Annotated in this window: 101 protein-coding genes and 3 pseudogenes (1 of these 104 running past the window's edge); 53 read left to right on the top strand and 51 right to left on the bottom strand. The window is 62.4% G+C overall.

Annotation, left to right across the window (positions count from 1 at the left end; all coding sequences use genetic code 11):
• The 8 genes from pilV to JMJ54_RS11435 all read right to left on the bottom strand — a co-directional run.
• Window positions 1-487, bottom strand: the 5' portion of a protein-coding gene (gene pilV / locus JMJ54_RS11470) for a type IV pilus modification protein PilV (RefSeq protein WP_203538697.1). Its footprint begins 32 nt before the window's first position; 487 of the gene's 519 nt are visible here — the first part of the coding sequence; the start codon lies at window positions 485-487; its stop codon lies beyond the left edge, outside the window.
• Entirely contained in the window at window positions 484-996 is a 513-nt protein-coding gene (locus tag JMJ54_RS11465) for a GspH/FimT family pseudopilin (protein ID WP_203538696.1), read from the bottom strand. Before JMJ54_RS11465 ends, pilV begins: the two co-directional genes overlap by 4 nt.
• Entirely contained in the window at window positions 993-4,115 is a 3,123-nt protein-coding gene (locus JMJ54_RS11460; RefSeq protein WP_203538695.1) for a PilC/PilY family type IV pilus protein, read from the bottom strand. The genes JMJ54_RS11465 and JMJ54_RS11460 overlap by 4 nt, the downstream gene beginning before the upstream one ends.
• Before the next feature lie 443 nt (window positions 4,116-4,558).
• Window positions 4,559-5,833, bottom strand: coding sequence for a glutamate-1-semialdehyde 2,1-aminomutase (gene hemL, locus JMJ54_RS11455; protein ID WP_203538694.1), 1,275 nt, complete (start codon window positions 5,831-5,833; stop codon window positions 4,559-4,561).
• Between the two features lie 25 nt (window positions 5,834-5,858).
• Window positions 5,859-6,320, bottom strand: a complete 462-nt coding sequence (locus JMJ54_RS11450; protein ID WP_203538693.1) for a CYTH domain-containing protein — start codon at window positions 6,318-6,320, stop codon at window positions 5,859-5,861.
• An 8-nt stretch (window positions 6,321-6,328) separates the two neighbouring features.
• On the bottom strand, window positions 6,329-6,751 hold the full coding sequence (gene hemJ, locus JMJ54_RS11445) for a protoporphyrinogen oxidase HemJ (RefSeq protein WP_203538692.1): 423 nt from the start codon (window positions 6,749-6,751) through the stop codon (window positions 6,329-6,331).
• Window positions 6,751-7,587: a M48 family metallopeptidase gene (locus tag JMJ54_RS11440; protein ID WP_203538691.1), complete on the bottom strand. Its 837-nt coding sequence runs from the start codon at window positions 7,585-7,587 to the stop codon at window positions 6,751-6,753. The genes hemJ and JMJ54_RS11440 overlap by 1 nt, the downstream gene beginning before the upstream one ends.
• Before the next feature lie 36 nt (window positions 7,588-7,623).
• Window positions 7,624-7,776, bottom strand: a complete 153-nt coding sequence (locus JMJ54_RS11435; RefSeq protein WP_373295745.1) for a rubredoxin — start codon at window positions 7,774-7,776, stop codon at window positions 7,624-7,626.
• A gap of 73 nt (window positions 7,777-7,849) precedes the next feature.
• Here JMJ54_RS11435 and thiD point away from each other — a divergent pair, with 73 nt between their 5' ends.
• From thiD to JMJ54_RS11415, 4 genes are all read left to right on the top strand, one after another.
• Complete coding sequence (thiD, locus tag JMJ54_RS11430) at window positions 7,850-8,680, top strand: bifunctional hydroxymethylpyrimidine kinase/phosphomethylpyrimidine kinase (RefSeq protein WP_203538690.1); 831 nt, start codon at window positions 7,850-7,852, stop codon at window positions 8,678-8,680.
• Window positions 8,681-8,798: 118 nt separating this feature from the next.
• Complete coding sequence (locus tag JMJ54_RS11425; RefSeq protein ID WP_203538689.1) at window positions 8,799-9,740, top strand: AraC family transcriptional regulator; 942 nt, start codon at window positions 8,799-8,801, stop codon at window positions 9,738-9,740.
• Complete coding sequence (locus tag JMJ54_RS11420; protein WP_239000043.1) at window positions 9,740-10,312, top strand: chloramphenicol phosphotransferase CPT family protein; 573 nt, start codon at window positions 9,740-9,742, stop codon at window positions 10,310-10,312. Before JMJ54_RS11425 ends, JMJ54_RS11420 begins: the two co-directional genes overlap by 1 nt.
• A 74-nt stretch (window positions 10,313-10,386) precedes the next feature.
• Entirely contained in the window at window positions 10,387-10,890 is a 504-nt protein-coding gene (locus JMJ54_RS11415; RefSeq protein WP_203538687.1) for a DUF1993 domain-containing protein, read from the top strand.
• A 40-nt stretch (window positions 10,891-10,930) separates the two neighbouring features.
• On the opposite strand, the gene JMJ54_RS11410 is transcribed toward JMJ54_RS11415, so the two are convergent.
• The 3 genes from JMJ54_RS11410 to JMJ54_RS11400 all read right to left on the bottom strand — a co-directional run bounded on the left by JMJ54_RS11410 (window position 10,931) and on the right by JMJ54_RS11400 (window position 14,724).
• A complete protein-coding gene (locus JMJ54_RS11410; protein WP_203538686.1) occupies window positions 10,931-11,446 on the bottom strand; it encodes a M15 family metallopeptidase in 516 nt (171 codons plus the stop codon).
• A complete protein-coding gene (gene parC / locus JMJ54_RS11405; RefSeq protein WP_203538685.1) occupies window positions 11,446-13,803 on the bottom strand; it encodes a DNA topoisomerase IV subunit A in 2,358 nt (785 codons plus the stop codon). Before parC ends, JMJ54_RS11410 begins: the two co-directional genes overlap by 1 nt.
• An 87-nt stretch (window positions 13,804-13,890) precedes the next feature.
• A complete protein-coding gene (locus JMJ54_RS11400) occupies window positions 13,891-14,724 on the bottom strand; it encodes a transporter substrate-binding domain-containing protein (RefSeq protein WP_203538684.1) in 834 nt (277 codons plus the stop codon).
• 701 nt (window positions 14,725-15,425) lie between these two features.
• Here JMJ54_RS11400 and JMJ54_RS19440 point away from each other — a divergent pair.
• Window positions 15,426-15,914 (top strand): annotated as a pseudogene (locus tag JMJ54_RS19440) (methyl-accepting chemotaxis protein); the annotation flags it as partial.
• A gap of 15 nt (window positions 15,915-15,929) precedes the next feature.
• Here the strand turns inward: JMJ54_RS19440 and JMJ54_RS11390 are convergent.
• From JMJ54_RS11390 to JMJ54_RS11375, 4 genes are all read right to left on the bottom strand, one after another.
• Window positions 15,930-16,469: a GNAT family N-acetyltransferase gene (locus JMJ54_RS11390; RefSeq protein WP_203538683.1), complete on the bottom strand. Its 540-nt coding sequence runs from the start codon at window positions 16,467-16,469 to the stop codon at window positions 15,930-15,932.
• A gap of 156 nt (window positions 16,470-16,625) precedes the next feature.
• Window positions 16,626-18,599, bottom strand: coding sequence for a DNA topoisomerase IV subunit B (gene parE / locus JMJ54_RS11385; protein ID WP_203538682.1), 1,974 nt, complete (start codon window positions 18,597-18,599; stop codon window positions 16,626-16,628).
• A 246-nt stretch (window positions 18,600-18,845) separates the two neighbouring features.
• Window positions 18,846-20,171, bottom strand: coding sequence for a tRNA uridine-5-carboxymethylaminomethyl(34) synthesis GTPase MnmE (gene mnmE / locus JMJ54_RS11380; protein WP_203538681.1), 1,326 nt, complete (start codon window positions 20,169-20,171; stop codon window positions 18,846-18,848).
• A gap of 10 nt (window positions 20,172-20,181) precedes the next feature.
• On the bottom strand, window positions 20,182-21,066 hold the full coding sequence (locus JMJ54_RS11375; RefSeq protein WP_203538680.1) for a helix-turn-helix domain-containing protein: 885 nt from the start codon (window positions 21,064-21,066) through the stop codon (window positions 20,182-20,184).
• Window positions 21,067-21,173: 107 nt separating this feature from the next.
• On the opposite strand from JMJ54_RS11375, the gene JMJ54_RS11370 reads away from it, so the two are divergent.
• Entirely contained in the window at window positions 21,174-21,815 is a 642-nt protein-coding gene (locus tag JMJ54_RS11370; RefSeq protein WP_203538679.1) for an HAD-IA family hydrolase, read from the top strand.
• Between the two features lie 79 nt (window positions 21,816-21,894).
• Here JMJ54_RS11370 and yidC read toward each other — a convergent pair whose 3' ends face one another.
• From yidC to rpmH, 4 genes are read right to left on the bottom strand one after another with little or no spacing between them, the layout of a single operon-like run.
• Window positions 21,895-23,538: a membrane protein insertase YidC gene (yidC, locus tag JMJ54_RS11365; protein ID WP_203538678.1), complete on the bottom strand. Its 1,644-nt coding sequence runs from the start codon at window positions 23,536-23,538 to the stop codon at window positions 21,895-21,897.
• Between the two features lie 15 nt (window positions 23,539-23,553).
• Complete coding sequence (gene yidD, locus JMJ54_RS11360; RefSeq protein ID WP_203538832.1) at window positions 23,554-23,775, bottom strand: membrane protein insertion efficiency factor YidD; 222 nt, start codon at window positions 23,773-23,775, stop codon at window positions 23,554-23,556.
• Complete coding sequence (gene rnpA / locus JMJ54_RS11355; RefSeq protein ID WP_203538677.1) at window positions 23,775-24,146, bottom strand: ribonuclease P protein component; 372 nt, start codon at window positions 24,144-24,146, stop codon at window positions 23,775-23,777. The genes yidD and rnpA overlap by 1 nt, the downstream gene beginning before the upstream one ends.
• A 19-nt stretch (window positions 24,147-24,165) precedes the next feature.
• Window positions 24,166-24,300: a 50S ribosomal protein L34 gene (gene rpmH / locus JMJ54_RS11350; RefSeq protein WP_189461072.1), complete on the bottom strand. Its 135-nt coding sequence runs from the start codon at window positions 24,298-24,300 to the stop codon at window positions 24,166-24,168.
• Window positions 24,301-24,534: 234 nt separating this feature from the next.
• Here rpmH and dnaA point away from each other — a divergent pair, with 234 nt between their 5' ends.
• The 4 genes and pseudogenes from dnaA to JMJ54_RS11330 all read left to right on the top strand — a co-directional run.
• Complete coding sequence (gene dnaA / locus JMJ54_RS11345) at window positions 24,535-25,938, top strand: chromosomal replication initiator protein DnaA (RefSeq protein ID WP_203538676.1); 1,404 nt, start codon at window positions 24,535-24,537, stop codon at window positions 25,936-25,938.
• Window positions 25,939-26,021: 83 nt separating this feature from the next.
• Window positions 26,022-27,128: a DNA polymerase III subunit beta gene (dnaN, locus tag JMJ54_RS11340; protein WP_203538675.1), complete on the top strand. Its 1,107-nt coding sequence runs from the start codon at window positions 26,022-26,024 to the stop codon at window positions 27,126-27,128.
• A 66-nt stretch (window positions 27,129-27,194) separates the two neighbouring features.
• Window positions 27,195-29,606 (top strand): DNA topoisomerase (ATP-hydrolyzing) subunit B, encoded by a 2,412-nt coding sequence (gene gyrB / locus JMJ54_RS11335; RefSeq protein WP_203538674.1) that lies wholly within the window; start codon window positions 27,195-27,197, stop codon window positions 29,604-29,606.
• A 165-nt stretch (window positions 29,607-29,771) separates the two neighbouring features.
• Window positions 29,772-30,388, top strand: a pseudogene (locus JMJ54_RS11330) (IS3 family transposase); the annotation flags it as partial.
• A 38-nt stretch (window positions 30,389-30,426) separates the two neighbouring features.
• On the opposite strand, the gene JMJ54_RS19650 reads toward JMJ54_RS11330, so the two are convergent.
• The 5 genes from JMJ54_RS19650 to JMJ54_RS11305 all read right to left on the bottom strand — a co-directional run bounded on the left by JMJ54_RS19650 (window position 30,427) and on the right by JMJ54_RS11305 (window position 39,672).
• Window positions 30,427-31,596 carry a reverse transcriptase family protein gene (locus JMJ54_RS19650; RefSeq protein ID WP_203538673.1) on the bottom strand — a complete coding sequence of 390 codons (1,170 nt, stop codon included), beginning with the start codon at window positions 31,594-31,596 and terminating at the stop codon, window positions 30,427-30,429.
• A 190-nt stretch (window positions 31,597-31,786) separates the two neighbouring features.
• A complete protein-coding gene (locus tag JMJ54_RS11320) occupies window positions 31,787-33,094 on the bottom strand; it encodes a phosphoribosyltransferase-like protein (RefSeq protein ID WP_203538672.1) in 1,308 nt (435 codons plus the stop codon).
• A 291-nt stretch (window positions 33,095-33,385) separates the two neighbouring features.
• Window positions 33,386-35,458, bottom strand: a complete 2,073-nt coding sequence (locus tag JMJ54_RS11315; protein ID WP_203538671.1) for a nuclease-related domain-containing protein — start codon at window positions 35,456-35,458, stop codon at window positions 33,386-33,388.
• A 279-nt stretch (window positions 35,459-35,737) separates the two neighbouring features.
• Window positions 35,738-37,642: a UvrD-helicase domain-containing protein gene (locus tag JMJ54_RS11310; RefSeq protein WP_203538670.1), complete on the bottom strand. Its 1,905-nt coding sequence runs from the start codon at window positions 37,640-37,642 to the stop codon at window positions 35,738-35,740.
• Window positions 37,639-39,672, bottom strand: coding sequence for an ATP-dependent nuclease (locus JMJ54_RS11305; protein WP_203538669.1), 2,034 nt, complete (start codon window positions 39,670-39,672; stop codon window positions 37,639-37,641). The genes JMJ54_RS11310 and JMJ54_RS11305 overlap by 4 nt, the downstream gene beginning before the upstream one ends.
• 59 nt (window positions 39,673-39,731) lie before the next feature.
• On the opposite strand from JMJ54_RS11305, the gene JMJ54_RS11300 reads away from it, so the two are divergent.
• Entirely contained in the window at window positions 39,732-39,947 is a 216-nt protein-coding gene (locus JMJ54_RS11300; protein ID WP_203538668.1) for a hypothetical protein, read from the top strand.
• Between the two features lie 139 nt (window positions 39,948-40,086).
• On the opposite strand, the gene JMJ54_RS11295 is transcribed toward JMJ54_RS11300, so the two are convergent.
• Window positions 40,087-40,413: a helix-turn-helix domain-containing protein gene (locus JMJ54_RS11295; protein ID WP_203538667.1), complete on the bottom strand. Its 327-nt coding sequence runs from the start codon at window positions 40,411-40,413 to the stop codon at window positions 40,087-40,089.
• A 118-nt stretch (window positions 40,414-40,531) separates the two neighbouring features.
• Between JMJ54_RS11295 and JMJ54_RS11290 the strand changes: the two genes are divergently transcribed.
• Window positions 40,532-40,831, top strand: a complete 300-nt coding sequence (locus JMJ54_RS11290) for a hypothetical protein (RefSeq protein ID WP_203538666.1) — start codon at window positions 40,532-40,534, stop codon at window positions 40,829-40,831.
• Window positions 40,832-40,865: 34 nt separating this feature from the next.
• On the top strand, window positions 40,866-41,114 hold the full coding sequence (locus tag JMJ54_RS11285; protein ID WP_203538665.1) for a hypothetical protein: 249 nt from the start codon (window positions 40,866-40,868) through the stop codon (window positions 41,112-41,114).
• A 67-nt stretch (window positions 41,115-41,181) separates the two neighbouring features.
• Here the strand turns inward: JMJ54_RS11285 and JMJ54_RS11280 are convergent, their stop codons facing one another.
• A complete protein-coding gene (locus tag JMJ54_RS11280; protein WP_203538664.1) occupies window positions 41,182-41,493 on the bottom strand; it encodes a hypothetical protein in 312 nt (103 codons plus the stop codon).
• 584 nt (window positions 41,494-42,077) lie between these two features.
• Between JMJ54_RS11280 and JMJ54_RS19645 the strand changes: the two genes are divergently transcribed.
• From JMJ54_RS19645 to JMJ54_RS11215, 13 genes are all read left to right on the top strand, one after another.
• Complete coding sequence (locus JMJ54_RS19645; RefSeq protein WP_203538663.1) at window positions 42,078-42,293, top strand: helix-turn-helix transcriptional regulator; 216 nt, start codon at window positions 42,078-42,080, stop codon at window positions 42,291-42,293.
• Window positions 42,294-42,631: 338 nt separating this feature from the next.
• Window positions 42,632-43,270 carry a TnsA endonuclease N-terminal domain-containing protein gene (locus JMJ54_RS11270; RefSeq protein ID WP_203538662.1) on the top strand — a complete coding sequence of 213 codons (639 nt, stop codon included), beginning with the start codon at window positions 42,632-42,634 and terminating at the stop codon, window positions 43,268-43,270.
• Window positions 43,251-45,209: a TnsB C-terminal domain-containing protein gene (locus JMJ54_RS11265; RefSeq protein ID WP_203538661.1), complete on the top strand. Its 1,959-nt coding sequence runs from the start codon at window positions 43,251-43,253 to the stop codon at window positions 45,207-45,209. Before JMJ54_RS11270 ends, JMJ54_RS11265 begins: the two co-directional genes overlap by 20 nt.
• 2 nt (window positions 45,210-45,211) lie before the next feature.
• Window positions 45,212-46,246, top strand: coding sequence for a TniB family NTP-binding protein (locus JMJ54_RS11260; RefSeq protein WP_203538660.1), 1,035 nt, complete (start codon window positions 45,212-45,214; stop codon window positions 46,244-46,246).
• On the top strand, window positions 46,246-48,222 hold the full coding sequence (locus JMJ54_RS11255) for a TniQ family protein (protein ID WP_203538659.1): 1,977 nt from the start codon (window positions 46,246-46,248) through the stop codon (window positions 48,220-48,222). Before JMJ54_RS11260 ends, JMJ54_RS11255 begins: the two co-directional genes overlap by 1 nt.
• 148 nt (window positions 48,223-48,370) lie before the next feature.
• Window positions 48,371-49,192, top strand: coding sequence for a BrxR family transcriptional regulator (locus tag JMJ54_RS11250; protein ID WP_203538658.1), 822 nt, complete (start codon window positions 48,371-48,373; stop codon window positions 49,190-49,192).
• Window positions 49,177-50,625, top strand: coding sequence for a Wadjet anti-phage system protein JetA family protein (locus tag JMJ54_RS11245; protein ID WP_203538657.1), 1,449 nt, complete (start codon window positions 49,177-49,179; stop codon window positions 50,623-50,625). Before JMJ54_RS11250 ends, JMJ54_RS11245 begins: the two co-directional genes overlap by 16 nt.
• Window positions 50,618-51,289 (top strand): DUF4194 domain-containing protein, encoded by a 672-nt coding sequence (locus JMJ54_RS11240; RefSeq protein WP_203538656.1) that lies wholly within the window; start codon window positions 50,618-50,620, stop codon window positions 51,287-51,289. Before JMJ54_RS11245 ends, JMJ54_RS11240 begins: the two co-directional genes overlap by 8 nt.
• Complete coding sequence (locus tag JMJ54_RS11235) at window positions 51,276-54,689, top strand: SbcC/MukB-like Walker B domain-containing protein (protein ID WP_203538655.1); 3,414 nt, start codon at window positions 51,276-51,278, stop codon at window positions 54,687-54,689. The genes JMJ54_RS11240 and JMJ54_RS11235 overlap by 14 nt, the downstream gene beginning before the upstream one ends.
• A complete protein-coding gene (locus tag JMJ54_RS11230; protein WP_203538654.1) occupies window positions 54,686-55,882 on the top strand; it encodes a Wadjet anti-phage system protein JetD domain-containing protein in 1,197 nt (398 codons plus the stop codon). Before JMJ54_RS11235 ends, JMJ54_RS11230 begins: the two co-directional genes overlap by 4 nt.
• Window positions 55,883-56,576: 694 nt before the next feature.
• Window positions 56,577-57,704: a helix-turn-helix domain-containing protein gene (locus JMJ54_RS11225; RefSeq protein WP_203538653.1), complete on the top strand. Its 1,128-nt coding sequence runs from the start codon at window positions 56,577-56,579 to the stop codon at window positions 57,702-57,704.
• A gap of 123 nt (window positions 57,705-57,827) precedes the next feature.
• Window positions 57,828-58,286: a helix-turn-helix domain-containing protein gene (locus tag JMJ54_RS11220; protein ID WP_203538652.1), complete on the top strand. Its 459-nt coding sequence runs from the start codon at window positions 57,828-57,830 to the stop codon at window positions 58,284-58,286.
• On the top strand, window positions 58,280-59,620 hold the full coding sequence (locus tag JMJ54_RS11215; protein ID WP_203538651.1) for a type II toxin-antitoxin system HipA family toxin: 1,341 nt from the start codon (window positions 58,280-58,282) through the stop codon (window positions 59,618-59,620). The genes JMJ54_RS11220 and JMJ54_RS11215 overlap by 7 nt, the downstream gene beginning before the upstream one ends.
• Before the next feature lie 40 nt (window positions 59,621-59,660).
• Here the strand turns inward: JMJ54_RS11215 and JMJ54_RS11210 are convergent, their stop codons facing one another.
• Window positions 59,661-60,158 (bottom strand): hypothetical protein, encoded by a 498-nt coding sequence (locus JMJ54_RS11210; protein WP_203538650.1) that lies wholly within the window; start codon window positions 60,156-60,158, stop codon window positions 59,661-59,663.
• 419 nt (window positions 60,159-60,577) lie between these two features.
• Between JMJ54_RS11210 and JMJ54_RS11205 the strand changes: the two genes are divergently transcribed.
• Both JMJ54_RS11205 and JMJ54_RS19640 read left to right on the top strand, forming a co-directional pair.
• A complete protein-coding gene (locus JMJ54_RS11205; RefSeq protein ID WP_203538649.1) occupies window positions 60,578-62,764 on the top strand; it encodes a DUF6531 domain-containing protein in 2,187 nt (728 codons plus the stop codon).
• A 35-nt stretch (window positions 62,765-62,799) separates the two neighbouring features.
• Window positions 62,800-62,967: pseudogene (locus JMJ54_RS19640) on the top strand (carbohydrate-binding protein); the annotation flags it as partial.
• On the opposite strand, the gene JMJ54_RS19550 reads toward JMJ54_RS19640, so the two are convergent.
• Window positions 62,933-63,310: a hypothetical protein gene (locus tag JMJ54_RS19550; protein ID WP_203538648.1), complete on the bottom strand. Its 378-nt coding sequence runs from the start codon at window positions 63,308-63,310 to the stop codon at window positions 62,933-62,935. The pseudogene JMJ54_RS19640 and the gene JMJ54_RS19550 overlap by 35 nt on opposite strands.
• 23 nt (window positions 63,311-63,333) lie before the next feature.
• Between JMJ54_RS19550 and JMJ54_RS11195 the strand changes: the two genes are divergently transcribed.
• Together JMJ54_RS11195 and JMJ54_RS11190 are read left to right on the top strand one after the other, a co-directional pair.
• Window positions 63,334-65,541 (top strand): RHS repeat-associated core domain-containing protein, encoded by a 2,208-nt coding sequence (locus JMJ54_RS11195; protein ID WP_203538647.1) that lies wholly within the window; start codon window positions 63,334-63,336, stop codon window positions 65,539-65,541.
• A gap of 1 nt (window position 65,542) precedes the next feature.
• Complete coding sequence (locus JMJ54_RS11190) at window positions 65,543-65,824, top strand: hypothetical protein (protein ID WP_203538646.1); 282 nt, start codon at window positions 65,543-65,545, stop codon at window positions 65,822-65,824.
• 587 nt (window positions 65,825-66,411) lie between these two features.
• On the opposite strand, the gene JMJ54_RS11185 is transcribed toward JMJ54_RS11190, so the two are convergent.
• Both JMJ54_RS11185 and JMJ54_RS11180 read right to left on the bottom strand, forming a co-directional pair.
• On the bottom strand, window positions 66,412-66,888 hold the full coding sequence (locus tag JMJ54_RS11185) for an FKBP-type peptidyl-prolyl cis-trans isomerase (RefSeq protein ID WP_203538645.1): 477 nt from the start codon (window positions 66,886-66,888) through the stop codon (window positions 66,412-66,414).
• Window positions 66,889-67,010: 122 nt separating this feature from the next.
• Window positions 67,011-69,209: an OsmC domain/YcaO domain-containing protein gene (locus JMJ54_RS11180; protein ID WP_203538644.1), complete on the bottom strand. Its 2,199-nt coding sequence runs from the start codon at window positions 69,207-69,209 to the stop codon at window positions 67,011-67,013.
• A 500-nt stretch (window positions 69,210-69,709) separates the two neighbouring features.
• Between JMJ54_RS11180 and JMJ54_RS11175 the strand changes: the two genes are divergently transcribed.
• The gene (locus tag JMJ54_RS11175) at window positions 69,710-70,333 is read left to right on the top strand and encodes a hypothetical protein (RefSeq protein WP_203538643.1); all 624 of its coding nucleotides are present in this window, start codon (window positions 69,710-69,712) and stop codon (window positions 70,331-70,333) included.
• 36 nt (window positions 70,334-70,369) lie between these two features.
• On the opposite strand, the gene JMJ54_RS11170 is transcribed toward JMJ54_RS11175, so the two are convergent.
• Together JMJ54_RS11170 and JMJ54_RS11165 are read right to left on the bottom strand one after the other, a co-directional pair.
• Window positions 70,370-70,612 (bottom strand): hypothetical protein, encoded by a 243-nt coding sequence (locus JMJ54_RS11170; RefSeq protein ID WP_203538642.1) that lies wholly within the window; start codon window positions 70,610-70,612, stop codon window positions 70,370-70,372.
• Window positions 70,613-70,752: 140 nt separating this feature from the next.
• Window positions 70,753-71,997, bottom strand: coding sequence for a DEAD/DEAH box helicase (locus JMJ54_RS11165; protein WP_203538641.1), 1,245 nt, complete (start codon window positions 71,995-71,997; stop codon window positions 70,753-70,755).
• A gap of 236 nt (window positions 71,998-72,233) precedes the next feature.
• On the opposite strand from JMJ54_RS11165, the gene JMJ54_RS11160 reads away from it, so the two are divergent.
• Window positions 72,234-72,809 (top strand): DMT family transporter, encoded by a 576-nt coding sequence (locus JMJ54_RS11160; protein ID WP_203538640.1) that lies wholly within the window; start codon window positions 72,234-72,236, stop codon window positions 72,807-72,809.
• Window positions 72,788-73,009, top strand: coding sequence for an EamA family transporter (locus JMJ54_RS11155; RefSeq protein ID WP_203538639.1), 222 nt, complete (start codon window positions 72,788-72,790; stop codon window positions 73,007-73,009). The genes JMJ54_RS11160 and JMJ54_RS11155 overlap by 22 nt, the downstream gene beginning before the upstream one ends.
• 6 nt (window positions 73,010-73,015) lie before the next feature.
• Here JMJ54_RS11155 and JMJ54_RS11150 read toward each other — a convergent pair whose 3' ends face one another.
• From JMJ54_RS11150 to JMJ54_RS11135, 4 genes are read right to left on the bottom strand one after another with little or no spacing between them, the layout of a single operon-like run.
• Complete coding sequence (locus tag JMJ54_RS11150) at window positions 73,016-73,516, bottom strand: GNAT family N-acetyltransferase (protein WP_203538638.1); 501 nt, start codon at window positions 73,514-73,516, stop codon at window positions 73,016-73,018.
• A gap of 15 nt (window positions 73,517-73,531) precedes the next feature.
• Complete coding sequence (locus JMJ54_RS11145) at window positions 73,532-74,770, bottom strand: AmpG family muropeptide MFS transporter (RefSeq protein WP_203538637.1); 1,239 nt, start codon at window positions 74,768-74,770, stop codon at window positions 73,532-73,534.
• A gap of 36 nt (window positions 74,771-74,806) precedes the next feature.
• On the bottom strand, window positions 74,807-75,088 hold the full coding sequence (locus JMJ54_RS11140) for a hypothetical protein (protein ID WP_203538636.1): 282 nt from the start codon (window positions 75,086-75,088) through the stop codon (window positions 74,807-74,809).
• A 42-nt stretch (window positions 75,089-75,130) separates the two neighbouring features.
• Complete coding sequence (locus JMJ54_RS11135) at window positions 75,131-75,907, bottom strand: exodeoxyribonuclease III (protein ID WP_203538635.1); 777 nt, start codon at window positions 75,905-75,907, stop codon at window positions 75,131-75,133.
• Window positions 75,908-76,054: 147 nt separating this feature from the next.
• Between JMJ54_RS11135 and pyrE the strand changes: the two genes are divergently transcribed.
• The 3 genes from pyrE to ppgK all read left to right on the top strand — a co-directional run bounded on the left by pyrE (window position 76,055) and on the right by ppgK (window position 78,203).
• Window positions 76,055-76,696: an orotate phosphoribosyltransferase gene (pyrE, locus tag JMJ54_RS11130; protein WP_203538634.1), complete on the top strand. Its 642-nt coding sequence runs from the start codon at window positions 76,055-76,057 to the stop codon at window positions 76,694-76,696.
• A 54-nt stretch (window positions 76,697-76,750) separates the two neighbouring features.
• Window positions 76,751-77,332 (top strand): DUF4124 domain-containing protein, encoded by a 582-nt coding sequence (locus JMJ54_RS11125; protein WP_203538633.1) that lies wholly within the window; start codon window positions 76,751-76,753, stop codon window positions 77,330-77,332.
• A gap of 85 nt (window positions 77,333-77,417) precedes the next feature.
• Window positions 77,418-78,203: a polyphosphate--glucose phosphotransferase gene (gene ppgK, locus JMJ54_RS11120; RefSeq protein WP_239000042.1), complete on the top strand. Its 786-nt coding sequence runs from the start codon at window positions 77,418-77,420 to the stop codon at window positions 78,201-78,203.
• A gap of 60 nt (window positions 78,204-78,263) precedes the next feature.
• Here ppgK and JMJ54_RS11115 read toward each other — a convergent pair whose 3' ends face one another.
• Genes JMJ54_RS11115 through bcsA form a run of 4 tightly spaced genes read right to left on the bottom strand, consistent with a single transcriptional unit; the run spans window position 78,264 to window position 85,487 of the window.
• Complete coding sequence (locus JMJ54_RS11115; protein WP_203538632.1) at window positions 78,264-79,982, bottom strand: SPOR domain-containing protein; 1,719 nt, start codon at window positions 79,980-79,982, stop codon at window positions 78,264-78,266.
• Entirely contained in the window at window positions 79,979-80,974 is a 996-nt protein-coding gene (locus tag JMJ54_RS11110) for a family 8 glycosyl hydrolase (RefSeq protein ID WP_203538631.1), read from the bottom strand. Before JMJ54_RS11110 ends, JMJ54_RS11115 begins: the two co-directional genes overlap by 4 nt.
• Window positions 80,971-83,190 (bottom strand): cellulose biosynthesis cyclic di-GMP-binding regulatory protein BcsB, encoded by a 2,220-nt coding sequence (locus JMJ54_RS11105; RefSeq protein WP_203538630.1) that lies wholly within the window; start codon window positions 83,188-83,190, stop codon window positions 80,971-80,973. The genes JMJ54_RS11110 and JMJ54_RS11105 overlap by 4 nt, the downstream gene beginning before the upstream one ends.
• Entirely contained in the window at window positions 83,190-85,487 is a 2,298-nt protein-coding gene (bcsA, locus tag JMJ54_RS11100) for a UDP-forming cellulose synthase catalytic subunit (protein WP_203538629.1), read from the bottom strand. Before bcsA ends, JMJ54_RS11105 begins: the two co-directional genes overlap by 1 nt.
• 244 nt (window positions 85,488-85,731) lie before the next feature.
• Between bcsA and mnmG the strand changes: the two genes are divergently transcribed.
• From mnmG to glmU, 14 genes are all read left to right on the top strand, one after another.
• Entirely contained in the window at window positions 85,732-87,633 is a 1,902-nt protein-coding gene (mnmG, locus tag JMJ54_RS11095; protein WP_203538628.1) for a tRNA uridine-5-carboxymethylaminomethyl(34) synthesis enzyme MnmG, read from the top strand.
• 7 nt (window positions 87,634-87,640) lie between these two features.
• On the top strand, window positions 87,641-88,291 hold the full coding sequence (gene rsmG, locus JMJ54_RS11090) for a 16S rRNA (guanine(527)-N(7))-methyltransferase RsmG (RefSeq protein WP_203538627.1): 651 nt from the start codon (window positions 87,641-87,643) through the stop codon (window positions 88,289-88,291).
• Window positions 88,292-88,311: 20 nt separating this feature from the next.
• Window positions 88,312-89,097: a ParA family protein gene (locus JMJ54_RS11085; RefSeq protein WP_203538626.1), complete on the top strand. Its 786-nt coding sequence runs from the start codon at window positions 88,312-88,314 to the stop codon at window positions 89,095-89,097.
• A gap of 26 nt (window positions 89,098-89,123) precedes the next feature.
• The gene (locus JMJ54_RS11080; protein WP_203538625.1) at window positions 89,124-89,975 is read left to right on the top strand and encodes a ParB/RepB/Spo0J family partition protein; all 852 of its coding nucleotides are present in this window, start codon (window positions 89,124-89,126) and stop codon (window positions 89,973-89,975) included.
• Window positions 89,976-90,177: 202 nt separating this feature from the next.
• Window positions 90,178-90,549, top strand: a complete 372-nt coding sequence (locus JMJ54_RS11075; protein WP_203538624.1) for an ATP synthase subunit I — start codon at window positions 90,178-90,180, stop codon at window positions 90,547-90,549.
• A 2-nt stretch (window positions 90,550-90,551) separates the two neighbouring features.
• Complete coding sequence (atpB, locus tag JMJ54_RS11070; protein WP_203538623.1) at window positions 90,552-91,343, top strand: F0F1 ATP synthase subunit A; 792 nt, start codon at window positions 90,552-90,554, stop codon at window positions 91,341-91,343.
• 82 nt (window positions 91,344-91,425) lie between these two features.
• On the top strand, window positions 91,426-91,707 hold the full coding sequence (gene atpE, locus JMJ54_RS11065) for a F0F1 ATP synthase subunit C (RefSeq protein WP_070529638.1): 282 nt from the start codon (window positions 91,426-91,428) through the stop codon (window positions 91,705-91,707).
• Between the two features lie 44 nt (window positions 91,708-91,751).
• Window positions 91,752-92,222, top strand: coding sequence for a F0F1 ATP synthase subunit B (locus JMJ54_RS11060; protein WP_203538622.1), 471 nt, complete (start codon window positions 91,752-91,754; stop codon window positions 92,220-92,222).
• Window positions 92,223-92,229: 7 nt separating this feature from the next.
• Window positions 92,230-92,766: a F0F1 ATP synthase subunit delta gene (locus tag JMJ54_RS11055; RefSeq protein ID WP_203538621.1), complete on the top strand. Its 537-nt coding sequence runs from the start codon at window positions 92,230-92,232 to the stop codon at window positions 92,764-92,766.
• A 10-nt stretch (window positions 92,767-92,776) separates the two neighbouring features.
• A complete protein-coding gene (gene atpA, locus JMJ54_RS11050) occupies window positions 92,777-94,318 on the top strand; it encodes a F0F1 ATP synthase subunit alpha (protein ID WP_203538620.1) in 1,542 nt (513 codons plus the stop codon).
• Between the two features lie 29 nt (window positions 94,319-94,347).
• The gene (gene atpG / locus JMJ54_RS11045; protein ID WP_203538619.1) at window positions 94,348-95,217 is read left to right on the top strand and encodes a F0F1 ATP synthase subunit gamma; all 870 of its coding nucleotides are present in this window, start codon (window positions 94,348-94,350) and stop codon (window positions 95,215-95,217) included.
• Window positions 95,218-95,256: 39 nt separating this feature from the next.
• Window positions 95,257-96,636 carry a F0F1 ATP synthase subunit beta gene (gene atpD, locus JMJ54_RS11040; RefSeq protein WP_203538618.1) on the top strand — a complete coding sequence of 460 codons (1,380 nt, stop codon included), beginning with the start codon at window positions 95,257-95,259 and terminating at the stop codon, window positions 96,634-96,636.
• A 17-nt stretch (window positions 96,637-96,653) separates the two neighbouring features.
• On the top strand, window positions 96,654-97,076 hold the full coding sequence (locus tag JMJ54_RS11035) for a F0F1 ATP synthase subunit epsilon (protein WP_444542914.1): 423 nt from the start codon (window positions 96,654-96,656) through the stop codon (window positions 97,074-97,076).
• 141 nt (window positions 97,077-97,217) lie between these two features.
• Window positions 97,218-98,591, top strand: coding sequence for a bifunctional UDP-N-acetylglucosamine diphosphorylase/glucosamine-1-phosphate N-acetyltransferase GlmU (glmU, locus tag JMJ54_RS11030; RefSeq protein WP_203538616.1), 1,374 nt, complete (start codon window positions 97,218-97,220; stop codon window positions 98,589-98,591).
• Here glmU and JMJ54_RS11025 read toward each other — a convergent pair whose 3' ends face one another.
• Entirely contained in the window at window positions 98,592-99,500 is a 909-nt protein-coding gene (locus tag JMJ54_RS11025; protein WP_203538615.1) for a YihY/virulence factor BrkB family protein, read from the bottom strand.
• Between the two features lie 128 nt (window positions 99,501-99,628).
• On the opposite strand from JMJ54_RS11025, the gene JMJ54_RS11020 reads away from it, so the two are divergent.
• Window positions 99,629-100,534, top strand: a complete 906-nt coding sequence (locus JMJ54_RS11020) for an outer membrane beta-barrel protein (RefSeq protein WP_203538614.1) — start codon at window positions 99,629-99,631, stop codon at window positions 100,532-100,534.
• 136 nt (window positions 100,535-100,670) lie between these two features.
• Window positions 100,671-101,762 carry a redox-regulated ATPase YchF gene (ychF, locus tag JMJ54_RS11015; protein WP_203538613.1) on the top strand — a complete coding sequence of 364 codons (1,092 nt, stop codon included), beginning with the start codon at window positions 100,671-100,673 and terminating at the stop codon, window positions 101,760-101,762.
• Here the strand turns inward: ychF and JMJ54_RS11010 are convergent.
• Window positions 101,752-102,225, bottom strand: coding sequence for a peroxidase (locus JMJ54_RS11010; RefSeq protein ID WP_203538612.1), 474 nt, complete (start codon window positions 102,223-102,225; stop codon window positions 101,752-101,754). The two genes, ychF and JMJ54_RS11010, sit on opposite strands and share 11 nt — an antisense overlap.
• Before the next feature lie 90 nt (window positions 102,226-102,315).
• On the opposite strand from JMJ54_RS11010, the gene JMJ54_RS11005 reads away from it, so the two are divergent.
• Entirely contained in the window at window positions 102,316-102,711 is a 396-nt protein-coding gene (locus JMJ54_RS11005; protein WP_203538611.1) for a DUF4280 domain-containing protein, read from the top strand.
• On the opposite strand, the gene JMJ54_RS19545 is transcribed toward JMJ54_RS11005, so the two are convergent.
• From JMJ54_RS19545 to JMJ54_RS10960, 9 genes are all read right to left on the bottom strand, one after another.
• Window positions 102,708-103,253: a toxin-antitoxin system YwqK family antitoxin gene (locus JMJ54_RS19545; RefSeq protein WP_203538610.1), complete on the bottom strand. Its 546-nt coding sequence runs from the start codon at window positions 103,251-103,253 to the stop codon at window positions 102,708-102,710. The two genes, JMJ54_RS11005 and JMJ54_RS19545, sit on opposite strands and share 4 nt — an antisense overlap.
• A 10-nt stretch (window positions 103,254-103,263) precedes the next feature.
• Entirely contained in the window at window positions 103,264-105,282 is a 2,019-nt protein-coding gene (locus JMJ54_RS10995) for a type VI secretion system Vgr family protein (RefSeq protein ID WP_203538609.1), read from the bottom strand.
• A 54-nt stretch (window positions 105,283-105,336) separates the two neighbouring features.
• Window positions 105,337-106,203, bottom strand: a complete 867-nt coding sequence (locus tag JMJ54_RS10990) for a hypothetical protein (RefSeq protein ID WP_203538608.1) — start codon at window positions 106,201-106,203, stop codon at window positions 105,337-105,339.
• Window positions 106,204-106,290: 87 nt separating this feature from the next.
• On the bottom strand, window positions 106,291-107,745 hold the full coding sequence (locus tag JMJ54_RS19540) for a Bd3614 family nucleic acid deaminase (protein ID WP_203538607.1): 1,455 nt from the start codon (window positions 107,743-107,745) through the stop codon (window positions 106,291-106,293).
• A gap of 124 nt (window positions 107,746-107,869) precedes the next feature.
• Window positions 107,870-110,401 (bottom strand): type VI secretion system ATPase TssH, encoded by a 2,532-nt coding sequence (gene tssH, locus JMJ54_RS10980; RefSeq protein ID WP_203538606.1) that lies wholly within the window; start codon window positions 110,399-110,401, stop codon window positions 107,870-107,872.
• Complete coding sequence (gene tssG, locus JMJ54_RS10975) at window positions 110,392-111,423, bottom strand: type VI secretion system baseplate subunit TssG (protein WP_203538605.1); 1,032 nt, start codon at window positions 111,421-111,423, stop codon at window positions 110,392-110,394. Before tssG ends, tssH begins: the two co-directional genes overlap by 10 nt.
• Window positions 111,387-113,183 carry a type VI secretion system baseplate subunit TssF gene (gene tssF, locus JMJ54_RS10970; protein ID WP_203538604.1) on the bottom strand — a complete coding sequence of 599 codons (1,797 nt, stop codon included), beginning with the start codon at window positions 113,181-113,183 and terminating at the stop codon, window positions 111,387-111,389. The genes tssG and tssF overlap by 37 nt, the downstream gene beginning before the upstream one ends.
• Window positions 113,180-113,623 carry a type VI secretion system baseplate subunit TssE gene (gene tssE / locus JMJ54_RS10965; protein WP_203538603.1) on the bottom strand — a complete coding sequence of 148 codons (444 nt, stop codon included), beginning with the start codon at window positions 113,621-113,623 and terminating at the stop codon, window positions 113,180-113,182. The genes tssF and tssE overlap by 4 nt, the downstream gene beginning before the upstream one ends.
• A gap of 21 nt (window positions 113,624-113,644) precedes the next feature.
• Window positions 113,645-114,139, bottom strand: coding sequence for an Hcp family type VI secretion system effector (locus JMJ54_RS10960; protein WP_203538602.1), 495 nt, complete (start codon window positions 114,137-114,139; stop codon window positions 113,645-113,647).
• Window positions 114,140-114,272 lie beyond the last annotated feature (133 nt).

Raw genomic sequence — 114,272 nt, 5'->3', positions numbered from 1 at the left:
AATCGGCCGAACTACTGGTTTTGCTGCGATCGTCGACCCAGGTAACAGTCAATGTGTAGCGAAGGAATCCTGCAGACTGGCTGTTGGCCGGAACGAGTGTAAAACTGGCTCCCGGGAGCTGGGCGCGCAAGGCACTGTTCCATTCGGTCATTTCGTTGCTGACCAGATAAGCCTGTCGGTTCGAATCCTGTGTATTGCAGCTGATTTGATCCGCATTGCTGCCGCTTTGCGTACACTTGGAAAAATCCGGTGGCAGGGGTGTTGCGCCATCTTCTCCGCTGCCGAGATACGGCGTGCGGTTGGCGCGAATTCGGTCAGCCAGATCTGCACTGAGGTCGGCTGCGATGCCGCGATAGTACGAACTCTGGCTCATGATCATCGAACGTGAATGTAATCCGGCCAACCCGAGCAAACCCAGAGCCAGAATGATCAGCGACACCATCACTTCGATCAGCGAAATGCCCTTTTGCTGATGTTGGCTCATCATGAACAGACCGTAGTGGTAATGGATTTGCTCACGCGCCCGGAAAGTGCAACTGCAACTTGGTGCTGCTTGCGACCACTGATGCAAAGCGTGAATGTGGCCACTGCTTGTGCACTGCCTAAAGTGGGGTTGAACACCACCGATGTTGCAGCACCCCCGGTACTGACGGTCACGCCACGCTGAACCAGAAATTCCAGCACTTTGCTGCTGGAATCATTGACCAGCCAGCCCGACGACCAGTCATTGGCTGACGTCGAACAGTTCGTGACGCTCACGCCGGTAGGTCTCGGGCAAACCATCGTGAGACTGCGACGTTTGACTGCCTCTAGCCGGGCGGTATTAAGTGCACTGACGAGCATGTCGCTCTGCGATGCCAGCCGGGTATCCCTAACCCAATCAACCATACTTGGAACAGCAATCGCCGCCAGTATGCCGAGGATAGAGATGCTGACCATCAATTCGACCAAGGATGTGCCTGCCTGTCGTTTGAACGGAAGGTATTTGCGCATCATTTGATCTCCCGCCAGATCAATGTTTCGACCTTGGCACCACTGGCCGGGCCAAGCAGTGTGTCCTTGTCGACCTTGTCATCACCGATCGTGCCGGTATAGGTCGTTCCCTTGCCGGTTGATGCCGGGCGCGGTATCGGTGCAAAGGTCGATACGCCAGGGCGTGCGTTGCCAACATACACCGCCATCGAATTGGCCTCGCGCTGGGCAATGACCTGACCTATCGGGACATCGGATGCCCCTGGCTGTGCCGGCGGCGTGACCAACTTGGCATCGCTGCCGACGTAGGTCAGTTCGGTCGGGATTCCGCTTTTGTCATAGCCGCTGGCATAAGCGCTACCGGTACTGAAGGCGACTTTGTCGTCGACGGTCGAGCGCAGATCCGGCACAACGTCGACAAAGCTGTAGGCGCGTGCGAAGTTCTTGTCGTTGTTTTTGGTGGTGACCGAACCGGTCAGCGGATTCAGCCCCATGATCCAGCCCTTGCCACCAGGCAGGCAGGCTTCACTCGATTGGGTAATGCCGGTACCGAACAGCACCTTGTCGTCGTAGATCATTGGCGATGTGACCAGACGTTCGGTATTTGCCAGATCGATATACCAGCCCTTGGCCATCGTGCCGGTACTGGTGCTGGTCTGCAGATCGACAAGGTTGGTCGACATTTTGCGATAACTGCCGACACGCTTGTTGCTGTCGCTGACCGTCGCTGTGGCATCGATGGTTTGAACTTGCAATTCGCTACGGGGAATCGTTCGCGGCGTGGCTTCCATGTAATCGACAATGCCGTACAGGCTTTGGGTCGTCGTATCGGTGCGGTCGGCGTCGGTCAGGAGTCTGCCGGTGCCAAATAGCACCAAGTTGCCCAGCGAACTGTTGTCCGCTCTGTTCAGTATCATGGCCGCCGGACGCATGACGATCGGATGTGTCGGGCCGGCATCGAAGACCGGGTTGGCGGCAACGCTGAAGCCGTCAGGCGTATCGGTTGTCAGATCGAATCGCCACAACTTGCCGTTGGCATCACCGGCATAGACGTAATCGAGAACGCCGTCCTGCCCGGCATCGACGCCAGCCGGGGAAGACAGGCCCGCACCGCCGGCGACGACGATTTCCTTGAGCAGTGCACCGGTGCTGGCGTTGATGACGTAAAGCGATGACGATTTGTTCGCCTTGGTGCCGTCGTCGTAATCGCTTTCGTAACCATTGCTCAGGATGACGGCAGGTACCACGGTAGTGGCCGAGGTGCGGACGCTGTAGATCAGCGGCGTACCGAAGCTGTAGCCCATGCCGGCCTTGTTCTGGTCGGTCCATTCCCATTTGACGGTATTGGCTGCACTGCTGAAATTGCTGCCGTTGGTTGCGTCGATCGCAAAATAGCCCTGTCCGCCTTGGCCCAATCCGCCGACCAGCAGCGTTTTCCAGTTGTTGCCCAGCTTGACATCGGCCCAACGCATGCTGCCGTTGACGTGATAGGTATGTGCCGTGCCGCCCGGATCACCGTAGTCGGCCTTGCTCAGTGAAAGCAGGTGCGGGTAGACCGACGACGGGATGAAACCCATGATTTCGGTCATGTTGGCAATACTGAATCCGTGCAGCATGCCGTCATTGGCACCGATGAAGACCATGTTGCGATCGGCGTTGCTGGTCTTGAATGCCGGGTAATCAACGTCCGGTGTCTGGCCGTTTGGCCGGCTGATCACGACCGGCTGACTGTCGACAATGTCGCCGAGCAGGCCGTTGCTGCGTGTCCGGTAATTGGTAACGGTTTCACCGCGCAGGAAACGGACAACGTTCTGTCGGTCGGTGGCGTTGGTACCGAGTGCATTCTGTTGTGCAGTCGTCATGTTGGAGACGACTGTAGCCGGTGATGCCCCGAAATCGAAAGCCGTCGTCGTACCATTGCTGACCGCTGCCGAATACAGCTTGCGGTTGGCTGCTGCGGGAATCACCGCCTTGCCGTTCGGTGTGCATTGCGACGTGTTCGGGTTGAAGTTGCCCGAGCCGTCGAGATTGTAACAGCGCAGTTCGCCATACCAGCCCTTGGGGTTGAATACGGGCTGGAACACCTTGTTGCCGGCACTGGTGGTTTCGCTTTGCGTTGCGACACCACCGGCATTCGAAACCGAGGCAACGATGTCGGAGACCGCATTGCTCAATGCCGTGGTGAGCTGGGTCTGGTTGCCTGCCGTGTAGTACTTGCCGTGGCCAACCGTCGCGGTTGCGGCGAGCACCTCATTGTTGACATCGAAGCCGACGGTGTACGTGGTCAGGTTCTGCTTGATGAACTTCGGATCGTCGAAGCTCTTGTTGTCCAGATCGGTACCACCAACGCGGAAGTCCGCATCGTATGCATACATCGCGGCATCACGGATCGAGCGCAGATAGGTGGTCTTGTTCTTGTCCATGAACGGATCGCTGCTGTTGCTCGACCCTTCAAGGACTGCCGGGCAGGTTACCGACGATTTCGTGCTGGTACTCTGGCAGATCTCGAACGATTTCGAGACAGCCTTGTTGGCAGTGTCGTAACTGGTGTAAGCGATGGCCGACTTGCCGACTCCTGGCAGAGAATCATCCTTGGTCGAATCGCCATCGGTAATGACGATGGCGAAGTTCTTCTGGCAGCGGTACTGGATCGGGCTGGAGTAGGTGCCACTGGTGGTGTTCTTGGTCTTGCCGTAGTAACTCGATTGCCCGCCAAAGTAACGGGTGATTTCGACCATGGTTTCACCCAGCGGGGTCCAGGTCGCGGCATCCAGACCGTCGATTGCGGAGTTCAGCGTTGTCGTACTTGATCCCACGGGCGCCTGAAGAATGCCGGCATTGTCGATCTGGTTTTTACCGGTATCAAAGGAAAAGAGACCCCAGCGCAGATCGGGATTTTTTACGATCAGATCCTTGGCAACCTCCTTGGCAATATCCATCTTCCGCTTGCTGCCGCCGGAAGCCGGTGCGTCATCCATACTGCCGGAGTTGTCGATGTGCAGCAGCACGTTCGGTTTGACCGACGAACTCAACGTAGGAGGCAGCGCCGGATATGGTTCGGCTGCAAAAGCGGTGTGCGCCAGCGCCGGGAACGCGAGCGCCAGTCCATAGCGCAATGTGTTCAGTCGAAAACGTGCATGCATGTCGATCCTGCTCCCGAAGCGCTGTTCTACCTGCTGCTTGCCGCCGGTTGAATGTGGCTGCGCTACCCCGGCATCAAGTAAATCAGTATTTTTAGATGTACTGATGTTACCGGGCGTCGCTACATTAGAGTTTCATCATATGAACCCGTGTTTCCAAGCTACAACACGGATTCCGGGGGGCATGGGATCCCGGATGACCGGTATGAAAACAGCTACTGATGGTGCCGACTGACGGACAAATTCAGCCGTTTTCTTGCGGTTATAGCGCAGAGGCGGGATGGCGCGTGATCCGGTGATTTCCCATCAGGTACTGACCCGATGCGTCAGCATGAAGCTGAATGACTCCGGACTGCTTTAGGCGGGTTACGGCCACCGGTGACCGTTTACCGGCCGACCGGTGGCAAGGCCGCCGCATTGCACGGCGGCCTTCGGGAGGCGCTGGATCAGGCGCCGAGGATGCGCGCCGCAGCCGCGACGGTGGCGGCGATATCCGCGTCGCTGTGTGCGGCGGAGACGAAACCGGCCTCGAATGCCGACGGCGCGAGGTAGATGCCTTCGGCCAGCATGGCATGGAAGAAGGCGTTGAAGCGTGCGCGGTCCGAGACCATCACGTCGGCGAACGTTTGCGGCGGCGTCGCGCTGAAGTACACGCCGAACATCCCGCCGACGCTTTGCGCCGAGAACGCGACGCCGGCATCGCGCGCGGCTTTGCTGAGACCGTCGGCAAGCGCTGCCGTTTTGGCGCTCAGCGCGTCGAAGAAACCGGGTTGGCGGATCGCCTGCAGCGTGGCGAGACCGGCAGCGACGGCGACCGGGTTGCCCGACAGCGTGCCGGCTTGGTAGACCGGACCGAGCGGTGCCAGTTTGCCCATGATGTCGGCGCGGCCGCCGAATGCGGCCAGCGGCATGCCGCCGCCGACGACCTTGCCGAGGCAGGTCAGGTCCGGCGTGATGCCGTGCAGGCCCTGCGCGCATTGCAGGCCGACGCGGAAACCGGTCATCACTTCGTCGTAGATCAGCACCGCGCCGTGGCGTTCGGTCAGCGCGCGCATGGCGGTGACGAAGGCCGGTGAAGGCCGGACCAGATTCATGTTGCCGGCGACCGGTTCGACGATGATGGCGGCGATCTTGTCGCCTTCGGTGGCGAACAATGCTTCCAGTGCAGCGACGTTGTTGTACGGCAGTACGATGGTATCGGCGGCGACCGCGGCCGGTACGCCGGCGCTCGACGGGTTGCCGAAGGTCAGCAGGCCCGAGCCAGCCTTGACCAGCAGGCTGTCGGCGTGGCCGTGGTAGCAGCCTTCGAACTTGACTAGCTTGTCGCGGCCGGTGAAGCCGCGCGCAAGGCGGATCGCACTCATCGTTGCTTCGGTGCCGCTGGACACCAGCCGCACCTGTTCGAGCGACGGCAGCATCTCGCACAGCAGGTCGGCGAGTTCAATTTCGCGCTGCGTCGGTGCGCCGAAGCTGAGGCCGTCGCGCGCCGCGGCGATCACCGAGTCGAGCACTTGCGGATGTGCGTGGCCGAGAATCAGCGGGCCCCACGAGCCGACGTAGTCGATGTAGCGCTGGCCGTCGGCATCCCAGACGTAGGCGCCTTCGCCCTTCTTGAAGAAGCGCGGCGTGCCGCCGACCGAGCCGAAGGCGCGCACCGGCGAATTGACACCGCCGGGAATGTGCTTCTGTGCGGCGTCGAAGAGTTGTTCGTTCTGGGTCATGTTGTTTCCTTGCGGGTGTGCCGGCTTACCAGCGGCAGTACGGCTTCTCGGACAATGCACTGTTGAAATAACGCGGATCGGCAGAGACCTCGGCACCGAGCCAGTCGGGGCGGACAAAAGTGGCGTCGACCGATGGCAGTTCGATCTCGGCGACGACCAGCCCGGCGTTGTCGCCGTGAAACTCGTCGATTTCCCACAGCATCGTTTCGACGCTGACGAGATGCCGGGTCTTGTCGAGCACGTTCGGACAGAGCGCCAGCATGGCTGCTGCGTCGTCAGCGGGAACCGGGTATTCGAACTCGGCGCGGGCGATGCCCTGGTTCTTGCCCTTGATGGTCAGGAAGCCGGCGTCACCCTTCAGCCGCACGCGCACCGTGCGTTCGGGATCGGTGCACAGATAGCCCTGGGCAATGCGCGTCGACCGGTGCACGGCGTCGCGCCAGCCATCGGAAGCGAGCAGGAATTTGCGTTCGATTTCGATCGCCATGAAGGCTCCTAGAACGGTTTGACGACGACGAGGACGACGATGGCGAACAGCGCCAGCACCGGCATCTCGTTGAAGACCCGGTACCAGCGGTGGCTGCGGGTGTTGCGGCCGGCGGCGAAGTCGCGCACGAGCTTGAAGCACCAGCCGTGATAGCCGACCAGCAGCGCCACCAGCGTCAGCTTGGCATGCATCCAGCGCCAGCCCGGGCCGGCGTAGAAGTCGTAGCTCGACCATGTCGCCAGCCCGAAGCCGAGGGCCATTACGGCCAGCGGCGTCATGAAGCGCAGGAGCTTCTTTTCCATCAGCGCCAGCCGGGCGATCTCGGCCGGTTCGGTGGCCATGGCGTGGTTGACGAACAGTCGCGGCAGATAGAACAGACCGGCGAACCAGCTGGTGACGAAGATGATGTGGAATGCCTTGAACCAGAGCATCAGCGTTTGCTGCCGTACTGGGTCACTGCCGTTTCGTACAGCGGCTCGACCTTGGGAATCTGTGCCTGCAGATCGCGGATCCGCGTGCTCGATGACGGGTGGGTCGACAGGAACTCGGGCGAGCCGCCCTGCGATGCGGCGGCCATCTTCTGCCACAGCGTCACCGCCGCCTGCGGCTTGTAGCCGGCCCGCGCGGCGAGTTCCAGCCCCATCACGTCGGCTTCCGATTCGTGTTCGCGGCTGTTCGGCAGGCTGTAACCGACCGCGATCAGCTGGTCGCCCATGCCGAGCAGCGCGTCGTACTTGCCACCGGTGAGGATGGAAAGCCCCTGCATGGCGATCTGTTTGTTGGCTTCGCTGCTCATCCGCTCGCGCGCGTGTTCGCGCAGCGCATGGGCGATCTCGTGACCCATGATCTGGGCGATCTCGTCATCGGACAGCTTGAGCTGGGTGATGATGCCCGAATAGAACATGATCTTACCGCCGGCCATGCAGTAGGCGTTCAGCTCCTTGCTCTGCTCGACATTCACTTCCCACTGCCAGTTCAGCGCGTCGGGGCGGAACACGGCGGTCTGCGGGATGATCCGGTCGGCAATACTGCGCACGCGCCGGGTCAGCGCGGCGTCGGCATTGAGCTTGCCGCTGCTTTTGGCCTTGCCGAGCGTGTCGTTGTAGGCTTGCGCCGACATCTGCACGACGTCCTTTTCGGACACCAGCATGCTCATGCTCTGCTTGCGGGTGATGTTGGTCGCGCCGGTACCGGTGGTGCTGACCTGCTGGCAGCCACCGAGCAGGACGGTGGCGGCAATGGCGATCGCGGTGAGTTGGCGTTTCATTCAGTGTCTCGGCGGATTCGGGCCGGCGGGCCGGATTCAGATCTCGATCATTTCAAAATCGTCTTTGCGCGCGCCACAGTCCGGGCAGGTCCAGTTCGGCGGCACGTCGTCCCACGGCGTACCCGCGGCGATGCCGTCTTCGGGACGGCCTTCGGCCTCGTCATAAATGAAGCCGCAAATCAAACACATATACTTTTTCATCAGGTCGCGCCCTTCGCGTCGTTTAGAATCGGAATTCTACCCCAATCGGTTCCGCCCCCCCATGAATGCCGCCCCCCCGCTCGTGCTGACCTTCGCTGCCAATGATCCGTCGGGCGGTGGCGGCGTGTCGGCCGATCTGCTGACGCTGGCGGCGCTCGGCTGCCATGCGTTGCCGGTCATCACCGCGCTCACCGTGCAGGACAGCGCCGGATTGCAGGAGTTTCAGCCGGTCGATCCGGAGTGGCTGCACGACCAGGCGCGCTACGTGCTCGAAGATGCCGAAGTCGACGCGATCAAGGTCGGCATGGTCGGCAGCGTCGAGGGCCTGACGGTGCTGGCCGAGATCGCCGCCGATTACCCCGACGTACCGCTGATCCTCGATCCGGTGATGCCGCGTGGTCACGGTGACGATATGGCGGACGACGAATACATCGCCGCGCTGCGCGAGCTGCTGGTGCCGCATTCGCTGATCGTCACGCCCAACCAGCATGAGGCGAGACTGCTGGCGAGCGACGACGCCGACGAGCAGGAGGACCTGCCGCTCGATGCGGCGGCCAACCGTATCATCCAGCTGGGCTGCGAATACGTGCTGATCACCGGTGCGCAAGCGCAGACGCCGAAGATCAACAACGCACTGTTCAGCCAGAACGGCCGGATGCGCACCGACAGCTGGGATCGTCTGCCCGGGCGCTTCCACGGTGCCGGAGCGACGCTGTCGTCGGCCATTGCCGGTGCGCTGGCCAATGGCGTCGAGCTGGGTCAGGCCGTTCGTGATGCGCAGGAGTACACCTGGCAAACGCTCAAGCACGCATTCCGTCCCGGCATGGGCCAGATGCTGCCGGACCGGATGTTCTGGGCCCGTAACGGCGGCGACGACAACGCCAAGGATTAGGCCGGCTGTTTCACGTGAAACAGCGTTTGCTGGACAGCCGGCAGGGGCTGGTCGCCCGCTGGCACTTGCGGCATGCTAAGGTCTTCACCTTACGCCCTGGTCGGCAAGGATGACCGTGATGAACGCGCCAGTACCGAACTACATTCCCGTCGTGTCCCGTCAGCCGCACCGGCTGATTCCGTGTCCGAGACTGGAGCGCGCAGTCGACCGGATGGTGCGCGAAATGTCATCGCCGCTGACGCTGGCCGATCTGGCCGATGCGGCGCATTACTCGCCCTGGTATCTGGTCCGTCGCTTCCAGAACCGCTACAACACCACGCCGCAGGCCTTCCTGTGGAAAATCCGGCTCGAGACCGCAGCATCGCTGCTGCACTGGGCGCCGCATCTGCCGATCGGCGAAGTGGCGCGTCAGGTCGGCTTTTCCTCTGCCGCGACGTTCAGCCGTGCCTTTCATCGCGAGTTCGGCTTTACCCCGAGCGCATGGCGCAAGGGTGAACCGGAGACGCGTGACTGGCTGAAGCAGACGCTGGGCCCGTTCAGCTATCAGCCCGGCAAGCGGATTGCCGGTACCGCTGCCGACTATGTCTGGTCTTTCGACGAAGTGGCGGCAAAGATCACCGTCGAGGAATGGCCGGCGATGCGCTTCCTCTATCAGCGCGAGGTTGGCGATTACGGCTGTCATCTGAACGAACAATGGACGCAGTTTGCCGAGTTCTGTCGCCGCAACCAGCTCGATCAGGGGCAACTCGCCATGTACGGCCTGATCTGGAGCGATCCCAGCACGACGCCGGCCGGCCGGCGTCGTTATGACACCGCGGTGGCCATCAAGTCCGGTACGCCGATTCCGCGCGGTTTCGGCGAGTGCAGGCTGCTCGGCGGACGCTGGGCGGTGTTCGCCTACTACGGCATGACTGACGATATCGGCCCGCGCTGGCGCGATCTGATGCACGTCTGGCTGCCGCGCGCAGGCCTGACGCCCGATCTGGCCCGGCCCCGCGTCGAACGCAACCGGTCCGGCTTCGGTGACGGTCATATCGACCTCTGCATGCCGGTGCTGTGATGCTGCCCCAGGTGATCGTGCTCAACGGCTGCAGCTCGTCCGGCAAATCGTCACTGGCCCGCGCATTGCAGGAACGCTTGCCGGAGCAGTACCTGTACTTCGGCATCGACCAGGTGCTGGCGGCGCTGCCGCATTCGGACTGGCTGCGGATGTGCCGCGGTGAACCGATCACGCGAACCGGCTATGACTGGGCGGCGCTGGTACGCGGCTACCACTTCTGCCTGCCCGGGCTGCTGCAGGCAGGCAACCGGCTGATCATCGACAACGGCTGGTGTGAGCGCGACGAGAAGCGCGAGCTGCTGACCGAGCTGGCCGGCTATACGACGGTGCTGGTCGCCGTGCATTGCGATCCGGCGATCGCGTCGGCGCGCGAAGCGGCACGCGGTGATCGTGCGGCCGGGCTGGCCGCCTGGGAATCACCACGGGTGCATGCCGGCTGGGAATACGACCTCGACGTCGACACCGGCATCGACGGTGCCGAGGCCTGTGCCGACGTGCTGGCTGGGCGGCTGGTCGAGGCCCGGCACTGGCGCGCTGCTGCCGACAGCCTGGAGCGGCTCAATCTGGGCTGAACCCCCGCCCCTTCCGGGCTAACATGAAGCTTTTCAGTCACGGGGCCGGCGGCGGCCCTGCCCGAGGAGTCATCATGTCCCTGAGCTATTTCCAGCTGTCCGTCCCGGTTTACGTGCGCATGCTCGGCAATCTGTCGCACCTGCTCGACCGCGCCGCGGGTTACTGTAGCGAACTGCAGATCGACGAATCGGTGCTGCTGCAGAGCCGGCTGTTTCCGAACATGTACCCGCTGCTCAAGCAGGTGCAGATCGCCACCGATCAGGCCAAGGGCAGCATCGGCAGACTGTCCGGCATCACGCCGCCGAAGTTCGACGACACCGAGACCAGCATTGCCGAACTGCGCGAACGGATCGGCTCGGTGCTGGCGTATCTCGAAACGATCCCGGCCGATGCGCTCGACGGTACTGCGGGCAAGACGGTGACGATGCCGTGGATGCCCGACCATCCGATGCAGGGCGAGTTCTATCTACTGAATTTTGCCCTGCCGAACGTCTACTTCCACGTGACGACGGCGTACAACATCCTGCGCCACAACGGCGTGCCGCTCGGCAAGATGGATTACATCGGCGAAATCTGATCGTCCCGCCCATGAAAAAGCCGGCGTCTTGCCGGCTTTTTCATGGGTGATGGCACCAGTGCCACGGCTCGTAGATGTAGCCGTTCGGATTGGCGCGCGGAAACGACAGCGTGAAGCCGAAGCGGCCGGCGTGCTGTTGCAGCCAGGCGTAGGCCGCAGTCGTTTCGAATGCTTCCTCGAGCACCGGGCCACCCGGTTCGTAGACGTCGACAGCTCGGCCGGTGTGGTGCTCGCTGCAACCCGGCGGTGCCAGCCTTTCGAGTACGGCCGCGATCGTCTCGCCGCGATCGAGCTTGGCCCGGACCAGCTCGGTCTGCCGGGCAATACCGCGCCACGCCGAAGCGATGCGCAGCGTGACCCCGTCGACCGCCGCAGCGGCCTGCATCGCCCGCCACGCGTCGCAGGCCGCCGGGGTCAGCCGCCATTCGCGGCCGTCATCGCCCACTTCGGCAATCACCAGTTCGTCGGCCTCGTCATACAGCGTCAGCCGCTTTTCGGCGATCACAGACTCCAAGATGCCGAGCGATTGCCAGGTCGCGGCCAGCGTCGGACTCATCAGAAGCCCGGCAGCTTCAGCGCGATCGGCTTGCCCTTGCGGGCGCGTTTGCCGACATAGGGCGCCATGCCGTTGGCGTCGAGCACCAGTTCGGTCGTCTTGCCACCGCGGCCGGCGCCGGTGAGCCTGAGCGTTTCGCCATCGCACACGGTGATGCCGGCGAGTTCGTCCTTGTCGTCGAGCGCCATCGTGATCACGCCGCGACCGCCACCGGCCAGCTGCTTGAATTCCGCGTACGGGAACAGGTGCAGCTTGCCGGCCCTGGAAAGACACGCGACCAGCGATGTTTCACGTGGAACAAAGGTCGCCAGCTTGAGGATGACTTCTCCTTCGTCGACACTGATGAAGCTCTTGCCGGCCTTCTGCCGGCTCAAGAGGTTGTCGAACTGGCAGGCGAAACCGTAACCGGCCGAATTGGCGATCACCAGCCATTCGTCGCCCGCAGCGGTGAGCAGCTGGACGATGCGGCTCTTGGCGGCCAGATCGACCAGCGTCGTCACCGGTACGCCGTCGCCGCGTCCGCCCGGCACCACGGCGGCCTGGATCGTGTAGACCCGGCCGTCGGAGCCGATCAGCGCGACGTTGTCGACGGTGCGGCATTCGATCGCCGCGAGCAGTTTGTCGCCGTCCTTGAAGCTCTGGCTGGCCAGTTCGATGCCGTGCCCCTGGCGCGAGCGGATCCAGCCCTTCTCGGACAGGATCAGCGTCGTCGGTTCATCGACGACCGAGACTTCGATCACCGCTTTTTCGGCTTCCTCGATCAGTGTCCGGCGCGGGTCGGCGAACTTCTTGCGGTCGGCTTCGATTTCCTTGACGACCAGTTTCTGCATCGCGCCGGCGTTGGCCAGCAGATGTTCGAGCCCTTCCTTCTCGGTCCTGAGATCGGCGAGTTCCTGCTCGATCCGGATGCCTTCAAGGCGTGCCAGCTGGCGCAGGCGGATTTCGAGAATGTCTTCGGCCTGGCGGTCGGACAGGTTGAAGCGCGCGATCAGTGCGGCCTTCGGTTCATCCGATTCGCGGATGATGCGGATCACCTCGTCGATGTTGAGGAAGACGATCATCCGGCCTTCGAGGATGTGGATGCGGTCGTCGACCTTGCCGAGCCGGTGTTCGGTGCGGCGGCGCACCGTGTCGAAGCGGAACGAGATCCACTCGGCGATCAGGTCGCGCAGGCTCTTCTGCCCCGGCCGGCCGTCGCGGCCGATCGCGACGATGTTGATCGACAGGTTGGTTTCCAGCGAGGTGTGCGCCAGCAGCAGCGTCATCAGCTCGTCGGCATTCTGGCGCGACGACTTCGGTTCGAACACCAGCCGTACCGGCTGGTCCTTGCCCGATTCGTCGCGGACGCGATCGAGCGACGACAGCAGCAGTTTCTTGGTCTGGTCCTGCTCCTGCGTCAGCGTCTTCTTGCCCTTCTTGATCTTCGGGTTCGTCAGCTCCTCGATCTCCTCGAGCACCTTCTGCGACGAAGTGCCGTGCGGCAGTTCGGTGACGACAATCTGCCACTGGCCGCGCGCGAGTTCTTCCTTTTCCCAGCGTGCGCGGGTCTTCAGGCTGCCGCGGCCGTTTTCGTACGCGGCGACGATGTCCTTCTTCGACGAGATGATCTGACCGCCGCCGGGCAGGTCCGGCCCCTGGATGTATTCGAGCAGCGCGGCAGTATCGAGGCCGGGCTGGCGGATCAGCGCGATCGCCGCGTCGGCGACTTCACCGAGGTTGTGCGGCGGGATTTCGGTCGCCATGCCGACGGCGATACCCGACGCGCCGTTGAGCAGCAGCATCGGGAGTCGCGCCGGCAGCAGCACCGGTTCGTCGAAGGCACCGTCGTAGTTCGGGATGAAGTCGGTGGTGCCGGCGTCGAGTTCGGACAGCAGCAGCTCGGCGATCGGGCTCAGCCGCGCTTCGGTGTAGCGGTAGGCGGCGGCGCCGTCGCCGTCGCGCGAACCGAAGTTGCCGTGGCCGTCGACCAGCGGATAGCGCAGCGAGAAATCCTGCGCGATCCGCACCAGTGCGTCGTACGCCGACTGGTCGCCGTGGGGGTGGAACTTGCCGAGCACATCGCCGATGATGCGCGCCGATTTCACCGGCTTGGACGTCGCGGTCAGGCCCATCTCGTGCATCGCGTACAGCAGCCGGCGCTGTACCGGCTTCTGGCCGTCCTCGGCCTGCGGCAGCGCGCGGCTTTTGACCACGCTCATCGCGTATTCGAGATAGCTGCGCTCGGCATACAGGCCGAGCTGGACCGACTCGCCGTCGTCGGGCGCCTGGGTCGAGACGGCGGCGCTGATGTAGCGGCGGTTGCCGCCATCGTCGGCAGGCAGGGTTTCTGGGGTCGGCTGTGCGTCGAAATCGGACATGGATGGCACTGGGCTGTTTCGGTCAGTGCGCATTGTAGCCCGAGGCCCGTCGTCGTTTCACGAACGTTCCACGTGAAACGTTGGTGCTTACTGCTCCAGAACCCGGAACACGAAGTAGCGATTCTGCAGTCGTGCATGCGTGCCGTCGGCGATCAGCGTGCGCAATGCGGTATTGAACTCGTCACGCAGCGCGGTCTTGCCTGCCGGTACGGCAATCGCCTCGCCCTGCCCCAGCCACTGGCTGGACTGGACCTTGCCGCCGACCAGCTCGAACTGCTCGGCGTGACCGGGCTTGCGCAGGTAATCGGTCAGTACGGCGCTGTCGCCGAACACGACATCGACCTTGTTCGCTTCGAGCGCGGCGAAGGCGTCTTCCTGGGATGCAAATCGCGTGACCCTGACGTGGCCGGGTTCGATCTCGTGTTTCAGGTAGTCGGCGAACGTTGTGTCACCAGCAACCCCGACGGTCTTGTCGCGCAGCCGCTCCGAAGTCAGGACCGGCCAGATGATGTGCTGGTCCTTGCGGGCGATGTAGGCGCCGGGTACCCGGGTGTAGACGTCGGTGAACAGCACCTGCTTTTCGCGTTCTGGCGTGATCGACATCGATGCGATGACCGCATCGGCATCGCCGCGTCCGAGTACCGGAATCAGCTGCTCCCAGTCGTAACGCTTGAACTCGCAGCGGGCGTTCATCTGCGCGCACAGGGCGTTGGCGATATCGATATTGAAGCCGGCGAGCTGCTTGCTGCTGTCGAGGTACTCGAACGGCGGGTACTTGCCTTCGAGCGCGATGCGGAGCGTGCGCTGCGGTACCGCCGGCTCGACGACCGTGGCCGGCTGCGGTTCGGAACGGGTGAAATGCCAGGCGCCGGCGGCAAGTGCGGCGGCGAGCACCGTGCCGGTGACGATGAGTTTGTTCATGAATGCATCCGGAGCGGATCGGGACGCCAGCGGGACGCGGGCCTGAATCCAGAGAAAGAAAGCGTGAATTAATTTTGATGTCATCTTACGGCCGATACGGCCGAGCCAGACTTGGTGATATCCCCAGCTTGCCCGGTGTTCGCCTGCCCGGGCGTTGTCGCCGATTGGGCAACAGTATCAGTCGTCGCTGATGCGTCAGGCAGGGCGGTCGCGGCATACTGAGGTCCGGTTCGGCATACAGGCATGCTGCATGCGTGCAGTAAGAAAACGGGGGCGATATGGGGTTGGGTGAATGGTTCGGCGGCAAGAGCGGGAGCACGGCGCAACAGGACGAAGTCAGGACGTTGCGGGCCGAGAATGCCCGGCTCAAGGCACTGGTCGACAAGCATGAGCGCGATACGCGTTTTCTGAGCCAGATCACCCCGGTCCGCACCGAGCCGCCGCTGGTCAAGCTGGCGCCGGTGCTGACCCAGCACGATGGCGGCATGGCGGCAGTCGGTCAGCTGCTGGGGGGCGTGGCGTCCGACGCTTCGGCGCTGCGCGAACAGGCCGCCGGACTGATGCAAAGAACCGCGCACGGTGCCACGGCCGTCGCCGCGGCACGCGAACGGCTGGCCGGGCTGGATACGACTACCGTACGCTGTCGGGACGATATCGACGCGCTCGACGGCCAGTCGTCCGACATCACCCGTTTCGTGCAGATGATCAAGGAAATCGCCGACCAGACCAATCTGCTGGCGCTGAACGCCGCGATCGAGGCCGCGCGGGCCGGCGAAGCCGGACGGGGTTTCGCGGTGGTCGCCGACGAGGTGCGCAAGCTCGCCGAGCGTACCGGTACCGCAACGAGCGAAATCACCGGCATCGTTGGTGCGATTCGCCAGCGGACCGGCGACGCGCGCGAGGGCATCACCACGCTGGCCGCCGAGGTCAATGCCAGCCTGGTTCAGGTCGGTGAAGCCAGCGAGGACCTGACCGCCTTGCGCGAAGAAGCCGCGAGCGTGTCGCAAGCCAGCCTGCAATCGTCGCAACAGGCCGAGGACATCGGCCGGCGCTTTGCCGCACTCGGGGCGAGACAGCAGCTGTTCCGCGCACTGATCGATCCGTCGGCACCGCTGCCGGCCGGACACGAAGGCGATCTGGTCCGGCGCTGGCGCGATGGTGACCACAACGCGATTTCGGCGCTCGGCTGACCCTCCCCTGCCGGGTCAGAGCGCCTTCATCATCCGGAAGCGTTCGATCCGCACACCCTGACGTTCGACCCATTCGGCCGCTACGAGCGTGTAGCCGAGCCACTCCAGCCGCGGCCGCAGTAAGCGGCTGGCTTCGGTGTGCACCTCGGTCGCACCTTGTGCGTGTGCTTCGGCTTCGAGAGCCGCGATCAGCTGCGAGCCGATGCCTTGCCTGATCCGGTCGTGCCGGACGTATAGCATGTCGAGATGGTCGGGCGTCGGCCCGAGGCTGCCGAAGCCGACGATGGTGTCATCGGCGTCGACGGCGACTAGAAATTGCAGCGCAGGATTGAGCATCGACATTGCGAATCTTGTCGGGTCCGGCGCTGCCGGTGACCATGCGGCGCATTCGGCCTCGCTGTATGCAAGGCGGCCGGCGTGACGCACCGACTCATGCATCAGCGTTGCCAGTACAGGTGCGTCGGCGGCCGTCGCGGGGCGGATTTCGATCATGATCGTATCAGCAAGCAGTACGGGATGCGCCGAGTGTGCGCCAACGGCTGCGTTGGCGTCCATCCTGCGCGACTCCTTCAGCAAGCGGGATTGCGGTTTCGCGTGAGCGGACGGGATGCCGCAACGATCACGGTATAAAAGCACCCCCAGGCGGCGTCGGCGGTACACAGCAAAACGCCCCGCGAACGGGGCGTTGCTGGCGCGGATGACTGGCCGGGTTCAGAGATCGGCTTCGACCTCGTTGCCGCGTGCTTCGAGCCAGGCGCGGCGGCTGCTGGCCTCGCCCTTGCCCATCAGCATGTTCATCAGCTCGCGCGTGTTCAGCGACACGTCGTCGGCGATGCCGACGCGCAGCACCCGGCGCGTGTCCGGGTTCATCGTCGTTTCGAACAGCTGCTCGGCGTTCATTTCCCCGAGGCCCTTGAAGCGCGAGATGCTCCACGCGCCTTCGCGGACTTTCTCGGCGCGCAGCTTGTCGAGGATCGCGCCAAGTTCACCGTCGTCGAGCGCGTAGAACTTGCGCGGTGGCTTCTGTTTGCCGCTGCCGGCGACATCGACGCGGAACAGCGGCGGCTGGGCGACGTAGACGTGGCCGGCATCGATCAGCTTGGGGAAATGGCGGTAGAACAGCGTCAGCAGCAGCACCTGGATGTGCGAACCGTCGACGTCGGCATCGGACATGATGATGATCTTGCCGTAGCGCAAGCCGGACAGGTCCGGCTTGTCGGCCGGGCCATGCGCGTCGACGCCGATCGCCACGGCGATGTCGTGGACTTCGTTGTTGGCGAAGATCTGGTCCTTGTCGACTTCCCAGGTATTGAGCACCTTGCCTCGAAGCGGCAGGATGGCCTGGAAGTCCTTGTCGCGACCGAGCTTGGCAGAGCCGCCGGCCGAGTCGCCCTCGACGAGGAACAGCTCGCAGCGCTCGCCCTCGTCCGACGCGCAGTCGGTCAGCTTGCCCGGCAGTACGGCGACGCCGGACGATTTCTTTTTCTCGACCTTCTGCGCGCCCTTCTGCCGGCTTTGCGCGGCACGGATGCACAGCTCGGCGAGTTTCCTGCCCAGCTCGACATGTTCGTTGAGCCACAGCTCGAACGGCGATTTGACCATGGTCGAGACGAGCTTGAGGCTGTCGCGGCTGGTGAGTTTGTCCTTGGTCTGGCCCTGGAACTGCGGATCGAGCACCTTGGCCGACAGCACGAAGGAGCAGCGGCCGAACAGGTCTTCGGGCAGCAGTTTCACGCCCTTGGGCAGCAGGCTGTGGAATTCGATGAAGGTTTTCACGGCCTGGAACACGCCGTCGCGCAGGCCGGATTCGTGCGTACCGCCGGCCGGCGTCGGGATCAGGTTGACGTAGGACTCGCGGTTGACCGGCCCTTCGAGGCTCCACGTGAACGCCCACGCGCAGCCTTCGCCCGGGGCGAAGTTTTCGTCGCCGGCCTCGGCGTATTTTTCGCCGCGCAGGATCGGGGTCAGCGTCTCGTAGCCGGCAAGCTGCTCGGTCAGGTAACCGGTCAGGCCGTCCGGGTACGTCCACTCGCGGCGCACGAACTCGCCGTTAGCCTGCTCGAGATCGAGGCTGACGACGAGGCCGGGCAGCAGCACGGCCTTGGATTTGAGCAGATGCTCGAGCTCGGCGTGCGGAATGGCGGGCGAATCGAAGTACTGCGGATCCGGGCGGACGGTGACGGTGGTGCCGCTGTCCTTCTTTGCCGCGCTGCCAGTGACGGTCAGCGGTTCGATGACGTCGCCGCCGGCGAACACGATGCGGTGCTGTGCACCATCGCGTTTGACCTCGACTTCGAGTCGCGTCGACAGCGCATTGGTCACCGATACGCCGACGCCGTGCAGGCCGCCCGAGAACGCATAGGCGCCGCCGTCCTTCTTGTCGAACTTGCCGCCGGCGTGCAGCTGCGTGAATACCAGCTGGACCGCCGGCACGCCCTCTTCCGGGTGGATGCCGACCGGAATGCCCCGGCCGTCGTCGGAGACGCGCAGGCTCTGGTCGCGCCACAAGGTCACCCGGATCGTCTTCGCATAGCCGCCGAGGGCTTCGTCGGCGGCGTTGTCGATGACTTCCTGGCAGATGTGCAGCGGGTTGTCGGTTCGGGTGTACATCCCCGGCCGGTGCCGGACCGGATCGAGCCCCTTGAGGACCTTGACCGCGGATTCGTCGTAGCGTGGCGTGCTCATGGTTTCACGTGAAACATTGGATGCGGCGAGTCTAGCAAGCCGCCGGGTTTAGCAGAAGGCGGATTATTCAGCGCGCGGTCGCAAATTCCTGTCGATGAGTGCGAACGGTACTCGAGAAGCGGTTTGGCGATTTTGATCGATCTGCTGTTAACGTCGGTTAAAATTCATTATGAAAAACATCGCCAATCTTGCGTTCATTATTGATAAATAAGCAGATAAAAGTCGTCATCTGTATCGATATTCGCGTTATTTTCCGATACAAAAACGGCTGAAAATGACGCCAAGCAGATCATCGGACGTGAACGCGCCGGTAATTTCGCTCAAGGCGTTCTGCGCCAGTCGCAACTCCTCGGCAAACAGCTCGATCTGCAAATAGGCGGCTTCGGCGCTGTCGAGGTGGCCCTGGGCACGGCGGATCGCGTCGAGGTGGCGCTCGCGGGCGATGAACACCGCATCGCTCTCGCCCTGCCAGCCCACGCGGGCCAGCAGCGCCTGCCGCAACGCAGCCAGACCCAGCCCGGCCTTGGCCGAGACGCGCAGATCGCCGGCTTCGCCGCCCGCTTCGCCGGTCAGGTCGATCTTGTTGAAGACGCGCAGCACCGGCAGCGTGGCCGGCAGGCGTTCAAGAATGGCCTGATCGTGCGCGGTGACGCCTTCGCGGCTGTCGAGCAGCAACAGCGCGAGGTCGGCCTTTTCGATCGCCGCCCAGGTCCGCTCGATGCCGATCTTTTCGACCACGTCGTCGGTCTCGCGCAGGCCGGCGGTATCGATGATGTGGACCGGCACGCCGTCGAGCTGGATCAGTTCGCGCACGGTGTCGCGGGTGGTGCCGGCAATGTCGGTGACGATGGCGACGTCCTCGCCGGCGAGCGCGTTCATCAGGCTGGATTTGCCTACATTGGGCTGGCCGATCAGCACGATGTGCGCGCCCTCGCGCAGCAGCCGCCCTTGCGTTGCGGTCGCAAGCACCGCGTGCAGCTGCGCGGCGATGCCGGCGAGCTTGCCGCGCGCATCGGCGGCTTCGAGGAAGTCGATGTCCTCCTCGGGGAAGTCGAGCGTCGCTTCGACCAGCATGCGCAGCGTGATCAGCTGGTCGACCAGCTGGTGGACTTCGCGCGAGAACGCGCCATCGAGCGATTTCAGCGCCGAACGTGCCGCGGCTTCCGACTGCGCGTCGATCAGGTCGGCGACGGCTTCGGCCTGTGCCAGATCGAGCTTGCCGTTCAGGAAGGCCCGCTTGCTGAATTCGCCGGCCTCGGCGTGACGGGCGCCGAGTTCGATGCAGCGCTTGAGCAGCATCGCCAGCACCACCGGGCCGCCGTGGCCCTGCAGCTCGAGCACGTCTTCGCCGGTGAACGAATTCGGCCCCGGAAACCACAGCGCGATGCCTTCGTCGATCACGGCACCGTCGGCGGCCTTGAAGCGGGCGAAATGGGCGTGGCGTGGCGTCAGTTCGCGGCCGATCAAGGCTTGCGTCAGTGCGGCCAGGCCCGGGCCGGACAGGCGGATCACGCCGACGCCGCCCCGCCCGGGGGCGGTGGCGACGGCGGCGATCAGTTCGGATGTCGTCATGGTGGTCACTTCAGTCTTCATGGGCGTGATGATACGGGCTGGCCTTGCGGCCGTCGCGCAGGTGGTAGTGACGACGGAATGCTGCCGGCGTGGTCGCCTTGTGGCGGGCAAACAGCCGGTAGAACTGCGCCGGGCTGGGAAAGCCGCTCTGCTGGGCGACGATTTCGACCGGCAGGCGGGTGTTGATCAGCAGGTCGCAGGCATGGCCGATGCGCAGCGCCGCCAGATAGGCGCTGACACTGCCGAGCGGCTGCAGCGCGAACAGCCGTTTCAGCGTGGCGATGCTGGTGTTGGCAATCCGGGCGAGCTCGTCGAGCCGGACCGGCTCGCGGTAGTGCCGGTACAGATGGTCGAGCGCGGCTGCCAGGCGCGGCTCGTCCGGCGGTGGCGTGACGACGGCACCGATGCGGCGTACATCGTCGGCAAGCCGCAAATGTTCGAGCAGGCCGAGCAGCGCCTGCAGCCGTGCCGGACCGTTTGCCCGTCGCAGCGTACCGAACAGTGGCGCTGCGGCCGAGGCGGTTTGCATGCCGAACACCAGTCCGGTGTGGACATCGCCGAGCCAGCGGGCGATCGCGTCGAGTTCGGGCAGCAGGCTCGCGACGCTGCCGAACCAGCCAGCGGTGAACTGGATGACTTCGACCTCGTGGTGGCGACCGTCGTCCCGTGCCTGTGCGTGCCAGGTATGCGGCTGGTTCGGCGCGACCAGCGCCAGATCCAGTTCGCCGAAGCTGTCGACATCGCTGCCGATGTAGCGCACGCCGCTGGCGTGGCGGGTCAGCGTCAGCTCGAACTCGGGATGGTAATGCCACTGGAACGGCAGTTGTTCGACGTCGAGATACTCGAGACGCCAGTGCTGTTCCCTCGGGTAGTCCAGATGTTCGCGTATCAGCACCGGTAAAACCTCGTTGCCAGTTTGAGCTGATTGTAGAGAATGTTGCGCTGCTTGACGATGCGGCCCGCATCGAAGCGCATTACGCTTGCGTTTTGACGGAGAGGTTCATGACGACTTTTCATACCAAGGCCCTGCTGCTCGACATGGACGGCACGCTGGTCGATTCGACGCCGGGCGTCGAGAAGGGCTGGATTCGCTGGAGCATCGCCCACGGCATCGATCCGCAGACCGTGCTCGACATCTGTCACGGTTGCACGTCCGAATACGTCCTGGCCAAGGTTGCGCCGCATCTGGACCCGGTGACCGAGACCGCCACGCTGGATGCGCTCGAAATCGAATTCGCCGGCGAGGCGAAAGTCCGTCCCGGTGTCGCCGAACTGCTGGCCTCGCTGCCTGCCTCGCGCTGGGCACTGGTGACTTCGGCCGGGCGCGAAGTGGCCGAAACGCGCTTCAGGCTGGGGTCGCTGCCGTGGCCCGGCGTGGCCGTGGTGGCCGAGGACGTCAGCCAGGGCAAGCCCTCGCCCGAACCGTACCTGAAGGCGGCCGGCGCGCTCGGCATCGCACCGCAGGACTGCATCGTGTTCGAGGATGCCGCCGCCGGCGTGGCCTCGGGTCTCGCGGCCGGTTGCCGGGTGGTGATCGTCGGTGATCACGTGCCGATGCAGCCGGGCGTCATCGGCCGCATCGCCGATTTCAGCGGCGTGACGCTGCAGCCCGACGGCGATGCTCTGGTGCTGTCGCTGGGCTGAGCGTGACCAGCCCCGTTGGGGACGACAAAAAAGCCGCCCGAAGGCGGCTTTTTTGTCGTGATCACGATCACGAAATGCGTCACGAATTCTTCGCGAGCTTGTCTTCGTTTTCGACCTTGCGGGTGATGTACCACTGCTGGGCGATCGACAGCACGTTGTTGACCACGTAGTACAGCACCAGACCGGCCGGGAAGAACAGGAAGAACACGCTGAACACCAGCGGCATGATCTTCATCATCTTCGCCTGCATCGGATCCGGCGGCGGCGGGCTCAGCTGCTGCTGGATGAACATCGTCACCGCCATCAGGATCGGCAGCACGAAGAACGGGTCCTTGGCCGACAGGTCGTGGATCCACAGCGCCCACGGTGCCTGACGCAGCTCGACCGCGGCGATCAGGGCCCAGTACAGCGCGATGAAGACCGGAATCTGCACCAGCATCGGCAGGCAGCCGCCGAGCGGGTTGACCTTCTCGGTCTTGTACATCTCCATCACGGCCTGCTGGAACTTCATCTTGTCGTCGCCGTGACGTTCCTTCAGCTGCTCCATGCGCGGTGCGAGCTTGCGCATCTTCGCCATCGACCGGTAGCTGGTCGCCGCGAGCGGGTAGAACAGCGCCTTGATCATGATGGTCAGCAGGATGATCGCCCAGCCCCAGTTGCCGACGACCTTGTGGATCTGGTCGAGCACCCAGAACAGCGGCTTGGCGAAGATCGTGAAGATGCCGTAGTCCTTGACCAGATCGAAGCCCGGCGCGATCTGGTCGAGCACGCGGGTTTCCTGCGGGCCGACGAACAGCTCGACGGTCTTGTCGAATTTGGCGCCCGGTGCGATCTGCGGCAGCGCGGCGACGACGCCGGCCGAATACAGGCCACCCGGTACCGCCTTCAGCTCGTAGCTGCAGGCGGTTTCGCCGCAGATGCCCGGCTTGTCCTTCGGCGAGGCGATCCAGGCGCTGGTGAAGTAATGCTGCACCATCGCGACCCAGCCGTCCTTGGCCGACTTCTGGTAGTCCGCTTCACCCTTGTCGAGCTTGGCGAAATCGACCTTCTGGAACTTGCCGGCATCGGTAAACACGGCCGGACCGGTGAAGGTATGCGTGCCGAACATGCCGGTGCTGGTGCCTTCCGGTGCCTTGCCGTCACGCAGCAGGCGGTAGTAGGCCTGCGCGCTCAACGGCTTGCTGCCGCCGTTGACGATTTCGTAACGGACATCGATGACGTAGGAGTCTCGCTTGAAGGTGTAGATCTTCGCGACCTTGACGCCTTCGGGGCCGGCGGCCTCGAGCCGCACGTCGACCTTGTCCTGGCCGTCGGCGAGCGCGTAGCTCGTCTGTGCCGAGGTGAAGGTGCTCTTGTGCGTCGGCAGGCCGTCGCCGATCAGGCCGGTTTGCGCCACATAGGTGTGCGCGCCGTCGTCCTCGAGCAGCACGAAGGGCTTGGCCGGATCGAGGGTCGCGCCATACTTGTTCAGGATGACCTTGCGCAGATCGGCGCCGTTGCTGTCGATTTCGGCGGTCAGCAGATCGGTCTTCACCGTGATCCGCGTGCCGTTGGCGAGCTTGCCGGTTTCGGGCTGCGCTGCAGCCGGTGCCGCGGCAGTCGCCGAAGCGGTCGCTGCAGGCGGGGTATTCAGCTGCGGATATCGTTTCTCCATCCACTTCTGCCAGAAGAAGAGGATGCCGAACGAGACCGCGATGAAGAGAATCAGTCTTTTTGAGTCCATCGTGTACTCGGAAAGTCAGGGGACGGGGTCGTGACCGCTGCCGCCCCAGGGGTGGCAGCGGCAAAGCCGGCGAATTGTAAGGCACCCGCCGCGCGAAACGCCATGTTTAACAATTGCCTCGATCGCGTAATGCGAGCAGGTCGGCGTATAGCGGCAGCGCGGGCCGATCAGCGGGCTGATGCACAGTTGGTAGAAGCGGATCAGGCCGATTGCAAGCGCCTTGAGCATCGAAGTCATCATCCCGGCGGCGCGTGACGGGCGCGTTGCTTGCGGAACAGCTTCAGCAATGCCGATCTGGCCGCCTCGCCTTCCTTGCGGCCAAAGGCCCGGCGCGATCGGACAACCAGATCAAGCCCGGCGAATTCGGCGGCGTGCAGACGGAACACCTCGCGCGTGCTGCGGCGGATGTAGTTGCGTACCACGGCACGCTTGTCGGTCTTGCGGCCGACGACCATCCCGAGACGGGCATGGGTCAGGCCGTTCGGCCGTGCCAGCACCTGGAAGTAGTCGTTGCTTGCCGACGAGCGCAAACTAAAAACGGATGAATAATCATCCGTTTTCAGCAGGCGCAGTACCCGCGGGAAGCCGTAGCGAAGAGCGGGCGCCATGCCGGCGCTTCCGGTCTGCTTAAGCCGACAGGACAGCGCGGCCCTTGGCGCGGCGCGCGGCGATCACATTGCGACCACCGTTGGTCTTCATGCGGGCGCGGAAACCGTGGGTGCGCTTGCGGCGGATAACGGACGGCTGGAAAGTACGTTTCATGACTAGAATTCCTGAGCGGACTAAATCGACAGTAAACCATTGATTCCACAATAAAGCCATGGGCTTGTCAACCCTTTCGTCGGGCGATGTTGTGGCAAACCTGTGGATAACTTTGCCGGCTCAGGGTAGAATTCAGCCAATCCACCACCACCCTGCCATCGGCTTCGCACCGCCGCCGCGCCTGAAATCGACTTCCGGCGTGGCCTGCTATTGTCGCGAAGCTGGCCCCCTTCTATGTCCGCGCTCGAAAATTGCTGGGCCCACTGCCTGACCGAACTTGAAGGCCGCCTGGGCGCCGACCAGTTCCGCATCTGGATCCGCCCGCTGGTGGCCGAGCCCAAGGATGACGCGCTGCATCTGATCGTTCCGAACCAGATTTTCCTGCAGTTCATCCGTGACCGTTTTCTCGGCCTGATCGAAGAAGCCGCCGCCGGTTTCTGTGGCGGTGAAGCGCCGACGATTTCGCTCAAGGTCGGCAGCGGCCCGCGCAAGGCCGCGCCCAGCCAGTCGTCCAGCGCCGTCGCCGCGGCGCCGGCCCAGCCGCGCCGGCCGAGCAGCAATCCGGCCAATCCGGCGCCGGCGCAGCCGGTGATCGCCGCCGCTGCGGCCAATCACGAAACGACCCGCCTGAATCCGAACTTCACGTTCGAGACGCTGGTTACCGGCAAGGCCAACCAGCTGGCACGCGCTGCGGCGCAGCAGGTGGCCGAACATCCGGGCGAGAGCTACAACCCGTTGTTCGTCTACGGCGGCGTCGGCCTCGGCAAGACGCACTTGATCCAGTCCATCGGCAATCTCGTGCACCAGCGCAATCCGGCGGCGAAGATCCGCTACATCCACGCCGAAAAGTACGTCACCGACGTGGTCAAGGCCTACCAGCACAAGGCGTTCGACGAGTTCAAGCGCTACTACCACTCGCTCGACCTGCTGCTGATCGACGACATCCAGTTCTTCGTCGGCAAGGACAAGACCCAGGAAGAATTCTTCTATCTGTTCAACGCGCTGGTCGAAGGCCACAAGCAGATCATCCTGACGTCGGACCGGATTCCGCGCGAAATCGAAGGACTGCAGGAGCGGCTGACGTCGCGCTTCTCCTGGGGGCTGACCGTCGCGATCGAACCGCCGGAGCTGGAGATGCGCGTGGCGATCCTGATGAAGAAGGCCGAGCGCGAGAACTTCAAGCTCGATTCGACCGTGGCATTCTTCGTTGCCAAACACATCCGTTCAAACGTGCGCGAGCTGGAAGGCGCGCTGAAACGGGTACTCGCCTACTCGCGCTTCACCAACCAGCCGCTGACGCTCGACGCGGCCAAGGAAGCGCTGAAGGACATTCTCGCCGCCGGCAACCGGCTGATTTCGGTCGAGAACATCCAGAAGACCGTCGCCGACTTCTACAAGATCAAGGTCGCCGACATGCACAGCAAGAAGCGCACGCGCGATATCGCCCGGCCCCGGCAGATCGCGATGACGCTGACCAAGGAACTGACGCAGATGAGCCTGCCGGCGATCGGCGACGCGTTCGGCGGCCGCGACCACACGACGGTGCTGCACGCCTGCCGCACCATCGACGAGATGCGGCAGAACGATCAGGAACTCGGCCACCAGTACAGCGTGCTGCTGCAAATGCTGCGCAGCTGACGCCGCGCCGGCATCAGAAGCCGCTGATTTAAGGTAAAATTCGGCGGTTCCACTTCAAACAATTTTCTCGCGGATGGGATGTCATGCAACTGTTGCAAGCTGAACGCGATGCGCTGCTCAAACCGCTCGCCACGGTCACCGGGATCGTCGAGCGCCGTCACACGCTGCCGATTCTGTCGAATGTGCTGATCCGCAAGGCCGGTGACGCGTTGTCGTTCACCGGCACCGATCTGGAAATCCAGATCGAAAGCAGTCAGCGCGAAGGTTTTTCGGGCGACGATTTCGCGATCACCGTATCGGCCAAGAAGTTTTCCGACATCCTGCGCGCGATTCCGGACAAGACCGTCGTCAGTCTCGAGGAGGCCGATGGCCGCCTGACGCTGAAGGCGGGCAAGAGCCGCTTCCAGCTGCAGACGTTGCCGGCGGGCGATTTCCCGACGCTGGCGGTCGACACCAACCTGAAGGCAACGCTGCGCATGCCGCAGGGCCAGCTGAAGGCGCTGCTCGGCCGCGTCCAGTACGCCATGGCGCATCAGGACATCCGCTACTACCTGAATGGCCTTTTCGTGGTCACCGAAGGCAGCCACCTGAAGCTGGTCGCCACCGACGGCCATCGTCTCGGCTTCGCCTCGACCGAGCTGTCGGCGAGCTTCGACAAGAACGAAGTGATCCTGCCGCGCAAGACCATCCTCGAGCTGTACAAGCTGCTCGGCGACGTCGACGACGAAGTGGCGATCGACATCGCCGGCAACCAGGTCAAGTTCAGCTTCGGCAGCATCGTCATCCATTCCAAGGTCGTCGACGGCAAGTTCCCCGACTACAACCGGGTGATTCCGCAGAACAACGACAAGCTGCTGACCATCGACCGCACGTCCCTGCTGTCGTCGCTGCAGCGCGCCGCCATCCTCTCGAACGAGAAATTCCGCGGCGTCCGTCTGGTGCTGACTGAAGGCCTGCTGAAGATCCTCTGCAACAACAACGAGCAGGAAGAGGCGCAGGAAGAAGTCGAAGTCGCCTACCAGGGCGCACCGCTGGATATCGGCTTCAACATCCAGTACCTGCTCGACGTGCTGACCAACCTGAGTGCCGAAACGCTGCACTTCAGTTTCGGTGACGTGAACTCGTCGGTGCTGGTGACGATTCCGGACAACGAGCACTTCAAATACATCGTCATGCCGATGCGGATCTAGATCCCCGCATGACGCCGGGCCAGGGCGAACCTGGCCTTTTTGCATTTCAAGAGACACGACGACGACATGAGCGATCTTCCGAACGAGCAGAACGGCCAGGACTACGGCGCGGACAGCATCCGCATCCTCAAGGGGCTGGAGGCGGTCCGCAAGCGCCCGGGCATGTATATCGGCGACACCCAGGACGGCACCGGCCTGCACCACATGGTGTTCGAGGTCCTCGACAACGCGATCGACGAGGCGCTGGCCGGCCACTGCGACACGATCCGGGTCGTGATCCACGCCGACAACTCGATCTCGGTCGAGGACAACGGCCGCGGCATTCCGACCGCGATCAAGGAAGACGACGAGTTCAAGCGCTCGGCCGCCGAAATCGTCATGACCGAGCTGCACGCCGGCGGCAAGTTCGACCAGAACAGCTACAAGGTCTCCGGCGGCCTGCACGGCGTCGGCGTCTCGGTCGTCAATGCCTTGAGCGACTGGCTGCGCGTGACCATCCGCCGCGACGGCCATGCCCACAGCATGGAGTTCCGCCGTGGCGAGCGTGTCGATCCGCTCAAGATCATCGGCACCACCGACAAGCGCGGTACCGAGGTGCACTTCCTCGCGTCGGAAGAAACATTCGGCGTGGTCGAGTTCCACTTCGAAATCCTTGCCAAGCGCATTCGCGAACTCTCCTTCCTCAACAACGGCGTCAACATCACGCTGATCGACCGCCGTCAGGGCAAGGAAGAGAACTTCAACTACACCGGCGGTGTCAGCGGCTTCGTCGAGTACATGAACCGCAACAAGTCGGTGCTGCATCCGCACATCTTCCACGCCATCGGCGAGAAGGACGGCATGACCGTCGAAGTGGCGATGCAGTGGAACGACACCTATCAGGAATCGGTGCAGTGCTTCACCAACAACATTCCGCAGCGTGACGGCGGCAGCCACCTGACCGCACTGCGCCAGGTGATGACACGCACGCTGAACCAGTACATCGAGCAGGGCGATTTCGCCAAGAAGGCCAAGGTCGAGACCAGCGGCGACGACATGCGCGAAGGCCTGACCTGCGTGCTGAGCGTGAAAATGCCCGACCCGAAGTTCTCCAGCCAGACCAAGGACAAGCTGGTGTCGAGCGAGATCGGCCCGGTCGTGTCCGAAGTCATCAGCCAGGCGCTGGCCGACTTCATGCTCGAGAACCCGAACGACGCCAAGATCATCTGCGGCAAGATCGTCGAAGCCGCGCGTGCGCGCGACGCTGCGCGCAAGGCGCGCGAACTGACCCGCCGCAAGGGCATCCTCGACGGCATCGGCCTGCCGGGCAAGCTGGCCGACTGCCAGGAACGCGATCCGGCGCTGTCCGAACTCTATCTGGTCGAGGGTGATTCCGCAGGCGGCTCCGCCAAGCAGGGCCGCGACCGCAAGTTCCAGGCCATCCTGCCGCTGAAGGGCAAGATCCTCAACGTCGAACGCGCACGCTTCGACAAGATGCTGTCGAGCCAGGAAGTCGGCACGCTGATCACCGCACTGGGCTGCGGCATCGGCAAGGACGAGTTCAACATCGACAAGCTGCGCTACCACCGCATCATCATCATGACCGACGCCGACGTCGACGGCTCGCACATCCGCACCCTGCTGCTGACCTTCTTCTACCGCCAGCTGCCCAAGCTGGTCGAGCGCGGCTACATCTACATCGCCCAGCCGCCGCTGTTCAAGCTCAAGCACGGCAAAAGCGAGACCTACCTGAAGGACGAGGCCGAGCTGAAGCAGCACCTGCTGCGCGCCGCGCTCAAGGATGCCGAACTGCTGCCGGGCGAAGGCCGTCCGGGTATCGGCGGCGACGCGCTGGAAACGCTGGCCAAGCAGTACTTCGTTACCGAAGCGGTGATCGAGCGCGAAAGCCGCTTCCTCGACCCGAGCATCCTGCAGGCCCTGCTGGCGATCGAACCGATCACCCTGGGCTCGGAAGCCGAAGCGCAGGACGGCGCCGCCCGCCTCACCAAGGCGGTCAACCATCCGGCGTTCACGATCGAAGCCGACGCGCTGGAGGAAGGCTGGCAACTGAAGATCGAACGCAAGCTGCACGGCGTGATCACCATGCAGTACATCGACGACGACTTCATCCAGAGCGGCGACTACGCCCAGCTGAAGAAGACCGCCGTCGCACTCGCCGGTCTGCTCGGCCCGGACGCGCAGGTACGCCGTGGCGACAACCGCCAGAAGGCGCCGACCTTCAAGGACGCGCTCGACTGGCTGATCGGCGAAGTCCGCCGCAACGTCTCGATCCAGCGCTACAAGGGCCTCGGTGAAATGAACCCCGAGCAGCTGTGGGAAACCACCATGGACGTCAACGTCCGCCGCCTGCTCAAGGTCAGCGTCGACGACGCCATCACCGCCGACGAAATCTTCACCACGCTGATGGGCGACCAGGTCGAACCGCGCCGGCACTTCATCGAACAGAACGCGCTGGTGGCGCGGAACATCGATATCTGACGTTGTAGGATCCCGCCAAGATTTAGATTTTTCCCAAATTTCTAGATTTTTGGGATTAGTTAAGAGGCCTCCCCTTGTCGGAGGCCTCTTGTTTTTCGGCGCTGAAAAGCCAGGCCCCCTTTAATTCGGTCCTTTACGTTTGTGAGAGGAGATTGATTGGGGCTCAAGCGGGTCGAACGGCTGTATGCGCAAGCCGGACTGCAGGTGCGGCGACGCAAACGCAAGAAGGTTGCACTGGCCGAACGACAGCCGCTGCTGCGACCGCAGACCGCCAACGAGGTCTGGTCGATGGACTTCGTGTTCGATCGCACCGCCGAAGGCCGGGTGATCAAGTGCCTGACCATCGTCGATGACGCGACCCATGAGGCCATTGCGGTGATCCCGGAGCGGGCCATCAGCGGTGACATCCTGACGCGGCAACTGGATCGACTGGGACTCTGGCGCGGCTTGCCGCAGATCATCCGCACTGACAATGGTAAGGAGTTCTGCGGCTGGGCGATGCTGAACTGGGCGCATCAGCGCGGCATTACGCTGCGGCAGATCGAACCCCGGGCAAGCCGAATCAGAACGCCTACATCGAATCGTTCAACGGACGGCTACGTGACGAATGCCTGAACGAGCACTGGTTCACCAGTTTGGCGCATGCGCGGGTGCTGATCGAAGCCTGGCGGCGGGAATACAACGAGGAACGACCGAAGAAGGTGTTGGGCGGGCTGACGCCCTCGGCGTACGCCCGGCAGTTAGCGATGAAGAAACCGGTAATATCGGGGGCCGGACTCTAAAGCGAAGTGCTATTCAAGACGGGGGGACGTCACTTACCTCAATAAACAATGGGCCAAGATACTGCCATGAGTCTCTTCCTTAGTTCGGCCCCATACATGGGCTCTACTTGGGAAGCATATGCTGCAAGTCCCAACAAATGATTGCGTAGTCCAGCAACCGCTGAAAATCCACGCTGCTGCGCGTGCCTCACTGGGCCTACGTCTGCGCGCTCTAAATAGTAGAGATGCATGCGCATTTTTTTCTTAAACTCACGTGTTAGGCGGGGCACATCCTGGTCTGCCAAGAGGCCAAGTACAATTTTCCGTGCTCGAGGTGGCACGACCTGAGTTTTTGCAAGGTTGGGCTCAAGTCCAAAGCGCCCCAATACTCGATAGACCTGTTTGATAAGCGTTACCGCAGCACTCCGATCAAACGCGGCATTACGTGTCGAAAAGGTTAGGTCATCGGCATACCGGGTGTAGATTAGATGGAATGACTCGGCGGCTTTGGTAAGTTCGGCATCGGCATCACACATGACCAAGTTGGCAAGCATTGGGCTGGTGGATGCGCCCTGAGGTAAGTGCCCCAGATGGCGAACTGCGTAGCTCCTAATTGTTGCAGCATCTAGCGGCGCCACCCGTGTCCAGTGACGTGTGCGCCTTAGCTTTGTAATCGGGCCGACTCGTGTACATAGCCTAGCAAGTTCCAGCGACATGAGTGGCTGGTAGCCTAAACGTCGGAACACTCGATAGGCCGCTATTTCGGATACCGATTCAAAAAAGCGTCGTACATCCACCTTGATGATCCAGCGGCTGCCGCAATGAGGCTGCACTGCGTCAACTAATCGCGAGCCTGGTGCAAAAGCCGTACTTGCCGAGTGAGGCCGGCCGTGAGCCAGCACCTTTCTGGCTATCCATTGCTGTACCTCTGCAAGCTTGACCTCAGGAATACAAATCACCCGAAATTGCGTGAGCCCATCTCGCCTCGGGCGCTTGCGAATTCGGAAAATCTTGTACGGGTCTGCGTTCTCACGACTGACTATTAGGCGCAAGTCTTGGTACGGTACGCCGCTCAAGTGGGACAAATGCTTAAGTGTCAGAATTGGTGGGAGGGATGGGTTGACGTCTACCACGGCCAAGCTTGCGGCGATGGAGGCGTCGAGCACTGCTTTGGATATGCCAAGATCCTCTGCTGCGCGGCGATAGGGTTGAGGCTTCCAGTCTGTCATCTACTTTGACACCCGCAGGGTGAGTACGCCCGCCGCAAGCCGAAGACCTCGCCACGTAGCCTTGTGGCGGGCGTACTTAGCCGTAAGCGGGGGCTGTTACATAGAGCGACAGTAGTCTGTGCCCGGTCGATACGCCGAGGCGCATCGATGGTGGTTACGTCCTCTTCGACGCGCACCGAATCTAGATTGCTTAGACCGGATGCCTCAACGATTTCGGATAGTACGGTTTTATCTCGATTTGACCAAGAGGCTGCAACAGCTCGGACATCTGCTTGGTTACACTTTTTCGCGCATGGCTCAGTTGCCCCTGCCCCGCGTCGGTAAGCCGACGCTGAGAATCAATCCATCCATAGCTGGCCATCAACGTGCAAAGGCGAGCAACCTCGTAAGTTGGCATGCCCGTTTGACGTGATAGCACACTGTCGCTAAAGCGACGAGGACGTGAGATGGCGCCAAGCAGTAAGAGCACCTTGCCCGTTGGAATGTCGCTATTCAAGACCGCTCTTGAATTGGCCAAGCCCGTCTGCCCAACCTTGGTTAGGCGTTGCTGAATCTTCTCAGCATTTAAGCTAACGCCAAACGAGTGGGAAGCGATAGTGGCCGACACCCTCGCAGGAAACAATGGTGTCCACGGTGAACGTTTTCGCTTTGATGTCTTGTGGAACATCAATGGCACGTTGTTTGGGGCACCATGCGCAAATACGAGAAGTGCGCCGGTACCGGCATACCCTAAGCTATCACCTACGGAGGCCCAAGGAACGAAGCTGGAATCGGACACCGTAGGATCGTACATCTGGCATAGTCGCGTCATCTTTTCAGCGTCCGCTTTCGAGAACACGCTATCGATGGTTGGGCTGGGCGTGACTTGAATAACTTCCGGGTTGCATGGATGGTTTCGAACCAGCCTCTCCCCATGGGCCGTACTAGTGTAGGCGACGACCGAAAACTTGAGGAAGTGACCAGAGCTCCAACTCCGAATGGACCGCACTCGCCATGCAGCTTCAAGATAATTTCGGGCACGCGTCCCACTGCCGACGAGATCGGTCACAACCCAAAAGGCTCGAACTTTCTTTTGGCGTATCTGGTCGGGTCCTGGATGGCTCACAAACCTTTTCGGGAATTCACGACAAAGTTCGGTGATCAGTTGAGCAACGATCCCCTCGCTACCCACCGACGGATCGTATGCCTTGGTCGCTTTGACTGCTGGTGGTCCTACCTTCCCTTCTGCGCGACGTGGTTTTTTTGATGACTCCTTAAACAGGCGGTGAGGAACGCCGAATCGGTGCCTCAACTCACGCTCTGCATAAAGCGCCACGACACCGTTCACCAGAGCTGCGCGCTCAAGAATGAGCTCCCGCAAGTGGTCGTGGAAATCATCACGAGACACAAGCATGAAGGCTGAAAGCAACTCTTCGGCGAGCTTGCGGTCGCCCATTGCGAACTGGTTGAGCCAATTCTGCGTTTGTTCGGAGTGAAGAATGGGGGCTTGGTTAGACACGAGCGCTCCTAATGCAGCTCAAGGCTCAATGAACCGCCCCAGATTTCGTAGAGGCGGTGTTGCCAATATCCGCCCTTTGATTCACGACGGACTCGATATCAAAGCGTTTACTGCAAGGCCGCCTCGTAAGAGCCTCAAGCAGCACTTTGTGCGGCTACTTCGGGTCGCAAGGTGACCTTTACCAGTTGCGCCCGGACCGTCCGTTTAAGCGAGGTACGGTCATTCACAGGAGCATCTCGAAAGCCCAAAGCTCACCGTCACCGTTAGCGTCGAACACAAAATTTCTTGTCTTTATGGAAGATCCGATGGATCGCCTCCACTTCGATAACCAGCCTCTCGCGCAGCCTGCCTGTGGCTGGCAAGTGTAGTGTCTGTACTACCAAACGCAATCAATTGAAGTGCGGTTTGCTCTCCAACAGGCACGTAAAGCGGAGAAAGCGTCGTGTGCGTTGTAGATATCGCAAGCTGAATCGGGTTCTTTAGTTGCCGCAAGAGGTCTTCGGGCGTCGGACAAGGCCCATCCCACAAAAATGCAACGGCCGTGCCTGGATCTATGTCACCTAGGCCTTTGTCGCGGTCGAAACTCCGTGGCCCAATCTCTGATTGTTGGAAGAATCGAGTGAACGACCCTTCGTCAGTGAAGTGTATGTCGTCTATTCCATCAATTACTGCATACGGCAGTGAGTTGATCACACAGTGCACTACCTGCTTACCAACAGCTTCGGGAAAGTGATCGGTGAGAATATCGGGATAGCGCTCCAAGCCGTCGGCCAAACGCTTAACTTGTTTTATTACATCACGAATGCCAAGTGAGAAATAATAGGCTTTGGTTGGGTCGCCACCTGAAAGGCCACGACTCTTGCACTCCAGTAGGAAGAGGTAGTCGCCCCACACGAAGGCGACATCGTAGTCGTATATCTCACCACCGCGTTTGCACACGATATTCTTGGCCTTGATACCTTGCCTGCCTAGGAACTCGATGATGTACCGTTCGAATCGCTTGCCTCGACCATCAAGATTGACCTCTAGCATCCCAAGTGTCGATAAGATGACATTCGGAATGGACGAGGTCGCACCGGAAAGCGCTAGCAGAATGAGGCTTCCGTCTTGAAGCTTGATCAGAGGCTGGTCGAACAAGTCTCGACTTGCCTTTCTATAGGTCGCGTGGTTGACGAAGACCTCCGCCTTGCTATTTTGTAGTCCGAGGCGCTCTAGGAGTGCCACTAGATCAGGACGACTGAATCGAATGGTGAGATGATCAGGGTCGCCCCTAGCTATAGCGGCTGCGCAAACGCTCTGTAACGCAGAGTAGCCGCGGACCCACTCCGCGAGTGTCAATCCCGCGTACAACTCGCAGTCCTCGGTAATTGCCCCCGAGAGTAGCTGGCTGAGGGCTGTAGCGCCGTGGATTTCGTCGAGGGATATGGCGTTCTTGGGGAGCAGTTCTACCTGACCATCTATACCCGCAACTGCTCGACGGTACTTCGGGTTGCTTAGAACCTTGACCCAATGCTGCCTCAGTCTCTCAGCTAGTCGGTTGTTCGCAAGGTAGTCGTGAAATTCTCGCAAGTCATCAGCTGGCCGAGACTGCCACAAGCTAGTGAAACCGCGGTTGGTCCAAGAAGGATCAAGTTCGGTGCATTTCTCCAAGGCGCCATCTAAGAAACGATGACGTCGCTCAGCAAATTGCCAGCTCCTCCAGGATGCGGCCAGAAGTTGGACAGACCCCACGGAGAGTCGATTTTCCTCGGTGGATGGCGGAAGCGAGGGCAGCGTCAATACCCCGTTAGGGTCGTACCATCCGTGAATGTGTGCCTCCATACCTAATGTACTAGCGAAGGTAGCGACAATGAGTTCGTGCACAGCATCGGGGCTGAAAGCTCGCCCGTCATCGTCTCTCAGGGTGACTTTTCCGAGATCTAGTACCCCCTCGCCTTGCATGCCTTGCAACATCCGCGACTGCAGCTCGTTGTATTCGCGGTTGGCACGGTCAAGGAGTGCCGAGACGCGGAGCTCAGGAGTTAGGGCTGCGGCGTCGGTCTTTGCTAGATGTACAAGAATGCCTTTATACACACTATCGATTTCCTTGAGCCGCGCGTCGTAATTGCGCACAAATTCCGCTTGATTCGGGTAGTTCTTGGCATCCAGAAAATTAGCAAGTTTTTGGAGAAGCTCATCGCGTTTCGTCTCTTGGCTAGGATTCTTTCTTTTCAAGACGAGCGATTCGGCGCGTTTGACAAGCCCAGTCAACTTGTTGGCGTCCTCTTCCGTCAAGGTGGTCGCGGCAAGGTGGCTTGATAACTGCTTCCAAGACAGCTTCTCTAGGGATTCGTTGATGATGGTTTCGCTGAGTTTGGCAGTCATTTACGCTTCTTTTAGCTGGTGTCGCGCGCGAGGAGCAGGAACCGTTGATAAGTTAAATGGAATCAGGATCGATCTACTTCTTGCCCGATAACTCTCGGGGTCAGGTCTAGCACGGTGATTACGAGTGCCAGAATGCATAATTACGGATGATCGGATTACACACTTCAACTTAAGCTGGATGTCCAGCTCAGGCTGATATCGGACAACGCCAGCTAGGTAATCACGGCGCATGACTGCCCTAGATGAATTCGCGGCGATGAGCACTGCTGCTGACGCTTTTCAAGACAGAACGTCGATTTCCCAGCCCTTTTTCGCCAGTGCTAAACGCGTTTGAGCATCCACGCGAGACTCGTTGGCCGCTAGACAAAGAAATTGGGTTGGTCTGGACATCCCGACGTACAAATTCCGCATCTGCCCCTGCTGGGCGGGAGTGAGCTTGTTGAAGTTCTTGCCGAGACCGGCAATGAACGGGAGCGCCATTTGCAAGTCGAAACGCCGGTTTTTCCCGTAAGACTCCAGCACGAGCGAAGCAAGATGCGTCTCTCCCTTCATGCTGGCGACAGTGCCAAGGCTGCACTCTAGCTCGCGATCAGAATGCACCACGGTGCAAACCGTCGGCGGCCCGCCTTCTGTTGGCTTTTCTTCACCCATCAGCGGATTGGCGAAGAGTTTGAGTGCCGCGAACTCCTCGGCAGTCATCTCCGCCCGAAGAAGGCAGGCCAGATGCGCATACATCGTTGAGGCAAGCGCAGCTCTGTCATCCGGCGATACAAAGGAAGGGGGAGTCAGTGTCAATTCGCGGATGAGTTGCTGCAGCTGCGTCGCATCGCCTTGTTGCTCCTTCACCGCGCGGAGCAAGTAGCGGCCATCGTGCAGCTCGTCAGCCACAGGTGCCTTGGCGGCTCGCAACGTCAGCAGCACTCCTCGGCGCACTTCGGTGGCCCGCTCAGCCAATGTGGCCCGCTGCCATTGGAGAAGAACTTGCAGGTCGTCTTTGGTGGACGACGGTTGCGCTCGCTCGAAGGCTGGCCAGTAGTCCCCCATATGGCGGCCGGGGTCCACCTTTCCTTCTCCACCGCGACGGGCGCACATTGCGCGGACGGCACGGTTCGTCAGCGCATCCTCCGCGAAGCGGTCGACAACAAGCTCGCCAAACCGGTAGACCACGCGGTTGATGTTAGTCGTCTTGTAGAGCAACAGAACCGGGCTGCACGCATCATCGGCTTCTCCTACGACAGGCTGCTGGCTGACACGAATGCTTGCTACAGCCTCTGCGATGCGTTTGCCGAAGCGTTTGCTGGTACTAATGGTGCCGTGGCCAGTCCGAGGAAAGGTGGCTTTGTCAGACTCGGGGTCTCCAGAGATGATCTTCTGGTCGACGTCGCCGAAGCGTTGCACCGTAGACCGATTTTCGAAGAGCCTATTCAGGATCTCTTCCTGCTCCCACGAGGTATCCTGCATCTCATCGATGAAGACCATGGGGAAGCGCCGATGCACGACGTCCAAGAGATGTGGGTGCTCGGCGAGGGCCAGCTCGGCGTATGCGAACATGTCTCGATGTCGAAATATACCGACACCCGTTAGCTCTTTTTTCAACGCAACCATCTGTTTGTATGTGGCGGTATGAGCGCCCGGCAGCCCCCCGCCCTCGGACACGACATCCAGTGTGGCGCTCTTGTAGAAGAGTTTATTTACCAAGACCTCGGCGTTGTGCTGCTTGCTCAGCCAGACGCGTAGCGTCGCGTAGCGGTTGCTATTCGCCAGTGACCACGCTCGCTTTGCAAAAACAGCGTCGTCAATCACATCAACTTTGAGCTCACGTTGGCGTAGAGCGGCCATCGCCAAGAACTGATTGACGAATCCGTGGATGGTCCCAATGAAGTGCGGATAGGCCAGCAGCCTTGAGCCTTCCACCGATTGGGCGAGCCGACGCGTGATTTCTTCGCGCGCCACATTCGTGTGGCTCAGGATGCAGATGCCCTTGTGGGGATGAGGCCACTTCATGGCAAGCAGTAGGAGCTTGGCCGCGAGCAGTGAAGTCTTGCCGCTGCCCGGGACCGCATTGAAGTCCCTCGAGCCGTTCTCAAGCAGCGCGGCTTGTCGCTCCGCGTCGTCGAAGCATAAATCAGGAACGAACTGCACCAGATGACCCAAGTCCTGAGGTTCGAGGAGAACAGCTGTCATTCACATGTTCCTGCTTCAGTAGCTTCCACCGCCGCCAAAACGGACCGTGCGAAGGACGCGTTAGGGTCTGCAGGATTGGTGACTACCGACGAGCCGGCAGTAGAGGCCGGAGCTGGTGGTAGCGTTGTCAGATGAGCGAGCGCGTCCTGGAGATACAGAGGCAGCTTCTTAAAGAGCACATCGCCCCTGCCGTAGTCACCGGATGCCAATAACTGGGCAGCGTATTGCGCGGCAATGGCCTTGGATGCGTTCTTCTCATAAAGGGGCTGATAGATGATGGATGCCAGCTGCTCTGCCGTGTGCTTAGCTGCCTGAAGGGACTTCCACGACGCCTCGGCCGCAACCTTGGCGAGCTTCTCGTCTTCATTGCTGAGCCTCTCGCCTTTGGTCTCCGCCATCTCGGCCAAGGAGATGGCGATATGCATCACCTCCGCGCAGCCGCTCAGCGCGAGGTCATACTCCAAGGTCCAGCGGTCCGATACGCAGACGATAGTCTTGCCTCCCTGAGCTCGGTTCTGCTTGCGTTGCACGAGATCGTCTATGCCCTTAGCGTCGTAGTCGGACTCGAATCGCTTTCCCTTCTTCGGCCTCTCCACATAGGTGTTGGCGATGTCGGGAACAATGTCGCGGTCGGTGAGGCAGACAACCGGGACCGGGTACTCGGGATTTGGGTTCTGGCGTTGCAGGATGCGTGCGTAGTGATAGAGGCCGGTATGCCCCACGTTCACAATGGAGACGCCGTGCTTCGAGAACGACCGGCCGCAGGCGTCCGCAAGCGTGGGAAGCAGAATGGCTTCAGCCGGTCCCTCAACCATCATGACTCCGCGAGCAAAGAATAGGTTGGCCTTGGTGGCGTCTATGAAGCGCTGCAAGAATGAGTAGTCGGTCTTCTGCAACTTGGTGTGCCCAGACGCTAACGGATACGTCTGCCCCTTGTGCACCATGGTCATCGTCTCGATGTCGGCGCTCGAAACCAGCGACGGGCTATGTGTGGTCATCACCACCTGAACACGTTCTTCGTCCGGTACTTCCTTCGAGTGCTGCTTGAGCAGGTCCATGACCCGGTCTTGGAGCTGCGGGTGTAAGTGTGCCTCGGGCTCCTCGACCAGCAGCAGCGCGAGTTCGTCACCATCACGAAGTAGGACCAGCTCGGTGGCCATGAAGAGCGCGTTGTTGTAGCCCAGTCCGCGAATGCAGCGCTCGTCAGGATGAACAGAGCCACCGGGCAAGAGTGACAGCTCGAACTTCTCCAGAATCGGCGCCAGAGAGAGGTCGGGAGCGATTCGAATCCTTGACTCCAACTTGTCGCCCGCGAACGAGAACTTGCTGAGGTAATTATTGTTGATGTCCTCCTGCACACCCTTGATGACCTTATGCTCGCCTAGATGGTGTTGAGCGAAGGCCATCAACCCGACCAAGTTGTCAGGAACCGTACCGGGAGAGTTCTTGGAAAAGTCGTTGACCTCCTGCCCGGCGATGTCGTTGTGAGCGGCAAGGATTTGCGAGAGACGGGACTGACGACCGGGCCGCAGCTCCGCCTCTGCATCGCGCAGCGGACGCAGGTAGGTTGCGCGGATGAGCTCTCGGACCGCATAGCCAATTTCGGGACCGGCGCCGTCCTTGCCGGCACGTACGATGATGTCCGCGCGGGCACGCTTAGTGGCCTGCGCTGGGAAGAACTTACCGTGGAGATGAACGATGAGCGAGCAGGTATCGTCGTCCTCGAGTGTGAGCCACTCCAACACGGCGCCTTCCTGCTCCTTGGACAGTCCGCTTAGCGTGGCCTCGATGAAGAGACTTTGAGCCCTATTAGAGCCATTGATATGGAAGTCCTGCTCATAGAGCCGGACGCTCTCGTAGCTCGTGGTAAGCAGCACTTGACGGATGGCGTCGACGATTCCGGTCTTCCCTGCGTCGTTCTCGCCGACCAATATGTTCAGGCCGGGATTTAGCTCCCAGTTCAGTTCGGGCGCAGTCGTGCCGTCGCCAAACACGCGAAAGTTGCACGCTCGGATTCGCTTCAGATACATGCTCACTCCCTCATCAGATACGTCGGTTCGTCGCCGTGTGGACGAGCACAGGGTTCTGTATGACAGCTAATGGTTACACGATGTTATCGCTAGGGAGCGACAGTGCTTTTTCGCCCGACCGACTGCGGCAGCAGCAGCTCGCGCGCCAGCCCGAGCTACAGGCTCAGCAGCCGTTGGTCTTGCGTGAACGCGCCGGCGAAGCTGGAAAGAAGCTGATTGATATCCATCTTCACTCAAACAAAGATCGTCAGGAAATGATGGATATTACAGTTTGACTTCGGGCCATGCCAATTAAGTTAGACAGTGTGTAGACAGGAATGTCGAGAAAACTCACGAAATGAACGCAAGCACTGATCGCGCGGTGAACCGCCCCTGAGCCAGCTGCCGGACACCGGGCTATCGCGATATGGCCTTCTATTCGCTTTGATTTCCATGCAACTCAACTGCAATTGCGAGCAGCTTCTCCTTCCGCTGCTGATCCAAGCCCCCGTAAATCTCGATAAGGTGGGCCAAGTCATCATCGACCTCATAAAAGTACGAGATCGGACGGTGCAGTTTCTCCGCGATGCGTTTCATGATCTCCATCCCGGGCTCGTGCTTGCCGCGTTCATACTGATTCATCCGCGCGCTGGCCGAGAATTCATCGATGCCGGCGAGGATGCCCAGTCGTTCCTGCGATAACCCAGCGTGAACCCGCGCTTCCTTCAAACGCTTGCCGATGATTGAGATGTTGGATGTCATCGCTTAGCTCTCTAATGAAAGCTAAGAGACTCTTAGGTTGACGTTGACCGAACACTAAGTATTCCTTAGTCTTCCGGGGTCGCTTTCATGAAATCAACAACGTCAAAAGGAGTCCGCAATGCGTTTTGTCGCTTCCCTTGCCTGTCTCATGACGGGCGCCTTCCTGGTGGCTTGTGGTTCGAATCTCAAGTCGACCACGCTCGCCGAAATGGTCGATCCAGCGTTGCGCGACAAGGTGGTGATGTCGCTCACCCTCGAAGAGCGTACCGCGTACCTGGGCTACCTCGAACACCATCCGATCACCCAGATCGACGGCAAGATGACGGTGGCTGAGGCCATCAACGCAGAGCAACAAGACGCAGCCAAGACGAAAGAGATCGTGGCGAAAGCAAAAGCAGCTGCAGACCAGATCAAGTAACGCAGTTGCCAGCCCCATTACTTACGGAGGACTCATGCCCGAAAAAATGCATGACCTGTTAGATGTTCAGCTACGCAACCAGCGTATTGCGATCAAAGTTTTCAAGTGGTTCGGTTGGTTCATGATCGTGATCGGCGTGCCGTTCCTGATTTTCCCGCCCGTGGCATTGGGCTGCTTTATCGTCGGTAGCTTGGCGATTTGGGCGTCGAAGCGCTTTAGCGAGCTGGCCGAGGCAGCGAATGCAGCGATGCATGAGCACGTCGATCAGCAGCAGAAGTTCTGAGCGGAGCGGACATGCTTGAGTCGGTTCCGCAGGTCGAAATGCGACGTGCCTCCGCCCGGGTCGAGCTTTACCGCTTAAGCTGTTGCTGTTTGTGAATGTGCTTTTCGATCAAGGCGACGTTGGCAAGCATTTCTTTCTTGGCTCGATCGTTCAAGGTATCGGTCTGCATCATGACGTCCGCGACGGCGCGCACACGCGGCAGGCCGAACTTGATGGTGACGTTGATCAAGTCCTGGAAGATGCCGGATTTGAAGATGCAGGCGATCAGGACCTCAGGAGAAATCTTCCCTCGGTTGCTCCAGTCGTAAGGGCGCTGCACTGGGACGCCGAGTACATCGTGGATTGCAGGAATAAAACGGGGAGATTTGTCTTCGGGCATATTCAAACAGCCTCCGGCCAAGCCACCAACGGTACAGCGTAGCCTGACGGAGAGGTCAATGTACCCCGGAGAAGGTCGCTGACCTTAGGTACAAGTTTGTTCGTAAACAGCAGTGCCGCGTAGCTTCGTCAGTTTAGCATGACTGCTGACTCGGGTTAGGCCTCGCCGAGCTCATTGCGGACTAAGGGGTTTGTGCCGATCAAAGTGATGAAACAAGTCACTGGGATAACGGCAAGTAAGTTAAATACGCGTAGTCGGTTTATTTGCTGGCATGGATTGATGCCAGAAACCTGATTTCATGAATATTTTGTAATCAGGATCAATCCAAAAAATTCGGATTTTATTGTGTTGACTGAAAAAATCCAAATGCGCAACTTATGCCTGTGAATGGCTAATAATTGCCGTGTGTTTTTCTGGCAAATAAGTTGAGGCGTTGATCAAAAAAACATATGGCGATATATTCGTGTCGATATTCGGCCTTATTGCCAATCGACAAATGATCGGCAGTATTTGACAATGCGGCTATTGGCGTGGTCCGATTGGTAATATTCATTAGTGCGTGCATATGAGTGCATCTACGGACCATGACCAGCCCAATCTTGCTCAACGCCCAATCAGTCGCTGCGATGCTGGGTATCAGTCTGAGGCAGCTTGAAAAGCTGATTGTCGCCGGTAACGCGCCGACATTTATTCGGATTGGCCGGTCAAGGAAGTGGCGAGCAGACGACGTGGAGCAATGGGTCAACGGCCAGTTTGATCGGCAGGCTCACCAAAGCAGCGCACCGCAGCCGAAAGGGTGACCATGCGCTCCGGATACGACGAGCGGGTCTGGCAGGCAGACAACGATCGGTCGCTTGCGTTGCCGATCGACCTCCCCATGCGAAGGAGATAGCCATGTAAAGAAAAAAGGCAGACCAATGGCCTGCCCCTTTTGACGCGGAAGACGATGCTCCCGCCCTCAACAAGCTCAGTATCGTCCCCTCGCTTCAAAGCGGTCAAGCCTGATTCCCCATCCTCAGCCAAAAAAACGGACGGCATCCTGCCGAACGGTGGTTTCGCTCGTCCTTTTGCTGGCTGATTTCAACTTGATGCGTGGTAGCGCAGGGGCTCGCTTTGCCTGCGTGACCGGGAGCAGACGATGCGAGTTCGTAAAGTCGTTACCCGCCGTGGGAGAAACATCCGCGGCTATTTCCCATCGGCCAAACTGGGCCGCATGGTCGCTTGGGAGTCTCTGCTGGAGCGGGATGCCATCCTGCTGGCAGAGCTTTCCCCGGGCGTGATTCGCTACCAGGAACAACCGGAGGTCATCTCGTACTGGGATGGTCACCGACAGCGCGACTATGTGCCAGACCTGGCCATTACGCTGTCGGATCAGCAGCTGATCCATATCGAGGTCAAACCCAGCAGCGAGCTGGCCAAGCCCAGCCTGCGGGCCAAGTACGGTGCGATCGCCGCGCACTACCAAAGAACAGGAACCAGTTTCCGGATTCTCACCGAGCTCGAAATCCGCCGTGAGCCGCGCTTCGGGAATCTGCAGATGCTGGCTGTGTTCGCTCGGCATGGTTTGTGTCAGTGCCCGGACCATTCCAAACTCGTCCGGCTACTCGATGATCGCGCTTCGTTGGCACTAGCCGAATGGGACGACCTGCTAGGGCGGAGTACGACCTTTCGGTTGATCGCGGCAGGCTTGCTCGCCTGCGACCTAGCACAACAGCTCTCACCTGAAACCGTCGTGGCGCTGTCCCAAGGAGGCTGCCATGCGACGGTTCTCCTTTAAACGCGGGCTGCGCTTTCTTGAGGGCCTGCTGGGTTGGGAACTCCAGCGTCGGCTCGCCACAGGCAAGATCCAGTTCATCTCCGACGATGGCGAGATCCTGAATCTCTCCAACGAGGAGCTGTTGGCGCGCTGGCAATCCCAGGCGTGGTTGATCGACGAGCACTCACTGGCCGAGCTCGGTAGCGCCATCTATCTGGTGACACCACGTGATCTGGGCACTTACCCTGCGGCGCAGCAGTTGATCGCCAAGCGGCGGATTCACTATCTGAACAGCGTTCAGCCAGAGTCGCGGCCGTACAACCCCAAGGCGTGGACCGAGCTGATCAAGTCTGCTGCGGACAGCCTTGGCGATGCACATCCGCCGTGCGCATCCTCCGTCGCTGCGTGGTGGCGGCGGTACCGCAGTACTAAGGACATTCTGGCGCTGATTCCGCATAACCGTGCTTCGTCGGCGCATCATCGAAAACCCGGTTACGCCGTTTTCGAACAGGTTCTTGCCAAGTACCTGACCAGCCAGAAGCTGCCGAAAAGCGATGTCGTCGACGAGCTGCGCCGCGCAATCAGAGCCATCAACAACGGGCGTCCGCATGAGCTGCAGATGCGTTGCCCGGCGCGCTCGACGGTGTACCGCTGGCTGGACGACCTGGAGCAGGATCTTGTCGATGTCTCACGCGAGGGCGCCGAGGCAGCACGGTTGAAGTACCGGGCTGCGATTGACTCGATCAAGGTGAACGCCATCCTGGAGCGGGTAGAGATTGACCATACCAATCTGGACCTGATCGTGACCGATCCAACGTCGGGACTGACTTACGGCCGGCCTTGGCTGACGGTGGCAATCGATCGCTTTTCACGGTTGATTTTCGGCTTCTATCTCAGCCTGCAGCCGCCGTCTGCCAACAGCGTTCTGCAATGCCTGAAGCAAGCCATCCTCCCGAAGTCCGAACTGCTCGCTCGATTTCCGGATATCAGCAATCCATGGCCGGCCTGCGGTATTCCACTGTTGATCGCGGTCGACAATGGCATGGATCTGCATAGCGAAGCCGTTGAAAAAGCCGCGCTGGAGCTTGGCATCCAGATCCTGTTTTGCGCCTCCAAAACACCGGTTCAAAAAGGCGCGATCGAGCGATTTTTCCGGACGCTCAACATAGGCCTAATCCACCGTATTCCGGGCACGACGTTTTCCAATCCAAACGAGCGTGGCGACTATGCATCCGAAGACGAGGCGGCGATCGACATAGCCAGCCTGACCCACGTCATCACGAAATGGATCGTCGATGTGTACAACGTGACGCCGCACCGCGGTGCGCGTGGCCGGCCACTGGATTTGTGGAACGAATCCGCGAAGCAAAAGATCGTCGAACTGCCGGTCAATCCGCAAGAGCTCGACATCGTGATGGGCATGGCCGCGACGCGAACGCTGTTCCACTACGGCATCGAGCTGGAAGGGCTGCATTACAACAACGACTTGGTTCAGCAAATCCGCCGGCGCTACGGCAACAACCCCAAGGTCGACATTCGCTACTTTCATGACGACGTCGGCTACATCCAAGTGCTTGATCCGGATGCCAAGGTCTATCTGCGTGTTCCCGCCAAGGTATTGGAGTATGCAGACGGTCTATCGCGAGACATTCACAGAGTGATTCGCGAGCATGCGCGTCAAAAGTTCGGTGAGCATGTGCTGTCCCCACAGCTGCTACAGGCTAAACAGGAGGTTCTGGAACTCATTCAACAGACTACCAGCGCCAAGAAAATGGGCCACCGCAAGGCGGCGGCACGCAAGCTGCAACCTGATAGCGACGCCATCCTGAGCGGCAAGGATCCGCTGACTGCAGCTCGTCGGCCGATCAAGCAAGCGAAGGTGTTGCCTCCCGAAGACCTGCCATCCGGGCTTGATGACGAGCTGCCGGATTTCGGTGGTGACGACCGAGGGAGGGGCTGATCATGGATCCCTTGGACCTGATGACGCGCTTTGCGCCCACAACGCCTCATGGCGTGCCGGAGAGGCTGGGTTACAAGCTGCTGGTCGAGCCGATTCGGCATCGACGTTTCCAGAACGCGATGTTCCAGATTGCCGAGCTGCATCACCGGCGACGCAAGTACGGTCAGGGCGGTGGTCTGCTGATGACCGGCCCGTCCGGGGCCGGCAAGAGCACGATCATTCGTACCTACGACGGCGAGTTTCCCCGCAGCTACGAGGCGCAACGTACGGCGATCCCGGTTCTGCTGGCATCGGTGCCGTCGTCGCCGACAGTACGCAGCCTCGCCGGGGCGATGCTCGAAGCAATGGGTGACCGCAAATCGCATCGTGGCACGGCCCCGGAAAAAACCACCAAGCTGCGCGAGCTGTTCGAGCGCTGTGGCGTCGAGATGCTGTTGCTCGACGAATTCCAGCATCTTTTCTACACGCCCAACGTCACGGCCTTCCGCGACGTCACCGACTGGCTCAAGAACCTGCTGGAAGACACGCACATCGGCCTGGTCGGATGCGGCCTGCACGTTGCCGAGCAGGTCGTGACCAGCAATGAGCAGCTGGCCCGGCGGTTTTCGCAGCGCTTGCGGATCGAACCGTTCAGCCAGGACGTTGAGGATGACTTCCGGGAGTACCGTGGCATCCTGAAGGCTTTGGAAGCATGCCTCCCGACGCCGTCGGAGGTGCCGCTGCATGAAGCCAATCTGGCCCGGCGCATGCACGTAGCTAGCTATGGCTTGCTCGACTACACCCTCAAAATCCTCGAAGGCGCCGTTTCGGCCGCCAACCGCGCCGGGATCCAAAGCATCGCGCTGGACGTTCTGTCCGCAGGGTTTCGCGAGCGCGTGTGGCGGGACGTGCCGGATCGGCTGAATCCGTTCCACCCGGAATCGCCACTGAGGCCGCTGGATCGACCTGGCGAGGTGTTTTTCCAGCACACACGGCTGGATACCACGGGTTCGCCGGTTGCCGCCAAGCTCGGCCTGCGGCCGAAGGGAGTGGCGTGATGGATGCATTGTTACCAGCACCACGCATTCCTGATTTGCTGCTCCGACCGCATCCCGCCCGTGGCGAGGGTCCGCAGGGCTACCTGCTGCGACTGGCTGCAGCCAATCTCATGACACCGCGGGATCTGCAGCAGATGGGATTGTCGTTCCATCCCGATGCGCTGCGGCAGTTCCAGCTTCTGCCCGATGCAGCCCTGTTTCCGGAGCTGCATGCACATGTGGCGCGGATGGCTTCGCTTCAGGTCGATTCGTCACAGGCCTGGAACCAGCGGCAAGCGCGGTATTGCCCGTGCTGCCTGGCCGACGAGCCGACCTGGCAAGCAGGCTGGGAGCTGATGTTCTTCGACGCCTGCCCCAAGCACTGGGTTTGGCTGGTCGACCAGTGCAGCAGTTGTGGCCAGCCGCTCTCTTGGCATCGCGACGAGGTGCTGCGCTGCCAGTGCGGTGCCGACCTGCGGCAGGAGCGAACGGAGCGCGCGCCCTGGCACCTGGGATTGCTGAGCGCGGCGATGCAACAGCTACTGAATGGCCAAGCTGTGGAGGCAAGGCCTTTCAGCTATTCGCTTGTCGGGATGAAGCTGGATCAGTTGCTTCGTTTGATCCGCTATCTGGGCGCGTATCTTGACCCGGATGCCGGCCCCAAGCCCCTGAAAGTCCTTCACGCCGGCAGCATTGAGGTGTCGTGGCCGATCACCTCGCTGGCCGCCGAGATCCTGTTCGACTGGCCGCGGAGTTTTCATCTTGCGCTGAGCCAGCTGCAAGGCGTCCACAGTGAGCAAAAAGCCGGGCTGAACGTGGTGTTCCAGAACGCCTACGCCTATCTGTATCAGGGCGGCTTGCGCGAGGCGGTCTTCAGCCCGGTGCGCGACGCCTTCGAGTCATGGCTGACCGAGCACTGGAAGGGCGGGTTGGCTCGGCGCAATCGGCGGCTGGCCGTCGAGCTGTTGAGCGACGTCCAGTGGATTCCGGGCAAAGCCGCCGCGGACCGGTTGGGTATTTCAATGGCGCGCCTGCGTCACCTGATCCGGGAGGGATTGCTGGAGGGCCAGGAGTCGGTGAGCACGAAGGGGCGGCATTTCCTCATGGTCCGCAAGGAGCAACTCGATGTCGTCGAAAACGAACTGGCCGGCGAAATTACTTTGAAGAAGGCGATCGAGATCCTCGGACTCAACAAAGCCAGGCTACAGCGCATCCTGTGCTTGTTGTTTCCCTCTGCCCGGCGCGTAAACGATCAACCCTATCTGCCCTGGTGCATTTCCAGCAGCGAAGTCTATGCCTTGGCCGAGCTGGGTGAGGACCTACCCAAGCTGGGGCAGCTGGACGATCACCACATCACCTTCGCACAGGTCCTGAAGTACTGGCAGTGGAACGCCGACGAGGTCGTGTCACTGGTCGAGGCAGTCAAAGCCGGAGACATGGCGATCGAAGGACTTTGGCCACAGGCCAAGGGGATCGGTCGCTGGGTGTTTCATCGTCAGCGGTTACAAGCTTGGCATCAAACGCTGGAATCAGGCCGTGCCAACTGGATCAGCGTTCCCGAACTCGCAAAGGTCCTGGGCGTGAAGCAGCAGGTGGCCTACTGGCTGACGCAGAACGAGTACATCCGTGCGCACAAGCTGGGGACCAACAAGGATATCGGCTCCCGGATCCGGAAGGTGGATGTGGACCGTTTCCTGTGCACGCACATATTCGGCACCGAAATCGCCGACCGAGTCGGCCGTACTTCCGGCAAGGTGAGGTGCATGCTGGCTGAGCTGAACATCTATCACCTGCGTGGCACCAGTATCGAAGCATGCCGGCAGCTTGTGTACAGGAGAACACCGGCGCTGGATCGATTCATTGAGCGCCACGGTGAAGGCATTGATCCAACACTCTGGCGAGAATCCGTTCGCAAGCGCCAGAACGCGTGGGAACAAATCGTCCGCGAGCAAGAGCAGCCGTTTCCGGAGGGGGATTTCAGATTGGAGCCGCCTTGAAGTACCGATTGGGCTGAATGGAGACAACGAGTCTGCGGTGCTCAACGCTCGAACGAGGGTGACAGGCCGAACTGATGACCGAAAAGCGACTCGTTTTCGGTAAAGGATTATGTTACGATTTTTCGTATCATACGATTGGTCGTAACATATGAGAGAAGAAGCCCTTCGTGCTGACCGTTTGCGTCTGTTGACCCTCTTATTGCTGTGGGAAGGATTTCTCGGCAATGCGCGCCTGCGCGAAGTGGCAGGGCTAAGCAAGGTTCGGGCTAGCGAGTGGATCAAGGATTTTCGATTTGAGCGGCCCGGTTGGACCCTCTGGGATAGTCGTCAGCGCGTGCACTTTGTGACACCTGTTGCCTATCAGGCGACAGCGGGGGAAATGGAAGCGTTCGGTATCGGCCGTTACATTGCACTTGCCGGTTCGCCGGCTGATGAGTCGATCGTGAATGGATTGCCGACCTTTGGCCGCCCATCTCCTGAGGTGTTCGCCGCGCTCCGCCAAGCGATTAAATGCCGAGGTGAAGTTCTGCTCACCTACTTGTCCCTTAGCAATCCAGTTCCTCATGCTCGCCGCCTCTTTCCGCAGGCTTTAGTGTTTACTGGCCAGCGCTGGCATGTTCGCGGCTACTGCGTTGATCATCAGGACTATCGCGACTTCAACCTCGGCCGCATTGTTACAGCCAAGGCCTCAATGGAGTCAGCGTCACCAGTGGTGAACGACGCCGCATGGGACACCTTAGTACCGATCAGATTGGAAGCACATCCTGATCTTTCACATGAACAGTCGCTCGTTATTCGCCACGAGTATTTTGCCGGTACGGCCAGCCGAACCGATCACTGCCGGGCCGCACTCCTGAAGTATGTGGTTAATGCCATGTGCATTGCTGTTGACCCGGCACATGAGCAACCGCCGAAGTACCTTTTGCATCTGCAGAATCGCGAGGAGTTGGCGCCATGGCTATTTCCCTGAACGGACGTTCCACGGCATCGCTGTTCTCCCGTCTGCCAACTCGGTTCTTTGCTCCGCTGGCTTCAGTCTCGCGTGAGCGGTATTGGACCGTCCTCGTTGAGTTGCTGGATCGTCGGTTCGGCCCAGATGCGCCAATGCCTCCGGTGCAGGGTTATCCGGTGCGGGTGATTCAAGACGACATCGCCGCAATGCTCGAGGGCATGGACTACTGGGATGAGGACGCCGAAAGCGAAGACGCCAGGCCGATCAACGACCGAGCTCGTTCGGTACTGAACCGGCTGGTTGACTGCGGGTGGCTGCGGCACGAGCAGATCGGTCTCGTATTCACCATCAGCATGCCACGCGACGCGCTCGAATTTTTTACGCTGCTGCTGGACTTTGCCAGTAACCGTACGTTGTTTGCTGGCGGCAAGGTCAAGACGATTCGGCTCGCGCTCGACAACGTGATGGCCGAGCCGAAAGGGGATTTGCTGCATGAAGCGGCCAGCATGACTCGCAGCTTGCTGGAGTACATCCGCAACATCTGTGCGGACGTTCGCGATCTGTCACGGGATCTGCAGTCGCAGGACAGTACCGCCGCCTATGCGCAACTGTTCTTTACCGACCTCGTTGTCGGCAAATTCATTGGCGACTACGGTGTGCTGCGAACCCATGACCACCCGCTGGCCGAGCGCGCAGCGATCGTGCGAATTGCCGAGGAGTTGGCGTCGCGGCGCGACCTGTATGACCGGTTGTTGCCATGGTACGTCGAGCACGAAGGCAAGGGAGAGGTCGCGCGCGGCGAACGGGCACTGCAGCGAGACCTGACCCGTCTGATGGATATGGCGCACGTCGACGACTATCTCGATCGCCTCGATACTGAACTGAACGCGGCAATACGGCGCGCGAACACCTATCTGGCGTATGCCGTGCGTGTGCATCAACACAATGAAGCCGTGATCGATGCGGCGCTTACCAGGCTGCTCGCCGGTGGCGACGCACCGGCCCCGTTTGGCGAAGGGTCGCTCATGGGGCCGGGCCGTTTGGCCGAGCCGCGCAGGCAGACGGCGCCACGGGCACCAAACAAGATCCGTACCACGACGATGCGTCCGGAAGAGCGAGCCCGGCTCAACCTGAACCGGGCGGCCCAGGCGCGGCGCAGCATGACGGATCTGGCGTTTGCGACGCTGGTTCGACAAAAGCTCGGCGACGCCGTGTCCATCGACGATACGGCATTCAATGGCCCGGACATCCGTGAAACCTTGGCCTTGCAGAGGCTGCAGCGCTTGGCAAGCCTCGCACATTCCGACTCGCTGGCGTTTCGGCTGCAGGCGCGTAGTCAGGCGCGGGGCTTTGCGCTCATCTGCATCGATAACCGCGAATCCGAGCATGCGCTTCAGAGCGGCGCGCGATTCCGGATCGAGCAACCTAAACGAGGCAAATCCAATGTTTAACCAGTGGCAGCAACTTGCTGAGGCATCGGGCTGCTTCGATGCCGTGGATTTCGAACGGACGGCCTACCGGCTGATGACCGATCAGGTCATTTACCGCGATGACCATGGCTGCCAACAACTGTACTTCCTGATTGAACGGTATGAAAAAGCGTTGCAAAAGGTGCTGGAACCGTTTGGCGTCAAGTTGCGCGTCAATCCCGAGCACAACTATGCCGTCGCGTTGCCGACCCATGAACGGCAGACACCCGTACCGAGCAAGCTGACAGTGCTGGCGCTCGTGTTGCTTAAGCTCTATCACCTTGGCGCACAGCACAACGGGTTCAATGATCAGGCTGAAATCGAGTGTGACCTGCCAAGCCTTCAGCAACTCTATGTCGAAGTGACGGCCGGTGAGTTGCCGCGTGTCGCTGAACTCGACGACATGCTGCGCCATTTCAAGCGTTGGGGCATTGCCCGGCGCGTGGCCGTGACCTCGGATGTCGGTGATGCCGGTGCACAGCCTTTTGTCATCATGATTCGTCCGGCCATTCTGGACGTACTCGGTGAAGGTGCGCTGGCACGACTGGCCGGCTGGCAAGCGGGGCGCGGCGAATCGGTAACCGGCGATAACACCGCGGCTGGCGCCGACAACGACAACATGGAACCGACCGATGAAGCAGCTTGAACGTGTATTGCTGGTGCAGTTTTTTCTGTTCGAAAAACAAGAATTCGAGCTCGGCAAGTTTGTCGGTATCTTCGGGGCCAACGGTAGTGGCAAAAGCTCGCTGATGGACGCCATCCAGATTGCGATGCATGGTGCCGACTCCAATCGCATCCGCTTCAATGCGCAGGCTGGCGAGGGAAAAACCTCGGATCGCACCATCAACACCTACTGCCTGGGCCGGTTGGGCGAGGATGAGTACGCCCGTGACGAGGCCCTGACCTATATCACGCTGGTCTGGCGCGACGAGCAAACGGGCGAGGCGACCAGCACCGGGGTGTGTGTACGGGCGTCGCGTGAGCGTGACAAGCACGACGTGCTGGGTCGTTACGTATTGCCCGGCAGGGCCCTGACACTCGCCGATCACATCACCCTGGTGAACGGGGACGAAATGCCGACGCCGTATGCCGATTTCCGCGATCGGCTTACAACGGAAGCAGTCCGGCTCGGCCACCAGGAGATTTTGTTCGATTCAGCGACCCGCTACGTCCAGGCCATGTTGTACGCGCTCCGCCCGGCCAGTGCGGTGATTCATCCGGATGCGTTTCAGAAAGCCCTGTCGCTGGGGCTCAACATGCGCTTTGACAAGTCGGTCGATCGCATCGTGCGCGAGGACATGCTGGTCGCAAAACCCACCAAAATCGAAAAATTCCGCGAGCTGGTCCACACCATGGGCAAGCTGCGCCAACTGATCAAGAGCATTGAAACCAAGATCGAGGATGGTAAAGGCGTTGAGCAGAGCTTTGCCGCGCTCGACAAGGTCGAACAACAACGGGCCGCGTACGGCACTCTGCTGGCTGACATCGACGAGCAAATCGCCGATGAAGCGCTGCAGGCCGCAGAGGTGGCGGAAACAACGTTGCGCGGTGAACTGGTGGCCAACCAGGCTGAACTTAGGGGCACCATTGAGGCGCGTAACGAGGCGGATTTGAATTGGCAAACAGCGACGGCGAGGCTCAATGCGGACGTCTCTCGCCAGCAGCGCATTGTCCTGCAAGGCAAACTCGAACAGCAGAACGCTCATACCGTCAAAACCCACAACGCCTTCGTGTCTGGACTCAACGCCATCCAGACCAGACTGGAGTCATTGCGCACCCAGTTCGGCAACGATATCGGCGATCAAATTGATCAGGCCGATTTGGCGATGAATCCGCTGCTCGCTCACCCTCTTGATACGCCTGCAGAAGGGCTTACGTGCGCGGTGGAAACGGCACAGCAGGTGTTGGCGCAGGGGTACCGGCTGGCGACGGAGCGCAACGTGCAGCTTGCCAACCGCCTTCACGAGATCGAGGCGGAGCAGGCCGCAGTCGAACGCGGTCTCGAACGTGTCCGGACCGGCAAGCGCCCGCTCGATCAGCGCGCAGATAGCTTGCGCCTCGCGCTGGCGGATGCGGGCATCAACGCGGTTCCCGTCTGCGATCTGATCCAGATCGCAGACCCTGAGTGGCAACCGGCGATCGAATCCTATCTGGGCAGCAACATCGATGCTTTGCTGGTCGAGGGGGATTCCACTACCGAGGAAGCCGCGTTTAGGGTTACCCGCAACCAAAAAGGGTTGTTCGGTACCAAGGTTGTGCTGGCCAGCCAGCAACGCGCGCCCAAAACGCCGGGCGCCGACTGGGTTGCGACGATGGTCGCGGGGCAACACCAGGCGGCTAGGTGGTTCATTCAGGGCCTGCTCGGGGAGCTGGTGCAGGCGGACGGTGAAGCCGATGCGCTAGGAAAGCCGCGTGCATTGACTCGGGATTTCATGCTCAAGACCCATGGCGTGTTCGAGCGGCTCAGGCCCCTGGCGGCTCATCAATTGCGCATCGGTTATGCCGACGTGGCGGCCGAGAAGTGCCGGCTGGAAACCGATCGCGACGCGTTGAAAGACGAGAAGCGCCGCGCTGAAGCGCAACAGAAAGAGTTGACCGTGTTGCTGGGCTTGATCGCGGCGATCGCCACCACGACCACGCTGCCGGACGATGTCGCCACGGCGCGCAGTGAGGTGGTACTTGCTAATGCCGCCGTGGCTACGCTCAAGGCGGATCTGGCCAGGATGTCGAACGCTGAGGAGGAAACGCTGCAGGCCGATGTCAAAGCTGCATTCGATCTGCTTGAGCAACACCGGAGTAAGGAAACGACCCTGATCTCGACCATCGGCGGGTTAGTACGCGATGTGGATCATGCAGAGGGCGCAACCAAAGCAGCCACGATGCAGGCCACAGCATGTCGTGCTGCGGCGAAGGCGTTGACCGAACGGGGGGGATTCTCACCCGAATGGGCAGCAACGCAATGGGATCGGATGCTTGAGCGTTATGCGACCGATTTTGCGGCCATGCGCGCCCACTGCAACCAGCGAGGTCATGATCTCAAGGTCGCGGGTGATAAGGCGAAGAATTCGGCCAACAATGCGTTTCACGCATTCGTTACCAAACATGGCGAAAATGTCTCGGCCAACGCGGTGGACTGGCACGCCCAACGGGCATGGCTGAATGAGACGGTCGACAAACTCAGTGATTCGCAGCTCTCTCAGTACCGGGAGCAGATGGACCAGGCCTACGAGAAAGCCCAGGAAACGTTCCGAATCAACGTCGCGATGGAGTTGCGCAACAACATCTCAGAACTCGACAAGCGCATCAACAGTTTGAATGCCGTTCTGCGCACCTGCCCGACCTTCAGCAATGGTGAACGCTATCAGTTCAAGCGAACGATCCGTCCCGTGCACAAGCCGCTATTTGAGTTTCTGGAGCGAATCGAACAATTCGGCCCGGGGCAGGATTTACTGGGGGGCGCTGGCGATATGCCCGACACGTTCCATGCGCTGCTCGACGAGACCAGCGACACCACCGGTAAAAAGAGCCCGCTCGAAGACTACCGCGAGTTCTATGACTTCGATATCGAGATCCTGCGCGAAGATCCGGAAACGGGGGAGCGTAAGCGGATTGGACTGTTGAGCAAACGCGCCGGCTCCGGATCGGGCGGCGAGCACAGGGCACCGCTGTATGTGATCGCCGGTGCGGCCATGGCCAGTGCCGCACACCTTGGTGGCAAGGGGCGTGATGGCTTGGGTCTACTATTGCTGGACGAGGTCTTTGACAAGATGGACATCGTCAATACCGTTGCCACCATGCGCTACTTCAACGACCTCGGCCTGCAGGTGATCATGGCGGGACCGGGGGACAAGATCGGCATTCTGAATGCGTTCATGCATCGCTACTACAGCATCGACCGCGACATTTTGCATCTCGAGGCGCACGGTCATTCGCTGACCGAAGAGATGCGGCGTGATTCCCGCGCGGATCTGCTGGCCTTCGATGACAACCAGGAGATGCTGCAGGCCGAAATCGCCCGCCTGACTACCGCCGAGGCTGTTGCATGATTCCGCTCAGCAGCCAGATCCTCGCCAAGTTGCTTGAACGCGAAGAAAAAGCGCGTGCTGGCGTACGGTCGGCGCCGGTCGCGCTGACGAACAAGGACCTTGCCGACTACCGCAATGGTCGGGTGTTGCTGCAAGCCGTTCAGTTCGAGCAGGATCTGACTGTTCTGCAGCAAGCGGACGTGATCGCGATGGAACGTGATCGCGGCGGTCTGATCTGCCGAATCACGGTCAGGGATTACGTTGCATTGGCAGCCGCGCTCGGCCTGCCAACCCGCAGTGCATTGCTGGACGAGGCGACCAGCGTGCTTGGTCCATTCCTTGTGGCACACCCGGTGATTGGTGCAGTGCTGGCGCGCTGGCGGGGGCTAGGCAAAGTCCGGGGCACCGACGTTGGCGACGTACTCGACTGGCAATCGGCGTGTTTGGCGCTCACCGAGGTGCAACTGGCCGGTGATGTGCTTCGCGATGTGCCGATCCGGGCGTTGAGCACCAAGCTGTACAAGGATTCCAAGCGACTTGAGCGACTCGCGCCACTGTTGGACGTACTGCTTCAAGGTGATGTCGATGCAGAAGCCCGTTACCCCGATCTGGTCTGGCAGGAGCTGGGGCTGATACGGGATGCACAACCCGCCCGGTTGGCAGGCAGGGTCACCGTACGACGGCTGCGAAATTCGGGTGTACTGGACAGCCCGTATGGCGCCTTCGATCCAGAATCAGTGCGTGAGCTCGTCGACGTTCCCAGTGGTGTATTGACCATCGAGAATCAGGCCAATTTTCATGCGGCCGCCCGAGCTGGTGCTGATGAGCCGGTCCTGTTGATGTACACGGCAGGCATGCCAGGGCCCGCATGGTTGGCCATGTATGAGCGCCTGCTTGGGAGCATTCCGGTCGGCGTGCCCATCAGGCATTGGGGAGATGTGGATGAAGGCGGATTCCGTATTGCCAGTTACTTGGCGGCTGCCGCTGAACGTGCCGGGCATTGTCTGGAGCCGGAGTTAATGCACCCGGATCAGGTGCCTGAAGAAATGCGTCGCCCTGCATCTGCCGGCACGTTGGCGCGGATGGCAAAGTATGCGGAAATGGCGGGGTGGTTCGCAATTGCACAACGCGTGCAGAGTGCGGGATTCACCATGGAGCAGGAGGCAATGCTGTGGCGAAGCGATGATACTATGAGCAGTGTCGCTGCTGCTTGAAGCGGGTTACATACCCTGAGCATGCAGGGTAGAGTATTCCGACAGATCATTGCTCAGAGTGAAATTCTGGATTTGACCACCACCTTGCCTGCGTAATTGGTGACAAAAAACGTAAGCAAGTGTCCGCGTGTAAGCGGCAAAATGCGCAGGTGAGGATTATCTATAAATTTGGGACGTTTTTGCCGATATTGTCCGATTTTCAGCTAATAAGTCCTTGATTTATAGGACCTCCAATCTAAAGGTGAACGGGATCCTACAGACGTTGTTGTTGTAGGATCCTGTCGAAATCTGGATATTTCCTAAATCTCTGGATTTTTGGGATTTCGTCAAAAGCCCCCTGTTGCAGGGGGCTTTTATTTTTAGTTCTTCTTGTTTGGTCCCTATTTGGAAGCAGGGCCTTTCAGCTATCCGCTCGCCGGGATGAAGCTGGATCAGCTACTTCGTTTGATCCGCTATCTGGGCGCGTATCTTGACCCGGATGCCGGTCCCAAGCCTCTGAAAATTCTTCACGCTGGCAGCGTTGAAGTTTCGTGGCCGATCACTTCGCTGGCTGCCGAGATCTTGTTCGATTGGCCGAGGAGTTTTCATCTGGCATTGGGCCAGTTGCAAGGTGTCCACAGCGAGCACAAAGCCGGGCTGAACGTGGTGTTCCTGAACGCCTATGCCTATCTGTATCAGGGGGGGGCGCGAGGCCGTGTTCAGTCCGGTGCGCGACGTGTTCGAATCGTGGCTGACCGAGCACTGGAAAGGCGGGGTGGCCCGGCGCAATCGGCGGCTCGCCGTCGAGCTGCAGGGCGATGTTCAGTGGATTCCGGGCAAAGCCGCTGCGGACCGGTTGGGGATTTCGATGGCGCGCCTGCGTCACCTGATCCGCGAGGGACTGTTGGAAGGTCAGGAGTCGGTGAGCACGAAAGGGCGGCATTTCATCATGGCCCGCAAGGACCAGCTCAATGCCGTCGAAGACGAACTGGCCGGCGAGATCACCCTGTACAAGGCCATCGAGATCCTCGGGCTCAACAAAGCCCGGCTCCAGCGCATCCTGCGTTTGCTGTTTCCGTCCGCCCGGCGCGTCAACGATCAACCCTATCTGCCATGGTGCGTTTCGAGTAGCGAAGTCTATGCCTTGGCCGAGCTGGGCGAGGACCTGCCCAAGCTGGGGCAGCTGGACGATCACCACATCACCTTCGCACAGGTCCTGAAATACTGGCAGTGGAACGCCGACGAGGTCGTGTCACTGGTCGAGGCAGTCAAAGCCGGGGACATGGCGATCGAAGGACTTTGGCCACAGGCCAAGGGGATCGGTCGCTGGGTGTTCCATCGCCAGCGTTTGCACGCCTGGCATAAAACGCTGGAATCAGGCCGTGCCAACTGGATCAGCGTTCCCGAACTCGCAAAGGTCCTGGGCGTGAAGCAGCAGGTGGCCTACTGGCTGACGCAGAACGAGTACATCCGTGCGCACAAGCTGGGGAACAACAAGCACATCGGTTCACGGATCCGGAAGGTGGATGTGGACCGCTTCCTGAGCACGCACATGTTTGGCACCGAGATCGCCGACCGGGTCGGTCGTTCCCCCAGAAAAGTGATGCGCATGCTGGCTGAGCAAAGCATCTATCACCTGCGTGGCACCAGTATCGAAGCATGCCGGCAGCTCGTGTACAGGAGAACACCGGCGCTGGATCGATTCATCGAGCGCTACGGTGCAGGTATTGATCCGACACGTTGGCGAGAGTCCGTTCGCAAGCGCCAGAACGCGTGGGAACAAATCATCCGTGAGCAAGAGCAGTCGTTTCCGGTGGGGGATTTCAGGTTGGAGGCGACATGACACGTGCTGCGCACCATGCGCGCTTGTTCAGGTTAAATCCTGATTATTGAGTTTTCAGGGTACAGCCTGTATTGTTGAAATTCAGGGTGTACCCTGTCTTCTCGATGCTTCTCGAGGTGAGCAATGAGCCTTTACTCTACGATCCAGACACCAGACCAACTTCGCTTGATGATCCTCGCTCTTCGGCGGCAGGCGAAGCAAAGACAGGCCGACGTCGCTGAAAGATTGGGGATTACCGCGCAGAGCTATGCGGAATTCGAGAAAAACCCTGAGCGTGCCAGCTTTGAACGCGTTATGAGGGTCCTGCAAATCCTGCAGGCCAAGTTGGCGATCCAGTCATCAAGCTTGAGCGCCCCGAAACCAAAAGAAGAGATGTCGACGGGTATAGGGGGACAGGACAAAGTCGTTGCGCAGAACGGCCGGCACCAAACCTACAAGATCGCGTCGTCGAGCAATCAGGTGCTCAGTGGCACCAAGCGAGTAATTGAGCCGTCGGGGAAGCCAAACACTCGAACAACAACGCGGCCTCCAGGTACACCGTTTGGCAAGCCAGCTATCTCCAGAAAGAAAGGGTCATGGTGATGAAGGGCGCTCAGGAGCTCCACCTTTGGATGAATGGTGTGCCGGTCGGGTACTGGCGAATCACCCGGCAAGGCCATGAGCTTGGCTATTTCCCACAATGGCTGGCGCACCCACAAGGGCGACCGATCTCGTTATCGCTGCCCTTTTTACCTGGTGGAGACGCCCACCGTGGTGATGCCGTCGCCAGCTATTTCGACAATCTGCTACCGGATAGCGAGAACATCCGTACCCGACTGGCCCGGCGTTATCAGGTGAGGAGTGTCGAGCCCTTTTCGCTGCTATCTGCTGTCGGTCAGGATTGTGTTGGTGCCATCCAGCTTCTCCCTCCTGGCGTAGCGCCTACCGACATCCATCGCATCGCTGGTGAGCCGTTGAACGAGGGGCGAATCGCCAACCTGCTCCGCCTTGCCAGTGGAGGCACCCCCATCGGGCGACACAGGGAGGAGGAGGACGATCTGCGGTTGTCGATCGCCGGTGCCCAGGAAAAAACAGCCCTCTTGCACCATGGAGGGCAGTGGTTGCTGCCGCATGGCAGTACACCGACGACACACATCTTCAAATTGCCGATGGGCCTGGTTGGCAACATGCAGGCCGACCTGCGTACCTCGGTTGAAAACGAATGGCTCTGTGCCAAAATCGTGGCCGCCTATGGGTTGGATGTTGCGCCATGCGAAATGGCGCAGTTCGAAGACCAGAAGGTTCTGATCGTCGAGCGGTTCGATCGACAGCTGTCGGAGGATGGCAGCTGGATCATGCGACTGCCCCAAGAAGACATGTGCCAGGCCACGGGCACTCCGCCGCACCTCAAGTACAACGCTGACGGTGGGCCGGGGATCGGAGCGATCATGGCGCTACTGGCCGGATCAGAACAGGCCATCACAGACATGCGTGCTTTTTTCGCGGCTCAGCTGGTGTTCTGGATGCTGTTTGCCACCGACGGGCATGCGAAGAATTTCAGTATCCGTCTCTTGCCGGGAGGCGGCTATGTGGCGACACCGCTGTACGACGTCCTGTCGGCACTGCCAATCATAGGGCGTGGCCACAACCAAATCCCACGACAGAAGGCCAAACTGGCCATGGGGGTAAGGGGCTCGTCGCTCCACTATCTGATCACGCGAATCCAGCGAAGGCACTGGGAGGCACAAGCGCAATCGGCCGGATTGACAGAGGACGACGTAGCCTGGGTGATCGATTATCTGACCAGTAAAACCGCCGAGGTGATCGAGCACGTAGCTGCTCAATTGCCACCAGGGTTTCCCGAAGCGGTGTCGGGGCCCATCTTTGCCGGGCTGAAAAGCCAAGCGGATGCATTGGCTGCGGCCCCCTGCAGCTAAAGATACTTGGCGCAGGACTCAAAGTGTCTGCCCCGCCAATTCAATCTCCGGACATGACGTCCTCCGGGCTGGCCGAGCGCTCATAACTAGAGATTTCCGGAAGGAGATCCGTGGCGCCATAGGTCAAAACACATCTGCCGCTTTCGACGGTGGCATCCGGAACCGGACGAACCGAACAAATTCCTGCAGTTTGCGTTTGCTCGTTTCGCCGGCGTTGCAGTGCGGTGTATTGGGTAACTAAAGCTTGGAGCCGCGCGGTATCGCTGACCTGCATCGAGTACACCAAATAGTCCGACGGACCGCCGCAGGGCTGCGCGCCGATGGGCAAAACGACGCATTGTGAGCGGTCGCTGGCCTTGGGTATACCGACTTCATGGCCGATCGAGCTGCGGAGCGTCGTTAACGCTTCGTTCAGTTCTGTGATGTCGCGATTGTCTGGCTCGACCTTGTCCATCCCTCGTGCAAACGGCGATAGAACTAGGGTGCTCCAGCAGATGCCTGCAGCGAGTGCCACCAGAGGAGGGGTGGTTCTGGTCATGATTTTCCTTGGCAGGGAAATATCAGGATGTGCTGTTTCTTGGAGACAACAAAAAGATTTCTGTGTTTGAAATAATTAATTTGTTCTGTGAAAGCATGACCAAGTTCACAAGCGCCGGTGGATCGCGTGTTTTGCCGTTCATGCCAAACAAATAACCGTAAGTCGCTTGATGTCAACCGTTTGCAAGGCGTGCATCCACCTTGCACTGTATGTGTTTCTTTCTTTTTTGGTCAGTATTTGTCAGTAGGCTGTACGCATTCTTCTGTAGGTAGGAAACCTTCATGCGTCCAGCCTTCCCTGTTTTCGCTCCCCGGCAATTGCTCCAGACCCTTGCCGTGGGCCTGTTCTGTGCCTATTCGGCCCCCAGTCTTGCATCCTCGTGCGCAACCTTGGGTGGCGTGAGTTACTTCGGTATGGAGATGGTCGCGACCAGATCCTATCCGGATGGCACGTTTGACTACGACTTCAACAATCTGCAGTGCTCGGGCTCGCAGATCGTGACCTGGTTGAACACCTCGGCGTCCGGTCTGACTCCGGAAGCGGCGCTGCAGCAAAACGCACAGCTCAACATGAGCCGGATCGTGCGCAACCAGTGCGGCTCGCACATCGTGGTGCTGCACAACAATTTCAAAGGCTCGTTGAACGACGGCTCACCGGTCGGCTCGATCGTGTTCAGCACCGCAAACTATCCACTGAACCGGACTTACTACGATTTGTTCAAGAATCGCTTGTCGGATGGCGCCGGCGCGATCATTCCGTGTGCCGTGCCGAAACCGCCTTGCCCGGGTGGCCTGGACGGTGCAGATGGTGCCAGCTGCGAACCGGCTCCGCAGGACAAGGCCGACTTCTGTCCTGTGCCGTCGTCGGCCCCGGGTCTGGGTCAGCCTTCGGGCATTCTGGAGCTGTGCGGCAATCCGATTTCGATCGGCCAGGGCAGCAAGGTCCAGTCCGAGGTCGATCTGACCATTCCGGGCTCACCTGCGCTGACGCTGGTGCGCCGCTACAGCAGCGTGTCGCCGTTCACGAATATCGTTGCGACGCTGCGCGGTCTGGGGAATCGCTGGACCCACAATTTCGACCGCAGCGTGACATTGACGTCCAACCAGACCTTGTCGGTGGCGGTGCGCGGCGATGGCCGCATCCTGCACTTCAAACCCAAGGCCGGCAGCACCACGCTGTGGGTCGGTGATGCCGACGTGACCGATGGTCTGGAGAAGACCACCGACGGCTGGCGTTATACTGATCCGCAAAAGGTGGTCGAAGTCTATGGCGCCAAGGGCAAGATCGTCAGCCGCACCTTCCCGAACGGCTACGCGCTCAGTTACAGCTACGACAGCGATGACCGGCTGTCCAAGGTCACCGATTCGTTCAACCGCAGCCTGACCTTCGCCTACAACAGCAAGAAACTGCTGGCGTCGGTGGCCGACTCGGCCGGCCGGACCGTGAGCTACGAGTACACCACCGACGGCACGCTGACCAAGGTGAACTACCCGGACCAGACCAGCCGCGTCTACAACTACACCGACAAGATGATCGGGCCGAGCAAGATCCCGGCGCTGTTGACCGAACTGATCGACGAAAGCGGCACCACCTATGCCAAGTGGTCGTACGACGACAAGGCCATGGCGATCAGCAGCGAGCACGCCGGCATCACCGACAAGTACGCCGTCGGCTACCAGACGACCCAAGTCGGCTCGGTGTATCAGGTCAATACCGCGAACGTCACCAATCCGCTCGGCGCAGTCTCGCAGATCAGTCTGCAAACCGTACAAGGCCGTCAGCGCCCGACCAGCGAATTGCGCCAGACCGACAACCTGACCCGGACCCAGAGTTTCGACGCCAACGGCAATCTCGGCAGCATCACCGATTTTGGGGGCCGCAACGCCACCTTCAGCTACGACACCACCCGCAACCTCGAAACCGGCCGTACCGAAGCGGCCGGCACGCCGCAGGCACGGACCATCAGCACCGAATGGCACGCCAGCTTCCGGCTGCCGACCAAGGTCACCGAGCCGGGCCGGGTGACGACGTTCGAGTACGACGCCAGCGGCAATCTGCTGAAGAAGTCGGTCACGGCCGATGGCGCGACCCGGGTATCGAGCTGGACCTACGGCAACTACGGCCTGGTGGCCTCGGCGACCGATCCGGCCGGCAAGGTCACCCAGTACGGCTACGACGCCCAGGGCAACCTGAGCACGCTGACCAATCCCCTCGGCCAGATCACCCGCTTCCCGCGCTATGACGCACTGGGCAACGTGCTGGAAATGGTCGAGGCCAACGGCCAGACCACCACCTTCAGCTACGACCTGCGCCAGCGGCTGCTGAGCCGGACCACGGCCGGCGAGACCACCAGCTTCAGCTACCTGCCGACCGGCCTGCTCAGCCAGGTGCGCTTTGCCGACAACCGCACCGTCAGCTACCGCTACGACCCGGCGCACCGGCTGATCGGCATCGACGACAGCCGTGGCAACCGCATCGACTACACCCTGGATGCGATGGGCAACCGACTGCGCGAAGACCGCCAGGACCCGGCCGGGACGCTTGCGGCCAGCCTGCAGCAGGTCGCGGCACAGCAGAGCGCGCCGAACCAGATCGCCAAGCCCTGAGCCATCACACCAATTACAAGCATTCGGGAACCGAGATGAAATCCACTTCATTGCATACGATGGCCGGGGCGTTTGCGCTGGCTGGTCTGATCGCCACGCCGATCCTCAGTCAGGCCGCGGCCGTCGCCGCCTGGCAGGAAGGCGTGACCTATACCGCTGGCACGCTGGTCAGTTACAGCGGAAAGACCTACAAAGCGCTGGTAACCCATACCGCTTATGTGGGCGCCAACTGGACACCACCGAGCACGCCGACCCTGTGGCAACCGGCAGCCGGCGTTCAAGCCTTGGCGGCCGAGTCGCCGACTCCTGCGCCAACACCTGCACCGACTCCGGCACCAACGCCAGCTCCGACGCCAGCTCCGACGCCAGCTCCGACGCCAGCGCCAACTCCAGCGCCAACTCCAGCGCCAACTCCAGCGCCAACTCCAGCGCCAACTCCAGCGCCAACTCCAGCGCCAACTCCAGCGCCAACCCCCGCGCCAACCCCGGCGCCGACCCCAGCGCCGACCCCGGCGCCGACTCCAGCACCGACACCTGCACCGACACCTGCACTGACACCAGCACCCAGCGTGCCCGCACACGTCTCGACCGTCAGCCGCTTCTACAGCTACGACGCGCTGGGCCGGCTGGTGCAGGAGATGGACAACAAGGGCTTCCAGACCACCTACACCTATGACGCCAACGGCAACCGGCTGACCCGCAAGGATGCGCAGGGCCGGACCACGGCGTACCAGTACGACGCTTTGAACCGTCTGGTGCAGATGACCGACCCGAACGGCGGCATCACCCAGTTCAGCTACGACGGCCGTGACAATCTGGTCTCCGTGAAGGATCCGGAAGGCTTCAGCACCAGTTACACCTACAACGGCTTCGACGACCTGATCAAACAGGTCAGCCCGGATACCGGCACCACCCAGTACGCGGTGGATGCCAACGGCCGTACGCTTACCAAGACCGATGCCCGCAACAAGAGCGCGCAGTACCAGTACGACGCACTCGGCCGGGTCACCCGCGTCGACTACGGCGACGAAGTCCAGACGTTGACTTATGACACCGCCACCAACGGCGTCGGCCAGCTCGCCAGCTTCACCGACGGCGCCGGCCAGACCGGCTTCGGTTACGACGCTCAAGGTCGGGTCAGCCAGGTCCAGCGCAGCAACACCAGCGGCAGCGCCTACGGCGTCGGCTACAGCTGGGGCGCCGCCAACCGGCTCAACCGCATCGTCTATCCGTCCGGCCTCAATGTCGATTACACGTGGCAGAACGGCGTCGTCACCAGCGTCCAGCTCAACGGCCAGCCGCTGCTGAGCCAGGTGCAGTACAGTGCCGACGGCCGCATCGTCGGCTGGCAATGGGCCAACGGCCAGGCCCGCTACGCCAGCAGCGACTTCGCCGGCCGCCCGAGCACCCTCAGCCTTGCCGACCGGCAGTGGCAGTACCGCTACGACAGCACCGGCAATCCGATCGGCATCGACGACAGCCAGACCCAGGCAGCCAGCCACAGCTTCGGCTACGACCCCCTCGACCGACTGATCCAGGCCAGCATCGGCACCACCACCCATGGTTACAGCTACGACAAGAACGGCAACCGCACCGTCGGCAGCACCGGCAGTGCCAGTACCCAGTACAACCATGACCCGGCCAGCAACAAGCTACTGAACACCACCGGCAGCAACAACCAGACCTACCAGTACGACGCCAGCGGCAGCCGCACCAAGGACGCCAACCTCACCCAGCGCTACAACAACGCCGGCCGGCTGATCCAGAGCCAGCTCGGCACCGCCGTCACCGACTACGGCTACAACGCCCTCGGCCAGCGGGTCGGCAAGTTCAGCGGTGGCACCGCCACCCAGTTCGCCTACGACCTCGAAGGCCGGCTGCTCGGCGAATACACCGGCACCGGCGCGCTGCAACAGGAAACCGTCTGGCTCGGCGACACCCCGATCGCCTCGGCCCGTCCCGGTGTCGACGGCCAGCACCCGACCGTCTACTACGTCTGGGCCGACCACCTCAACACCCCACGGCAGCTGAGCGAGCCGACCAGCCAGAAAGTCGTCTGGCGCTGGCAACAGGTCGAACCGTTCGGCAACAGCCTCGCCGAGCAGGACCCGGACGGCGACGGCCAGCAAGTGGTGTACAACCTGCGCTTCCCGGGCCAGTATTACGATCAGGAAACCGGCCGGCACTACAACTACTTCCGGGATTACGATCCGGCGACGGGGCGATATATCGAGAGTGATCCGATTGGATTGAAGGGTGGGATCAATACCTATGGGTACGTCGACGGTAGTCCGATTGGCTATGCAGATTTACTTGGTTTGCTCAAGGCCGGGGCCAGAAACGCAGGGCAACCTGCGGAGGCTTCAAAAGGTCAGCAAAGCGGTGGACTACTTAAAGGCGGAACACTTCAAGGGGGGTTAAGTGGGCAAGTTGGAGGAGGGATCTTAGGGGGTGTTTGCGAAGTCGGGGTTGCTGTACCTACAGAGTTTGATGATGCATGTGGATACGTACAGTTCTGTACCGTAATTGGCCCTCAATGGGTTGCTGCAGCGGGCGGCGTACTGTCTGCGGGCCAAGGAACTCCTACGACTGGCGTTTCAGAGTCCCAAGGCGGGACTTGGTTTGGAGGTGTTGGAGCCGTAGGCAACGGGCAGGCTTCAGTGAATTCAAGCGGTCAATTGCAGGGCGCACGTGGTGTTGTTAGAGGTGGTGTGGGGGCTGGTGCTGGTGCTGGATATGTTAAATGCACCCAACTTACACTTTGTGCCCGGAGGTAATATGGAAAAAATATTCCTGCTTAAAATATTTGTATTCATACTTTTATTTATTTTGTCTTTGTTTTATTTCTTTGTTGTGCGCAAACAAGAAATCAAACTAAGAATAAGGCTGAGTGTGCTTTGCGGTGGATTCTTGATTTGCATCGCTGGGCTTGGCTTTGCTGCTTACTTGGACGAGGTAGATATCGGTGCAAAAATAATTTTGCTGGGTATTATCGTTCTGGGAGCTGGAATAGCCTCCGTTCTTGCATTCAAAAAACAAGACGAACTAAATAACAATTGAACTTTAGCGCGTACGTTGGGCTGAACGTAGTGAAGCCCAACGTACCTTCCTATGCATACCAAGCACACCTGCCTTGTGCGGGTGGCCGTACTCGAGCAGGAGCGGATTCGTTGCTTAGTAATGGGCCAGCCGGCTAAACCGACTGCGCCAGCAACGACTTCATCGATTGTCTTTCGGCCGCAGGTGTATACTCAAGATTCGGTTGAGCTATGCCTGTGCCGTATCGTTAATTGGACTTTGTGGCGTTGTTAGTAACCGTGCGCAAGCGGAAAGATGTATGAGATAGGATTATCTGTGCATGTGGGACGTCTTTGCCGGGGTTGTCCGATTTTCGTCTGGTAAGCTTTTGATTTGTCGTGACTCAAATTCACGAATGAATGGGATCCTACAGATATCGATCTGCTTCGAGAACAAAAAGCCACCGATTACGGCGGCTTTTTGTTCTCTGTTGCCAAAAAAAAACGCCGTCGCGAACAGGCGTTGAATTCGGCAAACATCAGGTCGGTAACTTGCCGCTATCGCACCACCGCAAAAAAACCCTCCAGAAATGGAGGGCTTTTTCTTAGGCCTTTAGAGCAACAACCGGCTCAGTGATGATGCCCGTGCTCGCCATGCACATGCTGGTGGGCGATTTCCTCGGCGCTGGCTTCGCGCACGCTCAACACCTTGATGCCGAAACGCATGGCCTTGCCGCACAGCGGGTGGTTGCCGTCGAGCAGTACGACCGGGCCCTTGATCTTGGTGACGAAGTAGTAGCGCGGCTCGCCGTCCGGGCCGGGGCGCTGGATCTGGCCGCCGACCTTGATGCCGGGCGGGAAGTCGGCCTTGGGCATGCTGGTGACCAGCGCTTCGTCGCGCTCGCCGAACGCGTCTTCGGCGGCCAGCGCCACCGTGGTCTGGAAACCGGCTTCCTGGCCTTCCAGCGCGGCTTCGAGTTTGGGGAACAGGTTGTCGTAGCCGCCGTGCAGGTAGGCCATTGCTTGCTTGCCGTCGTCGTAGACGATGCCGTCGGCGCCGGTGACTTTCAGGCTGAGGGTGACGGCGGTGTTCTTGGTGATCTTCATGAGGCGTACGGGCTGAGTGGAAGGCCGAAAGGGTCGCGCTTCTGCCCGGGGGTGTCAACCCGCGGCGACGGGCCGCGCTGGCGGTCATTGCGGGCTTGTGACCCGCAATGACCTGCGCTGCGTTAGCGGGCTGCAGCCCTGGCGCGCGCTGCGTGCAGTTTGCGGTAGCTGTCGATCAGCCGCTGGTGCCGGTCCAGCCCTTCCAGTTTCATGCTGGTTGGCGTCAGGCCGTAGAAGCGCACGCTGCCGTCGACCGACCCGAGCACCGCGTCCATGCGCTCGTTGCCGAACATCCGCCGGAAGTTGGCTTCGTAATCGGCCAGTTCCAGTTCGTCGTCGAGCAGCACTTCGAGCACCACGTTCAGCGCCTGATAGAACAGCCCGCGTTCGAGCGTGTTGTCGTTGTACTGCAGGAAGGCGCCGACCAGATCGTGCGCCGCTACAAATCGCTGCCGCGCGAGATAGATCAGCAGCTTCAGTTCCAGAATCGTGAGCTGGCCCCAGACGGTGTTCTCGTCGAACTCGATGCCGATCAAGGTGCCGATATCGGTGTATTCGTCGGTATCGCAGTCTTCCAGACGCTTCAGCAATGCGGTCAGCGCTTCATCGTCAAGGCTGTGCAGGTTCAGGATGTCGGCGCGCAGCGGCAGTGCCTTGTTGGTGTTGTCCCAGACCAGATCGTCGACCGGATAGATTTCCGAATAACCCGGCACCAGGATGCGGCAGGCGGTGGCGCCCAGCTGGTCGTACACGGCCACATAGGCTTCCTTGCCGAGGTCTTCGAGAATGCCGAATAGCGTCGCGGCCTCGTCGGTATTGGAGTTCTCGCCGTGGCCGGAGAAGTCCCATTCGACGAAATCGTACTGCGATCGGGCACTGAAAAAACGCCACGAGACGATGCCGCTGGAGTCGATGAAGTGTTCGACGAAGTTGTTCGGCTCGGTCACCGCGTGGCTTTCGAACGTCGGCCGCGGCAGGTCGTTCAGGCCTTCGAAGCTGCGCCCCTGCAGCAGTTCGGTCAGGCTGCGCTCGAGCGCGACTTCAAGGCTCGGGTGCGCGCCGAACGAGGCAAACACGCCGCCGGTGCGCGGGTTCATCAGGGTCACGCACATCACCGGGTAGACGCCGCCGAGCGAGGCATCCTTCACCAGCACCGGAAAGCCCTGTTCTTCCAGCCCCTGAATCCCGGCAACGATGCCGGGGTACTTGGCGAGCACGTCGGCCGGCACGTCGGGCAGGGTGATTTCGCCCTCCAGAATCTCGCGCTTGACCGCCCGCTCGAAGATTTCCGACAGGCACTGCACCTGCGCTTCGGCCAGCGTATTGCCGGCGCTCATGCCGTTGCTGACGAACAGGTTCTCGACCAGATTGGACGGGAAATACACCACCTCGCCGTCGGACTGGCGCACGTAAGGCAGCGAACAGATGCCGCGCGCCGTGTTGCCCGAGTTGGTGTCGTACAGGTGCGAACCCTGCAGTTCGCCATCGGGGTTGTAGATGTCGCGACAGTAGTCGTCGAGGATTTCCACCGGCAGTGCGTCATCCGGGCCGGGCTGGAACCAGCGCTCGTCCGGGTAATGCACGAACGCCGCATTGGCGATGTCCTCGCCCCAGTAGCTGCCGGCGTAGAAATGGTTGTTGCTGATGCGCTCGATGTACTCGCCCAGAGCCGATGCCAAGGCGCTTTCCTTGGTCGCCCCCTTGCCGTTGGTAAAGCACATCGGCGAGTGTGCGTCGCGAATGTGCAGCGACCAGACATTGGGGACGATATTGCGCCACGAGGCGATCTCGATCTTGATGCCGAGATTGGCCAGCACGCCCGACATGTTGGCGATGGTCTGCTCCAGCGGGAGGTCCTTGCCGGTGATGTAGGTGCTCGCTTCGGCGTCCGGATTCAGCGTCAGCAGGGCCTGGGCGTCGGCATCCAGATTGGCTACTTCCTCGATCACGAACTCGGGGCCGGCCTGCACGACCTTCTTCACCGTGCAGCGCTCGATCGAGCGCAGGATGCCCTGACGGTCCTTGGCGGAAATGTCTTCCGGCAGCTCGACCTGGATCTTGAAGATCTGCTGGTAGCGGTTTTCCGGGTCGACGATGTTGTTCTGCGACAGCCGGATGTTCTCGGTCGGAATGTTGCGGGTATTGCAGTACAGCTTGACGAAGTAGGCCGCGCACAAGGCCGACGAAGCCAGAAAGTAGTCGAACGGCCCCGGTGCCGAGCCGTCGCCCTTGTAGCGGATCGGCTGGTCGGCGATCACCGTGAAGTCGTCGAACTTGGCTTCCAAACGAAGCTTGTCGAGAAAGTTGACCTTGATTTCCATGCAAAAACCCCAGAATGGCGCACTCAATTTGGTCGCCATTATCCGGGTTTTCGCCGCCGGACCCCGGTGATTTTCCGTCGTGGCTGCCGACCGGTGGCTTCACCGCGGTGCTGCAACAGCCTAGGCTGCCGCCTTCAATGATGAACAATCCCTGCATCCGGTCGCCGGCTGGAAAGTCCCGGCGCCGACATGAAAAAGCCCCCGTCGCGGGGGCTTTCATTGGAGCGTCCTGCACCATTCGATGTCAGGCCGGTTCCATACCATACCCAGCTTCCCACCCATGCTGCTGCCGGGCTGATGACGTTGTAATCAACGTCGTTTTCAACCGACGGTGAAATCGCATGACCAGCCCGGAGCGGGTCGGAATGCATGCAGGACGGGGTTCGGGGCCCGTGGCCGCCATCTGAAGTGTTTCGCGAATGCCGCAATGCTGCTGGCAGTGCGCAGGTCGTTCGTGCATCAACATTACAATGTATGCAAATTGACGAGCGAGGTATGCAATGCCCTTGGCCCCAGCGGATTCCGAAGAAGCAAGAGGCGGCAGTGTCTGGGTCAGTTCCCACACGGCCGGTACGATTTACCAGCTGTTGCTGACCGACCAGAACCATTTCGTCGGCAAGTACTGCTGCATCATCAACGATATCCGCAAGCTCTACCGGCTGGGTGCACTGGCCACGCTGAATGAAACGCAGGGCGGCTCGCTGGTGTTCAAGGGCGGTCACGTCGAAGTCGCCGACCGGAAGATGTTCTACACCTTCTGGCGGGCACTGGTGCAGAACGGCGACGTCAGGGGCGGATCGCGCCAGGGGGCGTCGTCGCACCAGAGCGACGACGAGCAGTTCGAAATCCTGTTTCCGAACCGCTGGGGCAACCTGTTGTTCGGTACCCGCAACGGTGGCACCTGGTTCCAGACCGAGGCTTATGGTTTTACCGACAAGAGCTGGTGGAACGGTTCCAAGGATACGATCGGCCACGTGAGCACCACGGTGCAGCACTACGCGACCAAGTGGACACCGAAAGTGGCGACCCGGCAGGTCGGCACCTGTGGCTATTCGACGTATACCGAGAAGGAAGGCACCCAGTTGCGAGTGCCGTTCGGTCTTTGTCCGAACGAACCGGACTGAGACCACCGGCTTGCCGGCGGCGTCGAGCCGCTGGCTTTACTTGCCCAGCGGCTTGCCGTCGTCGAGCTTCTTCTCGATCGGCCCCTTGTCCTCGACGCCGGCGGCTTTCCTGGCCGAATCACCGACGGTTTGCTTGACGTCGCAACGGCCGCCGATGCCGACGGTGGCCTTGGCGGCTGCACTCTTGGCGGCCTTTTCCGGCGTGCAGTCCGGATTGACCACGCCGGCAAAGGCCTGGCTGGCCAGCAGGGTCAGGGCGATGGCGATCAGTTTCTTCATGGCGGCATTCTCGTGTGTGGCCCGCAGGGCATGAAGCGATTGCAGCATCGCCGGTGCCGGATCACAAGCCGAAATTCCCCTTGCGACCGCCCGTCGCCGCAGGCACGCGACGGCGTGCGGCATGACGGTTCCGGAAGGTGTCAGTCGCCGGTCTTGCCGGCGGCTTCGCGCAGCTTGTCCTTCTTGCTCTTGCGTTTGCCCTTGATGCCGCCGGTCCCCTGAGGGTCGGTCACGCCGGCCGCCGGTGCGGTCTCGACCGGCTCGAAACCGGCAATCCGCTCGCGCGGCACGCGCAGCTGCTGGCGGTTTTCGATCAGCCGGAAGTGCGCTTCGGTCGCGGCGCTGACGAAGCTGATCGCAACGCCGGATTCGCCGGCCCGGCCGGTGCGGCCGATCCGGTGCACGTAGTCGGTCGGCGAACGCGGCAGGTCGTAGTTCACCACCGCCGGCAGCCGGTCGATGTCGATGCCGCGCGCGGCGACGTCGGTGGCGACGACCACCTGCCAGCGCCCGGCCTTGAAGTCGGCGAGCACCTGTTCGCGCCGGCCCTGGCTGAGTTCGCCGTGGAACGGTGCGGCATCGATGCCGGCGCGGTAGAGCTTGTCGGCCAGATTGTCGGCGGCGTTCTTGCTGGCGACGAACACCAGCACCTGTGACCAGCCGTTTTCGGCAATCAGCTGGCGAAGCAGCGCCGTGCGCCGGGTGGGGTCGACCTCGATCGCGCGCTGGTGGATCTGCGCGGCGCGGGCGGCCTCCGCTTCGATCTCGATCCGCGCCGGATCGCGCAGCAGTGCGTCGGTCAGTTTTTGCACCGCCGGCGGGAAGGTCGCTGAAAAGCACAGGTTCTGTCGCTGCGGCGGCAGCAGCGCGAGGATGCGGTCCAGCTCGTCGACAAAGCCGAGGTCGAGCAGCCGGTCGGCCTCGTCGAGCACCAGCGTGGCGACGTCGGCCAGCTTCAGCGCGTTGTGGTCGACCAGATCGAGCAGCCGGCCCGGCGTGGCAATGACGATGTCGGCACCGCCGCGCAGCCGCAGCATCTGCGGGTTGATCGACACGCCGCCGACCGCGACGACGACCTTGGGCGGTTCGGCGATGTGCTCGCAGACATCGCGCAGCACCTCGCCGACCTGTGCCGCCAGTTCGCGTGTCGGCACCAGCACCAGCGCGCGCAGCCGGCGCGGCTTCTCGGCCGGGCGCACTGCTTGCAGCAGCGGCAGCGCGAATGCGGCGGTCTTGCCCGAGCCGGTCTGCGCCTGCGCCCGTACGTCGCGGCCCTGCAGGATCACCGGAATCGCGGCGGCCTGGATCGGCGTCGGCGCGGTGAAGCCGTGCTCGCGGACGGCGTGGACGAGGGCGGGCGAGAGGCCGAGGCGGGCAAAAGGCATGGCGGTTTTCCGGTGGGTGCTGCGCGAGGGCGGAGTCTAGCGCGTTGTGGCCCGCGCCGTACGCCCCGGGCCGGTGTTTTCGGGTGCAACGGCGACGTGAAAAGTCGTCGGCGCTTTCTGCATCGTCGTCGTGATTGCCGCCGGCCGCAAGAAACGGATGGCAGGGCGGCGGGCGATGGTGGATGCTGTCGGCAGCCACGCGTCTGTTGCGGTGGCCGTCGACTTCCGGAGCATCCATGCCCCCCGTCTTGCTGATGTTGCTGCTGGCCGCGCTGTGGGGCGCGTCCTTCCTGTTCATGCGCGTTGCGGCGCCGGTGCTCGGCCCGGTGTGGCTGATCGGGCTGCGCGTGCTGGTGGCGTCGTTGTTCCTGCTGGCGGTGGCGGCCGGTACGCGGCGGGCCTTGCAGCGGCCGAATGCACGGCACTATCTGGTGCTCGGGCTGTTCAACACGGGGTTGCCCTTCCTGTGCTACGGCTTTGCCGCGCTGAGCCTGCCGGCGTCGATGATGGCCATCCTCAACGCGACGGCACCGATCTGGGGCGTGCTGATCGGCTGGCTCTGGCTGGGCCAGCGTCCCGGTGCCAGCGTTGTTGCCGGGCTGATGCTCGGGATCGTCGGCGTGGCCGTACTGGTCGGCGGCGGACGTTTCGATGTCGCGGCGTTGCCGGCGGTGGCCGCCTGCCTGATGGCGACACTCAGTTACGCGATCGCCAGCCACTACAGCAAACGTTATGCGCAGGGCCTGACCGCCTTCGAAGCCGCGCACGGCAGCATGTGGGGCGCGGTGTTGTGGATGGCGCTGCCTACCTGATGTATTTCCGGCTGATCGCGACGATCGGCGCCGCGCAGGCGCTGACGGTGACCTTTTTGATTCCGGTCTTCGGCGTGCTGTGGGGCGCACTGTTCCTCGGCGAGCGGCTGGGGCCGGGCGCGTTCGCCGGCGCATTGCTGGTGCTGGCCGGCACCGCGCTGGTCACCGGCTTCGTGCCGGCGCGGCTGAAGCGCGTCTGAGCCGGATCAGGCGGCGAGCCGGCGGCCGACGATGATCAGATCGCGCTCGATGCCGTCGAGCACCGCCACGCCGGGCAGATGACCCCAGGTGGCAAAGCCGAAGCGCTCGAACAGCGCCAGGCTCGGCGCGTTGTGGCCAAAGATGAAGCCGAGCAGCGTGTCGACGCCGATCGCCGGTGCGTGCGCAATCGCCGCTTCGAGCAGGTAGGTCCCTAGGCCGCGGCCGCGATACGCGTCATCGATGTAGATGCTCAGCTCGCAGGTGCGGTTGTACGCCGGGCGGCCGTAGAACGACGAGTAGCTGAGCCAGCCGGCGATCCGGCCGTCGACCTCGACGACCCACAGCGGCCGGAAATCCGCCGTGTGTTCGGCGAACCATGCCTCGCGGCTGGCGACGCTGACCGGCTCGGTATCGGCGGTGACGATGCGCGACGGTACGGTGCTGTTGTAGATGGCGACGATCTGCTCGAGGTCGGCGCGGGTGGCAAGGCGGTGCTGGTAAGTCATGGGTGCGGCCGTGGATCAGTTGACGTCGAGTTCGCGGATGCGCGCGCGCATCGCCCAGACAAGCAGTACGCCCGGCACGCCGGCGGCGACCGAGAACACGAAGAAATCGGCCCAGCCCAGCTGCGCGACCAGATAGCCGGCCGCCGGGCCGACGTAGACGCGACCGAATGCAGCCAGCGCCGACAGCAGCGCGTACTGCGTCGCGGTGAAGCGCGGATTGCACAGGCTCATCAGCAGCGCGACTGCCGCCGTCGTGCCCATGCCGCCGGCGAGGTTCTCGAAGGCGATTGCGGCGAACAGCAGCGTGTGGTCGGGCGCGCCGGCCTGGGCGATGAACCAGTGGCCGGCGTTGGTCAGCGCCTGCAGCACGCCGAAAACCAGCAGCGAGCGGTACAGGCCGAGCCTGACCATCCACGCGGCGCCGAGAAAACCGCCGACGATGGTCGCGATCAGCCCGAACACCTTGTTGGCCTCGCCGATGATCGCCTTGCTGTAACCCATGTCGAGCAGGAATTTGGTCGACAGCGAACCGGCGAACGCGTCGGACAGTTTGTAGGCAATCACCAGCGCCAGCAGCAGCCAGGCGCCACGGCGCGAGAAGAATTCCTTCCACGGCTCGACCACGGCTTCCTGCAGCGACTTCGGCGGGCGCGCGTCGGTCTGCGGCTCGGGCGAGAAGAAGGTGAACACCGCCAGCAGCGCGACAATCGCCGCCATCAGCCAGTAGGTCTGCTGCCAGTTGAACACGGTATCGGCCAGGATCAGCGCGCCGGCGCCGCTGGTCAGCATCGCCATCCGGTAGCCGAACACGCCGACGGCCGCCGCCGCGCCGCGCTCCTCGTGGTGGACCAGTTCGGTGCGGTAGGCATCGATCGCAATGTCCTGCGTCGCCGAGAAGAACGCCACCAAGAGCGCCAGCACCGCATAGGTCATCAGGTGCTCGGCCGGATTCAGCCCGCCCATCGTCGCGATCACTGCCGCGAGCAAGAGCTGCATCAGCATCATCCAGCCACGACGCCGGCCCGGCGGGATCGGAAAGCGGTCGAGCAGCGGCGACCAGAGGAATTTCCACGTGTACGGCTGGCCGACGAGGGTGAACCAGCCGATGGTCTTGACGTCGAGCCCGGCGTCCGAGAGCACCGCCTGCAGGGTCGAGCCGGTCAGCGCCAGCGGCAGCCCCGACGCGAAGCCGATGAACATCGCTGCGGCGATGCGGCGGTTGGTAAAGACTGCAAAGTAGTCGCGGAAGGGCATGGTGCAGGGATGAGTTCGAGGGCTTTTCTTGTGGGGTCAGTCGTCGCTCGAAGCAGATGACTGGAGCGGGTGATTTGGCACTATGCGCTTTGCGAGAGCCATTACCAAGTGTTCGCTGCCGTGGAGGGAAAGGCCTACATAGGTCTCGAAAACTGCTTCAAGGTGTCCGCAGGGGATTGTGATTTTGTAGCGGATCACTTCTTGTGACCCACCTAAGGTCCAATCGGATTTATCGATCGAACCGCCCAGCGCACGCACTTCATTTTCGAGTTGCAAAACAAGCAACTCGTCGTATTCGTTCCCCAGTACGACATTCATCATATCGGTCCGATTTCCATTCGCCGTCTTGCCGCTGCAAATTCAGAACGGGTAGTCGTAATCGATGACGAGCGGTGCGTGGTCCGAGAACTTGACGTCCTTGTAGACGAAACCGGATTTCGCGGTCGCCGCCAGTGCCGGTGTGGCGACGTGGTAGTCGATGCGCCAGCCGACATCCTTGGCGTAGGCCTGGCCGCGGTTGCTCCACCACGTGTAGCCGGCGACATCCGGGTAGAGCGTGCGCCAGACGTCGACGAGCTTCAGTTTGCTGAAGACTTCGCCGATCCACTTCCGTTCCTCGGGCAGGAAGCCCGAGTTCTTCAGGTTGCCCTTCCAGTTCTTCAGGTCGATCTCGTTGTGGGCGATGTTCCAGTCGCCGAGCACGACGACGTCGCGGCCGGAGGCGGCCAGTTGCGCCAGATGCGGCCAGAATTTGGCCATGAAATCGAACTTCACCTGCTGGCGTTCTTCCGAGCTGGAGCCGGACGGCAGGTAGAGCGAGATCACCGACAGATTGCCCCAGCGCGCTTCAAGATAGCGGCCCTCGGCGTCGAACTCGGCGATGCCCAGGCCTTCGATCACCTCGTCCGGCTGGCGGCGGCAATACAGGCCGACGCCGCTGTAACCTTTCTTTTCGGCGTAATGAAAGAAGCCCAGATAGCCGTCGGGCGCGCGCATTGCGTCGGAGAGGTCGGCCGCCTGCGCCTTCAGTTCCTGCAGCGCGACGACGTCGGCGTCCGATTCGCGGCTCAGCCAGTCGAGAAAGCCCTTGGTGGTGGCAGAACGGATGCCGTTGAGGTTGGCGCTGACGATACGCATTGCTGCTCCTTGGGCTGGACGCGCAGGCCGGCTTGACCCGCGTGATATGCTGTTTTTCGTCACACGGCACCGAAAATGGTCAGCTTTTTACTTACAAGTGGCTGAACAATATGTGGCCGTATTAACATCTGAATCAGGAGTAAAGCCATGTCCGATTTCCGCCGGGAATTCATCGAGTTCGCCGTGGCACAGAACGTGCTTTTGTTTGGCGAGTTTATCACCAAAGCCGGGCGCACCTCGCCGTACTTCTTCAACGCGGGGCTGTTCAGCGATGGTGCATCGGTGGGCGAACTGGCGCGCTGCTACGCGCAGGCCACGCTGGCTTCGAAGGTCGAATTCGACGTGCTGTTCGGGCCGGCCTACAAGGGCATCGTGCTGGCGGCGGCGACGGCGGTCAAGCTGGCCGAGGCCGGTCACAACGTGCCGTTCGCGTTCAACCGCAAGGAAGCCAAGGACCACGGCGAAGGTGGCGTGCTGGTCGGCGCGCCGCTGAAGGGCCGGGTGCTGATTATTGACGATGTGATTTCCGCTGGCACCAGCGTGCGCGAATCGGTGAACCTGATCCGCGCCCAGGGTGCAGAGCCGGCTGGCGTGCTGATCGCGCTGGACCGGATGGAACGCGGTACCGGTGCGTTGTCGGCGGTGCAGGAAGTGGAACAGCAGTTCGGCATTCCGGTGATCCCGATTGCGACGCTGAACGATCTGGTGGGTTATCTGGAAAACGGTGAAGACATGGCCGACAAACTGGCCCGTGTCCGCGACTACCGCGCCCAGTACGGCATTGCATAAGGATCTGCGAACATGCAGGCGGCCGGGGCGCGCATAACGACAAGAGGGTGAGTGATGCGTGGGGTGGTTCTGGGATTGATGCTGGTGGCGCTGTCGGCTCAGGCGGCGCCGTTGTACCGCTGGATCGACGAGAGCGGCAACGTGCAGTTCAGCGACAAGCCGCCAGCCAATGCGCCCAAAAGCGGCGTGTCCGAGCTCGACAAGCGCGGCATGGTCAAGCGCGCGCCCGAGAAGGCGATGAGCGACGACGAGCGCGCGCGCCAGCAGATGGAGGCGCAGCAGCGCAAGGACGCGCAGCGCCGCGACAAGGCGCTGCTGCAGTCGTTCTCGAAGCCCGAGGAGATCGACCTGCTGCGTGACCGGCAGGTCGAGGCGCTGCAGGGCGGCCTGCAGACCAACAAGCTGCGCCGCCAGAACGTCGAACAGCGTCTGGCACGCCAGCAGCAGCAGCAGCAACGGCTGCTCAAGGCGAAAAAGGTCGTGCCGGCCGATCTCGATACCGATATCGCGATCAGCCAGAAGGAGCTGGCGGACCTCGACACCGACTCCAAGGCCAAGCTGGCCGATATCGATGCGGTAAAGCGCCGCGCCGACGCCGACAAGAAGCGGCTGGCCGAACTGCGCGGTCCGAATTGATCCAGCGCAGCAGGATGAAAACCCCGGCTTGACATTGCGGCGCCCGGCGGCGATCTTCGCGCGATCGACAGACGAGGACGAAGGCATGGAGCGCATGGCAACGGTAGCGGGAACGGTGCTGGGTATCGATATCGGCGGTACCGGCATCAAGGGTGCGCCGGTCAACGTCCTGACGGGCGAACTGCTGGCCGAGCGCCACAAGATCGACACGCCGCAACCGTCCACGCCCGAAGCCGTCGGCAAGGTCGTGCGCGAACTGGTCGAACATTTCGGCTGGACCGGCCCGATCGGCTGTACCTTCCCGGCCATCGTCCACAACGGCGTGACGCTGTCGGCGGCCAATGTCGACCGGACCTGGCTCAATGCCCCGGCCGAGCGCATCCTCGCCGACGCGACCGGCCTGCCGCTGACGCTGGTCAACGATGCCGATGCCGCGGGTCTGGCCGAAGCGCAGTTCGGTGCTGCGCACGGTCGCGGCGGCAAGGTCGTCGTCATTACCCTCGGCACCGGCATCGGCTCGGCGCTGATCGTCGACGGCCGGCTGATCCGCAACACCGAGTTCGGCCACCTGATCTTCCCGAAGGACGCCATCGCCGAAAAGTACTGCTCGGCCAAGGCCAAGGAAGACCTTGAGCTGAAGTGGAAGGACTACACGCCGCGGCTCAACGCCTACCTGCAGCATCTGGACCTGCTGCTGTCACCGGATCTGGTGATCATCGGCGGCGGCATCAGCCGCAAGCACGAGAAGTTCATTCCCGACCTGAGCGGCCTGCGCTATGAAGTCGTACCGGCCACACTGCAGAACAACGCCGGCATCGTCGGCGCGGCGGTCGAAGCAGCGCGCTGCGCGGCACTGACCTCCGGCGGTTGATGCAGGGAGGCGAAACGCGCCTCCACACCATCAATTCCAAGGCGGGCCCGCAGGCGGACGTCAGCGCCCCTGCACGCGCCGGGTAGCCATGGTGCCGTCGATTTCGCGCAGCGGCCCGCCAAGCTCGCGGGCCCTGGCGCGCAATTCTCCCGGCGGCAGGCTCAGCGCCAGCCCTTCGGCACTGGCAGCATCGCGGTCGCGGCGGTACAGCGTTTCGAATGCCGCTGCCGCGCCGGCGAGATCGCCAAGGCCGTACAGGTTCCACGCGGCCAGTGTCGCGCTCTGTTCGTCCGGAATGCCGAAGGCGCGGGCGCGGGCCAGCTCGGTCTGGCTGTCGGTGAAGCGCCGTTCGGCGTTGGCCACGCCGGCACGCTCGAACGCCAGCTGGCCGCGCAGGCCGTCGCTGCGCGGGTCGGCGGCGAGCGCCGGGTCAGCCAGCAGTGCCTCGACCGCGTCGCTGCGACCCTGCCGCTGTGCGACCAGCGCCAGACCGTAGCGCGGCTCGCCGCGGGCATCGCCGGAATCGATCGCCAGCCCGAACCAGTCCTGTGCCACCGCATCGTCTCCCGCATTGAATGCCGCCCAGCCGGCGAGCACCGCACCGTTCGCATCAGCGCGCTGGCGGATCGCGTCGGCCAGCGGTGCCGGCAGCGGCTGCCCACTGTCGGCCCAGGCCGCCAGCTGACGCTGGTAACGCAGGGTCCGGAACGCCTGCTCGCTGTCGGCGTCGCGGCGGCCGTCGCGGGCCTCGATCCCGACCAGCGTCTCGACCTGTGCCGGCGTGAACAGCGTCTCGGCCTTCTGCAGGCTGGTGATGCGGACATGCGCCGGCTGACAGCTGGGGAAAAGCGGCCGGTACAGTGCCCATGCGCGCTCCGGTTCGCCCTGTGCTGCGTAGGTGTCGGCGATGCGCCACAGCACGTCGATGCGTCCGCAGCCGGCCAGTGACGGCCGGGTGGCGACAAGCGCCAGCAGCCGGGCAGTATCGGGATCATTCAGCGCGGCCTGCAGTGCGAGTTCGTCGCCGCGCCGCTGGCGTTCGTCGCGCAAGGCGGGAGTCGGTTGCCAGTCCGGCGTCCGGCGCAGGCGGGCGTCGTACTCGGCCAGCCGGCCGGCATGCAGCAATGCCCACAACGGGCGCTCGTCGACCGGGGCTACCGCGGTGCGCGGTACCTTGACGGCGGCCGGCGGCGTCGTCGCCACGGGTGGGGCCACGGGGCCGGGCTGTAGCGGTTTGCGCAGTGCGGCCTGTTCGGCGTACGCGATCTCGGCGGCATTGCCGCGCTGGCGGACGCCGGCGTCCTGCGGCGCCTGCCGCTGCCGCAACACATTGGCCTGCGCCATGCTGCTGCCCGACTGCGACTGCGACTGCGACTGCGACTGCGACTGCGACTGCGACTGCGACTGCGACTGCGACTGCGACTGCGACTGCGACTGCGACCGCGACTGCGACTGGGCGGACGCCACCGCATCGGGCCGGTACACGGCAATGCGGACGAAGGCCTGCGGATAGCGCGAACGCAGTCCGGCCAGTGCGCGACCGGCGTCGGCCGGGTCGGACCAGAAGCCGGCGCGCAGCACATAGAACTCGCCACGGCGTTCGACGCGGACATGCGGCAGATGGCCGAGCGTGGCCTGCGCCGCCTGCAGCGCTTCGGGCCGGGGCGACGACAGCAGCTGGATCGCGTAATAGTCGCGACCCTGCTGCGGCGTTTCGGCGTGGCTGGCGGCGGCCGACAGCGCCAGCAGCGCCAGTGTGATCCGCATTCCGGCGTTCATCGCCGTGCCTCGCGCGCCGCCTGCCGGCTCAGCAGGTCGAGCACTGCCGGATAGTAATCGCGGTTGTCGCCGTCGCCGAAGCGTACCGTGCCGCCCGCCTGCCGCTGCCGGACCAGCGCGACGATGGTGTACAGGCCGGGCTGGGCGCTGTCCGGGTCGATGGCGTTGGTGGCCAGATCGGTCCACGCCGGCAGCCGTTCGGGATTGGTGTCCCAGTAGGCGAGGAAGGGGGCGATACGCTCGGGCGTGTCGAGCCCGGCCCACGCCAGATACAACGGTACGCGCAGCGCGTTGTAGCCGTACTGGTGCGACATCGCCGGGGCGAGCGTGTCGCCGACCTGCAGCCAGTCCGGCGGCAGCTGCCACTGGCCGAAGCGGCCGGCGGCGAGCAGCGCCAGCCCGCTCTGGCGCAGTTCGGCCCACACCGGCGCACGGTCGGCGCGGGCGAATTCGGCAAAGGCCGGGAACAGCCAGTACGACGGATTGACGATGGGGCCGGCAGGCTTGTCGAAGCCTTTTTCGGCCGGCATCAGCAGCGGGCCGAAGCGCGACGGCTTGATCAGTTTGCCGCGCACGTCGGCGAGGATTTTCAGTGCCTCGGCGCGGTAGGCCGGCTGCTGCCAGCGTTGCGCGCCGCGCAGCAGCGCCCAGGCGATCAGCAGGTCGCCGTCGCTGGCGTTGTTGCGGTCGCCGATCTTGCCGCCGTCGGCGTCGGGCTTCCACTGCCATGAAAACAGCGCGTCGCCGCGCGTCTGCAGCCGGCTGCGCGTCCATGCCCAGACGCGCCCGAAGGTGGCACGGTCGTTCTGGGCCACCGCCAGCAGCAGCGTGTAGCCCTGGCCCTCGCTGTGGCTGATGCCGCCGTTGCCGGTATCGATCACCCGGCCGTCGGCGGCGACGAAACGGCTGACGAAATCGTCCCAGCGCGCGTCACCGGCATGGCCGGCGACGGGCAGCAGCAGGGCCAGTGCGAGCAGCCAGCGGCGGATCACTGTTCTTCCTCGACGCCGGTGTGGTGGCGCAGGTAGAAGCGGCGCAGCAGCTTGACGGTCACCAGCGCAAGCAGGCCGACGAGCGTCAGCGTCAGTGCCAGCCACACCAGCGGGTGCTGCGAGAACGCATAGCCGATCCGCCCGGTGACGCCGATGCTGCCGGCGTCGTACTGCGCGCCGACGCGCTGGCTGACGATGCCGGTCTCGCCGATGCGCAGCAGGCTGACATCGTCGCCGAGCCGGTCCCAGTTGGCCGGTTCGATCAGTTCGGCGCTGCCGCGGGCGAGGTCGGCCGGGCTGCCGGCGACGAAGACCGTCACGGTGCGATCGCCGTCGAGCGGCGAACGGTACTGCATCGCCAGCAGCTGGCCGGCCAGCGTCGCATCGGCCCTGACCTCGGTGTTGGCGATGGTTGCCGCCTCGGCGGTGCGGCCGCCGCTGAGCCGTACCCACTGCCGGCTCCACCAGCCCGCGCCCTGTGCGGTGTCGACGACCGGCTGGGTGAACTGCATCGGCCGGCCCGGCTGCCACGGCGCGCCTTCGAGCAGCGCAGCCGGTGGCCGGCTGCCGACGACCAGCAGGTGGCGGTCGGCCGGTGGCGCGTCGAAGCCGATGGCGGCGGCAGACAGCGGCAGGCCGTGCTTCTGCGCCAGTTTGCCGAGCAGCGTCCATGCCGCGGCGATGCTGTCGCTGCTGCGCTCGGTGACCTGCACGCCGAGGTCGGCACCGTCGGCCTGCACCGCGTACGGGAAGGCGGTGGCGGCCAGCCGGTTCAGGTCGGGCAGGCGGGCGAAGTGCGACACCTTCGGCAAGGTCAGCGTACTGTCGTCGAAAACCGTCAGCTGCAGGTTTTCGGTCTGGTAGAGCTGGCAGCTGCCGGTGACCAGCGGCGTCATCCGCGGCTGGAAGGCGATCGTGTTGTCGCCGGGGCGGAAGGCGCGCAGCGGGATTTCCAGCTTGTAGCGCTCGACGAGGCCGCCCTTGTCCTGATCGAGCGGAATCACCTGGACGAACTGGCCGTTGACCAGCACGTTCAGTACCGAATCGGCGCGCAGCTTGGCGCCGACGGCGTAGTTGAGCGCGATGCCGACGGTGCTGTTTTCCGGGCTGTACAGGTCCGGTGGCAGGCGCAGCGTGGTTTCGATGGCTTCGGGCGACATGCCCTTGACGTTGCGGGTGCGGAAGCCCAGTTCGCGCAGCGTGTAGCTGCCCGGCGCGGCCAGCAGGCCGGCGTACGGCGCGAGCTTCGGCAGCGCGAGGCCAGTGACCGCCAGTTCGGCCTGACGCGGCAGATGCTGGCCGGCGAAGGCGGCGACGGCCTTGCCGACTTCGGCGGCGTCGCGACCGGTCGCGATCAGCAGCACCCGGCGCGCGTCGCCCGGCAGCGGATAGACGCCGAGGAAGCCCGACTTCACCTTCGCAGCGAGCGCGGGGTCCAGGTAGGGTTTCAGCTGCGCCAGCGTGCCGACCAGCATCGCGTCGCCGTTGCCGAGGACTGCCGGGTCCAGCCCCGGAACCGGGCCTTCGCCGTGCCCGGCCGCAACCGCGCGGTGCTGCACGGCGAGCGGCTGGTAACGCAGGCGGAGTGCGGAGCCCTGCGTCAGCTGCGCGCCCCAGCCGAGTTCGTTGGCACCGGGCTGCGCCGCGGTGACGACGGTCAGCCGGCGGTCGTGCCACTGCGCCGGATCGAACACGGCGTCGAGCCGGTCGAGCGTCGGTGCCTGCGCCTGCAGTTCGGTGTCGATCCGCAATGTCGACTGCTGGACGTCGATCTCGCTCCACAGCTCGGGCGCCGACGGGTCTTCGCACTGCAGCGTGTAATGCTGCGCGGCGGCGAAGGTCAGCCGGTTGTAGCCGGGCTTGAGCTGCGCCAGCGGCAGGCGGATGTCGGCGACGATTTCGGGCTGTTTCGGCGACAGTGGCAGCTGCGCGATCACCCGGTCGTTGAGCTGGACGACGAGTTGCGAGCGCTCGCCGAGCAGCGCGGTCGAGTTGGTCGCGACCAGATGCAAGGTTGCGCTCTTGACCGTTTCGCGCGCGCCGAGCGGCAATGCCAGCGTCTGCTGGCCGGCGGCACCGTTGAGCCGCAAGGGCTGCGGGTCGCCGCTGAGCTCGGCCAGCGGCACGTCGCGGCCCTGCCGGCCGGTGTTGGCGAAAGCGCCGCTACAGGCCACCAGTAGTGCCAGCCACAGCCAGATCGTTCGGGTTGTTTTCATCATCCTGCCCATGCCCACTGCCAGATCCGTTGACCCCGCCGGCGGATGGCGCCGCCGACCGGGCAAAGCCGGCGCCACAGCGTGGTGCCGACGGTTTGCAAAATCGAAATGTAATGCGAGAACGCGTAGCGCACGCCGAGCTGCGCCAGCAGCCCCAGACTGGCGAAAATGCCGATCTTGCGGGCGCGCTGCCGGCGGTAGTCCTGCCAGCGCTGGCTGTCGCCGTGGACCAGAGCGACGACCTCGGCGACCTGCGCGACCGCGACATCCGCGAATTCGATGCCCAGCGTGTGCAGCCGGTCGTCGAGCGGTCGCGCATTGTGGATCCGGGCCGACAGGTGCGTGTAGCGCTTCAGCGCCGGGTTGTAGATCGCGATCACCGCGCGGTCGCTGTCCGCTTGCTGGTCGCCAAAACCGGCCGGCAGCAGCGCGCTCGGGACCAGCAGCCGGGCGCCGCTGGCCGACAGGTCGTCGACCCGGCAGGGCAGGTGGGCGCCGCTGCCGAACAGGATCAGTTCGGCGTCGAGGTCGGCCGGCATGCGCGGGTTGGCGCGGCGCTGGCGCCGTTCGAACAGCGCGCCGATCGCCGCGTTCAGCAGCAGCAGGTTCAGCGTGTTCCACGCCAGCGTCACCAGCACGATATCGCGTTCGAGCGGGTCGTGGATGAAGCGCCAGATGCCGACGCCCATGCCGACGACCACGGCGAGGTAGACGAGGTAGAACGGCATCGACAGCTGCGAGATGAAATCCTCGTCGAGGTGCTCGCCCTTCGGGGTGACCTGGAAGGTCGGCGCGCGCGGATTGCGGAACACCTTGAAGATCGCCGGCAGCGAGAACATCGACTGCAGCAGCTCGTACAGCTCTGACACGAAGGCCCAGCGCACCTTGCCGAACAGGTAGTCCGACACCAGCATCACGCCGATCACGTGCGGCAGCGCGTAGGCAAGGAAGTCGTCGAGCGTGGCGTTGTAGATGTGCAGCCCGAACAGCAGGAAGGCGAGCGGCGCCAGCAGGAACATCAGCCGCGCGTAGCCGAAGAACCAGAAGAAGGAACTGGAGAAGTAGCACAGCCGCTGCCACAGCTTCAGCCCCGGCACGCGCAGCGGGTTTTTCAGCAGGAAGATCTGCACCATGCCCTGCGCCCAGCGCACCCGCTGGGTGATGAAACCGGTGAAGGTCTCGGGCTGCAGCCCCGAAATCAGCGGCGTGCCGAGATAGACGCTCTTGTAGCCGCGCGCGTGCAGATCGAGCGCGGTTTCGGCGTCCTCGGTGATCGAGGTGCCGGCGATGCCGCCGACTTCCTCGAGGTAGCGCCGCCGCAAGACCGCCGCCGAACCGCAGAAGAACGCCGAGTTCCAGAAATCCAGCCCGTGCTGGATCACCGAGTAGAACATCTCGTTCTCGGACGGGATGCGGCCGAAGATGCGCAGGTTCTTCTCGATCGGGTCCGGGTTGATGAAGAAGTGCGGGGTCTGAACGAGGAAGAGCTTCTCGTCGCGCAGGAAGAAGCCGACCGTCTGCTCGAGGAAATCCACCGTGGGGACGTGGTCGGCGTCGAGGATGACGATCAGCTCGCCGTGCGACTCCTTCAGTGCGGCATTGATGTTGCCGGCCTTGGCGTGCTCGTTGCGCGCGCGGGAAATGTAGTGCGCGCCGTGGCGCTGGCACAGCTTGCGCAGCCACTTGTGGCGGGCGATCGCGTCGAGCGCCTTGGCTTCGTCGGCCTGATCGCGCTTCTGCACGGTGCCGCCGTCGTCGAGCAGGTAGACCCTGAGCTTGGCCGCCGGGTAGCGGATGTTCATCGCGGCACGGATCGTCACTTCGAGCAGTTCGGGCGATTCGTTGTAGGTCGGGATGTAGACGTCGACGGTCGGCAGCAGCGCCGGATCGTCGGGCAGCGGAACCGGCTTGCGCTTCAGCGGTCGGATGTTGACGAAGATGCCCAGCAGCGCGACGACGATGCCGTACAGCTCGGCGACGTACAGCAGCAGCGCCATCGTCGTGTCGAGCACGCCGTCGAGCACCAGCGTGTTGGTCGTGCGCCAGTACACGTAGCGCAGCGTCAGGAAGGCGGCGAGAAAAAGGAAGAATGCCCGGTAGCGTTCCGGATGACCCAGGCGCCGCAGGCCGAGCAGGAGCACGACGATCGCCACCGCCAGCCACAGCTGCGCGCGGGCGTCGACATTGGCGGCGACCAGCACGCCGCCGAGCGAGCACAGCCCGACCCAGACCCAGAGCAGGCCGCGGTTGCCGAGCGGGTCGAGCAGGGAGTGAATGCGGTTTGTAAGTATTTTCATTACAAAAACGGCGTGTTGTTATGCTAGCCGGGTATTCTGGCGGCGATGATAAATCAAAACCCTGATTTGTTGTGGTTTTCTGTATAAATACTTACTTATATTCTTTCTTTTTTCTTTCTTATCGGGCTGAGGCGTTGTCCGGCCGGTTTTTGAGGCTGCATGACGGGTCTGCCGGGCGGGCCTGCCCTAAGTGACTGTTCTCGCGTAGAATATTGCCCCCGTACCCCCGTCAGCGAGTCTCCCCATGCTTTATCCCACCCGTTACGACGTCATCGTCGTCGGCGGCGGCCACGCCGGCACCGAAGCCGCGCTCGCCAGCGCGCGCATGGGGCGCAAGACGCTGCTGCTGACGCACAATATCGAGACGCTGGGCCAGATGAGCTGCAACCCGTCGATCGGCGGCATCGGCAAGGGCCACCTCGTCAAGGAAGTCGACGCGCTCGGCGGCGCGATGGCGCTGGCGACCGACATGAGCGGCATCCAGTTCAAGACGCTGAACGCCAGCAAGGGTCCGGCGGTACGCGCGACCCGCGCGCAGGCCGACCGCGTCCGCTACAAGGCGGCCATCCGCCATACGCTGGAAAACCAGCCCAACCTCGACCTGTTCCAGCAGGAAGTCAGCGACCTGCTGCTCGATGGCGACCGGGTCACCGGCGCGGTGACGCAGATCGGCATCCGCTTCGAAGCCAGCGCGGTGGTACTGACCGCCGGCACCTTCCTCGGCGGCAAGATCCACGTCGGGCTGGAAAACCACGTCGGCGGCCGTGCCGGCGATCCGGCGTCGATCACGCTGTCGCACAAGCTGCGCGAACTGCAGCTGCCGGTCGGCCGGCTCAAGACCGGCACACCGCCGCGCATCGACGGCCGGACCATCGATTTCTCGAAGCTCGAAATCCAGCCCGGCGACACGCCCGAGCCGGTGTTCTCGAGCCGCGGCAATCTGGCCATGCATCCGCAACAGCTGCCGTGCTGGATCGCCCACACCAATCTGAAGACCCACGACATCCTGCGCAGCGGCTTCGACCGCAGCCCGATGTTCACCGGCAAGATCGAAGGCGTCGGTCCGCGCTACTGCCCGTCGGTCGAGGACAAGATCAACCGCTTTGCCGACAAGGACAGCCATCAGGTCTTCCTCGAGCCGGAAGGCCTTGATACGCACGAGTATTATCCGGGCGGGTTTTCGACCAGCCTGCCGTTCGACATCCAGATCGCCGCGCTGCAGTCGATGGTCGGGCTGGAAAACGCCCGCATCCTGCGTCCCGGCTACGCGATCGAGTACGACTACTTCGACCCGCGTGCGCTGAAGCAGTCGTTCGAAACCAAGGCGATCGCCGGGTTGTTCTTCGCCGGCCAGATCAACGGCACCACCGGCTACGAAGAGGCGGCGGCACAAGGGCTGTTCGCCGGATTGAACGCGGCGCTGTACGCCTGCGACGAAGCGCCGTGGACGCCGGGTCGCGACGAGGCCTATCTGGGCGTGCTGGTCGACGATCTGACCACGCTCGGTGTGACCGAGCCGTATCGGATGTTCACCAGCCGCGCCGAATTCCGGCTGCAGCTGCGTGAGGACAACGCCGACCTGCGCCTGACCGAGCACGGCCGCAAGCTGGGGCTGGTCGGTGACGAACAGTGGGCGCTGTTCTGCGCCAAGCGTGATGCCGTCGAGGCCGAGCTGCAGCGGCTGCGGTCGACCTGGGTCAATCCGCGCATTCTCGAAGCGGCCGAGGCAGAGCGTGTACTCGGCAAGGCGATCGAGCGCGAATACAACCTGGCCGACCTGCTGCGCCGGCCCGAAGTCAGCTTTGCCAGCCTGATGAGCCTTGAATGCGCGCAGCCGAAAGACGGTGGCGTGATCACCGATCCGCTCGTCGCCGAACAGGTCGAAATCCAGGTCAAGTATCAGGGCTATATCGAACGGCAACAGCACGAAGTCGCCAAACGCGATACCCTCGACGACGTGAAGCTACCGGCCGACCTCGACTACGCCACGGTCTCCGGGCTGTCGAAGGAAGTGCAGCAGAAGCTGACCCAACACCGTCCCGAAACGCTCGGCCAGGCCGGGCGGATTTCCGGTATTACTCCGGCAGCGATCGCGCTGCTGCTCGTGCACCTGAAGAAGCTCGCTGGCGCGAGCAAAGCCGCCTGAGACCATGATGATTGAAGCGCAAACCCTTGCCGATACGCTGTCGGCCGGCCTGAAGCAGCTTGGCCTGACGCTCGACCAGGCCCAGCAGGATCTGCTGCTCGGCTATGTCGGCCTGCTGGAAAAGTGGAACAAGACCTACAGTCTGACCGCGATCCGCGAGCCCGAACGGATGGTGCCGCACCACCTGCTCGATTCGCTCGCACCGTTGCCGCATTTCAAGGCTGCGACAGGCGCGCGCATCCTCGACGTCGGTTCGGGTTTCGGCACGCCGGGGATTCCGCTGGCGATCGCCCGGCCGGACTGGCAGCTGTTCCTGCTCGATTCGAACCACAAGAAAACGACCTTCCTGCGTCAGGCCATCGTCGACCTGAAGCTCGCCAACGTCACCGTCGTCACCGAACGTGTCGAATCGTTCCGCCCCGAGGCGCCGTTCGACGTGATCACCAGCCGCGCATTCTCGGATCTGGCCGAGTTCGTCAAGCTGACGCGCCACTTGCTGGCGCCAAGTGGCGAATGGGCCGCGCTCAAGGGTGTGTACCCGCATGAAGAAATCGCGCTGTTACCGGCCGACGTGAAGAGCGTGGCCGTCGATACCCTGAACGTGCCCGGCATCGATGCCGAGCGCCACCTGATCCACCTTGTGCTGAACGAGGGCTGATTTCGTATGAGGCATTCCGCATGAAGGTTCTGGCGATTGCGAACCAGAAGGGCGGCGTCGGCAAGACGACGACGTCGGTCAATCTGGCCGCGAGCCTTGCCCATCTGGAGAAGCGCGTCCTGCTGGTCGATCTCGACCCGCAGGCGAACGCGACGATGGGCGCCGGCATCGACAAGGCCAAGCTCAAGCACACGATCTACACGCTGCTGATCGGCGAATCGACGATCCGCGACACGATCGCGCATTCGGAATCAGGCCGTTTCGACGTGCTGCCGGCCAACCGTGAACTGGCGGGTGCCGAGGTCGAACTCGTCGATGCCGAGCACCGCGAGTCGCGGCTGAAGACGGCGCTGGCCGAGGTGGCCGGCGAGTACGATTTTGTCATTCTCGACTGTCCGCCGGCGCTGAATCTGCTGACGCTGAACGGCATGGTCGCCTGCGATTCGGTGATGATCCCGATGCAGTGCGAGTATTACGCGCTCGAGGGTCTCTCCGATCTGGTCAGCACACTCAGGCGCATCAAGCAGCAGCTGAACCGCAAGATCGAGATCGAAGGGCTGTTGCGGACGATGTACGACCCGCGCTCGACGCTGGCGCAACAGGTGTCCGACCAGCTGGTGAAGCATTTCACCAGCAAGCTGTATCACACGGTGATTCCGCGCAATATCCGGCTGGCCGAGGCGCCGAGCTACGGCCGGCCCATCCTCGCCTACGACAAGTCGTCGAAGGGCGCACAGGCATATTTGCAATTGGCCGAGGAATTGCTCGCGCGGCATAATGCCCTCGATCCGGCGCCTGCCCTCTAGGGCGCCATTCCTGCCGACGGGACGCAATGGTCAGTAAAAAATTCAAGGGCCTCGGTCGCGGCCTCGACGCGCTGATGGGTGACGCGGGCGCCAGCGAAACGCTGGCGACGTTGCCGATCGACAGCCTGCAGCCGGGCCGCTACCAGCCGCGCAAAATCATCGATGACGACGCCCTGCGGGAACTGGCCGACTCGATCCGTGCCCAAGGGCTGATGCAGCCGGTGCTGGTGCGTCCGGTCGACGGCGATGCGCTGGCCGAGCCGCGTTACGAAATCATTGCCGGCGAGCGCCGCTGGCGTGCGTGCCGGCTGGCGGGTCTGTCCGAAATCAGCGCACTGGTGCGCGAGGTCGGCGACGACGCCGCCGCCGCGATGGCGCTGATCGAAAACATCCAGCGCGAAGACCTGAATCCGCTTGAAGAGGCGCAGGGCCTGGCGCGGCTGATCGACGAATTCGGCATGACGCACGAGGCGGCGGCCGAGGCGGTCGGCAAATCGCGCGCCACGGTGAGCAATCTGCTGCGGCTGCTGCAATTGGCCGAGCCGGTGCAGAAACTTTTGCTCGATGGCGCGATCGATATGGGTCACGCCCGCGCGCTGTTGCCGCTGGAAGTGCTGACCCAGCTCGATGCGGCGCAGACCGTCGCGCTCAAGGGGCTGTCGGTTCGCGAAACCGAAGCCTTGGTGAAGCGTCTGATGGAGGGCGTGCGGGAAAAGCCGCAGCAGCGTCCGGATCCGGACGTGACGCGACTGGAAGAAGAGATTGCCGGCAAGCTTGGCGCCAAGGTGTCGATTCGCCAGGGCAAGAAGGGGGCAGGGCGGATCAGTATTGCCTACACCAGTCTCGACGAGCTGGATCGCTTGCTGCAGCGGTTCTGACCGTTGCACCAATGCAGTGCGCCGCAAGCCTGAGCTGGATCAAGGTCGGGCTGCGGATGTAGGCAGAACATGTAGTTAACTACACGCAACCATATGTAGCGTATTACGTATGGCCTGCAAGGAATTTCAGCTCGTCAATGTGTGAAAATTGACGCGTATCAACACGGCTCCGTATAATCGCGGGGCTTTGCGGGCGGTAGATATGGTCGCGCAAGCACAAATCAAGGGCGTGATCTGCCTCAAGGTGGGGATCACGCTGGTCGTGATGCTGCTGTCCTTTCTGTTATCGGGGCGCAGTGCGGGAATTGCAAGTGGCCTGGGTGGTGCGATCGCCTTGGCGGGTTCGCTGCTGTATGCGCGTGTCGCGTACCAGTTGGCGTATGGTCCGCCGGCAGCGCTGATCCGGCTGCATTACGCAGCCGAGGGCGCCAAGATGGCGCTGACCTTCGTCGCCTTTGCCGCAGTATTCGTTTTTTACCGGCAGGTAGCTTGGATGTGGTTGTTCATCGGATACATCGCCGCTACGAGTGCCTACTGGTTCGGGCTTTTGATTCAATTTAACGGCAAAAAATAACCATGGCTGCAGAACACCACGCTCCGGCGAACGCCACCGAGTACATCCAGCATCACCTGACCTTCAACCAGACTGCCAGCGGTTTCCATCTGGATACCTTCTGGATCGGCCTGTTCCTCGGCTTCGTGTTCGTCGGCGTGTTCGCCTTCGTCGCACGCCGCGCCACCAGCGGTGTGCCGGGCAAGCTGCAGAACTTCGTCGAGCTGATCGTCGAAATGGTCGACTCGCAGATCAAGGATGCCTTCCACGCCAAGAGCAAGGTCATCGGCCCGCTGTCGCTGACGATCTTCTGCTGGGTGTTCCTGATGAACGCAATGGACTTCCTGCCGGTTGACCTGCTGCCGTGGCTTGCCAACCACCTGTTCGGCATCAACTACCTGCGCGCCGTGCCGACTGCCGACGTCAACCAGACCTTCGCAATGTCGATCGCGGTGATGCTGCTGATCATCGGCTTCTCGATCAAGGCCAAGGGCCTCGGCGGCTACATCAAGGAACTGTTCACCGCACCGTTCCACGCTTCGGGTCCGGTCGGCACCATCCTGCTGGCACCGGCCAACTTCCTGCTGCAGATGGTCGAACTGATCGCCAAGCCGATTTCGCTGGCCCTGCGTCTGTTCGGCAACATGTACGCCGGCGAACTGATCTTCATGCTGATCGCGCTGCTGCCGTTCTGGATCCAGTGGGTCCTGGGCGCACCGTGGGCGATCTTCCACATCCTCGTGGTCACGCTGCAAGCCTTCGTGTTCATGATGCTGACCATCGTTTACCTGAGCCTCGCTGTCGAGGATCACTAAAGAATCGGGCCGGGCGGGCCATCCCGACCGGCACGTGTTTTTCTCATCCCAACCTCAACCATCCTTCTTGGAGTTATACAAAATGGCTGTTGCTGAAATCGCTTCCGTACAAAGCTTCACCGTGATCGCTGCTGCGATCATCATCGGTCTGGCCGCTATCGGTACCGCTCTGGGCTTCGCTATCCTCGGCGGCAAGTTCCTGGAATCGTCGGCTCGTCAGCCGGAAATGATCCCGGTTCTGCAAACCAAACTGTTCATCATCGCCGGTCTGCTCGACGCGATCTCGATGATCGGTGTTGGTGTTGCCATGCTCTACACCTTCAACAACCCGTTCCTCGGTGCGGTTCTGGCAGCGGCTCAGTAATTTTCTAAGCCCCCGCTTCAACCTTTAACTGGAGGACGTTCAGCGTGGATATCAATATGTCCCTGCTGGGTCAGATGATCACTTTTGCGATCCTGATCCTGTTCACGATGAAGTTCGTATGGCCTCCGCTGACCCGGATGATGGACGAGCGCGCGACGCGTATCGCCGATGGCTTGGCCGCAGCAGACCGCGCCAAGCAAGACTTGGCGAATGCCGAGAAGTCGTCGGCCGACAAGCTGCGCGAAGCCAAACAGCAAGCCACTGAAATCATCGCCCAAGCCGAGAAGCGCGCAGCGCAACTCGTCGACGAAGCGAAGGATGTGGCCAAGCTGGAAGGCGAGCGCCTGATCAAGGGTGCGCAGTCCGATATCGAACAGCAGGTTCAACAAGCCAAGGAAGTGTTGCGTCAGCAGGTTGCAGACCTCGCCGTCGCCGGTGCGCAGAAGATTCTCAGGTCCGAGATCGATGCAACCAAGCACGCCGCGCTGTTGAATACTCTCAAAGCGGAACTGTAAGACAGCCATGGCAGAACTCATCACCGTCGCTCGACCCTACGCCGAAGCCGTGTTTCGCCTTGCGAAAGACGCCGGTACGCTGGGTCAGTGGTCGGACGTGCTCGGTACGCTGTCCCTGATCGCTCAGGACCCGCTCGCCGATAACGTTGTGGCCAATCCCAAGTATTCCGCTGCTCAGGTTCAGCAATTGCTCGCCGGGCTTTTGGGCGGGAACGTCAGCGATGAGGTGAACAACTTCGTTGCCGTCGTACTGGAAAACCGCCGCTTCACCGCGCTGCCGCAGATTTCGGCTTTGTTCGAAACCTACAAGGCTGCCGAAGAAGGTGAGGTCGAGGCTGACATCGTGTCGGCTTTCCCGCTCGAAGATGCGCAAGTGGCCGAGCTCAAGACCGCGCTGGCAAACCATCTGCAACGCAAGGTGGCTGCACAGGTCAGCGTCAATCCCGACTTGATCGGCGGCGTCAAAGTGACGGTCGGCGATGTGGTGATTGATGCGTCCGTGGCCGGCAAGCTTTCTGCCCTCGCGACGAGCCTGAAGAGCTAGGAGATTTTTAATGCAACTCAATCCGTCTGAAATCAGTGAACTGATTAAAGCCCGGATCCAGAATTTGTCCGAAGGCGCTGAAGCCCGTACCACTGGTACGGTTGTTTCGGTCACCGACGGTATCGTTCGCGTGCACGGCCTCTCCGAGGTGATGCAGGGCGAAATGCTGGAATTCCCGGGTAATACCTTTGGCCTGGCGCTCAACCTCGAGCGTGACTCGGTCGGCGCCGTGGTGCTGGGTGAATACACCCACATCTGCGAAGGCGACGAAGTCAAGTGCACCGGCCGCATCCTCGAAGTGCCGGTCGGTCGCGAACTGATCGGCCGCGTGGTGAACTCGCTCGGCCAGCCGATCGACGGCAAGGGCCCGCTGGGTACCAACCTGACCAGCCCGATCGAAAAGATCGCGCCGGGCGTCATCGCGCGTCAATCGGTCGACCAGCCGCTGCAGACCGGCCTGAAGGCCATCGACACCATGGTGCCGATCGGTCGTGGCCAGCGCGAGCTGATCATTGGTGACCGCCAGACCGGCAAGACCGCCGTTGCGCTGGACGCGATCATCAACCAGAAGGGCACTGGCGTGACATGTATCTATGTCGCCATTGGCCAGAAGGCTTCGTCGATCGCCAACGTGGTGCGCAAGCTCGAAGAGCACGGCGCCCTCGCCCACACCATCATCGTTGCCGCTGCGGCGTCCGAATCGGCTGCGCTGCAGTACATCGCCGCTTATTCCGGTTGCACGATGGGTGAGTACTTCCGCGACCTCGGCGAAGATGCGCTGATCGTGTACGACGACCTGTCCAAGCAGGCCGTTGCCTACCGTCAGATCTCGCTGCTGCTGCGCCGTCCGCCGGGCCGCGAAGCCTATCCGGGCGACGTGTTCTATCTCCACTCGCGTCTGCTGGAACGTGCCGCACGGATCAACGCCGACGAAGTCGAGAAGCTCACCAACGGCGCCGTGAAGGGCAAGACCGGTTCGCTGACCGCGCTGCCGATCATCGAAACGCAAGCCGGTGACGTGTCGGCCTTCGTTCCGACCAACGTGATCTCGATCACCGACGGCCAGATCTTCCTGGAAACCGACCTGTTCAACGCCGGTATCCGTCCTGCGATGAACGCCGGTATCTCGGTGTCGCGCGTCGGCGGTGCTGCGCAGACCAAGGTCATCAAGAAGCTCGGCGGCGGTGTGCGTCTGGCGCTGGCCCAGTACCGTGAACTGGCTGCGTTCGCGCAGTTCGCTTCGGATCTGGACGAAGCCACCCGCAAGCAGCTCGAACGCGGCAAGCTCGTGACCGAACTGATGAAGCAGGCGCAGTACAGCCCGCTCAAGGTGGCCGAGCTCGGCGTCACGCTGCTCCTGATCAACAAGGGTGTGTACGACGACGTCAAGGTCGAACGTGCGCTCGCTTTCGAAGCGGCTTTCCTGTCGTACCTGAAGGCCAACGCTGCCGAGGCACTGGCTCGCGTCGAAGAGAAGGGCAACCTTTCCGAAGACGACGAGGCGACCATCCTCAAGGCTGCGGCAAGCTTCAAGTCCGGCAACGCCTACTGATTCGAAACTGATTAAAGAGGAATCGAATCATGGCAGGCGGTAAAGAGATCCGGACCAAGATCAAGAGCGTCAAAAACACGCAGAAGATCACCCGCGCCATGGAAATGGTGGCGACGTCCAAGATGCGCCGTGCGCAGGAGCGCATGCGTGGTGCCCGGCCTTACGGTGAAAAAATCCGCAAGGTCACGGCCCACCTGAGTGCTGCGCTGGTGGACTACGCGCATCCTTTCCTTCAATCGCGCGACACCGTCAAGCGGGTTGGTTTCATCGTCGTCACGTCGGATAAGGGCCTGTGCGGTGGTCTGAACACCAACGCACTGCGCCTGACGCTGAATGCGATGAAGGAATTGCACCAGAAGGGTGTGGAAATCGCCGTCACCGCCATTGGCAACAAGGGCTTCGGCTTCATGAACCGCAACGGCGCGAAAGTGATTTCGCACGTTGTGGGTCTGGGCGACACGCCGCACGTCGAGCAGCTGATCGGACCGATCAAGGTCATGGTCGACGCTTACGTCGCGGGCGAAGTGGACGAGGTTCGCCTCGTCTACACCAAGTTCGTCAACACCATGAGGCAAGAGCCGACTGTCGAACAGCTGCTGCCGCTGGCTGGTGAAGCCATCGGCCAGCCGGACCATGGCTACAACTGGGAATACCTGTACGAGCCGGATGCCAAGACCGTCATCGACGATCTGATGATCCGTTACCTCGAAGCGCTGGTTTACCAGGCCGTAGCGGAAAACATGGCCTCCGAGAATGCAGCCCGGATGGTGGCGATGAAGGCCGCGACCGACAACGCCGACAAGGTGATCGGCAATCTGCAACTGCTGTACAACAAGACGCGTCAAGCTGCGATTACGAAAGAACTTTCGGAAATCTGCGCCGGCGCTGCAGCGGTTTAACAGATCGCCAACCCGAATTTACTGATTAGGAACCCTAAGATGAGCCAAGGGAAAATCGTACAAATCATTGGCCCGGTGGTCGACGTGGAATTTCCGCGCGACAACCTGCCCAAGGTGTATGACGCGCTCAAGCTCGCCGCCCAGGACCTGACGCTGGAAGTCCAGCAGCAGCTTGGTGACGGTGTAGTGCGCGCGATCGCCATGGGTACGACCGATGGCCTGAAGCGTGGCCTGCTGGTGGACAACACCCACGCACCGATCTCGGTGCCGGTGGGTAACGCCACGCTGGGTCGCATCATGGACGTGCTGGGCAACCCGATTGACGAAGCAGGCCCGGTGCAGACCGACGCCCGCCGCGCCATTCACCAGCCGGCACCGAAGTTCGACGAACTGAACCAGTCGATCGACCTGCTGGAAACCGGCATCAAGGTTATCGACCTGGTGTGCCCGTTCGCCAAGGGCGGCAAGGTCGGCCTGTTCGGCGGCGCCGGCGTCGGCAAGACCGTCAACATGATGGAACTGATCAACAACATCGCCAAGGCACACTCGGGTCTGTCCGTGTTCGCCGGCGTGGGTGAGCGTACCCGTGAGGGCAACGACTTCTACCACGAAATGAAGGACTCCAACGTCCTCGACAAGGTGGCGATGGTGTACGGCCAGATGAACGAGCCGCCGGGCAACCGTCTGCGCGTCGCACTGACCGGTCTGTCGATCGCCGAACACTTCCGTGATGAAGGTCGCGACATTCTGTTCTTCGTCGACAACATCTACCGTTACACCCTGGCCGGTACCGAAGTCTCGGCGCTGCTGGGTCGTATGCCGTCCGCGGTGGGTTACCAGCCGACGCTGGCCGAAGAAATGGGCGCCCTGCAAGAGCGCATCACTTCGACCAAGAGCGGTTCGATCACGTCGATCCAGGCCGTTTACGTCCCTGCGGATGACTTGACCGACCCGTCGCCGGCCACGACCTTCGCCCACTTGGATGCAACCGTCGTTCTGTCGCGTGACATCGCCGCACTGGGTATCTACCCTGCGGTCGACCCGCTCGACTCGACCTCGCGTCAGCTCGACCCGCAAGTCGTCGGCGACGAGCACTACCAGGTCGCGCGTGGCGTGCAGCAAACGCTGCAGAAGTACAAGGAACTGCAGGACATCATCGCGATTCTGGGTATGGACGAACTGTCGCCTGAAGACAAGCTGTCCGTGGCCCGTGCGCGTAAGATCCAGCGCTTCCTGTCGCAGCCTTTCCACGTGGCCGAAGTGTTCACCGGCTCGCCGGGCAAGTACGTGCCGCTGAAGGAAACCCTCAAGGGCTTCAAGGGCATTCTCAACGGCGATTACGATCACCTTCCGGAGCAGGCCTTCTACATGGTCGGCGGTATCGAAGAAGCGATCGAAAAAGCCAAGACCTTGCAATAAGGGGATAGCCGATGGCCATGACCATGCACGTGGACGTGGTGAGCGCCGAGGAACTGATCTACTCCGGTACCGCCGAGTTCATCTCGGCGCCTGCCGACAAGGGCGAGATCGGTATCCTGCCGCGGCACGCACCGCTGCTCACCCGGGTCCGCCCGGGCGCGCTGCGGATCAAGCCGGCCAACTCGAACGATCCGGACGTGATCCTGTACGTTTCGGGCGGCCTGCTTGAAGTGCAACCGCACGTGGTGACGGTGCTGGCCGATACCGCGATTCGCGGTGCCGACATCGACGAAGCGAAGGCACTCGATGCCAAGCGCCGTGCCGAAGAAGTCCTCAAGGGCAAAACCGGTGCGGTCGACTTCGCGATGGCGCAAGCCGAACTGCTCGAAGCGGTCGCGAAACTCGCGGTGCTCGAGAAGCTCAAGAAGCGCGGCCACTAAGCGCCCCCAAGCACCCCAAAAAGAACCCCGGTCCTGTGACCGGGGTTTTTCTTTTTCGCCGTACCGGTATTGACCCGATACCGCGCGGATGCGCGGCGGCGCTACAATGCAGCCATTCTTTCCCGCTGATTCAGGATCGTCATGACTCATCCGCTCAACGTTGTCGTGCTTGCCGCCGGTCAGGGCAAGCGCATGTATTCGAAGCTGCCCAAGGTATTGCACCAGATCGCCGGCAAGCCGCTGGTGGGGCATGTGCTCGATACCGCGCGACAACTGCAGCCGGCCAGGCTGGTCGTCGTCCACGGCCATGGCGGCGAGCTGGTGCAGAAGGCCTTTGCAGGCCAGACGGATCTGGCCTGGGCACATCAGGCACAACAACTCGGCACCGGCCATGCGCTGGCACAGGCGTTGCCGCAGCTCGAAGGCGGCGTGACGCTGATGCTGTACGGCGACGTGCCGCTGACCCGCGTATCGACACTGCAGGCGCTGCTGGCTACGGTCGAAGGCGGCAAGATGGGCATCCTGACCGACGTGCTCGACGACGCGACCGGCTACGGCCGCATCGTCCGCAACACTGAAGGCGAGGTGCAGGCCATTGTCGAGCAGAAGGACGCGACGCCGGCACAGGCGGCCATCCGCGAAATGAACACCGGCATCCTCGCGCTGCCGACGGCACGCCTTGCCGGCTGGCTGGGCGAGCTGAAGAACGACAACGCCCAGGGCGAGTACTACGCGACCGACCTGATCGCACTGGCCGTGCGCGATGGCGTTGCTGTGGCGACGGTGCATCCTCAGGACCACTGGGAAGCCGAAGGCATCAACAACAAAGTCCAGCTGGCCACGCTCGAGCGCATTTTCCAGCAGCAGCAGGCGCACGCCCTGCTGACCGCCGGCATCACGCTGCGCGACCCGGCCCGCTTCGACCTGCGCGGCACGCTCGAACACGGCATGGATGTGATCGTCGATGCCAACTGCGTGTTCGAGGGCAAGGTCGTGCTTGGCCACGATGTCAGCATCGGTGCGAATTGCGTGCTAAAGAACGTCACCATTGCCGATGGTGCGGTGATCCACCCGTTCTGCCACCTCGAGGATGCGGTGATCGGTGCGGGCAGCCTGATCGGCCCGTATGCGCGGCTGCGCCCGGGGACCGAGCTGGCCGAGAACGTCCACGTCGGCAACTTCGTCGAAGTGAAGAAGTCGGTGGTCGGTGTCGGTTCCAAGGTCAATCACCTCACCTATATCGGCGACACGACGATCGGCCGCGACGTCAACGTCGGTGCAGGCACGATCACCGCCAACTACGACGGCGTGAACAAGTTCCGTACCGTGATCGAGGACGAGGCACGCATCGGTTCGAACAACGTGCTGGTTGCACCGGTGACCATCGGTGCTCGGGCGACGACCGGCGCCGGTTCGGTGATCGGCAAGAACGCGCCGGCGGGCGAGCTGACCGTTGCCCGTGCCAAGCAGGTGACAATCACCGGCTGGCAACGTCCGGAAAAACCGAAGCAGTAATCAGCCGACCGGGGTGTCCTCGGCGGCCTTGTGATGGCGTGGCGGAATCGGTTCGGCGTACAGGTTGGGCCGGATCGGAACGCCGCGTGCCTCGGCCACCGCCTCGGTCAGCTCGGCGCCGAGCAGCAGGATCAGCGACGAGTAGTAGACCCACACCAGCAGCACGACGACGCTGCCGGCTGGGCCGTAGGCGCCGCCCACATCGCTGTTGGCGATGTAGACGCCGATGGCGATCTTGCCGAGCAGGAACAGTGCGTCGGTCAGCGTGGCGCCGACCAGTGCGTCGCGCCACGCGATCTGCGCGTCGGGCAGGATCTTGAAGATCGCCGCGAACACGAAAATGAACACCGCGGTCGAGATGCCGGCCTCGAGGCCCTGCCAAGCCAGCGTGTTGCCGGCGACGAAGACGCGGATCAGCGTGCTCGCCGAGAACGAAATCACCAGCAGGAAAGCGACCGCCAGCAGCAGGCCGAGTGCATTGAGGCGCGAGCGCAACCAGCCTAGTACCGCGGCACCGGGCTTGGCACGCAGCCCCCAGACGCGGTTCAGGGCGCCCTGCAGCTGGGCGAACACCGCCGACGCGGCGATCAGCGTGATGCCCAGGCCGATGATGCCGGCCAGGTTGCCGACGCTGGGCCGGCTGCTGGCGTTGTGGATCACCAGCGATACCGCGTCGGCTGCCTTGGGCCCCACCATTTCGTTGAGGCCTTCGACCAGCCGGCCCTGATAGTCGGCGCTGAGCGAGGCGACCACCCACAGCAGCAGTACCAGCAGCGGTGCGAACGACAGCGCCGAGTAGAACGCCAGTGCGGCGGCGCGCGTCATCAGCTCGTCGTCGAAGAAACCCTCGACGGTTTTCTCGACCACGCGTCTGGCCAGCAGGTACAAGGCGTGAATCCGCGCCCACATCGGCGATACTCCAGTCAGGAACAGTTATCAGCTTAAGCGCGTGCTCCGGCGAAATCGAGCGGTGTGCGCGGACGGGGACGACGATGCCGCTCCGCTTCTGCCTTTGTGCTGTTGCTCTCGGTGTGGCCATGCCGGGCCACGCCGGCAGCGTGTTCGGCCAGCTGGGCGCGACGTCGGCCAATGCGCCCGAGGAAAACAGCTACGGCTGGGCCATCGGTTACGACCAGCCTTTGGGCGAGACGCTGTCGATGCGCTTTGCTTGGCTGAACGAGGGGCACGTCAGCGGCCACCGTCGTGATGGTCAGGCGCTGCAACTGTGGGCCGGCTTGCCGCTGGGCGGTGGCTGGCGACTCGCCGCCGGCGCCGGGCCGTACTACTACTACGACACGCAGAACCTCGGTGACGGTTACCGGATCTCGCACGGCTGGGGCGGCCTGTACAGCGCAGCGCTGCAGTACGAGAGCACCGGTGGCTGGATCTGGGCACTGCAGTACAACCGGATCGAGGCACGCGACGGCTTCGACACCAATGCCCTGCTGCTGCAGCTCGGTTACCGGCTGGACGGTGCGCCGGCCGGGGCCGAGGACGGGCCAACCGGGCGGCAGGAAGTGGCGCTGCTGCTCGGTGCCGCCATCGTCAACAACCTCGATTCGCCCAATTCCTTCAGTGGCGGCGTCGCGTACAGCTTCCGCTTCGCCGATGACTGGGCCGTCTCTGCGATGTGGCTCGACGAGGTGAACACCGACGTGCTGCGGCGTCAGGGCATCGTCGCCCAGTTGTGGTACGAGCCCGACCTCGGCAGCGACCGTTTCAGCATCGGTGTCGGCATCGGGCCGTACTACGCGACCCGGCTCGACGACATGAATGGCAGTGGTGCCGTCGACGACGACAAGCGCTGGGCGGGGCTGGTCTCGCTCGGTGCGGGCTACCGGCTTGCCGGACCGTGGATGTTGCGGGCGGCCTGGCATCGCGTGCTGACCTCGTACAGTCGCGACAGCGACGTGCTGCAACTGGGGCTCGGCTACCGCTTCTGAGCCGCCTGCAATCCGCGGTTGCGGCCGAATACCGTCCGGAATCCGCCTGGTTTGGCGCCCGAAAATGCTACAATCGGCGTTTTTTCCCGCTGTGCGTTTCGCGCGCAGGGGATTGATCGATCAAGGATTTTTCCCGATGAGCCTCAAATGCGGCATCGTCGGCCTGCCCAACGTCGGCAAGTCGACGCTATTCAATGCACTGACCAAGGCCGGCATCGAAGCCGCCAATTACCCGTTCTGCACCATCGAACCGAACGTCGGCATCGTCGAAGTGCCGGACCCGCGCCTCGGTGAGCTGGCTGCCATCATCAACCCGCAGAAGATCGTGCCGGCCATCGTCGAATTCGTCGACATCGCCGGCTTGGTCGCCGGTGCGTCCAAGGGCGAAGGTCTGGGCAACCAGTTCCTCGCGAACATCCGCGAGACCGACGCCATCGTCAACGTCGTGCGCTGCTTCGAGAACGACAACATCGTTCACGTCGCCGGCCGCATCGATCCGATCGACGACATCATCGTCATCGGTACCGAGCTGGCACTGGCCGACCTGACCGCGGTCGAGAAAGCCATGCAGCGCGAAGGCAAGAAGGCCAAGAGCGGCGACAAGGACGCGCAGGCCCTGATCAAGGTGCTGGAAAAGCTGCAGCCGCACCTGAACGAAGGCAAGCCGGCGCGTTCGGCCGGCCTGTCGGACGACGAGAAGCTAGCGATCAAGACGCTGTGCCTGTTGACGATCAAGCCGGCGATGTATGTCGCCAACGTGGCCGAAGACGGTTTCGACAACAACCCGCTGCTCGACAAGGTCCGTGCCCACGCTGACGCCGAAGGCGCGCCGGTGGTCGCCGTCTGCGCAGCGATCGAATCCGAAATCGCCGAGCTCGACGACGCCGACAAGGCCGAGTTCCTCGCCGAGATCGGCCAGGACGAACCGGGTCTGGACCGGCTGATCCGCGCGGCCTACCAGCTGCTGGGCCTGCAGACCTACTTCACCGCCGGCGTGAAGGAAGTCCGTGCCTGGACCATTCATATCGGCGATACCGCGCCGCAGGCCGCCGGTGTGATCCACACCGACTTCGAACGCGGCTTCATCCGTGCGCAGACGATTTCGTTCGCCGATTTCATCCAGTACAAGGGTGAACAGGGCGCGAAGGAAGTCGGCAAGATGCGCGCCGAAGGCAAGGACTACGTTGTCAAGGACGGCGACGTGCTGAACTTCCTGTTCAACGTCTGAGCGTTTCAGCGCCCCCGAAGCCCGGCATGTCCTGCCGGGCTTTTTCTTGGCCACCGGCGCAGCATCGGATGTTCACGCCGTACTGCTGCAGGATCAGCTTCGCCTCGCGGAACAGATTGCCGGCACTCCTGCGTGTCATTGGCGGCGGGGGCTCCGGGGATGTAGATTGTGCGGCGCGCAGTGGCGTGTCGACACCACTTGCGCCGCGAGGCAGCGTGACCGGAACGACTTCGAAGGAAAACAGCCGCTCTCCCTTCTTGTTGCGCATCTGGTTGAGGGCGCGAATGGCGGTGCAATCGTGCTCGGCGTGGGCCTTGCCGTTGCCGCCGGTGCGGAAGGTGACGCCGATGCGGATGGTCCCGATCGGGCCGCCGGCGCGGGCCGCGTGGAAACCGGAGACGCGTCTGTGCGCAGCGAGGGTTGCGGGTTCCGCCCTGATTTTTCGTTCGCTGTTTTTCCTCATCGCCGGTTCAGGCGGCTGCTTTACACTGTGTTCGAGAGGGGCTGGCCGGACCGGTGCCGTGCCCGCTGACCATCATTCGGAGCCCAAGCCATGTCCATGCCTCACGTCTGCGCCGGTGCAACGCTGCAATGCAGTTTCGGCATGGCGCCGGCACCGCTGAACGTGTTGCCGGTGAATCGTGTCCTGCTCGGCAGCATGCCGGCCGCGACGCTGATGGACCACATTCCCATCGTCAACATCACGCCGTTCGCGATGTGCCAGAGCATGGCCAACCCGACCGTCATCGCGGCAACGGCGGCGGCATTGGGCGTGCTCACGCCGATGCCGTGCATTCCGGTGACGGCGGCACCGTGGATTCCCGGTGGTGCGCCCACGGTGCTGCTGGGCAGCATGCCGGCGCTCAGTGCCGGCGGCACGCTGATGTGCAACTGGGGCGGCGTGATCAAGGTGGTGTCGCCGGGGCAGGTCACCACGCTCGTGCCCTAGTCGTGGCCCTGCCAGCGCCGCCACCACCAGGCCAGACGCGAAATCGGCTTGTTGTCGGCGTCAAGCGGCCGGCCGTCGGTATGAAAGCCTTCGACCCGCCCCGCCGGTTTGCCGTCGACGAACTGGTGGCGTTCGGCCAGCTGGCCGTTGGCGTGGAAACGCTGCTGCAGCCCGTGCAGCTTGCCCTGCCGGTAGCGGCTGTGCTGGACGACCCGCCCGTCCGGCTGGAAGACCTTGGCATCGCCGTGCGGCATGCCGAGCCGGTAGCTGGTCGTGTGCAGCAGCTTGCCGTCGGGGCCGAAAAAGCTGGCCGGGCCGTGCAGCGCGTTGTCGGCATAATGCATGCGTGCTGCCAGCTTGCCGTTCGGATGCAGCAGCTGGAACGGCCCGTGCAGGGCGCCCTGTTCGTAGGCCAGCTGGGCCAGCGGCTTGCCGGCCTCGCGGATCTGCAGCGCGCCGTGCAGTGCACCGCCGGCAAGGGTGCCGGTCAGCCGCGTCTGCTCGCGTTCCAGATCCAGTGTCTGTACGTCTTCTACCGCCACGATTCTTCCATCAGTTGAGTTTGACGATGCCGCCCTTGACGGTGAGCATGCCGCCACCGTCGACGGTCTGTTCGGCCGCGGCCTTGTTCATCAGGCTGACGCCGGCATCGTTGGTCAGCGTCGTGCCGGCCTTGTTGGTCAGCGCGGTGCCCGCCTGATTGGTCAGCGCGGTGCCGGCCTTGTTGGTCAGTGACGTGCCGGCCTGACTGGTCAGCGCGCCGTCGCTCTTGGCGGTGAAGGCGCCGGTACTCTGCAGCGTCAGCGTGCCGCCGACCTTGATCGTCAGGTTGCCGTCGATCGTCAGCGTGTAGTCGCCGCTGATCTTGTGTTCGAACTTGCCACCGGTGGTGTGGCTCTGGTCGCCGTCGACCTTGAGCGTGCGCTTGCCCTTGACCTCGAGCGATTCGGTCCCGGTCTTGATCGTCGTCGTCCGGTTGCCCTTTTCGATCGTCGTGCTGTCGTTGCCCTCGCTGACGGTGCGCGTCCGGTCGTTTTTCACCGTCAGCGTTTCGTCATGGCCGATGGTGGTCTTGCTGTCGTTGAGGACATTGGCGGTGAAGTCCTTCTGCGCCTGCAGGAACACTTCCTCGCTGTCCTTCTTGTCCTCGAAACGCAGTTCGTTGAAGCCGCCGCCGCCCCTGCTCGAATTGGTCTTGATGCCGCTCTGCGTCTGGTTGGCCGGCAGCGCGTACGGCAGCGTGTTGTCGCCGTTGTAGACGCAGCCGGTTACCAGCGGCCGGTCCGGATCGCCGTCGATGAAGGTGACGATGACCTCCTGGCCGATGCGCGGAATGAACTGGGCACCGAAACTTTTGCCGGTCCATGCCTGCATCACGCGGATCCAGCACGAGCTGTTTTCGTCGTTCTGGCCGTCACGGTCCCAGTGGAACTGCACCTTGATCCGGCCGTACTGGTCGGTCCAGATTTCCTCGCCCGACTTCCCGACCACGATGGCGGTCTGCGTATGCATGTAGGGTTTCGCAGTGGTGCGCGGCGGCCGGTAGGTGGTGGCCTTGGGGATCGCCTCGAAGCGGTTGGCGTAGTGCTGATGGTCTCCGTCATGCGTGACGGCGGTCACCAGCCATTCGATGTTGGCCGCGTCGCTGTCGTGACCGGTGAGCGTGAACGTGTGGCCCGGGATCAGCCAGCGGCAATCGCTTTCACCGACGAAGCACAACGCCTGCGTGCGCAGCGCGTCGATGCGGCGCTTGGCCAGCGTATCACCGGTGGCTTTCACCGTATAACCGCCGGGATGCTCGTAGCGGCTCAGCGGGCCGTCCTTGGTCTGCGCCTGCGTGTACAGCGCGGTGGCCGGCGTGGTGAACTCGTAGTCGGTGGTGCGATGGCCGGTACTGACCGCCTGCTGGCGCAACTGGCCGCCGCGGATCGTGTGCAGCTCCCGCGCGCCCATTTCACCGGGCTTGAATGCCAGCGTGCTGGCGTTCGGGCAGGCCGGAAATGCGTCGTTGTTGTCGGCCAGGACCAGCGTGTGCTTGCCGGTGGCATGGGTGAAGAAATAGAAAATGCCCTCGTCCTCGAGCAGGCGCGAAACGAAGGCGAAATCGCTCTCGCCGTACTGGACGCAATACTCGCGCGCCGTATAGCTGGCGTTGAGCTTGAGCTGGTAATCGCTGAAACCGTGCACCGCGAACACGGCCTTGACGATGTCCGGCACCGTCTTGTTCTGGAAGATGCGGTTGTTGCTCGCCAGCGTCAGCCACCACAGCCACGGGCGCAAGGTAACGGCATAGCGTTCGAAACCGCCGCTGCCGTCGAGCGGCAACTGGCTGATTTCGGCGCACAGGCCGTCGAGCGGCCGTTTGTCGCTGTCGTTGTTCAGGCTCAGCGTCACGTGCTTGGCGATCGCGTCGCTCATCGTCAGTGCCGAGGTACTGACGCACTGCGCGGCGATCTCGCCCAGCGCATTCAGCGTCTCGTGGCCGCTGAAGCCGCTGGCATACAGCGCGTCCAGCGGCGCGGTGGCGGTGAGGCTGAGCGAGGTATTGGTGTCGGTGGGGCGGGTAGGCACGGGTAGGCTCGGCAAGAGGCAAGGAGAGGGACCGATGAACGATCCAACTGAAAATCAGAAGAAATACTGCTTTGCCAGCTCGGTGTGCAAGGTGTTTCCGCTGCGCCAGCTGTTGAATACAGCCAGTTTCAGGTACCGGTATTCCCAGCCGTTGGTGCCCAGGTGCCTGATCGGGAATCCATACTTGTAGCGGATTTTGATCGTGAAATGAATCACCTTCTGGTAGGTCGTGCTGCCTTGCACGTGGTTGATGGTATAGGTGGCCAGCTGAGTACTTTTCGGAAAACGGGTATTGGGAATCTGGCTTAACTGGGTGGTCGGCGTTTGAACGTCGGTGAGTCGTTTCTGGATTGTCTGGTAACTCATTCCCCGGCCGGAAGCGCCTTGCGGGTTGTGTGGCTGATGCTCGGTAATCAGCTTGAAAAGCTTGTTGCGAGTCGCCGTCTGGAATTCGTCCATCGTCATGGAACCAAGGGTATGAGCACCCAGCGGCCAGGTGTTGTCGTTGTTGCAGATGCTCATGTCGACCACAAGCCGGTCGTCGACGCGCGGTGTTTCACCCCGCTCGCCAGCCAGCTGATTGATCGCTTCGGAAATCATTCTGCTGACCGCGCTATGATCCTGGATGGTGTTTTTCAGCTGAATGGATTTGGCTTCCCAGGCCGAGGCATCACCGACGGTCACGTCGGCGTGTCCTTCCAGCAGCGATCTGCCCTTGAGTGTCCGGTGCTTGTACATCTGCAAGAATTCGGCTTCGTATCCACCGCTGATCCCGAATATTTTCGACGCCCATTCCTCGATTTTTTTCAGAAAGTACGTATCGACCGGTGAGGTTGGCGCTTTGGGTTCCAGTTCCTTGTACGAATCCAGCAAGGCTTGAACGATTTCCTGAATGCGAGCGAGCTTTTCTTTGGTGTCCATGTACGGGTCCCATTGCCGGGCGTGAACCGGCCAGATTCATTGTGTGGCAGGGCGGACTGATCAAGTCGGGAGTGCTGATGACCGAAATCAGCGGATCAGGCTGTTTCTTTTGATCGATTCGATCAAGTCGACGCCGCGCTGAAGGATCACGGTCTCGCCCGGATCTGCGACATACGAGTCGATCAGTTCCTTCAGGCTGTTCAGGCTGTAGGTGAACAGCAGCGTCGGCGCGGCGTTTTCGCGCAGGAAACCGGTGACGCCGCGTTTCCTGCTTTCGCTCGCGTGATGGTCGTTGAGCCAGTCACCGGCGGTGGCCTGGCGGCCGAGGGCCTGTGACCGCTCGGTCATCCATGCCGCGAAGGGCGTCTTGAAGCCCTTGGCGACCATCGGGTCCTTGGTTTTCGGAAACACGTTGGGCTGGTCGAGCACACTCTGGAAGTGGGTCGGCGGCTTGAGGCCGGGTTGCCCCAACCGGTTCACATAGGCCCTGAGTTCGGGGACCTCGACGATGGGTTTTTGCACAATGGGCATCATCGTGGTCAAGCGCTGCAGCGAACCGTTCTTGTTCTTGTCGAGCGAGCTGTCCTTGATGCGCGGATCGACGTGACCGATGACCACCGATGCATTGCGGCCGACGGTGGTGATCAGGCCCGCGCACATGTGGCATGGCGCCAGTGTCGAGTAGAGCCGCACGCCGTCGGGCAGGCTGCTGGTGCCGTTCTTGGCGAGGTAAGCGAGGATCATGCTGGTTTCGGCGTGCAGGCAGATGTTGAGGCGGTTGATGTTCACCCCCCAGCCGATGATCTTGTCGGTACTGTCGATCATGATTGCGGCGATGTTGTGACCGCCCTGCAACTTGTTGCGGCTATCCGGCAGCGCCGCGCCGGCCAGTGCGTACGTAACCTTCATCCATGCGTAGTCCTTGCGGCTGGCCTCGGTGATGCAGTCGCCGCTCTGAACCGGCAGGCAGTTGGCCACGCGATTGAGCATGCTGCGCTCGTTGACGTTGACCACCCGGCTTTTGTAGACCTCGTTGCACTTGTGCAGGCTGTCGTAGACCTTCGAAGCCTTGTCGGTCAGCTCGATGTTCTTCCAGTCGTCGAACCAGTCGATCCAGGTGTTCAGCTTGGTCGGGGTCGTCGGGAACTGGCTGAGTGTGGTCTTGATCGCGCGCCAGTTGGGGTATTTGATGTGGCCAGTGATCGCAAACTCGCCGTCGGTGGCGAGGCCATTGACGGTGCGCAGGTCATCGTCGGTCGGCTCGACCAGTTTTGCTGCAAACCCATCCAGATAAACGATGCTGCTGACCTGACGCTGCCATGCCAGCCCCAGGCACATCTCGGTCGGATCGTAGGTGGTGTAGACGACGTGCCTGCCGCTGTCGACGTTGTGCAGCAGATTGACCATGGCGGTTTCGTGCGCCTTTCCGCTTGAGATGCCGAGAGCGAGCACGCTCTGGTTCGAGACCAGCAGCGCAACGTCGTTGCCTTCCCTCTTCTTGCGATGCAGCGCGAGCGCCAGGAAATAGTAATGAATGTTCACGCGGAGGTCTCGCTAGTCATAGTCCGAAGAGGGCGCCGGACGGAACGCATTGAGCGCCGGAATGGGCCAGCTGGAGCAGGGGCCGGCGGGAGGGGCGGATGCCGGCGGCGGGGCGGTTCATCAGTCACTCCGTCATCCAGTCGGCCAGCTTGCCGACGACCTCGGCCATCAGGACGTTGTCGACGTCGCGTGCGCCGGCGTTGCGGCAGCGCGCGACAATGGCGGTGACGATCCGGTGGTCGAAATCGAAGTGCTTGCCGGTCGAATCGGCATAGCGCTGGCGCAGATTCCGGAGCCTGGTTTCGACGATGCTGCCAAGGGTAATGTCGTCCAGCAGCGAGTAGCCGACGACCGTCAGTCGCGCCAGCAGCGCCGCCCGGAAATTTCCGGCCAGCGCTTCGCGCAGTCGTTGGCCGAAGCGGCTTTCCGTCATCTCGCCCGCGCTGCAGTCGGCGATCAGCTCGGTGCCGGCGGCGCTGGTGGCGAGAATGACGGTGTTCCTGAAGTCGACGACGAGGCCGGTGCCGTCCTCCATCACGCCTTTGTCGAATACGTTGTAGAACGCCTCAAGTACATCGGGGTGGGCCTTCTCGATCTCGTCGAGCAGCACCACGCTGAACGGCTTGCGGCGGACCGCTTCGGTCAGGATGCCGCCGCTGCCGTGGCCGACGTACCCGGGCGGTGCGCCCCTGAGCTGGCTGACGCTGTGCGCCTCCTGGTATTCGGCGAGGTTGACCGTGATCAGGTTGCGCTCGCCGCCGTACAGCGCGTCGGCCAGCGCGTAGGCGGTTTCGGTCTTGCCGACCCCGGACGGGCCGACCAGCAGGAAGACGCCGACCGGCTTTTGCGGGTCGGTCAGGCCGGCACGCCAGGCCTGGATGCGCTGGGCGATCGCATTCAGTGCCGCCTCCTGGCCGAGCACGCGCTGGCCCATCCGTTGCGCCAGTGTGCGGATGGCGTGGGCTTCGTCGGCGAGCATCCGGCCGACCGGCACGCCGGTCCAGTCGGCGATGACGGCGGCAACGTCGCGGACGTCGACATGCTCGGGCACCATCGGTTCGCCATCGCGGATGATGCACAGGCCCTGCTCGAGTCGTGCCAGCTCGGCGGCGGTGGTTTCAAGCTGCAGGTCGAGTTCGGGCGGCACCGCGTCACCGAGCTCGCGTGCTTCGTCGGCGAGTGCTTCAAAGGCCCCACGGACAAGCAGCAATTCGCGGACGGCGGCAAGTTCGTGCCGCCAGCGGGTTTCGAGCTGGGCGAGCTGCGTCTGGTGCGCGGCCGATTCGGCCTCGAGTTGCAGGATGCGCGCCGTGTGTTCGTGACCGCTGGCCTGTTCGCGCTGCAGCCGGGTCAGTTCGGTGTGGATCGATGCCAATGCCCTTTGCAGGACCTCGATCCGCTCGGGAACGTCGTATTGCGCCAGCGCGACCCGCGCGCAAGCGGTATCGAGCACCGAGATCGCCTTGTCCGGCAGCTGCCGGCTCGACAGGTAGCGGTGCGACAGCCGCACGGCGTCGCGGATCGCAGCGTCGAGCACGCGCACGTCGTGATGCTGTTCGAGCCGGGTGGCTACGGCACGCAGCATCTCGGTGGCGACCGTTTCGGTCGGCTCGTCGATCCGGATCAGCTGGAAGCGCCGGGCCAGTGCCGCATCGCGTTCGAAGTACTTCTTGTATTCGATCCAGGTCGTTGCGGCAACCGTCCTTAGCAGGCCGCGCGCCAGCGCCGGTTTCAGCAGATTGGCCGCATCGCTCTGGCCTTCGCCGGCACCTGCACCGATCAGCGTATGGGCTTCGTCGATGAACAGGATCACGTTGGTGGCACGCTGTACCGCGTCGATGACGCGCTTGAGCCGCAGTTCGAACTCGCCCTTGATGCCGGCGCCGGCCTGCAGCTGGCCGAGATCCAGCGTGCGTACCGACACGTTTCGCAGCGGTGGCGGGACATCGCCGCTGGCGATGCGCAAGGCCAGCCCTTCGACGATGGCGGTCTTGCCGACGCCGGGCTCGCCGACAAGGATGGGGTTGTTCTGGCGCCGGCGCAGCAGGATGTCGATGCACTGACGGATTTCCTGATCGCGGCCGATGATCGGGTCGATCTGCCCGTTCCGTGCATCGGCGGTCAGATCCTGGGTGTACTGCTCGAGGGCCGAATCGGCGACCGGCGGTGTCGGCGCCGGCGGCGGGGTGTCGAGGGGGGCATCATCCGCAGCCTCGATCGATTCGGCAGCCCAGTCGCGCCAGTGCCCGCGCAAGGTATCGACCGGAATCGCCAGAAGTACGCCGCCGGACAAATGCTGGCGCAGTGCGGAGTCGATCAGGACCAGCAGCAGCAAGCCGGCGCGGATCTGGCCGTTGGCGCGTTCGGCGGCGAGTTGCAGCCAGTTGATCACCGGCTTTGCCAGCGCCGGTGTGTAGGTGCTGCCTCGCTCGAAGCGCTGATGGCCGGCGTGCATTTCGGCTGCGAGTGCTGTCGCCGGGATGCCAAGCGGGGGCAGCAGTCTGGACAGGTCCCCCCCGTCGATTGCCAGCAGCTCCAGCATCAGGTGCTCGATCTCGACGTGATACTGCGTCTGCTGCAGGCTGCGTTGCGCGGCGCGTTCGAGCGCGGCGCGGCAGGGCGCGTTGAGCCGGCCGATCAGGCTGCTCAGGTCCATGCCGGCTCTTGCGTATCGGGCAGGATGCAGCGGTGCGGTTCGCTGCGTTTGCCGGCCAGCCAGCTGGTGCGGCCGAGCAGGACCGGCGCCTTGGGGTTCAGCACCGGTTTGGGGGCCTGCTCCGGTGCCAGCAGCAGGACCAACCGGCATGCCATATCGATGCCGAAGTAAAAACGCGCTAGTGCCATCAGCTCCTTGTGGCGCGGGCCACCGGGCAGGAAGCTGACATAGGTCGCCAGCGGCATCGGCCCGAGCCGGATGCGGATGCCGGCCTGCTCGTCCCAGATTCGCGCGCCGGCCAGCGCACCGCGCCCGAGGAGGTTGTTGCCGCCGCGCCGTCCGAGCCGGGTGCAGGCATTGTCCGGCAGCGAACTCCACGCGCCGTCGAACTGGTCGATGTGCAAGGGCAGCGCGAAGTGGCCGCGGACGATGCTCTGGAAACCGCTCGCCGAACGCCGCCGGTTGGCCAGAATCGACGTGCGCGTCAGCAGCGCGGCATCGGGTACGGCCTGGCGTTCGTGCAAGGCCCGTGGCAACAGGCCGGTCAGTGCGCGCAACAGCTGATGTGCGGCGCTATCGCTTGGCGGCGAGAACGGTGCCGCGATCCGGTACTTCTGCAGTGTCCGGTAGAGCTGCCCGAGCAGGCGCTGGTGAAATAGGTCGAGAAAGGCCGTGGGCGTCGGGTCCTTGCGGGCGCGTCGCGCCTGCAGCCATTCCTGGTAGGCGTAGGGCAGCGGACCGTCGGGCCCACCCAGACCGAACAGGTGGACCGACAGCACCGGCGACTGACCCGGCTGGGCAGCGGCCCGCAGCGGCCCGATTGCCCCTGTGGGCAGGGAGGGAGACAGCGGGCCGCGCAGGCGCACGGTTTCCTGCCGCGGATCCACGCCGTGACCGGGGGGCGTGCTGTCCGGATCAAGCCGGTGCAGCAGTGCGACCGCCTGCGAAAATTCGAACGCATGCGTTTCGCGGTAGAGCCGCTCGACTACAGAATCAGCGGGTCGCCGACCAAGGGCTGCCATGTTTTGATGTCCCTGTCCTGTTCGACCAAGACCGTACGGACGAAGCGGTTGATGCTGGCGTACTGCGCGAGAAAATGGCCGACGACCCCCGAAAACAGCACCCGGCTGCTGCCGGTGAAATTGACTTCGTCCAGCATCAGCCGCACTTCGAGTCCGTTGCGCCAGCCCCGCCAGGCCTGGCGGCCGACGTGGGCAACGGCACGGCGCGTTTCCAGCCGGGTGATGCCGGTGATCTGCTGGCGGGCCATCTGGCTGTCGTTGAGGTTGTAAAGCGCGAGGATCTCCTGCAGCGCCGCCAGCGGCTGCGCATCCTCGACCAGTGACAGGTGGTTCAGCGACAGCTGCGAAATCAGCCGCCACCGCGAGGCGCCGGCGAGTGGTGCCGGGGTCTGTGGCGTCGGTTTGCTCAACAGCCGTGCCCGGGCGACCGGACCGGTACGCTGGAACGACAGTGCGGTGCCGGCAGGCAGCCCTTCGGCCAGCCCCCGGTTGGTGCAGAGCAGTTCTGCGGTCAGCGTGTGGTTCGGCGTGCTGCCCGGATCGAAGTTTTCATCGACCCAGGTCACCAGGATTTCGCTGCCGGTACGCCCGCGACTCACGCCGCTGACCCGGCGTGCATGCCACCACGTTCCGGTGGCCTGCATGCCGTGGCTGAATTCGAAATAGGCGGGTGCAACGTAGGCACCCTCGTCATTGCCGGAGCGGAGTTGGCGGACCGCGTAGATTTCGTGGCTGCTTTCGCGATGGCTGTCGGCGACGAGCCGGTACTCGCTGCGGGTGCTGTCCGGGCGTAACGGCTCCGACGTCCGTGGAAACAGGTTGATGCCCGGGGCGCAGCCGAGCGCGATGTCGCTGGGGCGCAATGTCAGCCGGTGCGACGGCGCGCGGTCGAAAGCGATCACCAGCTCGAGCTGCTCGTCTGCATCGGCCGGAATCCGGATCGGCAGATCGAAGAACATGAACTTCGCCGGGAAGGCAAAGTACTCGAGCAGCAGGCGGTAGGCCGGCAGCACGCCGTCCTCGAGCGGCAGCAGCGCCTCGTCGGTGTCGAAGCCCACCGGTCTGGGGAGTGCGTCGGGCTGGTAGCGCGCCGGCTTGCCTTCGGGCGCGACAAACACGCCGATCGCGTGGGCACACATCAGATCGTACAGCGTAGCGGCGCTGATGGGTGAGCCGGCCAGATGGACCCGCAGCGAGGTCAGCTTGAGGTCGGACCAGCGGTGCGGCGCCTGGCAGCGAAGGCGAAGCCGCAGCGCCGAGCGTGCATCGCCCATCGCCTTCAGTCCCTGTGCCTCCTCGGTCGGCAGCAAGGCGACCTCGGTGATCTCGACCGGCCAGACGGTGACCGGTGCCGTGGTACGGAAATGGATGCTGTCCCCGGTATTGGTCGTCGCATACAGGGCGGTATCACGGGGAATCCCGTAACCCTCGACGAGGCTGCCCTTGGTGGCGTCCGGCTCGAACTGCACGATGCCGGCCGATGGCATCGGCCGCAATGCATACGGATAGAGCTGTTCGAGCAGCGCGTCGGTGAGCTGGGAGAAGTCGTCGTCGAGGCGGCGCTGTAACCGGGCGTTCAGGAATGCAAATCCCTCCAGCAGCCGTTCGACGTGCGGATCGGTACTTTCCTCGCCGGAAAGGTCGAGTCGCCGGGCGACCTTCGGATAGTGCGCAGCGAAATCGCTGCCGGCGTGACGCAGCCAGGTCAGCTCGCGCTGGTAGTAGTCGAGCAGCAGCGGGTCGATCGAATCACTGCTCATGGCACGGCCGTTTCGAGATGCGGGGCGAGCAGGACGACGGGCAGCATCGTTTCGTGACCGACGACGGTGCCACTGACCTGGACACCGAGCCGCTGCGCCTGTCCGGGGAGCGGAACCAGCTTGACCTGCGGTTCGCGGATGCGCGGCTCGAAGCGGCGGATGGCTTCGGTCAGCTGCCTTTCGATCCGGCGTTGCTGTTGTGGCGCAGTGGCCGCGAAGGCGCTCCAGTCATCGACACCGTAGTCGATCACGCTCAGCGGATGCAGGTTCTGGATGGTTTCGCGACGGGTATTGAGCAATTGCGATAATTCGGTACGGATGGAACGAAGGGCTTCATCGACGTCGTAGTGCCAGTACGGCGAGAGGTCGGCATGCTGGTCCGGCTCGTCGTCGGCCAGACGCTCGAACAGCGGGGCGCGAAACGGTTTGGCGTGTTTCATGGTCTCGGCCCCGCCCTGTCATCAGCTTGCCTTGTTGGCTGCCAGATCCCATGTCGTCGCGGCCGAACCCTTCTTCGCGCCGTCGGACTTCTGGGTGGTCAGATCCCACTTGATCTTGGTGAAGTTGATCGACAGCGTTTCGACCGGCTTGCCGCCCGCACCGCCGCTGACGCTGACGTTGGAGAGGATGGCGTTGGTCAGCGTGTAGGTGATGAAGGGCATGATCTGTCCGTTGCTTTCCGCGGCGTTGCGGCCAACGGTGATCGTGACGGTCGGCAGCGATTTGCCCGAGCAGCAGTACTGGTTCAGCGACGGGGTGGCGGCGTCGGCGAATTTGGTGACGGTGAACTCGCCGATATGCGGCTTGCCGGAGGTACGTTCGGTGTTGCTGACGTCGTTGGTGACCTGCATGGCCACGTTATGGCTGTAGGACATCAGTTCGATCTTGTCCGTGTAGCCCTCGAGTGTGCATTCACCTTTGATGTCGGTGCCGAGGTCGAGAATGATGGCGTCCATCAGAGCTTGCTCCAGTGAGAGAGTGGGGGGGGGGGGGGCGGCCCCCCCGGGGGGGGGGGGGGGCCCGCCGGCGGCGGGGGGCGGGGGGGGGGGGGGGGCCGCCCCGCGGGGGGGGCCGGGGCGGGGGAGGGGG

Origin of the sequence: Jeongeupia naejangsanensis, from assembly GCF_016865585.1 — a bacterium.
Lineage (GTDB): Bacteria > Pseudomonadota > Gammaproteobacteria > Burkholderiales > Chitinibacteraceae > Jeongeupia > Jeongeupia naejangsanensis.
Note: the sequence above shows the minus strand (reverse complement) of the source record. Positions and strands in the feature narration are given on the sequence as shown.

Coding starts and splice junctions, on each gene's coding strand:
- JMJ54_RS11165 (WP_203538641.1), bottom strand. CDS start 71,997: ATGCCTTTTGCCCGCCTCGGCCTCTCGCCCGCCCTCGTCCACGCCGTC.
- JMJ54_RS19645 (WP_203538663.1), top strand. CDS start 42,078: ATGACCAGCCCAATCTTGCTCAACGCCCAATCAGTCGCTGCGATGCTG.
- bcsA (WP_203538629.1), bottom strand. CDS start 85,487: ATGAAAATACTTACAAACCGCATTCACTCCCTGCTCGACCCGCTCGGC.
- JMJ54_RS11235 (WP_203538655.1), top strand. CDS start 51,276: ATGAAGCAGCTTGAACGTGTATTGCTGGTGCAGTTTTTTCTGTTCGAA.
- JMJ54_RS11210 (WP_203538650.1), bottom strand. CDS start 60,158: ATGACCAGAACCACCCCTCCTCTGGTGGCACTCGCTGCAGGCATCTGC.
- JMJ54_RS11150 (WP_203538638.1), bottom strand. CDS start 73,516: ATGACTTACCAGCACCGCCTTGCCACCCGCGCCGACCTCGAGCAGATC.
- atpA (WP_203538620.1), top strand. CDS start 92,777: ATGCAACTCAATCCGTCTGAAATCAGTGAACTGATTAAAGCCCGGATC.
- JMJ54_RS11440 (WP_203538691.1), bottom strand. CDS start 7,587: ATGAAACGCCAACTCACCGCGATCGCCATTGCCGCCACCGTCCTGCTC.
- JMJ54_RS11230 (WP_203538654.1), top strand. CDS start 54,686: ATGATTCCGCTCAGCAGCCAGATCCTCGCCAAGTTGCTTGAACGCGAA.
- rpmH (WP_189461072.1), bottom strand. CDS start 24,300: ATGAAACGTACTTTCCAGCCGTCCGTTATCCGCCGCAAGCGCACCCAC.
- atpG (WP_203538619.1), top strand. CDS start 94,348: ATGGCAGGCGGTAAAGAGATCCGGACCAAGATCAAGAGCGTCAAAAAC.
- ppgK (WP_239000042.1), top strand. CDS start 77,418: ATGGAGCGCATGGCAACGGTAGCGGGAACGGTGCTGGGTATCGATATC.
- JMJ54_RS11270 (WP_203538662.1), top strand. CDS start 42,632: ATGCGAGTTCGTAAAGTCGTTACCCGCCGTGGGAGAAACATCCGCGGC.
- JMJ54_RS11215 (WP_203538651.1), top strand. CDS start 58,280: ATGGTGATGAAGGGCGCTCAGGAGCTCCACCTTTGGATGAATGGTGTG.
- JMJ54_RS10960 (WP_203538602.1), bottom strand. CDS start 114,139: ATGGACGCCATCATTCTCGACCTCGGCACCGACATCAAAGGTGAATGC.
- JMJ54_RS11260 (WP_203538660.1), top strand. CDS start 45,212: ATGGATCCCTTGGACCTGATGACGCGCTTTGCGCCCACAACGCCTCAT.
- JMJ54_RS11410 (WP_203538686.1), bottom strand. CDS start 11,446: ATGAGTCCGACGCTGGCCGCGACCTGGCAATCGCTCGGCATCTTGGAG.
- glmU (WP_203538616.1), top strand. CDS start 97,218: ATGACTCATCCGCTCAACGTTGTCGTGCTTGCCGCCGGTCAGGGCAAG.
- thiD (WP_203538690.1), top strand. CDS start 7,850: ATGAATGCCGCCCCCCCGCTCGTGCTGACCTTCGCTGCCAATGATCCG.
- JMJ54_RS11125 (WP_203538633.1), top strand. CDS start 76,751: ATGCGTGGGGTGGTTCTGGGATTGATGCTGGTGGCGCTGTCGGCTCAG.
- JMJ54_RS11115 (WP_203538632.1), bottom strand. CDS start 79,982: ATGAACGCCGGAATGCGGATCACACTGGCGCTGCTGGCGCTGTCGGCC.
- JMJ54_RS11180 (WP_203538644.1), bottom strand. CDS start 69,209: ATGGAAATCAAGGTCAACTTTCTCGACAAGCTTCGTTTGGAAGCCAAG.
- JMJ54_RS11435 (WP_373295745.1), bottom strand. CDS start 7,776: ATGTGTTTGATTTGCGGCTTCATTTATGACGAGGCCGAAGGCCGTCCC.
- JMJ54_RS11250 (WP_203538658.1), top strand. CDS start 48,371: ATGAGAGAAGAAGCCCTTCGTGCTGACCGTTTGCGTCTGTTGACCCTC.
- tssF (WP_203538604.1), bottom strand. CDS start 113,183: ATGAGCAGTGATTCGATCGACCCGCTGCTGCTCGACTACTACCAGCGC.
- hemL (WP_203538694.1), bottom strand. CDS start 5,833: ATGACCCAGAACGAACAACTCTTCGACGCCGCACAGAAGCACATTCCC.
- JMJ54_RS11420 (WP_239000043.1), top strand. CDS start 9,740: ATGCTGCCCCAGGTGATCGTGCTCAACGGCTGCAGCTCGTCCGGCAAA.
- JMJ54_RS11055 (WP_203538621.1), top strand. CDS start 92,230: ATGGCAGAACTCATCACCGTCGCTCGACCCTACGCCGAAGCCGTGTTT.
- atpD (WP_203538618.1), top strand. CDS start 95,257: ATGAGCCAAGGGAAAATCGTACAAATCATTGGCCCGGTGGTCGACGTG.
- JMJ54_RS11465 (WP_203538696.1), bottom strand. CDS start 996: ATGATGCGCAAATACCTTCCGTTCAAACGACAGGCAGGCACATCCTTG.
- JMJ54_RS10990 (WP_203538608.1), bottom strand. CDS start 106,203: ATGGACACCAAAGAAAAGCTCGCTCGCATTCAGGAAATCGTTCAAGCC.
- JMJ54_RS11280 (WP_203538664.1), bottom strand. CDS start 41,493: ATGCCCGAAGACAAATCTCCCCGTTTTATTCCTGCAATCCACGATGTA.
- JMJ54_RS11255 (WP_203538659.1), top strand. CDS start 46,246: ATGGATGCATTGTTACCAGCACCACGCATTCCTGATTTGCTGCTCCGA.
- rsmG (WP_203538627.1), top strand. CDS start 87,641: ATGATTGAAGCGCAAACCCTTGCCGATACGCTGTCGGCCGGCCTGAAG.
- JMJ54_RS11010 (WP_203538612.1), bottom strand. CDS start 102,225: ATGAGGAAAAACAGCGAACGAAAAATCAGGGCGGAACCCGCAACCCTC.
- JMJ54_RS11205 (WP_203538649.1), top strand. CDS start 60,578: ATGGTCGCGACCAGATCCTATCCGGATGGCACGTTTGACTACGACTTC.
- JMJ54_RS11370 (WP_203538679.1), top strand. CDS start 21,174: ATGACGACTTTTCATACCAAGGCCCTGCTGCTCGACATGGACGGCACG.
- JMJ54_RS11460 (WP_203538695.1), bottom strand. CDS start 4,115: ATGCATGCACGTTTTCGACTGAACACATTGCGCTATGGACTGGCGCTC.
- JMJ54_RS11300 (WP_203538668.1), top strand. CDS start 39,732: ATGACAGCTAATGGTTACACGATGTTATCGCTAGGGAGCGACAGTGCT.
- hemJ (WP_203538692.1), bottom strand. CDS start 6,751: ATGCTCTGGTTCAAGGCATTCCACATCATCTTCGTCACCAGCTGGTTC.
- JMJ54_RS11140 (WP_203538636.1), bottom strand. CDS start 75,088: ATGAATGTCGTACTGGGGAACGAATACGACGAGTTGCTTGTTTTGCAA.
- JMJ54_RS11020 (WP_203538614.1), top strand. CDS start 99,629: ATGCCGGGCCACGCCGGCAGCGTGTTCGGCCAGCTGGGCGCGACGTCG.
- ychF (WP_203538613.1), top strand. CDS start 100,671: ATGAGCCTCAAATGCGGCATCGTCGGCCTGCCCAACGTCGGCAAGTCG.
- JMJ54_RS11190 (WP_203538646.1), top strand. CDS start 65,543: ATGGAAAAAATATTCCTGCTTAAAATATTTGTATTCATACTTTTATTT.
- JMJ54_RS11035 (WP_444542914.1), top strand. CDS start 96,654: ATGACCATGCACGTGGACGTGGTGAGCGCCGAGGAACTGATCTACTCC.
- parE (WP_203538682.1), bottom strand. CDS start 18,599: ATGAGCACGCCACGCTACGACGAATCCGCGGTCAAGGTCCTCAAGGGG.
- pyrE (WP_203538634.1), top strand. CDS start 76,055: ATGTCCGATTTCCGCCGGGAATTCATCGAGTTCGCCGTGGCACAGAAC.
- JMJ54_RS11170 (WP_203538642.1), bottom strand. CDS start 70,612: ATGAAGAAACTGATCGCCATCGCCCTGACCCTGCTGGCCAGCCAGGCC.
- atpE (WP_070529638.1), top strand. CDS start 91,426: ATGGCTGTTGCTGAAATCGCTTCCGTACAAAGCTTCACCGTGATCGCT.
- dnaN (WP_203538675.1), top strand. CDS start 26,022: ATGCAACTGTTGCAAGCTGAACGCGATGCGCTGCTCAAACCGCTCGCC.
- JMJ54_RS11160 (WP_203538640.1), top strand. CDS start 72,234: ATGCCCCCCGTCTTGCTGATGTTGCTGCTGGCCGCGCTGTGGGGCGCG.
- tssH (WP_203538606.1), bottom strand. CDS start 110,401: ATGGACCTGAGCAGCCTGATCGGCCGGCTCAACGCGCCCTGCCGCGCC.
- JMJ54_RS11220 (WP_203538652.1), top strand. CDS start 57,828: ATGAGCCTTTACTCTACGATCCAGACACCAGACCAACTTCGCTTGATG.
- JMJ54_RS11310 (WP_203538670.1), bottom strand. CDS start 37,642: ATGACAGCTGTTCTCCTCGAACCTCAGGACTTGGGTCATCTGGTGCAG.
- JMJ54_RS11135 (WP_203538635.1), bottom strand. CDS start 75,907: ATGCGTATCGTCAGCGCCAACCTCAACGGCATCCGTTCTGCCACCACC.
- JMJ54_RS19650 (WP_203538673.1), bottom strand. CDS start 31,596: ATGACAGACTGGAAGCCTCAACCCTATCGCCGCGCAGCAGAGGATCTT.
- JMJ54_RS11075 (WP_203538624.1), top strand. CDS start 90,178: ATGGTCGCGCAAGCACAAATCAAGGGCGTGATCTGCCTCAAGGTGGGG.
- JMJ54_RS11085 (WP_203538626.1), top strand. CDS start 88,312: ATGAAGGTTCTGGCGATTGCGAACCAGAAGGGCGGCGTCGGCAAGACG.
- JMJ54_RS11295 (WP_203538667.1), bottom strand. CDS start 40,413: ATGACATCCAACATCTCAATCATCGGCAAGCGTTTGAAGGAAGCGCGG.
- JMJ54_RS11105 (WP_203538630.1), bottom strand. CDS start 83,190: ATGAAAACAACCCGAACGATCTGGCTGTGGCTGGCACTACTGGTGGCC.
- JMJ54_RS11145 (WP_203538637.1), bottom strand. CDS start 74,770: ATGCCCTTCCGCGACTACTTTGCAGTCTTTACCAACCGCCGCATCGCC.
- JMJ54_RS11245 (WP_203538657.1), top strand. CDS start 49,177: ATGGCTATTTCCCTGAACGGACGTTCCACGGCATCGCTGTTCTCCCGT.
- parC (WP_203538685.1), bottom strand. CDS start 13,803: ATGTCCGATTTCGACGCACAGCCGACCCCAGAAACCCTGCCTGCCGAC.
- yidD (WP_203538832.1), bottom strand. CDS start 23,775: ATGACTTCGATGCTCAAGGCGCTTGCAATCGGCCTGATCCGCTTCTAC.
- JMJ54_RS11315 (WP_203538671.1), bottom strand. CDS start 35,458: ATGACTGCCAAACTCAGCGAAACCATCATCAACGAATCCCTAGAGAAG.
- mnmE (WP_203538681.1), bottom strand. CDS start 20,171: ATGACGACATCCGAACTGATCGCCGCCGTCGCCACCGCCCCCGGGCGG.
- JMJ54_RS11400 (WP_203538684.1), bottom strand. CDS start 14,724: ATGAACAAACTCATCGTCACCGGCACGGTGCTCGCCGCCGCACTTGCC.
- mnmG (WP_203538628.1), top strand. CDS start 85,732: ATGCTTTATCCCACCCGTTACGACGTCATCGTCGTCGGCGGCGGCCAC.
- tssG (WP_203538605.1), bottom strand. CDS start 111,423: ATGGCAGCCCTTGGTCGGCGACCCGCTGATTCTGTAGTCGAGCGGCTC.
- rnpA (WP_203538677.1), bottom strand. CDS start 24,146: ATGGCGCCCGCTCTTCGCTACGGCTTCCCGCGGGTACTGCGCCTGCTG.
- JMJ54_RS11265 (WP_203538661.1), top strand. CDS start 43,251: ATGCGACGGTTCTCCTTTAAACGCGGGCTGCGCTTTCTTGAGGGCCTG.
- JMJ54_RS11450 (WP_203538693.1), bottom strand. CDS start 6,320: ATGGCGATCGAAATCGAACGCAAATTCCTGCTCGCTTCCGATGGCTGG.
- atpB (WP_203538623.1), top strand. CDS start 90,552: ATGGCTGCAGAACACCACGCTCCGGCGAACGCCACCGAGTACATCCAG.
- tssE (WP_203538603.1), bottom strand. CDS start 113,623: ATGAAACACGCCAAACCGTTTCGCGCCCCGCTGTTCGAGCGTCTGGCC.
- yidC (WP_203538678.1), bottom strand. CDS start 23,538: ATGGACTCAAAAAGACTGATTCTCTTCATCGCGGTCTCGTTCGGCATC.
- JMJ54_RS11290 (WP_203538666.1), top strand. CDS start 40,532: ATGCGTTTTGTCGCTTCCCTTGCCTGTCTCATGACGGGCGCCTTCCTG.
- JMJ54_RS11025 (WP_203538615.1), bottom strand. CDS start 99,500: ATGTGGGCGCGGATTCACGCCTTGTACCTGCTGGCCAGACGCGTGGTC.
- JMJ54_RS11175 (WP_203538643.1), top strand. CDS start 69,710: ATGCCCTTGGCCCCAGCGGATTCCGAAGAAGCAAGAGGCGGCAGTGTC.
- JMJ54_RS11415 (WP_203538687.1), top strand. CDS start 10,387: ATGTCCCTGAGCTATTTCCAGCTGTCCGTCCCGGTTTACGTGCGCATG.
- JMJ54_RS11425 (WP_203538689.1), top strand. CDS start 8,799: ATGAACGCGCCAGTACCGAACTACATTCCCGTCGTGTCCCGTCAGCCG.
- JMJ54_RS11305 (WP_203538669.1), bottom strand. CDS start 39,672: ATGTATCTGAAGCGAATCCGAGCGTGCAACTTTCGCGTGTTTGGCGAC.
- gyrB (WP_203538674.1), top strand. CDS start 27,195: ATGAGCGATCTTCCGAACGAGCAGAACGGCCAGGACTACGGCGCGGAC.
- JMJ54_RS11285 (WP_203538665.1), top strand. CDS start 40,866: ATGCCCGAAAAAATGCATGACCTGTTAGATGTTCAGCTACGCAACCAG.
- JMJ54_RS11080 (WP_203538625.1), top strand. CDS start 89,124: ATGGTCAGTAAAAAATTCAAGGGCCTCGGTCGCGGCCTCGACGCGCTG.
- JMJ54_RS11005 (WP_203538611.1), top strand. CDS start 102,316: ATGTCCATGCCTCACGTCTGCGCCGGTGCAACGCTGCAATGCAGTTTC.
- JMJ54_RS11240 (WP_203538656.1), top strand. CDS start 50,618: ATGTTTAACCAGTGGCAGCAACTTGCTGAGGCATCGGGCTGCTTCGAT.
- dnaA (WP_203538676.1), top strand. CDS start 24,535: ATGTCCGCGCTCGAAAATTGCTGGGCCCACTGCCTGACCGAACTTGAA.
- JMJ54_RS11185 (WP_203538645.1), bottom strand. CDS start 66,888: ATGAAGATCACCAAGAACACCGCCGTCACCCTCAGCCTGAAAGTCACC.
- JMJ54_RS11390 (WP_203538683.1), bottom strand. CDS start 16,469: ATGGACGCCAACGCAGCCGTTGGCGCACACTCGGCGCATCCCGTACTG.